110 protein-coding genes and 1 riboswitch (2 of these 111 cut by a window edge) are annotated in these 115,343 nt (G+C 41.0%); of the genes, 50 read left to right on the top strand and 60 right to left on the bottom strand.

Annotated elements, in window-relative coordinates; genetic code table 11:
• From D0S24_RS09370 to D0S24_RS09390, 5 genes are all read left to right on the top strand, one after another.
• Window positions 1–55, top strand: partial view of a hypothetical protein gene (locus D0S24_RS09370; RefSeq protein WP_117019874.1) — the 3' portion only. Its footprint begins 1,364 nt before the window's first position; 55 of the gene's 1,419 nt are visible here — the last part of the coding sequence; the start codon falls outside the window, past its left edge; its stop codon occupies window positions 53–55.
• A 235-nt stretch (window positions 56–290) separates the two neighbouring features.
• Window positions 291–3,119: a TonB-dependent receptor gene (locus tag D0S24_RS09375; RefSeq protein ID WP_117019614.1), complete on the top strand. Its 2,829-nt coding sequence runs from the start codon at window positions 291–293 to the stop codon at window positions 3,117–3,119.
• A 406-nt stretch (window positions 3,120–3,525) separates the two neighbouring features.
• Window positions 3,526–3,843, top strand: coding sequence for a T9SS type A sorting domain-containing protein (locus D0S24_RS09380; RefSeq protein WP_117019615.1), 318 nt, complete (start codon window positions 3,526–3,528; stop codon window positions 3,841–3,843).
• Window positions 3,844–4,026: 183 nt separating this feature from the next.
• Entirely contained in the window at window positions 4,027–4,350 is a 324-nt protein-coding gene (locus tag D0S24_RS09385) for a T9SS type A sorting domain-containing protein (protein ID WP_117019616.1), read from the top strand.
• An 827-nt stretch (window positions 4,351–5,177) separates the two neighbouring features.
• On the top strand, window positions 5,178–6,155 hold the full coding sequence (locus D0S24_RS09390; protein ID WP_117019617.1) for an acyl transferase: 978 nt from the start codon (window positions 5,178–5,180) through the stop codon (window positions 6,153–6,155).
• A 477-nt stretch (window positions 6,156–6,632) separates the two neighbouring features.
• On the opposite strand, the gene tyrS is transcribed toward D0S24_RS09390, so the two are convergent.
• The gene (tyrS, locus tag D0S24_RS09395) at window positions 6,633–7,928 is read right to left on the bottom strand and encodes a tyrosine--tRNA ligase (protein ID WP_117019618.1); all 1,296 of its coding nucleotides are present in this window, start codon (window positions 7,926–7,928) and stop codon (window positions 6,633–6,635) included.
• 105 nt (window positions 7,929–8,033) lie between these two features.
• Here tyrS and D0S24_RS09400 point away from each other — a divergent pair, with 105 nt between their 5' ends.
• Window positions 8,034–9,041, top strand: a complete 1,008-nt coding sequence (locus tag D0S24_RS09400; RefSeq protein WP_117019619.1) for an NAD-dependent epimerase/dehydratase family protein — start codon at window positions 8,034–8,036, stop codon at window positions 9,039–9,041.
• Here the strand turns inward: D0S24_RS09400 and D0S24_RS09405 are convergent.
• From D0S24_RS09405 to D0S24_RS09415, 3 genes are read right to left on the bottom strand one after another with little or no spacing between them, the layout of a single operon-like run.
• The gene (locus tag D0S24_RS09405; protein WP_117019620.1) at window positions 9,022–9,450 is read right to left on the bottom strand and encodes a DUF4296 domain-containing protein; all 429 of its coding nucleotides are present in this window, start codon (window positions 9,448–9,450) and stop codon (window positions 9,022–9,024) included. The two genes, D0S24_RS09400 and D0S24_RS09405, sit on opposite strands and share 20 nt — an antisense overlap.
• Window positions 9,450–10,790, bottom strand: a complete 1,341-nt coding sequence (locus D0S24_RS09410) for a dihydroorotase (RefSeq protein ID WP_117019621.1) — start codon at window positions 10,788–10,790, stop codon at window positions 9,450–9,452. The genes D0S24_RS09405 and D0S24_RS09410 overlap by 1 nt, the downstream gene beginning before the upstream one ends.
• Window position 10,791: 1 nt before the next feature.
• Window positions 10,792–11,520, bottom strand: a complete 729-nt coding sequence (locus D0S24_RS09415; RefSeq protein ID WP_117019622.1) for a polyprenol monophosphomannose synthase — start codon at window positions 11,518–11,520, stop codon at window positions 10,792–10,794.
• A gap of 326 nt (window positions 11,521–11,846) precedes the next feature.
• Here D0S24_RS09415 and D0S24_RS09420 point away from each other — a divergent pair, with 326 nt between their 5' ends.
• Window positions 11,847–12,512, top strand: a complete 666-nt coding sequence (locus D0S24_RS09420; RefSeq protein ID WP_117019623.1) for a DUF4271 domain-containing protein — start codon at window positions 11,847–11,849, stop codon at window positions 12,510–12,512.
• Window positions 12,509–13,255, top strand: a complete 747-nt coding sequence (locus D0S24_RS09425) for a uroporphyrinogen-III synthase (RefSeq protein WP_117019624.1) — start codon at window positions 12,509–12,511, stop codon at window positions 13,253–13,255. Before D0S24_RS09420 ends, D0S24_RS09425 begins: the two co-directional genes overlap by 4 nt.
• Window positions 13,256–13,324: 69 nt before the next feature.
• Here D0S24_RS09425 and pckA read toward each other — a convergent pair whose 3' ends face one another.
• Both pckA and D0S24_RS09435 read right to left on the bottom strand, forming a co-directional pair.
• Complete coding sequence (gene pckA, locus D0S24_RS09430) at window positions 13,325–14,941, bottom strand: phosphoenolpyruvate carboxykinase (ATP) (RefSeq protein WP_117019625.1); 1,617 nt, start codon at window positions 14,939–14,941, stop codon at window positions 13,325–13,327.
• Window positions 14,942–14,985: 44 nt separating this feature from the next.
• Entirely contained in the window at window positions 14,986–15,384 is a 399-nt protein-coding gene (locus tag D0S24_RS09435; RefSeq protein ID WP_117019626.1) for a DUF423 domain-containing protein, read from the bottom strand.
• Window positions 15,385–15,461: 77 nt separating this feature from the next.
• Between D0S24_RS09435 and D0S24_RS09440 the strand changes: the two genes are divergently transcribed.
• The 4 genes from D0S24_RS09440 to D0S24_RS09455 all read left to right on the top strand — a co-directional run bounded on the left by D0S24_RS09440 (window position 15,462) and on the right by D0S24_RS09455 (window position 18,368).
• Window positions 15,462–16,835, top strand: coding sequence for a saccharopine dehydrogenase family protein (locus D0S24_RS09440; RefSeq protein ID WP_117019627.1), 1,374 nt, complete (start codon window positions 15,462–15,464; stop codon window positions 16,833–16,835).
• Window positions 16,836–16,883: 48 nt separating this feature from the next.
• Window positions 16,884–17,354, top strand: a complete 471-nt coding sequence (locus tag D0S24_RS09445) for an Lrp/AsnC ligand binding domain-containing protein (RefSeq protein ID WP_117019628.1) — start codon at window positions 16,884–16,886, stop codon at window positions 17,352–17,354.
• A 39-nt stretch (window positions 17,355–17,393) separates the two neighbouring features.
• Complete coding sequence (locus tag D0S24_RS09450; RefSeq protein ID WP_117019629.1) at window positions 17,394–17,714, top strand: hypothetical protein; 321 nt, start codon at window positions 17,394–17,396, stop codon at window positions 17,712–17,714.
• A 141-nt stretch (window positions 17,715–17,855) separates the two neighbouring features.
• Window positions 17,856–18,368, top strand: coding sequence for a ferritin (locus tag D0S24_RS09455; protein ID WP_117019875.1), 513 nt, complete (start codon window positions 17,856–17,858; stop codon window positions 18,366–18,368).
• A 182-nt stretch (window positions 18,369–18,550) separates the two neighbouring features.
• Here the strand turns inward: D0S24_RS09455 and D0S24_RS09460 are convergent, their stop codons facing one another.
• The 3 genes from D0S24_RS09460 to D0S24_RS09470 all read right to left on the bottom strand — a co-directional run bounded on the left by D0S24_RS09460 (window position 18,551) and on the right by D0S24_RS09470 (window position 24,447).
• Entirely contained in the window at window positions 18,551–19,246 is a 696-nt protein-coding gene (locus tag D0S24_RS09460) for a zinc metallopeptidase (protein ID WP_117019630.1), read from the bottom strand.
• Between the two features lie 146 nt (window positions 19,247–19,392).
• Window positions 19,393–20,493, bottom strand: coding sequence for an alanine dehydrogenase (gene ald, locus D0S24_RS09465; RefSeq protein WP_117019631.1), 1,101 nt, complete (start codon window positions 20,491–20,493; stop codon window positions 19,393–19,395).
• 327 nt (window positions 20,494–20,820) lie between these two features.
• Window positions 20,821–24,447, bottom strand: coding sequence for a DUF559 domain-containing protein (locus D0S24_RS09470; RefSeq protein WP_117019632.1), 3,627 nt, complete (start codon window positions 24,445–24,447; stop codon window positions 20,821–20,823).
• 588 nt (window positions 24,448–25,035) lie between these two features.
• Between D0S24_RS09470 and D0S24_RS09475 the strand changes: the two genes are divergently transcribed.
• The 7 genes from D0S24_RS09475 (at window position 25,036) to D0S24_RS09505 (ending at window position 32,210) form a co-directional block, all read left to right on the top strand.
• Window positions 25,036–26,421 carry a T9SS type B sorting domain-containing protein gene (locus D0S24_RS09475; protein ID WP_181938064.1) on the top strand — a complete coding sequence of 462 codons (1,386 nt, stop codon included), beginning with the start codon at window positions 25,036–25,038 and terminating at the stop codon, window positions 26,419–26,421.
• Window positions 26,422–26,756: 335 nt separating this feature from the next.
• Complete coding sequence (locus D0S24_RS09480) at window positions 26,757–28,634, top strand: T9SS type B sorting domain-containing protein (RefSeq protein WP_117019634.1); 1,878 nt, start codon at window positions 26,757–26,759, stop codon at window positions 28,632–28,634.
• Window positions 28,635–28,761: 127 nt separating this feature from the next.
• Window positions 28,762–29,640, top strand: coding sequence for an ABC transporter permease (locus D0S24_RS09485; RefSeq protein WP_117019635.1), 879 nt, complete (start codon window positions 28,762–28,764; stop codon window positions 29,638–29,640).
• Window positions 29,641–29,649: 9 nt separating this feature from the next.
• On the top strand, window positions 29,650–29,916 hold the full coding sequence (locus D0S24_RS09490) for a DUF3098 domain-containing protein (RefSeq protein ID WP_117019636.1): 267 nt from the start codon (window positions 29,650–29,652) through the stop codon (window positions 29,914–29,916).
• A gap of 3 nt (window positions 29,917–29,919) precedes the next feature.
• Complete coding sequence (gene uppP, locus D0S24_RS09495) at window positions 29,920–30,705, top strand: undecaprenyl-diphosphatase UppP (RefSeq protein ID WP_117019637.1); 786 nt, start codon at window positions 29,920–29,922, stop codon at window positions 30,703–30,705.
• On the top strand, window positions 30,705–31,400 hold the full coding sequence (truB, locus tag D0S24_RS09500; RefSeq protein ID WP_117019638.1) for a tRNA pseudouridine(55) synthase TruB: 696 nt from the start codon (window positions 30,705–30,707) through the stop codon (window positions 31,398–31,400). Before uppP ends, truB begins: the two co-directional genes overlap by 1 nt.
• A 78-nt stretch (window positions 31,401–31,478) precedes the next feature.
• Window positions 31,479–32,210, top strand: a complete 732-nt coding sequence (locus D0S24_RS09505; RefSeq protein WP_117019639.1) for a hypothetical protein — start codon at window positions 31,479–31,481, stop codon at window positions 32,208–32,210.
• Here D0S24_RS09505 and D0S24_RS09510 read toward each other — a convergent pair.
• Window positions 32,193–32,816, bottom strand: a complete 624-nt coding sequence (locus D0S24_RS09510) for a thioredoxin family protein (protein ID WP_117019640.1) — start codon at window positions 32,814–32,816, stop codon at window positions 32,193–32,195. The genes D0S24_RS09505 and D0S24_RS09510 overlap by 18 nt on opposite strands.
• A gap of 119 nt (window positions 32,817–32,935) precedes the next feature.
• On the bottom strand, window positions 32,936–33,871 hold the full coding sequence (locus D0S24_RS09515) for a YitT family protein (RefSeq protein ID WP_117019641.1): 936 nt from the start codon (window positions 33,869–33,871) through the stop codon (window positions 32,936–32,938).
• A 333-nt stretch (window positions 33,872–34,204) separates the two neighbouring features.
• Here D0S24_RS09515 and D0S24_RS09520 point away from each other — a divergent pair, with 333 nt between their 5' ends.
• The 5 genes from D0S24_RS09520 to D0S24_RS09540 all read left to right on the top strand — a co-directional run bounded on the left by D0S24_RS09520 (window position 34,205) and on the right by D0S24_RS09540 (window position 38,211).
• Window positions 34,205–34,816: a TIGR04282 family arsenosugar biosynthesis glycosyltransferase gene (locus D0S24_RS09520; protein ID WP_117019642.1), complete on the top strand. Its 612-nt coding sequence runs from the start codon at window positions 34,205–34,207 to the stop codon at window positions 34,814–34,816.
• Between the two features lie 6 nt (window positions 34,817–34,822).
• On the top strand, window positions 34,823–35,638 hold the full coding sequence (locus D0S24_RS09525; RefSeq protein WP_117019643.1) for a purine-nucleoside phosphorylase: 816 nt from the start codon (window positions 34,823–34,825) through the stop codon (window positions 35,636–35,638).
• A gap of 99 nt (window positions 35,639–35,737) precedes the next feature.
• Window positions 35,738–36,703: an arsenosugar biosynthesis arsenite methyltransferase ArsM gene (gene arsM / locus D0S24_RS09530; RefSeq protein ID WP_117019644.1), complete on the top strand. Its 966-nt coding sequence runs from the start codon at window positions 35,738–35,740 to the stop codon at window positions 36,701–36,703.
• A 61-nt stretch (window positions 36,704–36,764) separates the two neighbouring features.
• Window positions 36,765–37,520 (top strand): DUF547 domain-containing protein, encoded by a 756-nt coding sequence (locus D0S24_RS09535; RefSeq protein ID WP_117019876.1) that lies wholly within the window; start codon window positions 36,765–36,767, stop codon window positions 37,518–37,520.
• Window positions 37,507–38,211, top strand: a complete 705-nt coding sequence (locus D0S24_RS09540; protein ID WP_117019645.1) for a TIGR04283 family arsenosugar biosynthesis glycosyltransferase — start codon at window positions 37,507–37,509, stop codon at window positions 38,209–38,211. The genes D0S24_RS09535 and D0S24_RS09540 overlap by 14 nt, the downstream gene beginning before the upstream one ends.
• Before the next feature lie 11 nt (window positions 38,212–38,222).
• Here the strand turns inward: D0S24_RS09540 and D0S24_RS09545 are convergent, their stop codons facing one another.
• Entirely contained in the window at window positions 38,223–39,269 is a 1,047-nt protein-coding gene (locus D0S24_RS09545) for an N-acetylmuramoyl-L-alanine amidase (RefSeq protein WP_309545095.1), read from the bottom strand.
• Between the two features lie 382 nt (window positions 39,270–39,651).
• The gene (locus tag D0S24_RS09555) at window positions 39,652–40,656 is read right to left on the bottom strand and encodes a glycoside hydrolase family 113 (RefSeq protein WP_117019648.1); all 1,005 of its coding nucleotides are present in this window, start codon (window positions 40,654–40,656) and stop codon (window positions 39,652–39,654) included.
• Window positions 40,657–40,850: 194 nt separating this feature from the next.
• Between D0S24_RS09555 and trmB the strand changes: the two genes are divergently transcribed.
• From trmB to D0S24_RS09590, 7 genes are all read left to right on the top strand, one after another.
• Window positions 40,851–41,522, top strand: a complete 672-nt coding sequence (gene trmB, locus D0S24_RS09560) for a tRNA (guanosine(46)-N7)-methyltransferase TrmB (protein ID WP_117019649.1) — start codon at window positions 40,851–40,853, stop codon at window positions 41,520–41,522.
• 3 nt (window positions 41,523–41,525) lie between these two features.
• On the top strand, window positions 41,526–42,155 hold the full coding sequence (locus D0S24_RS09565) for a LysE family transporter (protein ID WP_117019650.1): 630 nt from the start codon (window positions 41,526–41,528) through the stop codon (window positions 42,153–42,155).
• Window positions 42,155–42,499 carry an MGMT family protein gene (locus tag D0S24_RS09570; protein WP_117019651.1) on the top strand — a complete coding sequence of 115 codons (345 nt, stop codon included), beginning with the start codon at window positions 42,155–42,157 and terminating at the stop codon, window positions 42,497–42,499. Before D0S24_RS09565 ends, D0S24_RS09570 begins: the two co-directional genes overlap by 1 nt.
• A 157-nt stretch (window positions 42,500–42,656) precedes the next feature.
• Window positions 42,657–43,799, top strand: a complete 1,143-nt coding sequence (locus tag D0S24_RS09575; RefSeq protein ID WP_117019652.1) for an Mrp/NBP35 family ATP-binding protein — start codon at window positions 42,657–42,659, stop codon at window positions 43,797–43,799.
• A gap of 2 nt (window positions 43,800–43,801) precedes the next feature.
• Window positions 43,802–44,044: a NifU family protein gene (locus tag D0S24_RS09580; protein WP_117019653.1), complete on the top strand. Its 243-nt coding sequence runs from the start codon at window positions 43,802–43,804 to the stop codon at window positions 44,042–44,044.
• Between the two features lie 69 nt (window positions 44,045–44,113).
• A complete protein-coding gene (locus D0S24_RS09585) occupies window positions 44,114–45,172 on the top strand; it encodes an NAD(P)/FAD-dependent oxidoreductase (RefSeq protein ID WP_117019654.1) in 1,059 nt (352 codons plus the stop codon).
• Between the two features lie 70 nt (window positions 45,173–45,242).
• A complete protein-coding gene (locus tag D0S24_RS09590) occupies window positions 45,243–45,572 on the top strand; it encodes a 2Fe-2S iron-sulfur cluster-binding protein (protein ID WP_117019655.1) in 330 nt (109 codons plus the stop codon).
• 46 nt (window positions 45,573–45,618) lie between these two features.
• Here D0S24_RS09590 and D0S24_RS09595 read toward each other — a convergent pair whose 3' ends face one another.
• From D0S24_RS09595 to D0S24_RS09635, 9 genes are all read right to left on the bottom strand, one after another.
• Complete coding sequence (locus tag D0S24_RS09595; RefSeq protein WP_117019656.1) at window positions 45,619–47,409, bottom strand: glycoside hydrolase family 9 protein; 1,791 nt, start codon at window positions 47,407–47,409, stop codon at window positions 45,619–45,621.
• A 196-nt stretch (window positions 47,410–47,605) separates the two neighbouring features.
• The gene (locus tag D0S24_RS09600; RefSeq protein WP_117019657.1) at window positions 47,606–48,388 is read right to left on the bottom strand and encodes a polysaccharide deacetylase family protein; all 783 of its coding nucleotides are present in this window, start codon (window positions 48,386–48,388) and stop codon (window positions 47,606–47,608) included.
• An 18-nt stretch (window positions 48,389–48,406) separates the two neighbouring features.
• Window positions 48,407–50,143, bottom strand: a complete 1,737-nt coding sequence (locus tag D0S24_RS09605; RefSeq protein WP_117019658.1) for an ABC transporter ATP-binding protein — start codon at window positions 50,141–50,143, stop codon at window positions 48,407–48,409.
• 162 nt (window positions 50,144–50,305) lie between these two features.
• The gene (locus D0S24_RS09610) at window positions 50,306–51,070 is read right to left on the bottom strand and encodes an SGNH/GDSL hydrolase family protein (protein ID WP_117019659.1); all 765 of its coding nucleotides are present in this window, start codon (window positions 51,068–51,070) and stop codon (window positions 50,306–50,308) included.
• Between the two features lie 241 nt (window positions 51,071–51,311).
• Window positions 51,312–51,953, bottom strand: a complete 642-nt coding sequence (locus D0S24_RS09615) for a hypothetical protein (RefSeq protein ID WP_117019877.1) — start codon at window positions 51,951–51,953, stop codon at window positions 51,312–51,314.
• Between the two features lie 107 nt (window positions 51,954–52,060).
• Window positions 52,061–53,125: a dipeptidase gene (locus D0S24_RS09620; RefSeq protein ID WP_117019660.1), complete on the bottom strand. Its 1,065-nt coding sequence runs from the start codon at window positions 53,123–53,125 to the stop codon at window positions 52,061–52,063.
• A gap of 62 nt (window positions 53,126–53,187) precedes the next feature.
• On the bottom strand, window positions 53,188–54,297 hold the full coding sequence (locus D0S24_RS09625; protein ID WP_251795759.1) for a D-TA family PLP-dependent enzyme: 1,110 nt from the start codon (window positions 54,295–54,297) through the stop codon (window positions 53,188–53,190).
• A 19-nt stretch (window positions 54,298–54,316) separates the two neighbouring features.
• Window positions 54,317–54,781, bottom strand: coding sequence for a RidA family protein (locus tag D0S24_RS09630; protein ID WP_117019662.1), 465 nt, complete (start codon window positions 54,779–54,781; stop codon window positions 54,317–54,319).
• Window positions 54,782–54,804: 23 nt separating this feature from the next.
• On the bottom strand, window positions 54,805–56,121 hold the full coding sequence (locus tag D0S24_RS09635; protein WP_117019663.1) for a gluconate:H+ symporter: 1,317 nt from the start codon (window positions 56,119–56,121) through the stop codon (window positions 54,805–54,807).
• A gap of 280 nt (window positions 56,122–56,401) precedes the next feature.
• Between D0S24_RS09635 and D0S24_RS09640 the strand changes: the two genes are divergently transcribed.
• Together D0S24_RS09640 and D0S24_RS09645 are read left to right on the top strand one after the other, a co-directional pair.
• Window positions 56,402–56,965: a DNA-3-methyladenine glycosylase I gene (locus D0S24_RS09640; RefSeq protein WP_117019664.1), complete on the top strand. Its 564-nt coding sequence runs from the start codon at window positions 56,402–56,404 to the stop codon at window positions 56,963–56,965.
• Window positions 56,955–57,521: a hypothetical protein gene (locus D0S24_RS09645; RefSeq protein ID WP_117019665.1), complete on the top strand. Its 567-nt coding sequence runs from the start codon at window positions 56,955–56,957 to the stop codon at window positions 57,519–57,521. The genes D0S24_RS09640 and D0S24_RS09645 overlap by 11 nt, the downstream gene beginning before the upstream one ends.
• A 24-nt stretch (window positions 57,522–57,545) precedes the next feature.
• Here the strand turns inward: D0S24_RS09645 and aat are convergent, their stop codons facing one another.
• From aat to D0S24_RS09660, 3 genes are all read right to left on the bottom strand, one after another.
• Complete coding sequence (gene aat / locus D0S24_RS09650; RefSeq protein WP_117019666.1) at window positions 57,546–58,181, bottom strand: leucyl/phenylalanyl-tRNA--protein transferase; 636 nt, start codon at window positions 58,179–58,181, stop codon at window positions 57,546–57,548.
• A gap of 132 nt (window positions 58,182–58,313) precedes the next feature.
• The gene (locus tag D0S24_RS09655) at window positions 58,314–58,691 is read right to left on the bottom strand and encodes a DUF3127 domain-containing protein (protein WP_117019667.1); all 378 of its coding nucleotides are present in this window, start codon (window positions 58,689–58,691) and stop codon (window positions 58,314–58,316) included.
• 155 nt (window positions 58,692–58,846) lie between these two features.
• The gene (locus tag D0S24_RS09660) at window positions 58,847–59,716 is read right to left on the bottom strand and encodes a flavin reductase family protein (RefSeq protein ID WP_117019878.1); all 870 of its coding nucleotides are present in this window, start codon (window positions 59,714–59,716) and stop codon (window positions 58,847–58,849) included.
• 300 nt (window positions 59,717–60,016) lie between these two features.
• Here D0S24_RS09660 and D0S24_RS09665 point away from each other — a divergent pair, with 300 nt between their 5' ends.
• Window positions 60,017–61,165 (top strand): PAS domain-containing sensor histidine kinase, encoded by a 1,149-nt coding sequence (locus D0S24_RS09665; RefSeq protein WP_117019668.1) that lies wholly within the window; start codon window positions 60,017–60,019, stop codon window positions 61,163–61,165.
• Between the two features lie 4 nt (window positions 61,166–61,169).
• A complete protein-coding gene (locus D0S24_RS09670) occupies window positions 61,170–61,520 on the top strand; it encodes a hypothetical protein (RefSeq protein WP_117019669.1) in 351 nt (116 codons plus the stop codon).
• Here D0S24_RS09670 and D0S24_RS09675 read toward each other — a convergent pair.
• Complete coding sequence (locus tag D0S24_RS09675) at window positions 61,513–61,905, bottom strand: HIT family protein (protein WP_117019670.1); 393 nt, start codon at window positions 61,903–61,905, stop codon at window positions 61,513–61,515. The two genes, D0S24_RS09670 and D0S24_RS09675, sit on opposite strands and share 8 nt — an antisense overlap.
• Window positions 61,906–62,075: 170 nt before the next feature.
• A complete protein-coding gene (gene greA, locus D0S24_RS09680; RefSeq protein ID WP_117019671.1) occupies window positions 62,076–62,549 on the bottom strand; it encodes a transcription elongation factor GreA in 474 nt (157 codons plus the stop codon).
• A 112-nt stretch (window positions 62,550–62,661) separates the two neighbouring features.
• Between greA and D0S24_RS09685 the strand changes: the two genes are divergently transcribed.
• Window positions 62,662–63,099: a hypothetical protein gene (locus D0S24_RS09685; protein ID WP_117019672.1), complete on the top strand. Its 438-nt coding sequence runs from the start codon at window positions 62,662–62,664 to the stop codon at window positions 63,097–63,099.
• Between the two features lie 6 nt (window positions 63,100–63,105).
• On the opposite strand, the gene D0S24_RS09690 is transcribed toward D0S24_RS09685, so the two are convergent.
• A complete protein-coding gene (locus D0S24_RS09690; protein ID WP_117019879.1) occupies window positions 63,106–64,095 on the bottom strand; it encodes a Gfo/Idh/MocA family protein in 990 nt (329 codons plus the stop codon).
• 433 nt (window positions 64,096–64,528) lie between these two features.
• On the opposite strand from D0S24_RS09690, the gene D0S24_RS09695 reads away from it, so the two are divergent.
• From D0S24_RS09695 to D0S24_RS09705, 3 genes are all read left to right on the top strand, one after another.
• Window positions 64,529–65,125 (top strand): DUF1080 domain-containing protein, encoded by a 597-nt coding sequence (locus D0S24_RS09695; RefSeq protein WP_117019673.1) that lies wholly within the window; start codon window positions 64,529–64,531, stop codon window positions 65,123–65,125.
• A gap of 70 nt (window positions 65,126–65,195) precedes the next feature.
• On the top strand, window positions 65,196–66,284 hold the full coding sequence (locus D0S24_RS09700; RefSeq protein ID WP_220377741.1) for a PmoA family protein: 1,089 nt from the start codon (window positions 65,196–65,198) through the stop codon (window positions 66,282–66,284).
• A 57-nt stretch (window positions 66,285–66,341) separates the two neighbouring features.
• Complete coding sequence (locus D0S24_RS09705; protein ID WP_117019675.1) at window positions 66,342–67,718, top strand: Gfo/Idh/MocA family protein; 1,377 nt, start codon at window positions 66,342–66,344, stop codon at window positions 67,716–67,718.
• 336 nt (window positions 67,719–68,054) lie between these two features.
• Here D0S24_RS09705 and D0S24_RS09710 read toward each other — a convergent pair whose 3' ends face one another.
• Window positions 68,055–70,226 carry a TonB-dependent receptor gene (locus tag D0S24_RS09710; RefSeq protein WP_117019676.1) on the bottom strand — a complete coding sequence of 724 codons (2,172 nt, stop codon included), beginning with the start codon at window positions 70,224–70,226 and terminating at the stop codon, window positions 68,055–68,057.
• 108 nt (window positions 70,227–70,334) lie between these two features.
• Window positions 70,335–70,429, bottom strand: a riboswitch (TPP riboswitch).
• Window positions 70,430–70,554: 125 nt separating this feature from the next.
• Between D0S24_RS09710 and D0S24_RS09715 the strand changes: the two genes are divergently transcribed.
• Window positions 70,555–73,026, top strand: coding sequence for an ATP-binding protein (locus D0S24_RS09715; RefSeq protein WP_117019677.1), 2,472 nt, complete (start codon window positions 70,555–70,557; stop codon window positions 73,024–73,026).
• Here the strand turns inward: D0S24_RS09715 and D0S24_RS09720 are convergent.
• From D0S24_RS09720 to D0S24_RS09755, 8 genes are all read right to left on the bottom strand, one after another.
• Complete coding sequence (locus tag D0S24_RS09720; protein WP_117019678.1) at window positions 73,001–74,365, bottom strand: sigma-54 dependent transcriptional regulator; 1,365 nt, start codon at window positions 74,363–74,365, stop codon at window positions 73,001–73,003. The two genes, D0S24_RS09715 and D0S24_RS09720, sit on opposite strands and share 26 nt — an antisense overlap.
• 151 nt (window positions 74,366–74,516) lie before the next feature.
• On the bottom strand, window positions 74,517–74,819 hold the full coding sequence (locus tag D0S24_RS09725; RefSeq protein WP_117019880.1) for a hypothetical protein: 303 nt from the start codon (window positions 74,817–74,819) through the stop codon (window positions 74,517–74,519).
• Window positions 74,820–75,172: 353 nt separating this feature from the next.
• Window positions 75,173–75,475, bottom strand: a complete 303-nt coding sequence (locus D0S24_RS09730; RefSeq protein ID WP_147321446.1) for a hypothetical protein — start codon at window positions 75,473–75,475, stop codon at window positions 75,173–75,175.
• A gap of 272 nt (window positions 75,476–75,747) precedes the next feature.
• Entirely contained in the window at window positions 75,748–76,059 is a 312-nt protein-coding gene (locus D0S24_RS09735; protein ID WP_251795760.1) for a hypothetical protein, read from the bottom strand.
• A 268-nt stretch (window positions 76,060–76,327) separates the two neighbouring features.
• Window positions 76,328–77,866 (bottom strand): DUF4301 family protein, encoded by a 1,539-nt coding sequence (locus tag D0S24_RS09740; protein ID WP_117019680.1) that lies wholly within the window; start codon window positions 77,864–77,866, stop codon window positions 76,328–76,330.
• Window positions 77,866–78,429 carry an AAA family ATPase gene (locus D0S24_RS09745; protein ID WP_117019681.1) on the bottom strand — a complete coding sequence of 188 codons (564 nt, stop codon included), beginning with the start codon at window positions 78,427–78,429 and terminating at the stop codon, window positions 77,866–77,868. Before D0S24_RS09745 ends, D0S24_RS09740 begins: the two co-directional genes overlap by 1 nt.
• Window positions 78,393–79,022: a nicotinamide riboside transporter PnuC gene (gene pnuC / locus D0S24_RS09750; protein WP_117019682.1), complete on the bottom strand. Its 630-nt coding sequence runs from the start codon at window positions 79,020–79,022 to the stop codon at window positions 78,393–78,395. The genes D0S24_RS09745 and pnuC overlap by 37 nt, the downstream gene beginning before the upstream one ends.
• Before the next feature lie 316 nt (window positions 79,023–79,338).
• Window positions 79,339–79,971, bottom strand: a complete 633-nt coding sequence (locus tag D0S24_RS09755) for a 4'-phosphopantetheinyl transferase superfamily protein (protein WP_117019683.1) — start codon at window positions 79,969–79,971, stop codon at window positions 79,339–79,341.
• Window positions 79,972–80,161: 190 nt separating this feature from the next.
• Here D0S24_RS09755 and ahcY point away from each other — a divergent pair, with 190 nt between their 5' ends.
• Both ahcY and D0S24_RS09765 read left to right on the top strand, forming a co-directional pair.
• A complete protein-coding gene (gene ahcY / locus D0S24_RS09760) occupies window positions 80,162–81,478 on the top strand; it encodes an adenosylhomocysteinase (protein WP_117019684.1) in 1,317 nt (438 codons plus the stop codon).
• Between the two features lie 119 nt (window positions 81,479–81,597).
• Window positions 81,598–82,701 carry an SDR family oxidoreductase gene (locus tag D0S24_RS09765; protein ID WP_117019685.1) on the top strand — a complete coding sequence of 368 codons (1,104 nt, stop codon included), beginning with the start codon at window positions 81,598–81,600 and terminating at the stop codon, window positions 82,699–82,701.
• 89 nt (window positions 82,702–82,790) lie between these two features.
• Here D0S24_RS09765 and rpmA read toward each other — a convergent pair whose 3' ends face one another.
• The 3 genes from rpmA to D0S24_RS09780 all read right to left on the bottom strand — a co-directional run bounded on the left by rpmA (window position 82,791) and on the right by D0S24_RS09780 (window position 84,165).
• Window positions 82,791–83,051 carry a 50S ribosomal protein L27 gene (rpmA, locus tag D0S24_RS09770; RefSeq protein WP_031445623.1) on the bottom strand — a complete coding sequence of 87 codons (261 nt, stop codon included), beginning with the start codon at window positions 83,049–83,051 and terminating at the stop codon, window positions 82,791–82,793.
• A gap of 24 nt (window positions 83,052–83,075) precedes the next feature.
• A complete protein-coding gene (rplU, locus tag D0S24_RS09775) occupies window positions 83,076–83,609 on the bottom strand; it encodes a 50S ribosomal protein L21 (protein ID WP_117019686.1) in 534 nt (177 codons plus the stop codon).
• Window positions 83,610–83,709: 100 nt separating this feature from the next.
• Window positions 83,710–84,165, bottom strand: coding sequence for a DUF4199 domain-containing protein (locus tag D0S24_RS09780; RefSeq protein WP_117019687.1), 456 nt, complete (start codon window positions 84,163–84,165; stop codon window positions 83,710–83,712).
• Between the two features lie 314 nt (window positions 84,166–84,479).
• Here D0S24_RS09780 and D0S24_RS09785 point away from each other — a divergent pair, with 314 nt between their 5' ends.
• Window positions 84,480–84,899, top strand: coding sequence for a hypothetical protein (locus D0S24_RS09785; protein ID WP_117019688.1), 420 nt, complete (start codon window positions 84,480–84,482; stop codon window positions 84,897–84,899).
• Window positions 84,900–84,906: 7 nt separating this feature from the next.
• Here D0S24_RS09785 and gldD read toward each other — a convergent pair whose 3' ends face one another.
• From gldD to mutY, 4 genes are read right to left on the bottom strand one after another with little or no spacing between them, the layout of a single operon-like run.
• Window positions 84,907–85,461 (bottom strand): gliding motility lipoprotein GldD, encoded by a 555-nt coding sequence (gldD, locus tag D0S24_RS09790; protein WP_117019689.1) that lies wholly within the window; start codon window positions 85,459–85,461, stop codon window positions 84,907–84,909.
• Window positions 85,451–86,779 carry a gliding motility-associated protein GldE gene (locus D0S24_RS09795; protein WP_117019690.1) on the bottom strand — a complete coding sequence of 443 codons (1,329 nt, stop codon included), beginning with the start codon at window positions 86,777–86,779 and terminating at the stop codon, window positions 85,451–85,453. Before D0S24_RS09795 ends, gldD begins: the two co-directional genes overlap by 11 nt.
• A gap of 25 nt (window positions 86,780–86,804) precedes the next feature.
• Window positions 86,805–87,272: a single-stranded DNA-binding protein gene (locus tag D0S24_RS09800; RefSeq protein ID WP_117019691.1), complete on the bottom strand. Its 468-nt coding sequence runs from the start codon at window positions 87,270–87,272 to the stop codon at window positions 86,805–86,807.
• Between the two features lie 24 nt (window positions 87,273–87,296).
• Window positions 87,297–88,334: an A/G-specific adenine glycosylase gene (mutY, locus tag D0S24_RS09805; protein ID WP_117019692.1), complete on the bottom strand. Its 1,038-nt coding sequence runs from the start codon at window positions 88,332–88,334 to the stop codon at window positions 87,297–87,299.
• 131 nt (window positions 88,335–88,465) lie between these two features.
• Here mutY and D0S24_RS09810 point away from each other — a divergent pair, with 131 nt between their 5' ends.
• On the top strand, window positions 88,466–88,756 hold the full coding sequence (locus tag D0S24_RS09810; protein ID WP_031445631.1) for an HU family DNA-binding protein: 291 nt from the start codon (window positions 88,466–88,468) through the stop codon (window positions 88,754–88,756).
• A gap of 272 nt (window positions 88,757–89,028) precedes the next feature.
• Entirely contained in the window at window positions 89,029–90,576 is a 1,548-nt protein-coding gene (locus D0S24_RS09815; protein ID WP_117019693.1) for a ribonuclease E/G, read from the top strand.
• A gap of 74 nt (window positions 90,577–90,650) precedes the next feature.
• On the opposite strand, the gene D0S24_RS09820 is transcribed toward D0S24_RS09815, so the two are convergent.
• A complete protein-coding gene (locus tag D0S24_RS09820; RefSeq protein ID WP_117019694.1) occupies window positions 90,651–91,589 on the bottom strand; it encodes a DUF1080 domain-containing protein in 939 nt (312 codons plus the stop codon).
• A 217-nt stretch (window positions 91,590–91,806) separates the two neighbouring features.
• On the opposite strand from D0S24_RS09820, the gene D0S24_RS09825 reads away from it, so the two are divergent.
• Both D0S24_RS09825 and D0S24_RS21075 read left to right on the top strand, forming a co-directional pair.
• On the top strand, window positions 91,807–92,289 hold the full coding sequence (locus D0S24_RS09825; protein WP_117019695.1) for a regulatory protein RecX: 483 nt from the start codon (window positions 91,807–91,809) through the stop codon (window positions 92,287–92,289).
• A gap of 8 nt (window positions 92,290–92,297) precedes the next feature.
• A complete protein-coding gene (locus tag D0S24_RS21075) occupies window positions 92,298–92,456 on the top strand; it encodes a hypothetical protein (RefSeq protein WP_181938065.1) in 159 nt (52 codons plus the stop codon).
• A 70-nt stretch (window positions 92,457–92,526) separates the two neighbouring features.
• Here the strand turns inward: D0S24_RS21075 and D0S24_RS09830 are convergent, their stop codons facing one another.
• The 4 genes from D0S24_RS09830 to D0S24_RS09845 all read right to left on the bottom strand — a co-directional run bounded on the left by D0S24_RS09830 (window position 92,527) and on the right by D0S24_RS09845 (window position 97,500).
• Window positions 92,527–93,390 carry a cupin-like domain-containing protein gene (locus D0S24_RS09830; protein WP_117019696.1) on the bottom strand — a complete coding sequence of 288 codons (864 nt, stop codon included), beginning with the start codon at window positions 93,388–93,390 and terminating at the stop codon, window positions 92,527–92,529.
• A gap of 82 nt (window positions 93,391–93,472) precedes the next feature.
• On the bottom strand, window positions 93,473–94,567 hold the full coding sequence (bioB, locus tag D0S24_RS09835; RefSeq protein ID WP_117019697.1) for a biotin synthase BioB: 1,095 nt from the start codon (window positions 94,565–94,567) through the stop codon (window positions 93,473–93,475).
• Window positions 94,568–95,021: 454 nt separating this feature from the next.
• Window positions 95,022–96,566: a glycine--tRNA ligase gene (locus tag D0S24_RS09840; RefSeq protein WP_117019698.1), complete on the bottom strand. Its 1,545-nt coding sequence runs from the start codon at window positions 96,564–96,566 to the stop codon at window positions 95,022–95,024.
• Between the two features lie 37 nt (window positions 96,567–96,603).
• Window positions 96,604–97,500 carry a hypothetical protein gene (locus tag D0S24_RS09845; protein WP_117019699.1) on the bottom strand — a complete coding sequence of 299 codons (897 nt, stop codon included), beginning with the start codon at window positions 97,498–97,500 and terminating at the stop codon, window positions 96,604–96,606.
• Window positions 97,501–97,543: 43 nt separating this feature from the next.
• On the opposite strand from D0S24_RS09845, the gene D0S24_RS09850 reads away from it, so the two are divergent.
• Together D0S24_RS09850 and D0S24_RS09855 are read left to right on the top strand one after the other, a co-directional pair.
• A complete protein-coding gene (locus D0S24_RS09850; RefSeq protein ID WP_117019700.1) occupies window positions 97,544–98,245 on the top strand; it encodes a ComF family protein in 702 nt (233 codons plus the stop codon).
• Between the two features lie 53 nt (window positions 98,246–98,298).
• A complete protein-coding gene (locus D0S24_RS09855) occupies window positions 98,299–99,912 on the top strand; it encodes an Ig-like domain-containing protein (protein ID WP_117019701.1) in 1,614 nt (537 codons plus the stop codon).
• Here the strand turns inward: D0S24_RS09855 and D0S24_RS09860 are convergent.
• The 4 genes from D0S24_RS09860 to D0S24_RS09875 all read right to left on the bottom strand — a co-directional run bounded on the left by D0S24_RS09860 (window position 99,896) and on the right by D0S24_RS09875 (window position 105,726).
• Window positions 99,896–100,672 carry an amidohydrolase gene (locus D0S24_RS09860; protein ID WP_117019882.1) on the bottom strand — a complete coding sequence of 259 codons (777 nt, stop codon included), beginning with the start codon at window positions 100,670–100,672 and terminating at the stop codon, window positions 99,896–99,898. The genes D0S24_RS09855 and D0S24_RS09860 overlap by 17 nt on opposite strands.
• Window positions 100,673–100,873: 201 nt before the next feature.
• On the bottom strand, window positions 100,874–101,347 hold the full coding sequence (locus tag D0S24_RS09865; protein WP_117019702.1) for an ankyrin repeat domain-containing protein: 474 nt from the start codon (window positions 101,345–101,347) through the stop codon (window positions 100,874–100,876).
• 235 nt (window positions 101,348–101,582) lie between these two features.
• Window positions 101,583–102,953: a DUF5689 domain-containing protein gene (locus D0S24_RS09870; RefSeq protein WP_117019703.1), complete on the bottom strand. Its 1,371-nt coding sequence runs from the start codon at window positions 102,951–102,953 to the stop codon at window positions 101,583–101,585.
• A 31-nt stretch (window positions 102,954–102,984) separates the two neighbouring features.
• Complete coding sequence (locus tag D0S24_RS09875) at window positions 102,985–105,726, bottom strand: TonB-dependent receptor (protein WP_117019704.1); 2,742 nt, start codon at window positions 105,724–105,726, stop codon at window positions 102,985–102,987.
• 121 nt (window positions 105,727–105,847) lie between these two features.
• Between D0S24_RS09875 and D0S24_RS09880 the strand changes: the two genes are divergently transcribed.
• Window positions 105,848–106,891, top strand: a complete 1,044-nt coding sequence (locus tag D0S24_RS09880; RefSeq protein WP_117019705.1) for an endonuclease/exonuclease/phosphatase family protein — start codon at window positions 105,848–105,850, stop codon at window positions 106,889–106,891.
• 4 nt (window positions 106,892–106,895) lie between these two features.
• On the opposite strand, the gene D0S24_RS09885 is transcribed toward D0S24_RS09880, so the two are convergent.
• The 7 genes from D0S24_RS09885 to D0S24_RS09915 form a co-directional block, all read right to left on the bottom strand.
• Window positions 106,896–107,489, bottom strand: coding sequence for a DUF1080 domain-containing protein (locus tag D0S24_RS09885; protein ID WP_117019706.1), 594 nt, complete (start codon window positions 107,487–107,489; stop codon window positions 106,896–106,898).
• Window positions 107,490–107,589: 100 nt separating this feature from the next.
• Window positions 107,590–108,030: a hypothetical protein gene (locus D0S24_RS09890; protein ID WP_117019707.1), complete on the bottom strand. Its 441-nt coding sequence runs from the start codon at window positions 108,028–108,030 to the stop codon at window positions 107,590–107,592.
• Between the two features lie 94 nt (window positions 108,031–108,124).
• On the bottom strand, window positions 108,125–110,695 hold the full coding sequence (locus tag D0S24_RS09895) for a TonB-dependent receptor (RefSeq protein WP_117019708.1): 2,571 nt from the start codon (window positions 110,693–110,695) through the stop codon (window positions 108,125–108,127).
• A 171-nt stretch (window positions 110,696–110,866) separates the two neighbouring features.
• Window positions 110,867–112,507 carry a glucose-6-phosphate isomerase gene (gene pgi, locus D0S24_RS09900; protein ID WP_117019709.1) on the bottom strand — a complete coding sequence of 547 codons (1,641 nt, stop codon included), beginning with the start codon at window positions 112,505–112,507 and terminating at the stop codon, window positions 110,867–110,869.
• A 1-nt stretch (window position 112,508) separates the two neighbouring features.
• Complete coding sequence (locus tag D0S24_RS09905; protein ID WP_117019710.1) at window positions 112,509–113,777, bottom strand: peptidoglycan DD-metalloendopeptidase family protein; 1,269 nt, start codon at window positions 113,775–113,777, stop codon at window positions 112,509–112,511.
• 7 nt (window positions 113,778–113,784) lie between these two features.
• Window positions 113,785–114,744, bottom strand: coding sequence for a tryptophan 2,3-dioxygenase family protein (locus D0S24_RS09910; RefSeq protein WP_117019711.1), 960 nt, complete (start codon window positions 114,742–114,744; stop codon window positions 113,785–113,787).
• A gap of 1 nt (window position 114,745) precedes the next feature.
• Window positions 114,746–115,343 carry the 3' portion of a DUF3108 domain-containing protein gene (locus D0S24_RS09915; protein WP_117019712.1) on the bottom strand. The gene runs 230 nt beyond the window's last position, so only the last 598 of its 828 coding nucleotides appear in the window; its start codon lies beyond the right edge, outside the window — the gene reads right to left on this strand; the stop codon is at window positions 114,746–114,748.

Raw genomic sequence — 115,343 nt, forward strand, 5'->3', positions numbered from 1 at the left:
CATTAGCGTTTTTTCTTGGACCTATGCCTTTGCCAAAACAGGTTTAAGTTTTTAATAACAGGATTCATACACCCCATTAAAATAAAGACCATGCTCGCCCCATATCCAGTGGCGGGCATTTGGTTTATTACGGTTTAACTATTGTTTACTTATGAAATGAGCATATACAAAATTAATTTTTTGCATATTAACCGAAATAATTAAATTTTTTTATGCGAAAGCGCAGCGGTTGATCTATGCAGAAAATTTTTATTACCCTCATTTTCAGATTAATAAAAATTTTCAAATAGATGAAATATTCACTTAGACTCTCAATCATTACTTTTCTTTTTTTTCAATTCATATTTTCACAAAGTGGCGAGGTAACAGGAAATTTGATCGATGCCGATTTTCAGGATCCGGTACCTTTTGCCAACATTCTGGTCAAAGGCACCACTATAGGCACTACTTCCGATTTTGACGGTAACTATAAGCTGACCCTGGAGGAGGGCATCCACACCCTAAGCTTTTCATTCCTCGGTTATAAAACCGTAGAAATAACCGATGTGGTCGTTAAGGCCAACGAGATTACCACCATAAACGTAACTATGGAAACCCTGGCCGAAGGACTGGATGAAGTGGTGGTATCCGTAAGCGTTAAAAAAAATACCGAAACCGCGGTATTGGGCATCCAAAAAAAAGCGGTAAACCTTTTGGACGGTCTGTCGGCCGAAGCCTTCAAAAAATCGGGATCCAGTGACGTGGCCAGTGCCATCAAATCGGTGCCCGGGGTATCGGTTCAAGGAGGTAAATACGTGTACGTTAGAGGCTTGGGCGATCGTTATACCAAATCCATTTTGAACGGAGTGGACATTCCCGGATTGGATCCGGACAGAAACACGATTCAATTGGACATTTTTCCCACCAATATTATTGATAACATCTTGGTACTTAAATCGGCTTCTGCAGATTTGCCCGCAGACTTTACGGGTGGTATCGTTGATATCGTTACCAAGGACTATCCCACCAAAAAAGAGCACAGTATTTCCCTGGGAGGCAACTATAACCCAGATATGCACTTCAATGAAAACTATTTGGACTATAAAGGAAGTTCTACAGATTTCCTAGGTTTCGACAATGGAAACCGAAGTGTTCCCATTAACCGAAATCAGGACATTCCAAGTACCTTTGAATACAATCCACTATTGACGGCCATTACCAAAAAGTTCAATCCCGTACTATCTTCAATGAAATCAAATAGTGCAATGGACTATAGTTTTGGATTCACCACCGGCAATCAATACAATGTAGGCGAAGGCGAGAACAGATTGGGCTTTTTGGCCTCCCTTTCCTATAAAAATACCACCACTTTCTACGAAGATGCAGAAAACAATTTCTACAGAAGAAATGCGGATACTTCAGTGTTCGAATTGGAAACGGATAGGACACAAACTGGTGATATAGGCAGAAACAACGTACTGGTGAGCGGTCTTTTGGGTACTTCGTTCAAGACCGAAAAATCCAAGTACAAACTAAATCTACTTCATATTCAGAACGGAGAATCTACGGCAGGTTATTTTAGCCAGACTCTGAACTTCACGGATTTTATCAATTTCTCGAAAGATAACCTGGAATATACCCAGCGTTCCATCACCAACGCCTTGCTTAGTGGAATACACTCCAGCGAAGATGCTTCATGGACAACCGAATGGGCACTTTCCCCTACCCTTTCCAAAATTCAGGACAAGGACATTAGAACAACCTCTTTTAGGGTAGAGGATGGGGTATACTCCATCCCACAGAATAACCAGCCAAAAAGAATCTGGAGGGACCTGGAAGAGATTAATGCCGTTGCCAAAGTGGATCTTACCAAAAAATACAACTTTCTGAAAAAAGATGCCAAATTAAAATTTGGCGCCTATGGCTCGTACAAGAACAGGGATTTTAGCATATTGAACTTCGAGATTGAGAACAATGGATCTACCACCAGGTTCAATGGTGTTGCGGACAATATTCTTTTGGAAGAAAACCTTTGGACCGTTAACAACAACTCTGGTTCCTATATTGATCCCGACATCTCGGTCGCGGAACCTGCCAACACCTATGAGGCAGTACAACAAAATATAGCAGGCTATGTATCGAATGAGTTTAAACTTGGACAAAAATTACGAACCATCCTTGGCCTAAGGGCAGAAAAATTTGAATCCAAATACACAGGTGAGGACAATAAGGATATCAATGACCCTGAAAAGGTTATTTATGATAATGAAACCATAATAGATAAGTTTGACCTTTTTCCTACGGCCAATTTAATTTATGAACTTACCGAAGAGGTAAACCTTAGGGGGTCCTATTCCCGTACTACAGCCAGACCTTCCTTTAAGGAAGCATCGATTGCCAAGATATTCGATCCTTTGTCCAATAACACCTTTATCGGAAATATTGATTTGGATCCAACTTACATCAACAATTTCGATTTTAGGGTGGAATGGTTTGGTGAAAGTGCAGAGATGATCGCACTGAGCAGCTTTTATAAAAAATTCACCGACCCCATAGAGCTCACCTACTTTGAGTCCTCGTCGGATAACTTCACCCCACAAAACCTTGGGGATGCAGACGTAATCGGATTGGAATTTGAACTAAGGAAAAACCTAGGGTTCCTTGCTGCCGCACTTCAGAATTTCAGCTTAAATGTAAACACCTCCATCATTAAATCTACCCAGGTTTATAGTGAAAGTGAACGCAATCTTAGAACGTTGGGGCTTAGGGATGGCGAAACATTGGGAAAGGATAGGGAATTACAGGGGCAATCGCCTTACCTTGTCAATTCCGGGCTAAACTATGAAGGTGCCGAAAACGGTATCCAAATGGGCCTTAACTACAATGTACAGGGAAAAACATTGCAGGTAGTGGGCAACGGATTTGTACCTGACGTATATACCATGCCCTTTCACAATCTAAACTTTAACTTCTCAAAAAGTTTTGGCGAAAACCAAAATCAGAGTGTTAGTTTTAAAATAAGCAATCTTTTGGATGATGATGTAGAAAGTGAATATGAATCCTATAAGGCAGAAAATAAGGCCTTTTCTAAAAGAAGTCCCGGAAGATCGTTCTCATTGGGCTACAACATAAAGTTTTAAATTGAGCTACCTTGACGCAAAGCGTACGAGGTATCCGAGAGGCAAAACCGCTACGCCACAAGAATTAGGATACAGGACAAAATCAACTCCTCAAAATTTTCCTTAATTTTTCACCCCAGATCCTAAAATCCACCTGAACGCAGTAGTCGGGCAGGGGAAAAATCGAGGAAAATCAGGCCCCCTTTAGGGCTTGGGGTATAACGGATTTTCCGAGAAGTTAAGACAATTTTTGTCATGTACTTAGCATTATAATCAATATAAAAGAGGCTGGGTTCTTTGTTAAAAAACAAAGAACCCAGCCTCTTTTTTGCATTTCATCGAATTTTTAAGTATAATTTTAGCTACCGCCCAGCTGCTGCAGCTAAAATTATTACATTTACGGTATATTATTTGCTGTTAAGTTTCTATGAAGCAACTCTACTTAGTAGTAGCCTTACTTTTTTTCTCTTTTGGTTTTGGACAGGAACCCAAAACTAATGGGAGCGGAGCGGATATTCCTGGGTTTAAGATATATCCCAATCCTGTTACCAACGGAAGGGTGTATATCAGTACTTCCCTAAATGCTCCGAAACAAATTTTGGTTTTTGATATTTTTGGATCCCAAGTACTGGAAACCACCATTATTGGTTCCGAACTAAATGTCAGTGATCTGGATGCCGGGGTTTATGTGTTAAGGGTAAACGAGAAAAACAAAATTGCTACAAGAAAGCTGATCATTAAATAGTGTTTTCCCTCTTATAATAGCTGCGCGAATTCCCTAATCACCTGATTTACAAGCGTTATTAAAGCAATAACAACACATTAAACAAGGTTTCACATACAAAAAACGCCCGTATACAACATTTAATACCATTTTCCTAGCTGTTTTCCTATATTTACTGTATTGATCCCAAATCAATACTAACCTATGAAGATATTTTACACCCTACTGTTCATGGTATTTTCTATGGCCATTTCTGCACAGGAATTTGCTAAGGAGCCAGAAGACGGAAATATCCAAAACAACACTTTCAAATTATATCCCAATCCGGCCTATCAGGAGGTGGTCCATATTACCACAAAGCATAATGGGGTAAAGGATGTAGTAATCTATGATGTTTTCGGAACCATAGTGCTACAGGACCGGATAACCAATACGCTTTTAAACATATCCAAATTGGCCCCGGGGGTTTACGTGCTACAAATTACCGAAAACCGGGTAACGATGACCAGAAAGTTGGTCGTGAAATAACCGCTCTTGGCAGCTTATTTTATTTTCCGACCCCCCCATACACCATTACACATTCATTTCTTCTTAAAAGGCAATACTCGGAATACGGTTAAGTGGACTTCATACTTTTCCTCCATTGATTGGGAAGTTGAGGGATCAGTAACAATTGCTGTGTTTATGCCAATATTCTAATGGAAAAAATAGCTTCATAAAGACACTGCTTTTTAGCTTCATTTTCCGCAAGGGATCCCGGAGCGTATTTTGCCGTCCATGAAAGGTAAAAAGTGGCTTGAAAAGGAGCTATTTTAGCGCGTCAAAAAAGGGTTGGATCCAGCCTGTTTTTCCCTATTTTCATTTACGGCCTAACTATGGACTATCTATGGAGTATCTATGGAGTATCTATGGCTTATCCCCGGACAAGAAATTTGTTTTTATTGGTATTCATGAATGCGCTGCATTTGGGCGATGCAAAAAATGAACAGAACACGAATTTGGGATAGAAAATTCTATCTTATTCCTATTCATACACAACTTTTGAGATTGATCCAAGTTTAGCCCTATATCAATAAAACCATAAAATAGGAGCTCCACTCTGTTGTTATCATTGAACCCATCTTGGCTTTTCCAATTGGCTAAAAAATCGCTCTTTTGTCACCCTTGCGCCAGCCGGCCCGTTCACTAAAATAACCCACCGGGTTATTTTTATACGCTTCGTCCTGTCTTTTTCTCCTTCCGTAGCCCTGCTATGCAACTTAAAAAAGCCTTCAATCAGACTCAATATAGCTAATTTTCACTTCAATCAAAAAAGTCAAGATGAGTTCATTACTTTTGCAGTAGTGATCTACAATATGCCTCTCGATACTATTTTTACAATAACAACGGACGAAGGGTTCAATGCCATGGCATTGAAAACGTTTCAGGCCCAATTTCATGAAAACGTGGTGTATAGGGAATTTTGCGGCCACATAGGAAAAAATGTATCCTCGGTTAAAACCATTGAAGAAATTCCCTTTCTGCCCATAGAATTTTTTAAATCCAAAAAAGTAATTTGCGGTTCATTTACGCCCCAGATTACCTTTACCAGCAGTGGCACTACTGGAAGTGAGGTAAGCAGGCATTCCGTAAAAAGTGTTGCCCTGTATGAAAATAGTTACCTTACTGCATTCAGGCAATTTTATGGGGATATAGAGGACTATTGCGTCCTGGCATTACTGCCCTCCTATCTGGAAAGGGAAGGTTCTTCCTTAATCCATATGGCCAACGACCTTATCAAAAAAAGTAAGCACCCCGAAAGTGGATTTTATTTGGATGATATTGGCCATTTAAAAAAGACCTTGATAGCATTGGATGGCCACAATACCAAAATATTGTTACTGGGTGTTTCCTTTGCCCTATTGGACATGGCGGAAAAATACCGGTTGGAGCTAAAAAATACCATAGTTATGGAAACCGGTGGTATGAAGGGACGAAAAAAGGAATTGATCCGGGAGGAATTGCACCAACGGCTAAAAAAAGGATTTGGAGTACAGGCCATCCATTCAGAATATGGGATGACAGAGCTTTTGTCGCAAGCCTATTCCCAGGGCAACGGACGTTTCTTTGCCCCTAAATGGATGAAAGTCCTGACACGTGAAACCGAAGACCCTTTTACCTTGCAGAACATGGGTAAAACGGGAGGGGTAAATATCATTGACCTGGCCAACAGGTACTCCTGCAGCTTTATAGCCACCCAAGATTTGGGAAAGGTGCATCCTGACGGAAGTTTTGAGATACTGGGCAGGTTTGACCATTCCGATATCAGGGGCTGTAATTTAATGGTGTTATAGGCCCATTATCCGGGTAGCTACAGGAAGGGAAGGTTATATGACTTTTAATTCATTCATCAATACTTGATGATTAGTGTATTATTAGACTAGTGTTATGTTTAAGGATGTTATGTTATTAAATTCAGGTCTCGACTCCGCTCGACCAGACAAACTATCGTCACTTCGAGCGCCCGCCCGTACCGAACGGCCCGTTCGGGCGGGCAGTCGAGAAGTCATTTAACGGTTAACTTAACACTAGTCCAAAGGGTATCTCCTATTTTAATTGGGGACAACGGGGAAAATTATAGTGTTTAATTCTGAGTACATGACAAAATTCAATTCCGTAAGATTTTCCCCAATTTTTAACCCCGACCCTAAAGGGAGAAATTGAGGAAAATCAGGCTCCCCTGCCTACCGGACAGGCAGGCTTTAGGGCTTGGGGTAAAACGGATTTTCCAAGAAACTTTGTTAAGACAATTTTTGTCATGTACTAAGTGTTTATTTAATCACCAGCACAAAATAATTCTTCTTCCCGCGCTGCAACAAAACAAACTTATTGTTGATAAGGTCTTCGGTGGTAATGATATAATCTTCCTTGACCTTTTCCTTATTTACCGAAATGGAATTTTGCTTCAATTCCCGTCTAGCCTCCCCGTTGGAAGCTAAAAAACCGGTTTTTGCCGCCAGGGCCCCGATCATATCCAAGCCGTTATCAATGTCTTCCTTGGATACCTCTGCCTGGGGAACGCCTTCAAACATTTCCAAAAATGTCTTTTCATCGAGCTTTTTTAAGTCGCTCGAAGTGGATTTTCCAAAGAGGATATCACTTGCCCTCACCGCATTGTCCAAATCTTCCTGCGAATGTACCATTACCGTGACCTCATCGGCCAAACGCTTTTGAAGCACCCTTAAATGCGGGGATTCCTTATGTGCCTGTATCAAATTTTCTATTTCTTCCTTCGGTAAAAAGGTGAAGATTTTAATATATTTTTCGGCATCCCCATCCGAGGTGTTCAACCAATACTGATAAAACTTATAAGGAGATGTCCTTTCCGGATCCAACCAGATATTACCGCCTTCGGACTTCCCGAATTTGGTGCCATCCGCCTTGGTAATCAAAGGACAGGTAAGGGCAAACCCTTTGCCCCCGCCAATTCTGCGAATAAGTTCCGTACCAGTGGTAATATTTCCCCACTGATCGCTACCGCCCATTTGCAGGGTACAATGGTATTCCTTGTACAGGTGCAAAAAATCATATCCCTGCACCAGTTGATAGGTAAATTCCGTAAAGGACATACCTTCCTTGGCTTCGGCGGACAAACGCTTTTTTACAGAATCCTTGGCCATCATATAATTTACGGTAATATGCTTTCCTACATCCCGTATAAATGCCAAAAAGGAAAAATCCTTCATCCAATCATAGTTGTTCACCAGTACCGCACTATTGTCCTTTCCGCTATTAAAATCCAAAAAACGGGAAAGTTGTGCCTTTATGGCGGCCTGGTTATGGGCCAATGTGGCCTCATCCAGCAAATTTCGTTCGGTAGATTTACCCGAAGGGTCGCCGATCATCCCTGTGGCCCCACCGATCAACGCTAAAGGTTTATGGCCTGCCAACTGAAAATGGCGCAGCATCATCACCCCTACCAAATGTCCTATGTGCAGGGAGTCTGCCGTTGGGTCTATTCCCACATAGGCAGATTGCATTCCGCTCAACAAATGTTCTTCCGTACCGGGCATTGCATCGTGCAACATTCCTCTCCAAGTCAGTTCCTCTACAAAGTTCGTAGTCATGCCGTAATTCTTCTAATTCAATAATAGTCGCAAATATAAAATAATAGGTGGTTTAACTCCTTTCAAAAACGGAATAAATTGGAGACAATTGAGTAAATTTACCCCATGATTTTAGTCACAGGAGGAACTGGATTGCTGGGAGCGCACCTTCTCTTGCATTTATTGCAATCGGGTACCACGGTAAAAGCCATACATAGGGAAAAGAGCAACCTAAAAGAGGTGGAAAAGGTATTTGGGTACTATACCGACCAATCCCATACGCTTTTTCAAAAAATTATTTGGGTAAAGGCCGATCTCAACGACCTCCCGGCCTTGGAAATTGCTTTTGAAAATGTGACCCATGTGTACCACTGCGCGGCCTTAATTTCTTTTAACCCCAATGATTACGACCTATTGCGTGCGGTAAACTATGAAGGCACCAAAAATATTGTCAATCTTTGCATTGCCAACGGTGTTAAAAAATTGTGCTACTCCAGTTCCATTGGTACCATAGGGAGAACGATAGGCAACCAAATGGCTACCGAAGAAACGGATTGGAACGCTCAACCAAGCAACGTATACGCCATGTCCAAGATGGATGCCGAACTGGAAGTTTGGAGGGGCGCGCAAGAAAACGTTCCTGTGGTCATTGTAAATCCGGGGGTTATTCTTGGGCCTGGATTCTGGGAAACCGGAACCGGGATTCTATTTAAAACCGCATATAAGGCCAGTAAATATTATCCGCCGGGAGGAACAGGTTTCGTTACCGTCTCTGATGTAGTGAAAATAATGACCCAATTAATGCAGTCTTCCATAACCAATGAAAGATATATCCTTGTGGCCAAAAATATGACCTACAAAGAAATTCTAAACATGATTACGGAGGCCTTCGGCAAACCAGGTCCAAGCAAAGCCCTTAAATTTTGGCAATTGGAGGTGTTTAGGCGGTTGGATTGGCTTAGAAACATTTTTTGGAACAGCGGAAGAAAACTGACCAAAAACTCGATCCAATCCCTAAAAAAAAACCAATTGTTCACGGCTAACAAAGTCCAAAAAGAACTAGGCTATTCCTTTGAAGCCCTGGATGGCGCCATAGAACTGTCCTGCAAAAAGTTTATGGAAGGGAATCCTTAGTGTTCTCCGGTTTTTTATTAAGGTTCGGGTTCAACTTTTCTTTGGTCTTATTTATAGAATCCTGCTTCTGCTGCCTTTCTTCTTCAAAAAATTTTTCCCGCTTCTCCAATCTATCCTTGACCTTGGTATAGATGGACTCATATACCGTGGGAATAGAGGCATAATAGGTATCACTTTTTACAAATTGAAGGCTATCTATTCCATACTTGTCATAAATATACCCCATAGGTTTTATGTCATATTCGTTTAAAACGCCTTCATTAATAATTTTACCGGCATTTATTAATGAAATGTCGTATAAAATGCTGGCCATCTTGGCTTCCGGAATAAGATTTTCCGGTTTTTCCACCACCTTTTCATTACAAGAAAAAAACAGCCCTAGGAAAATGGCAACAATATATTTTTGCATTAGCTTCTATTAAAAGTTAACCTCATGGCTTTTCGTTCCTTGGAGAAATTACCGTCCCAATAGGCCAAATGGCCGTTTACAAAGGTATGGCTTATCCTGGATTTGAACGTGTTTCCTTCAAAGGGAGACCATCCACATTTATAAGCGATATTTTCCTTGGTCACTTTCCAGGGATTGTTAATATCCAGCACCACCAAATCGGCATAAAAACCTTCCCGAATATAACCACGTTTTTTTATTTGGAATAATTTGGCCGGATTATGGCACATTTTCTCCACAATTTTTTCCAGGCTTATCTGTCCGCTATTGTACCTTTCCAACATTGCCGGCAGGGCATGTTGCACCAAAGGGCCTCCAGAGGGAGCGGAAGTGTAAACATTGTTCTTCTCATCTAAGGTATGCGGGGCATGGTCCGTGGCAACAACATCTATTCGGTCGTCCAATAAGGCCTTCCAAAGTTGATCCCTATCCGATGCCGTTTTAACGGCAGGATTCCATTTAATCAAGCTACCTTTGGTATCGTAATCCGCTTCTGAAAACCAAAGGTGGTGAATACAGACCTCCGCTGTAATTTTTTTATCCTCCAAGGGAATATCGTTCCTAAAAAGTTCGGTTTCCTTTCCTGTAGACAGGTGAAAGACATGAAATCTTGCCCCGGTCTTTTTGGCTAGGGCTATGGCCCTGGAGGAAGAAAGGTAACAGGCTTCGGCACTCCGTATCAAAGGATGGTATTTTACAGGAATATCGTCTCCATACTGCGCCATATAAATGGCCAAATTTGCCTTGATGGTAGACTCGTCCTCGCAATGTGCGGAAATGACCATCTCCGTATTCCTAAATATTTTTTCTATCACCGCTTCATTGTCTACCAACATATTGCCCGTAGAGGACCCTAAAAAGAGTTTGATCCCAGAACAGGCATTCTTATCCAATTTTTTTATCTCTTCCAAATTATCATTGGTACCTCCGAACAAAAAGGAGTAATTGGCAAAGGCAGTGTTTTTGGCCATTTCAAACTTTTGTTCCAAGGCCTCGATAGTGGTTGTCTGTGGATTGGTATTGGGCTGTTCCATAAAGGAGGTTATTCCGCCGGCAACCGCCGCCCTACTTTCCGTAGCAATGGTCCCCTTATGGGTCAGACCAGGTTCCCTAAAATGCACTTGATCGTCTATGGCCCCCGGTATTACATACTTACCTTCCAAATCCATGACCTTGGTAGCGCTATCGGATGAAATTACAGTTTCAATCTTAAGAATAATATCGTCTTCCAGCAGTATATCGGCAGGGAATATTTTATTGTCATTGACAATTTTAGCGTTCTTTAAAAGTAATCTTCCCATCTTAAAATTTCTTTTTGTGAAACAAACTGCGCAACTTCATCTGCACTACCCCGAACACGGCCTCATTGATAATGGAAGCGCTCATTTTTGATTTTCCCCTTATTCTATCCGTAAAAATAATTGGAACCTCCTCAATTTTATAATTTTGAAGATGGGCCCTGAACTTCATCTCGATTTGAAAGGCATAACCTATAAATTTAATGGAATCCAAATTGATGGTTTCCAAGACCTCTCTCCTATAACAAACAAATCCGGCCGTAGGATCGTGCACCTTCATCCCGGTTATCAACTTTACATAAAATGAGGCCCCATAGGACAACAATATCCTATGTAAGGGCCAATTTACCACATTAATTCCCTTTTTGTAACGCGATCCCACGGCCACATCCGCCCCATCAATACAGGCTTGGCGCAATCTTATAAGGTCTGAAGGGGCGTGTGAGAAATCCGCATCCATCTCAAAAATATATTCATACTTTCTTTCAATGGCCCATTTAAATCCATGGATATAGGCTGTTCCCAATCCAGACTTACCGTGTCTTATCTCTAGGAACAAACGATCGGAATAGTGTTCCTGCAAAATTGTTACCGCCTCCGCTGTACCGTCCGGGGAATTGTCATCTACAACTAGGATATGAAAATTCCCCTCCAAAGCAAAGACGGAATGAATAATGGGCTCAATGTTTTCAATTTCATTGAAGGTAGGAATAATGACCAAGCTATCCGCCATCTAGGTATCGTAATTTTAACAAAAATAGTATTTTAAAAACTGTAGTGAAATATGGGGGAAGATTTATGATTTTTTTAATGATTCCATATTTTGGCGCATATTTGATTTCTTATCTTTTTACATGGATTTGGTCCCAAAAAAGCTTAGGTTTGGGATGATTTTTTCTCGACCTAAAAAATATTTGGTCCCCATACTTAAATTATAAGGGCCCAATGGCATTACTTTAACACTAAAGTGGATGAAATGTACGTTGTTAGCAATAACATCGCCCAAGTATAAGAAGGTAGGCATTGGGTAATTTTTATATTAAAAACTGTACCGTATAAATGGACGCCATATTAAGAAATGAGTATACTGCAGATTGGATAACCATTATCCTATTTTCCAGTATCTTTTTTATGGTACTGGCCAAAACTGCTTTTTATGGCCGTTTCCTGAACTATATCATCTTACCTTTCAATAACAAATATATCTTCCTTTACCAAAAGAAGGACAAACCATTCAATTGGTTCAATATTTTTTTCAGCATTTTCCAATTACTCAATTTTTCCCTTTTCCTGTATTTTGCACATACCATTTTTTTCAAAGTTCCGGACGGACAACAGCTTCTGACCTACGGTAGTATCTTAGTATCGCTTCTTTTATTTTTTACATTTAAAATACTCTTGCAATTGGGCAACGGTTTTATATTTAATAGCAAGAAGATCATTTCGGAAATAATTTTCAAAAAACTCTCCTACCTGAACTATAGTGGCCTTGTGATGCTCTTTGCCAATCTTCTATTGAATTATGTTGTCAAGGGATCCAAAACAGTAGTTATTATAGGTCTTTTAATGGTATTCCTCATAAATGCCATTGGTTGGACAACAACATTACGAAATCATCAAAATTTCATAGCCAACAATTTTGTGTATTTTATTTTGTACCTTTGCGCTCTTGAAATAGCACCAATTATTATAGTTGGGAACTATCTAATAGATCGAAACCTATGAAAGTAAAAACGATTTTGGTTTCACAGCCAGAACCCAAGATGGAAAACTCCCCTTATTCCAAGTTGATCGATAAGGAGAAAATAAAGGTTGATTTTAGACCTTTTATCCACGTGGAAGGTGTTGATGCGAAAATGGTCCGACAACAAAAAATTGACCTTAAAAATTTTACCGCCATTATCCTTACCAGTAGGAATGCCGTAGATCATTTCTTCAGGATCGCAGAGGAAATGAGGTTTAAGGTTCCCGATACGATGAAATATTTTTGCCAATCAGAGGCAGTGGCCTACTATTTGCAAAAGTATGTTGTATACCGAAAGCGTAAAATATATGTCGGGAAAATGAATTTCCCCGATCTAAGTACTTTGTTCAAAAAATACAAGGACGAAAAATTTTTATTGCCCTCCTCTGACGTACTTAAACCGATAGTTCCCGAAACGCTTAATAGTCTGGGAATAGATTGGACCAGGGGCATTTTTTACAAAACGGTCATTAGCGATCTTTCGGACCTAAGGGATGTGTACTATGATGTATTGGTGTTCTTTAGCCCTTCTGGGATAGAATCCTTGTTAAAGAATTTCCCCGATTTTAAACAGAACGAGACCAGAATAGCGGTTTTTGGAAATTCAACGGTAAAAGCGGCTACGGAGGCAGGGTTGCGAATAGACATTCAGGCCCCCACCCCGGAAACGCCTTCCATGACCATGGCACTGCAGCGATACATTACCAGTGTAAACAAAAAATAATTATTGCCTAAGTATTAATTAGGCGATTACCTCCTTATAAAAATCCCGGGCATGCCCGGGATTTTTATGTTAGAACGCATAGCGTTGCGGTCCTCCACGTCTTATTTCCTCATTGGCATAGACTTCAAATTTCTTAAAGTTCTCGCGAAAGGCATTGGTCAATTTAAAGGCCGTTTTGTAATAGGCATCATCATTGTTCCAGGTGGCCCGTGGACTTAGCACACTTGTAGGGACTCCAGGACATTCCCTGGGCTGTGCCACTCCAAAAACGGAGTGGATATGGTATTTATCATAACTGTAGAGTCCCAGTTCACCACTTAATGCTGCATGGATCATGGCCCTGGTATATTTCAATTTCATTCTGGTACCCACTCCGTAAGGGCCACCGGTCCAACCCGTATTTACCAACCATACGTTTACTCCCGCGTCCAACATTTTTTTACTGAGCATTTCTGCATACTTGGTTGGATGTAACGGCATAAACGGCGCCCCAAAACAGGCCGAAAAACTGGGTACCGGTTCCACCACCCCCGCCTCGGTGCCGGCCACCTTGGCAGTATATCCCGAAATAAAATGATAAGCGGCCTGACTAGGGGTAAGCTTGGATATTGGGGGCAATACCCCAAAGGCATCGGCAGTTAAAAAGAAAATATTTTTTGGATCCTTGCCTATAGAGGGCATCTGTATATTATCTATATTATAAATGGGATAACTTACCCTGGTATTTTGGGTAATAGAGGTATTTTCAAAGTCTACCACCCCATTGGCGTCCAGGACCACATTCTCCAAAAGCGCCCCTTTCCTGATAGCTCCATAAATTTCAGGTTCGTTTTCTTCCGAAAGATTAATGACCTTGGCATAACAGCCCCCTTCAAAATTAAACACCGTATTCTCTTTGGTCCAACCATGTTCATCATCCCCTATCAATTTTCTAAGGGGATCTGCCGATAAGGTAGTCTTTCCCGTTCCTGACAGTCCAAAAAAGATGGCAGTATCCCCATCCTTGCCCACATTTGCCGAACAATGCATGGGAAGGCAATTCTTAAATACCGGAAGAATAAAATTAAGCGCAGAGAATATCCCCTTTTTAATTTCTCCAGTATAACCGGTACCTCCTATCAAGGCAATTTTTCGGGTAAAATTTAAGATGGCAAAATTATGCTGCCTAGTCCCATCCTCCGCTGCCTTTACCATAAATCCAGGGGCATTGATCACCGTCCATTCCGGGTCAAAACCAGCCAACTGCTCTTCTGTAGGCCTTAAAAACATATTATAGGCAAACATATTGGACCAAGGATATTCATTAATGACCCTAATGTTCATCCTATAATCCTCGTCCGCACATGCATAACAATCCCTTACATAAAGCTCCTTTTCGTTGAGATATGTAATGACCTTGTTGTACAGGGCATCAAACCTTTCGCTGTCAAAAGGTATATTCACATTGCCCCACCAAATTTTATCGGCCGTAATATCATCCTTAACAATAAACCTGTCCAGGGGCGACCTCCCTGTAAATTCGCCTGTATTTATGGCCAAAGCTCCGGTGGAAGAGGTGAGTCCCATACCCTTTTCTACTGTAATTTCATGTAGTTTGGATGGTGACAATTGGTAATGGATTGTTTTAGCGGTTATACCATAATTTTCCAACGCAATCGATTTCGTTGACAGTGTTGATGAATTCATAATAGTTGAGTTTTATTAAAGAATATATGTGTTCCCTGGGTTTGTTAATTTGGATTCGATGGTTCCCTACGAAGCACCTTAATGCCCAAAAGTATCCAACCAATAACAAGGAGAATTCCTCCTAGGGGAGTTAAAAGTGCCAGTTTCTTAAAATCAAAGCCGGAAAGTTCATTGGTGGCCAAGAGGTAAATTGAAAAAGAGAAGCATACCACACCGGCTACGATAAAATAATACACTATCTTTTTGTTTGCGTTTCCCAAGAGGTTACAACCCCCTAAAATCATCAGGAACAAAGCGTGGTACATTTGATATTTCACTCCCGTTTCAAAGGTAACGATTGCCTTGGCATCAATCATTTTTTCCAAACCATGTGCCCCAAAGGCCCCCAAAAGAATTGCGGTTATACCGAAAAATATACCCGTGCCAAAAATTGTTTTGTTCATAACTTATTAATGCTTATTTTTTACAAATATAACAATTTGATACCTTAGTATCCGTGAAATAGAAAAGGAAAAAACCAATGCGCAGAAAAATACTTGTTGCGGGTACCGGAAAATCCACTACCTACTTATTTGATTATTTATTACAAAAAGCGGATGCGGAGAATTTACATATTACTATCTGCGACCTAAATCCTGAGATCCTTTCCGATAAAATAAAATTACATAATTCCTGTACTATTTTAAAATTGGACATTTTAAATGACCGGGAAAGAAGTAGGGCCATAAAAAATTCGGACATTGTCATTTCAATGCTCCCTGCCAAATTTCATATCCAGGTCGCAGAAGACTGTATCCGCTTTTCAAAACATTTGGTCACCGCCTCCTATATAAGCGATGAAATAAAGGCCTTGGACCAACAGGCCAAAGAAAAAGGCTTGGTCTTTATGAACGAAATTGGTTTGGACCCGGGTATAGACCACATGAGTGCCATGCAGGTTATAGACAACATAAGGGAAAAAGGCGGAAAAATTATTCTCTTCGAATCCTTCACCGGTGGGTTGGTGGCCCCTGAAAGCGACAACAACCTGTGGAACTATAAATTTACATGGAACCCCAGAAATGTGGTGGTGGCCGGGCAGGGCGGGGTCGCTAAATTTATTCAGGAAGGCACTTACAAATATATTCCCTACCACAAGCTATTTAGAAGAACCGAATTTCTGGATATAGAAGGTTACGGGAAATTTGAAGTATACGCCAACAGGGACTCCCTTAAATATAGGGAAGCCTATGGCCTGGAAAAAGTACTTACCTTATATAGGGGCACTATGCGTAGGGTAGGCTTCTCTAAGGCATGGAATATGTTCGTACAATTGGGAATGACCGATGACAGCTATACCATTGGGAATTCTGAAGGAATGTCTTATCGCGAATATGTTAACCTATTTCTCCCATATTCGCCCACCAACACGGTAGAACTGAAATTGCGACATTATCTTAAAATAGACCAGGATGATATTATGTGGGAAAAATTAATGGAATTGCACTTATTTGATTCCAATAGGAAAATAGCATTGAAAAACGCCACTCCAGCCCAAATTTTGCAAAGAATACTGGAGGACAGTTGGACCCTGGCCAGTACGGACAAGGATATGATAGTGATGTACCACAAATTTGGGTACGAACTTAACGGAAAAAGGGAACAGTTGGATGCCAATACAGTGGTCATTGGCAAGGACCGTACCTATACCGCCATGGCCAAAACCGTTGGGTTGCCGGTTGCCATGGCCACCTTATTGATATTAAACAAAAAAATTACCACTCCAGGAGTACAATTACCTATTAAACGTGAGGTCTACGAACCTATTTTGAAGCAACTTAAAAGCCATGGCATCCACTTTAAGGAATACCAGGTACCCTACCTTGGGTACAATCCCGACTCTGTTGCTAGCTAAGATATAAAACCATTTTGGTATCTTTATATGGAAATTGAAGTATAACCGATGAAATCCAATAGCGAAAACATAAAAATTGACGGTATCGATAAGAAGATACTACGATTTTTAATGGCCGATGCCAGAAAGCCAGTTCTGGAAATTGCCAGAAAAATCGGGATTTCCGGCGCTGCCATTCATCAGAGGCTGCGAAAATTGGAAGCTTCAGGTTTAATTGCAGGCTCAAAATTCATTATCAACCCTAAGGTTTTGGGGTACACTACCATGGCCTATATCGGGATATACCTGGACAAGGCCATGAGCAATCCGTTGGCCGTTAAAGAGCTGCAAAAAATTCCCGAGGTCCTGGAATGCCATTATACCACAGGAAACTGGTCCATTCTCATAAAAGTGCTCTGCCGGGACAACGAACATCTGATGCATGTACTCAACAGGGATATACAGCAGATAGAAGGGGTTTCCAGAACAGAGACCTTTATTTCCTTGGAGCAGCAAATAGACCGACAAATTACAATTTAATATTTGGATTGAATCTAAATAAGTGCTATTTTTGCCCTTATGACCACAGTTTTCAGTTCAAAATTCTATACCCTATATCAATCCGATGTTGATCGGTGTTTTTATATAGATTTCGGACAAAAGACGGTTAAATTATCTTTTTGCCAATTACTTGCCCTGCGTCAAAAAGTACATTCCATTTCTATTGAGGACCATTTTGATTCCGACATGAACAAACATGGCTTTGAAGTCTTAATGCTCTGCAACAAGGAGCATTTATTTCTCTTGAACACCTTTGAAATTTTGGACCTTATGGATCTTGTACAGCATAGCTTTGCCCTTTTGGGCATATCTTCCGAAATACCTATGATTACTTCATAATTCCATGTATAATTGAACTTAGACCAATTATAAATTAGTTGGCCAATTATTAATTGCCCCCCCTATTTAGTATCTTTATATCTATCTAAAGGATACGTCCATTTTAGGATGCGATCCAAGTTTAACCATAAAAATTATACCATGAAAGATATAGCCAGACAAAGAATGAGCATTAAGGTCAGTACAATGGATCTGCTGAACAGTCAAATAAAAATGGAAGCCCATGCATCGGCCTCTTATTTGGCCATGGCTTCCTGGTGCGAACAACATGCCTTTTTAAACAGTGCGGAATTCTTTTATCAACAAGCAGAGGAGGAAAGGGAGCATATGATGAAAATATTCAAATTTGTGGCGGATTGCGGGGGAATTTCCATTTCTCCACAGGTAGACCAGATCAACCACGATTTTTCCCATTTGGAAGAAGTTTTCGAAACCGCCCTGGATCAGGAAATTAAGGTTACCAAGTCTATCTATAACATATTATCCGTTGCCAGGAAAGATCAGGACTATCTGGTGGAGAATTTCCTTCAATGGTTTATTAACGAGCAATTGGAGGAAGAGAAAACCTTTAGGGATATATTGGACCTTTTTGATGTTATGGGAAGGGACGGAATAGCCCTTAAATTTATCGACGAGCGCATTAAGACCGAATAGACACTAGGCAAAAAAATAAAAATTTCTTGAAACAGACTATCCTTTAAACAGACTTCAGGGAATTATTTAGATTAAACTAGGCCATGACGCTTTAAAATATAGCGGCATGGAACATTCCAATCATAAAAAAAGGGAGATGTACGTACATCTCCCTTTTTATTTTCTTTATTCCCCGTGCTTGGTTAATCCCTATTTCCCAAAACTTGCATGGCCCAATAGACCAAGGTGGCCAAAGACCCTATGGCCGCAACCAAATAAGTACGGGCAGCCCATTTTAATGCATCCTCAGATCCTTTGTATTCTTCTTGGCTCACCATGTTTTTGTTCTTTAACCAAGCCAAGGCGCGGTTACTGGCATCGTATTCTACCGGTAGGGTAATAAAACTGAACAAGGTAGCAAGTCCCATCATGATCAGACCTGCCACGGCCACCCAATATCCCAGGCCAACTCCTGCTGCTGCCCCCAGCATAATACCGCCGAAGACCACCCACATGGACATTCCTGAGGTTACACTTACCACCGGTACCAATTTGGAACGCAGGGTCAACCATTCATAGGCCGTAGCATGTTGTACGGCATGTCCACATTCGTGGGCCGCAACGGCTGCTGCCGAAGCATTTCTTTGATTGTATACCCCTTCACTTAAATTTACCGTTTTATTTACCGGATTGTAGTGGTCCGTAAGCATTCCCGGTGTAGAAATAACCTTTACATCCCTTATTCCATGGTCTGCCAACATTTTTTCGGCAATCTCGGCACCGCTCATCCCGTTACGCAAATGCACCTTGGAATAGTGCTTAAATTTGCTCTTTAATTTATTACTGACCAACCAACTTACCAGAGCTATGGCACCTAGCAATATATAATACATCATCATAACAATTCTCTTTTTAAAATTAATCCAATATACTAAGAAACTGTTTAAGTTTTATCCTTCTAAATATCAGGTAATTCTTTCTTTTCTACCCAAGCAAAAACCCCGCCAAATTATATCTGGTTCGGATATATGACAAAATGTACTTTCTAAAGATCAATAGATTCCCATTTAAAAGCTTCCAAAATCGCCTTAGAGACCACTTTTCCCTTAACTATACTGAGCCCCTTGTGTAGGGATGCGTCCAATTGGCAGGCCTCTTCCCAACCTAAATTGGCCAATTTCAACACGTAGGGCAAAGTTACATTGGTCAAAGCCATGGTAGAAGTATACGGCACTGCCCCTGGCATATTGGTAACACAGTAATGCACCACATCCTCTACAATATATACGGGATTCTCGTGCGTAGTGGGCCTTGTGGTCTCCACACATCCTCCCTGGTCTACGGCAACATCTACGATTACACTCCCTGGACGCATATCCTTAAGCATATCGCGAGTAATGATCTTAGGGGTTTTGGCCCCCTTTACCAGGATACCCCCAACAATTAGATCATGGTCCCTGATGTGTTTCCTTATATTGTATTCATTTGAAAATTCGGTCACTACATGGCTAGGCATTACGTCGTTTACATGGCGAAGCCGTTTCATATTGATATCCAAAATAGTAACATGGGCCCCTAGTCCGGCTGCCATTTTAGCAGCTTGAATCCCTACGACACCTGCCCCAAGTACCAGCACCCTTCCAGGCGCCACCCCAGGTACCCCTCCCAATAGCACTCCCCGGCCCTTTGCGGGTTTTTCCAAGTATTTGGCCCCTTGTTGAATGGCCATTCTGCCCGCAACTTCGGACATGGGCGTTAGCAATGGCAATGTCCCGTCTTCATCCTCTACGGTTTCATAGGCAATACAAATAGCCTTACGATGCATCATGGCTTCGGTAAGGACTTCATTGGAGGCAAAATGAAAATAGGTAATTACTACCTGCCCCCTTTGAACAAGGCCATACTCCTCCTTTATAGGTTCCTTTACCTTAACGATCAGTTCGCTCATGGCATAGACCTGACCAATGGTATCCAGAACAATGGCACCTACCTGTTGATAATCGGCATTTGAAAACCCACTGCCATCCCCGGCACCGGTCTGCACGTATACCGTATGGTTATTTCTCACTAGTTCAAAAACCCCGGCAGGCGTCATGCCCACCCTACTCTCGTTATTTGCGATTTCTTTTGGAATCCCGACTTTCATTTTCAATGCTATTTTAGACCTAATACAAAAAAACACCTCTTCCGGGCTACATGATGATAAGAACTCCAAAAATGGAACAAATAAATATAAGAAAATCCCCCAAATGAAGGGCAGAAACATTCATTATTACGTTTTTCACTTCAGTGTACTACCATTTATTAGCTGTATGAAGTATGCCGTAGGTAAAAAAGAATTTTTGCAAGGCAGGAAAATGTCAAGGGACCAAATATATGACCCTTAGGTTTGGGCCTGACCGGACACCAAACACCATTTGGACTTAAATCCAAACTATTCCCCAAAAGCAACGGAAGTCTTGGGACAATCGTTTTAACCCACTATATTGACGATCTTTCCGGGAACCACAATCACCTTCTTAGGGGTACGGCCCTGTAACTGTTCCTGTGTTTTGTCATGGGCCATGACGGCGGCCTCTATTTCCTCTTTGGATAGATCTGCCGGCAATTCCACTTTAAAGCGCACCTTCCCATTGAAGGAAATAGGGTACTCCTTACTGCTCTCTACCAAATACTTCCCTTCAAACTTGGGGAAGGGAGCGTTTGCAATGGAGGTCGTATGTCCCAATTTACTCCAAAGTTCCTCGGCTATATGGGGCGCATAGGGAGAGACCAATACGGCCAAGGGTTCCAAAATGGCCCTGCTGGTACATTTTTGGGCAGACAATTCATTTACGGCAATCATAAAGGTAGATACAGAGGTATTAAAGGAGAAATTCTCTATATCTTCCTCTACTTTTTTAATAGTCCTGTGTAGGGTTTTCAGACTTTCTTTCAATGGTTCGGCAACACCCCCCTCGCCCCCCTCAAGGGGGGAATTATCCACTTTAAACTGGCCCTCCCGCCCGGAATGGTACAAACGCCATAATTTCTTTAAGAAACCATGTGTTCCGGTAATCCCAGCCGTATTCCAAGGTTTGGATTGCTCCAAAGGCCCTAGGAACATCTCATACAATCGCAGACTATCCGCCCCGTATTCCTCGCAGATAGCATCCGGACTTACCACATTGTATTTGGACTTGGACATTTTTTCTACTTCGCGAGAGACTTTGAAGGCCCCTCCTAAATCCTCCCCAAAAGGGAGGACTTCCCCCTTCTCTCCTATAAAAATGGCATCTTTGTATTCTTCTCCAAATTCACTATCTCTTTTTAATTCTTCAATATCCAATTCATCTGAAGCATTAACGTATTGAACTTTTACATGGATTGGTGAAAATTTAAGCCCGTGTACAATTGCTCCAACATTTTGAGTACGAATATCATTCTGGACATATTCAAACAACCTCATAAAGATTTTCAAAGTATCTTTTTTACCTCCATCAAGTAAATTATAAAAAACTGTGTCCTCAATTACACTTGCCAATCCTTTTGTGAACCCATTGCCGTTAGCAAAAATATTTTTATCCTGAGCTGATATTTCAGAAGATAAAATAAATTTATATAAATCATCTATTTCCTTAAAACAATCATAAGAAACATACATGGGTTTGGTTAGAGAAGGTTCTTTAATTTTCTTGTTTAATGACCAACTTGCTTCAAAATCGACTCTATAAACAAAAGCACTGGTCCCCGTAATCATTCCCTGGTTGATGAGTTTTTTGGCAAACTCGGGTTTGGGCACCACTCCCTTATCGAACAGGAACTTCTGCCAAAAACGGGAATACAGCAAATGTCCGGTGGCATGCTCGCTACCCCCAATGTAGAGATCCACATCCTGCCAATAGTCCATCGCCTCCTTAGAAAAAATTTCCTTTTCATTATGGGGATCCATATAACGGTTGAAGTAATACGAACTCCCCGCCCAACCGGGCATGGTGTTCAGTTCCAAGGGAAATACGGTTACATCATCAATTAACTGATTACTGACTACTGCCGACTTCCCAACGTCCCAGGCCCAGATCGTGGCATTGCCCAAGGGCGGTTCCCCGGTTTCCGTAGGCAGGTATTTCTCCACCTCGGGCAGTATAATGGGCAAATGTTCGGCACTAATCATTTGGGGCATCCCGTCCACATAATATACTGGAAAGGGTTCTCCCCAATAGCGTTGTCGACTAAATACGGCATCCCGCAACCTGTAATTGATCTTGCCTTTTCCCTGTCCCAATTGTTCCAATTCGGAAATGACACGCTTAACGGCTTCCTTATAGGGGAGTCCGTTCAAGAAGTCGGAATTGGCGATAACCGTCTTTTCCTTATCGGCAAAGGCCAATTCGGAAATATCCACTCCCTCAAATATATTGGGAATGGGAATATTAAAATGCTTTGCAAAGTCGTAATCGCGTTGATCCCCACAGGGAACGGACATTACCGCCCCGGTACCATATCCGGCCAACACATAATCCCCTATCCAAATTGGAATGGGCTCCTTGCTGAACGGGTGTTCTGCGTAAGCTCCCGTAAAGGCTCCCGTTATGGTCTTTACATCGGCCATACGATCGCGCTCACTGCGTTTGGCCGTAGCCGCAATATAAGCCTCTACTTCCTCCTTTTGGCCGGAAGTGGTTATTTTGGACACCAATTCGTGCTCCGGGGCCAGGGTCATAAAACTTACCCCAAAAATGGTATCGGGCCGGGTGGTGAATACCGAAATTTCCTGGGCTTGCGAATTGACCTCCCCCCTGCCCCCTCCCAAGGAGGGGGAGTTTAGTGCCGTCTCAATTTTATAAACTACCTCATCAATATCATTAAGAACTTCATCATTGGTAAATCTGATAACGGTATACCCCTTTTTCTGCTCCAACAACAATTGCCTTTCCGCATCCTCGTTCAACTGATATTGGTGAATTTCTCCATCCACCTCCACGATCAATTCTTTTTCCAAGCAAACAAAATCTACTATATACCTAGAAATTGGATGTTGTATTCTAAATTTTGAATCCAGATTTCTATTTCTTAGGGCCTCCCATAGCTTAGCTTCTGCCTTGGTGGGGTTCTTGCGCATATCTTTGGCCCTTTCCAATAGAACTCCATAAATATCCGAATCGGCAGTATGAAATTTCGGTGAAGACGAATCCCTATTAAGATCAGAAGTCGTTCCCCCTCCTTGGGGAGGGGCTAGGGGGAGGACCCTAAACGTCACTTCCGCCCCTTCGGACCTGCCTATCCAATTGGTTTGGGAATCCTTTAAGGGTTGGGGCCAATCTACCATGGCCAGATCGTCCAACAACCGCTGGGCATAGGCAGAGATCCGCATGCTCCACTGCGTCATTTTTTTGCGGATAACAGGATGCCCCCCTCGTTCCGAAACCCCGTTGACAATCTCGTCGTTGGCCAAAACGGTTCCAAGGGCCGGACACCAATTTACTTCGGTCTCCGCCAAATATGTTAACCTATATTGCAACAACACTTCCTGTTGTTGCTTTGCCGTAAAGGCCTGCCAATCGGCCGCTGAAAATAGCGCAACATCTTCATCACAAACCGCATTTACACTTTGGTTGCCCTCTTTTTCAAAAATAGCGATCAACCTGGAAATATCTTCCGCCCTATCGGCATCCTTATTGTACCAGGAATTAAAAAGTTGGATAAAGATCCACTGTGTCCATTTATAATAGTTGGGATCGGAGGTACGCACTTCCCTGCTCCAATCGAAAGAAAATCCAATTTTATCCAACTGTTCCCTATACCTGTTGATATTGGTTTCCGTGGTAATGGCTGGATGCTGCCCAGTCTGAATGGCATATTGCTCCGCAGGCAGGCCAAAGGAATCGTACCCCATAGGATGCAATACATTAAACCCCTTATGCCTTTTGTAGCGCGCATAAATATCACTGGCAATATAGCCCAAAGGATGCCCTACGTGCAAACCGGCACCGGAAGGATAGGGAAACATATCCAGTACATAAAACTTTTCTTTTTGGGAATCGTTATCCGCCTTAAAAGTTTGGTTTTCCGCCCAAAATTGCTGCCACTTTTCTTCAATCTTCCTGAAATCGTAAGTCATTCTAATCTCTCGTATTTTAATCCAGTGTACCTACTGCACACACGTGCATTTATTATTAATGTAGCGCAAAAATAAGTTTAATCTATGAAATGAACTATCACAATAGGGTCTAAGATCTAAATTATAATGGTGAAAATATGTAAATTGAAAATTGCTCCAAGGAGCTGCAACAACATCCTTTCCAGCTGTTGTTACAACCTAAAAAAAATCTATTCAATACCCTAGGTCCAAGGGTACAAGGTATGTTTCCGAAAAATATGTTACATTACAAGGGCCGCCTGAACGGGCAGGCAAGCCTAGGGGAATTAAGTGCTGTAAAATGACCTGCCAACTGTACATATTGCACATTTGGCACAAAATATTTATCTTTCATTTATGAACCATTTCTCAGGACGACTATTTACTATATGCCTTTTAGTTGTTTGCTTTTTCAGCAATTTTGTTCATGGAGAATTTAGGTTTGGCGCAATACATACCGGCCTACCCCTATATTCGGTATGGGATGGCACCGAAAACAGCCCTGGCAGTATTTATCCACACACACTCGCATATTCCCCACATAAGGAGCACATAATAACAATCCCAAAAATGGTGAATACTACTGCCCAGGATTGCTACATTGGGACTCAAGTGGCCGATGAACTCAACAATACTAGTTTTCCCCACTGTGAAACATCCACTCCTACCAGTATAAGGCTTCATGCACTTCCTTTGCCTCCTAAAAATGCTAAATACGTTTACAAATGGCAGCAAAGTATTGATGGTAAAGATTGGGAAGACAGTGCAGAAGTAATTCTTAGAGAAGACACTGGAGGGATAATTATGGGTTCAGCTGATGTTATGGGTGCAGAACCAGGAGCCTGGAGTCAATATATTATTCCATCGTCGACGACCAATTATCGTTTTTATAGGTGGATATTAATCGATGAGGGTTTCTTGGACCCTCTATGTACTGTGGATTACCAAGTGTACGAGATTTTTGACGTACCCCAGCCCGAGCCCCCTCTAAGCCTTGGAAATATAGAATCTTGTAGGGCAGAAAACAGGGTGCTATCTGTAAGCATTGATGAAGAAGTGGAATGGTATGACGATTTAACAGTGGATTGGTATGACGAACCCACAGGCGGTAATCTGTTGCTGGCCAACAGTTCCACTCTTTTGGCTCTAACATCGGGCACCTATTATGCTGAAGCTCGGGCTTTGCCCGCGCCTTTGGGGCCGCCTGTCCCTGGCTCCTCCGTTCACGATCCCGATTCCATATTGGGGTGTTCCTCCAGCCAAAGGACACCTGTATCCATTATTATACACGACCCCCCCCCTAAACCAATAGATGAAACCCTGAGTTTCTGTGAAAATACGACCATCACCTTGTCCTCAGATACAGACAATGTTGACTATGAGTGGAGTACCGGCGAAACTACCTCCAATATTATTGTTAGTACTCCTGGAATTTATACAGTTACACTGACCAATGGCAACGGTTGTTCTACTACGAAAACGATTACCCTAAATCAAATTGAAGCGCCTAAAATAAAAACAGCCATTTCGGAGGAATACACCCTTATTATACTCATGGATAATAATGGGGATTTTGAATATTCCCTAGATGGTTATAATTACCAAGACGATAATGAGTTTACCAATACTGAGGGCGGATTATATACCCTCTTTGCCCGTGAGAAAAACCACTGTGGCACAACAAATCTCCCTTATGTTCATTTGATAATCCCCAAATTTTTCACTCCCAATGGGGATGGTATACATGATACTTTCAAAATTAGCGGGGCCGAAAATTTAAAACCGGTACAATTAAGTATTTTCGACCGCTATGGCAACCTTTTAAAAACCACCATGAACAATCCTTTCGAATGGGATGGTAGTTATAAAGGGCAGGCGCTTCCCGCCTCTGATTATTGGTTTCAATTTAAAGTTAACAACAATATAAAAAAAGGTCATTTCGCTTTAAAAAGATAATTTCTAGTAAAAACAAGAGGCCGCCAAGGGGGCAAATGAAACCGCTGGACCAAAATACAGCTTCCAATTCGTTAGGAAAGGAGCCTCCGCCCCTTTTCTTCAATCTTCCTGAAATCGTAAGTCATTCTAAATTGTTTGTCTTTAAATCCGCCCTACTAAGGGTACCCGCTTCATTCATTTTACACTGGGCAAAAAATAAGTTTAATCCATGAAAGCAAAAAGATATTATACATTAACCTGCGGCGACTGCCAACACCAACGCATAGGTAATCGTCAATATTTACCAATGGTCTTTCCTTTGTTCTTTATTACCTCAAAATATATATCTTTAAAACGTGATCAAAATATTATGGCGGATTATTGCGCCAATACAACTTTTCTGTCTCCTTGGCACAACCGGCACAAAGGCCCAATTTGGATTTTGCTCCGGAAATACCGGTGAGCCCATCTTTACGGAAACCTTTGGCGAAGGGCTTTTATACGGCCCCCCTTTGGCCAGTGGAAGTACTTCCTACCAATATGTAGGTGGATCCCCATCAGACGGTAGTTATACGATCTCCAATGCCACCCCTTTTTACAATTGGCACAATATTACGGACCACACCCAAAACGACACCCAAGGAAAGTCTTTTATTGTCAATGCTGATTACACCTCCGGAGAATTTTTCAGACGCGAGGTATCAGGGCTTTGCGAAAACACTTCCTACGAATTTTCATCCTGGCTCATTAATTTATTGCCGGCCTCGGGATGTAGCGGAAATGGAATCCCCATAAATGTTAAATTTCAAATTTGGGATGATACGGAAACCAACTTATTGGCATCGGGCGACACCGGAAACATTCACGGAACGGCAACTCCCATTTGGCGTCAGTACGGCCTGGTATTCCAAACTTTGCCAGCTCAGACTTCGGTAATCCTGAAAATGTTGAACAACGGCGTTGGCGGCTGTGGCAATGATCTTGCCATAGATGACATCGTATTTAAAACTTGTGGCGATTATATTGAACTCACCGATGCCCAAAATAGATCCAATCTTACACAGTGTGAAACAGATCCCGCAAGCAGTGTACAACTTACGGCCACCCCGGACTTTTCCATTTACAAAACCCATGCCTTTCAATGGCAACAGAGTACCGATAGTATAAATTGGACGGATCTTTCAGGGCAGACCAACCCTACCTATACCTCTGGAGTTTTGACCAGTTCCACCTATTTTAGGGTTAAAATGGCCGAAGATGCCATTAATCTGGCCAATTCTCTATGCAGTACCATTTCCGACGTTTACGAGGTTTTGATAGTTCCCCAACCCGCTCCCCCACAAAGCAATGGCAATATTGCAAGCTGTAGGGACCAGAACAGGGCATTATCGGTCTCCGTACCGGAAAACATCCGGGTAAATTGGTACGATGCCCCCATTGGTGGCCAACTTTTGCTATCCAACAGCACCACCTACAGCTCCCTAACATCCGGTACCTATTACGCCGAGGCCATATCTACCTTGGCTGATTGCTATGCCGATCAACGAACGGCAATTAACATAACTATATACGATCTGCCGGATGTAAGTGATGAAACCCTAAGTTTCTGTGAAAATACGACCATTGCCCTATCCGCAGGCATAAGTAATGTTGATTATGAGTGGAATACTGGCGAAACCACGGCCAATATCAATGTAACCAACCCTGGGATCTATACGGTAAAAGTGACCAATGCCAACGGATGCACCGCCCTGAAAACAATTGGCCTGAATCAAATCGACTCCCCTAAAATCCGATCTGCCGTTTCCGAAGAACACACGCTCTCCATATTTACCGAAAACAACGGAAACTTTGAATACTCGTTGGATGGATATAGTTACCAAAGTGAAAACCTATTTAATAAGGTAGAAGGAGGCTCATATACGCTATATGTCCGGGAACGGAACAATTGTGGCATAGCTACTTTGGATTATATCCATCTCGTAATCCCCAAATTTTTTACTCCCAATGGAGATGGCGTGAACGATATATTTGAAATTAAGGTTCTGGAAAAATTTAATTTTTCAAAAATGAGTTTGTTCGACCGCTATGGCCAACTTATCAAGACCTCCCAAAACAGCCCGTTCAACTGGGACGGAACCTTTAATGGAACAGCCTTGCCGGCCTCCGACTACTGGTATCATATAACTATAAACGATACCTTTAAAAAAGGGCATTTTTCCCTTAAAAGATAGTTTTGACAGAAAATGGACCAATAAGTACCCCTTTCCATCGCCAAAACAAACCTAAATAACCATCAAACATGTCTCAGCTAGTTCTAATTCAATTTACTTTCCTATTTTTACATATTGATTTTCAACTATGAGTACATCTTTTGAACGTTTTCAAAAAAGAAAGCTTATCTCCTCCTATTTTTCAGTGGTCCTAAGTATTGGATTGGTACTTTTTTTATTGGGCATCTTGGGACTTTTGGTGCTGAACACCAAAAAACTGGCCGATCATTTTAAGGAACAGATCACCATATCCGTCTTCCTTAAGGACAATGCCAAAGAAGTGGAGGTGGACCAATTGCAAAAAAGTTTGGCCATGGCCGAATACACCAAAAAGGCCACCTACGTTTCCAAAGAACAGGCGGCAGAACAACACAGCGAGGAAATTGGGGAAAATTTCTTGGATTTCCTGGGGTATAACCCCCTTAAGAATTCCATAGACGTACAACTTAAGGCCGATTATGTTTCTACTGAGAAGATTGCCGAAATAGCAGAGGAAATTTCGAGCCGGGACTATATTGAGGAAGTGAGCTACGACAAACCGCTGATTACCCTTTTGAACGACAACGTAAAAAAAATAAGTTTCTGGATTTTGGTAGCCAGTGGTATTTTTACCTTTATCGCCGTACTGTTGATCAACAGTTCCATCCGACTATCCATTTACTCCAAGCGCTTTATCATAAAAACCATGCAGATGGTTGGGGCTACCAAAACTTTTATCCGCCGACCTTTTATCTGGACCAACATAAAACTAGGGATCCTTGGTGCGGTCCTGGCCTTAATTGCATTGGGCTTTGTAATATATTATGTAAATATAAATTTTCCGGAACTTAACCTATTTCAGGAACCTGCAATTCTCATAATTCTTTTTGCAAGTGTCTTTTTTTTAGGGGTCCTGATTTCATTGATAAGCACATTTTTTGCAACACAACGTTTCTTAAATCTTAGAACAGACGATTTATATTATTAACTTTGCGGTATGGGTAAAAAACAAAAAAACAATCAATCACAAAAGCCTGATCAGGAATTTATTTTTCAGAAAAAAAATTATCTTTTTATGTTTGTTGGTCTGGCTTTTATAAGCCTAGGGTTTATTCTTATGAGCGGTGGAGGCAGTGACGATCCCAATGTCTTTAATCCTGAAATCTATAATTTTAGAAGAATACGCCTTGCCCCAACTTTGGTATTGATCGGGCTGGGGATAGAAGTGTACGCCATTCTGTTGAATCCGCATAAGAAGAAATAAATTTTGGACATATTTGAGGCTATTGTTCTTGCCATTATTGAAGGTATTACCGAGTATTTGCCGGTTTCTTCAACTGGACACATGATTATAACATCTTCCTTCTTTGGTATTGCTCAGGAAGATTTTACCAAACTATTTACGATCGTTATCCAATTGGGCACCATTCTTTCAGTTGTGGTGCTGTACTTTAAACGATTTTTTCAAGGCATCGATTTTTATTATAAGCTTTTGATCGCTTTTATTCCGGCAGTGGTTTTCGGCCTCCTTTTAAGTGACCAAATCGACGCCTTACTGGAAAGTCCGCTCATAGTTGCCATTTCCCTGGTCATAGGAGGGTTTATCCTCTTAAAGGTGGATGACTGGTTCGGAAATTCAGAAAACACCGAGATTTCCTATGCCACGGCTTTTAAGATTGGCCTCTTCCAGTGCTTGGCAATGATTCCTGGAGTTTCCAGAAGTGGTGCCAGTATTGTTGGAGGCATGACCCAAAAATTATCCCGGACAGCCGCGGCGGAGTTTTCATTCTTTCTAGCCTTGCCCACTATGCTTGGGGCTACCCTTAAAAAGAGTTATGACTACTATTATGCCGGCTTCGCCCTTACCTCCGAACAAATAAATTTATTGATTATAGGAAACGTGGTAGGTTTTGTAGTGGCCCTCTTTGCCATTAAGACCTTTATTGGCTACTTAAGCAAGCACGGTTTTAAGATTTTTGGCTACTATAGAATAATAGTGGGTATCGCAATTATCGTCATACATTATTTCATACGCCCATTAACGGTAATATAATGACAAAGGAAGACTTTTTAGAGGGACAGGTTTTATTAATAGACAAACCGTTTGGTTGGTCGTCCTTCCAGGCCGTTAATTCCTTGAAATGGAAAATCAGAAAGAAATTTCAGCTTAAAAAGATCAAGATAGGCCATGCCGGGACCCTGGATCCCCTGGCAACAGGATTATTACTTATCTGTACAGGAAAATCTACCAAGACCATAAACGAAATACAGGGACAGAAAAAAGAATACACCGGTACCATAACCCTTGGCGGCACCACTCCTTCCTACGATCTGGAAACGGAAATAAACGAAAACTTTCCCATAGACCATATCACCAAGGAATTGATCCATAGTACCGCTGCCCAATTTATTGGGGATATTGAACAAATTCCCCCTGTTTTCTCGGCACTGAAAAAAGACGGCAAAAGACTTTATGAATACGCAAGGGAAGGCAAGGAAGTGGAGATTAAAAAAAGAAAGGTCACGATTACCGAATTTGAAATTACCGCTGTAGAACTCCCTTTAATACACTTTAGGGTGGTCTGCAGCAAAGGCACCTATATTAGGTCTTTGGCCCATGATCTTGGAAAAGCCATGGATTCCGGAGCGCACTTATCCTCCTTAAAAAGAACCAAAATAGGGGATTACAACGTAAATAAAGCTCTAACCCCCGAGGAATTTGGTAAATTACTGCAAATCGACAGCTAAATTTCGATATTAAAAGTGGTAACCTTGACCGTTCGTCGATAATTTGAAATATTTTTGATAAAACGTGGTTATATCACTATGAATTTAAACCGTAAACAACTTTCTTTCTTAATCACCTTCTTTTCCATGGCCTTGGTGGTGCTAGGGCTATACAACATCCACTTGGGACGTGAAGAAAGGGAGGATTATGATATTGAATTAAGTCTGTTGGAAGAGGAGGATATGGAGAAGCAAATCGAGGAAGAATTAAAGGAGATGGAGGAAATGGCCAAATCCGATCCCGTTAAAAGTCATATGGCCTATAACGAGGCCAACAAACCAAGTTATGGCAATCCCGAGCCCCTTAAAACATTAGAGGAAATATTGGAAGAACAAGAGCTATCCTCCAACAGTGACGACCCTACGGACTTTCTTAGCTCGGACTCCGAATATGCCGCAAGGGTAAAGGAATTAGCAAAAAGAAGAAGGGAAAAACAGGAAATCTTGGGGGAAAAGGAGGCCAGTAAAGAAACCCTGACCAACAATTTGGCCGAGAGACGGACTTCTGTTTCCTACTCCCTGGTAGATAGGAGGCATACCAACCTTCCCATACCCATTTACACCTGTATAGAAGGGGGTAAGGTTGTCATTAACATTAAGGTAGACCAGTTGGGAAAGGTCATAGAGGCCGAAGTAAACAAAAAAAGCTCCAGTACCCTCAATGGATGTCTAGTGGACAACGCCATTGAATATGCCTTAAAATCCAAATTCAATACCGGAGAAAAGGTGGAGCAAATGGGCAGCATTACCTATCTATTTCAAGAAAAGTAAAGATAAAAGATCGTTCACCGTATTTTGCCCCTTATCCTTATTGTACCAGAGCTGTAGGTCCTGTTTAAATTCTGCCGTCAACTTTCCATATTTATGTTTATAGTCCTGCACCATTTTGGCAGCGATAGAGGGTCGGGAACCCCATTCCCCCAGAACCTCGCCCGATGTACCATCAAGGGAAATCAGTTTTGGAATGGCCATGGTACCATTGGATAAAAATTGCTCCATTAGCTCCGGATGCCCATCGCGCAATACCACTCTTAACGAAATATTCGTATTCATTGCCGCTATCTTATTCATTATTGGTAGCGTTTGGGCCGCATCTCCACACCAACTTTCCGTAAGCACCAACCAGATAATTTTCTTAACAACCTTTTTTATTTTGGCTTCGGAATCGGCACTGATCTTAATGGTCTTATCCAAACGCTTCATTCGTTGATCGTTCAGACGCGTATAATAGCTCAGTTCCTGACTTTCTATAGATCCAGTAGACCTGCCCTCTAAAGCTAAATTGGAAACCAATAACCTGTATTCCATATAATCCATGGACGACTTTAAACCATCCCTGACCAACTCATGCTCAGTTTTCCCTACTACTTGCTCCATAAAATATTAATCCTAGATATTCCAAAATTAAACCTTCTCCAGGTCACCTTTGGTAACAACGGTTACATTGGTAGTTTTGCTTTGGAAATACTTACAGTACTATTAAGGATCGGAAAATATTAATGGTTCATGGCCCGCTTTTTGATCATCCCCCCTTTGGTATCATTGATACTATTCATTACCACAAAGGCATTAGGGTCTATCTTTTCCAGTTCCGTGTTTAATTTACTGATCTCCAGTCTGGTAATTACCGCATAAATAATGTCGTACTCATTATGGGTACCACTTTTTCCGTACCCCCCATGACCCTTATAAATGGTAAGGCCCCTTCCCAGTTTTTCCGTAATCATAAGTCTGATCTCCTCACTGCGTGCAGATATAATGGTGACCCCGGTGTACTCCTCGATCCCATCCACCACGAAATCCAAAGTTTTGGAAGCCGACAAATAGGTCAACATGGAATAAAGTGCCGTTTCCAAAGAAAGAAAATAGGCAGCTGCCAAGAATATTATAATATTTATTACAATAATATTATCCCCTATTTTGGTCCTTAATTTCCTACTCAGATAAATGGCGAGTACCTCGGTACCATCCAAGACACCCCCACCCCTAATGGAAAGACCAATTCCCGCCCCTAGGAAGAAACCTCCAAAAACCGCTACCAAGAGTTTGTCCTCGGTGACTTCCGGAAAGTGTACCGTGGCCAAAACTATGGCCAGGCCAATAATGGCCAAAGAGGCCTTGATGGCAAATTGTTTACCTATTACCTTATAACCAAGAAATATAAATGGAATATTAACAAGAATAATCAATATGTATAAGGGCATGGACGAGATTTCCGAAATCAATAGTGAAATTCCCGTAGCCCCACCATCAATAAAACTATTGGGCAATAAAAAACTTTCCAAACCGAAAGCAGCCGAAAAAATCCCCGCTATAATAAATAGGGCATCATGTATGTCGGCAAAAATTCCAACCCTAAACCTTCGGGATTTTTTCCAATAGGAATAGAGGTTGGATCTAAAGTCATGACTCTTTTTCTTTTTATCGGGCATATGTTAATAATAAAATAGGATTAATCAAAAGTAAGTACAGGCAGAAGTATAAGTGACTATCAAAAAAAATAATTTTATATTTATTAAAAGAAAATAAATTGCACCATTGCAAAACCGTGAAATTAAAAAATCAAAATTGAATATTAGGAATCCCTTGGTCCATAAATAAAATTAATTTCGAATCTATTGGTTATTCCCAAACATCGGTCTGCCCTAAGGGCTTGGTCCAAGAAAGGGAATCCCGACAATTCCCAATGTACTATCATTAAGTAATGAATACATACCTATAACGACCATTAGGATTCCATTAAACTAATCCATTTAGAAGCCCATATGACCCTCCCCAAAGATTTACTGATCATATTTACACGGAACCCCGAACTTGGGAAATGCAAAACCAGGTTGGCCGCAACTGTGGGCAATGAGATTGCCCTGAACATATATCAGTTTTTACTTGAACACACCAAAAATATTACCAAGGGCTTAGTTGTTGGGAAATGGGTATTCTATTCCGATGAAATTTGGGAAAATGATATTTGGGAGCAACCCATTTATGAAAAAAAAATACAATCCGGCAAGGATTTGGGAGAACGAATGGCCAATGCCTTTAAGGACGGATTTAATGCAGGCCATGAAAAAATTATTATTATTGGCAGTGATATGTACGATTTAAACGAAAGCGATTTGATGGAGGCTTTTAAGATCTTGGACCAGCATGATTATGTAATAGGCCCGGCCATTGATGGCGGGTATTATTTGCTAGGGATGAAAGTCTTAAACCCGGCTCTTTTTAAAAATAAATCCTGGGGCGCGGATACCGTATTGGAGGCAACATTGGAAGATTTGAAAGGAAAAAACTACGGCTTGTTGGCTCCTAAAAATGATATTGACTATTTTGAAGATATCAAGGATATTGAAATCTTCCGAACTTTTTTAAAAAATTAAAATTTTATGACGGCTAAATTACTTAAGGAATCTACCGATTATTTAATGGCAAAAGGCTTTGAAGCCCCTGAAATTGGTATTGTACTAGGAACAGGTTTGGGAAAATTGGCAGATGAAATTGAAAACCCCATAGAAGCGCACTACAACCATATACCCTATTTTCCCTTGGCTACCGTAGAATTCCATTCGGGCAAATTGATCTATGGAATCTTGGAAGGTAAAAAAGTGGTAGTGATGCAGGGCAGGTTCCACTTTTATGAAGGATATGATCTTTTGGACGTTACCTACCCTATTCGGGTAATGCAACAACTAGGAATAAAAAAACTGTTTATCTCCAATGCTGCCGGGGCCATCAACCCCCATTTTAAGAAAGGTGACCTCATGCTTATAGAAGACCATATCAACCTTCAGGGCGGGTCTCCATTGGCCTTTAAAAACGTAAGCCAATTTGGGGATCGTTTTACGGATATGAGCGAACCCTATGACCTTCCTATGCGCTCAATTTTGGAAAAAATAGCCAAAAAGGAAAATATAAGCCTTCAGAAAGGGGTCTACGCCTCCGTTGTAGGGCCCCAACTGGAAACAAAGGCCGAATATCGTATGCTTAAAATTATTGGCGCCGATGCCGTAGGAATGAGCACCGCGCCAGAGGTAATCGTTGCCAATCACTTAAAACTACCGGTAGTGGCGGTATCCGTGCTAACGGACGAATGTGACCCGGACAATCTAAAACCGGTCAACATTTCCGAAATAATTGCCATTGCAGGGACAACGGAACCAAAAATGATAAGATTATTTAGGGAATTGATCAAGGAAATATAATCTTAGTAGTGAGTAGTGAGTAGTGAGTAGTGAGTAGTGAGTAGTGAGTAGTGAAAAAAGTAAATTATAAAACGGATGACAAACTTTTAAACTTAAGACATGAGTTATTTGGAAGCAACGAATGAATTATATAAGAATGCCGCACTGACCCCGGATGTCGGCCTCTGCTGCAGCACCAACCCTATTTGGCAATTTCCAGGTTTGTCCATTCCAAAAATTATGCAGGAGATGAACTACGGTTGTGGAAGTACGGTTTCTGCCCAGGATTTGATAAACAACCCTAAGGTACTATATGTAGGGGTAGGAGGGGGAATGGAATTGTTACAGTTTTCCTATTTTTCCAGACAAAAGGGCGGAGTCACCGGGGTAGATGTTGTGGATGAGATGTTGACCGCCTCCAAAGAAAACTTCAAAGTAGCGGAACAGGAAAACCCTTGGTTTAAGAGGGAGTTTGTAAACCTGGTAAAAGGGGATGCGCTACACCTGCCCATTGAAGACGAAAGCATCGATGTTGCCGCTCAAAACTGCTTGTTCAATATCTTTAGGACAGAAGACTTAAGGAAAGCGGTTGCCGAAATGTATCGCGTATTAAAACCTCAGGGCAGATTGGTTATGAGCGACCCCATTTGTGAACAGCCCATGAACGAAACCCTGCGTAACGATGACCGACTAAGGGCCCTGTGTTTAAGTGGAAGTATCCCTTTAAAAGAGTACATAAAAGTATTGACCGATGCGGGTTTTGGAACTATAGAAATTAGGGCGAGAAAATCATATCGGGTGCTCTCTCCCAACCACTACCCAACGGACGAACTGATCTTTATCGAATCTATTGAAATAGCGGCAATAAAAGACCCCATGCCCCAAGATGGCCCCTGCGTTTTTACGGGAAAAACAGCCATTTATTATGGTAATGAAACATATTTTGATGACCATAACGGCCATGTCCTAATGCAAAACCAGCCTCTGGCGGTATGTGACAAAACCGCAGCCGCCCTGGAAAAAAGCAATGCCGAAATCCATATAAGCAACAGTACCTGGCATTATAATGGTGGAGGCTGCTGTTAATCAATGTCGCACGGTAAGGTTTAAGGGGCCGGGTACACTAATTGGAAGTAAACTAATTGACATGCACCTTAAAGTATCCTTATTACTAATCCTCCTTCTAACAAAAAGTACTGGTGGCCCCGTTCCTACTACAAAGGGTAATGAAAACCTTGCCGTCAATATGGTTTGGCAGGTAGATCATTCCGAATGGGATGTTTTGCTCAAAAAGCATGTAGACGATAAAGGAAATGTGGACTACAAAGGCTTTACCAAAGACATTTCCGCATTGGAGCAATACTTGGAATATTTGGCAGGGAACCGTCCAACCGATAAGGCAAGTAAGCCCGAAAAACTGGCCTATTATATTAACCTTTACAATGCCGCTACGGTGAAACTAATTTTGGACCATTATCCTACCAAAAGTATTAAGGACATTAAAAATCCATGGGGAAAAGAAATCGTGAAAATGGGCGGTGAAAAGATTTCCTTGGGAGATCTGGAACACAAAATACTGCGCAGAATGGAGGAGCCCCGAATTCATTTTGCCATTAATTGTGCCTCGTATTCCTGTCCAAAATTATGGAACACCGCCTTTACTGCCGCCAATCTTGACAAACTGTTGGAACAAACGGCAAAATACTTTATCAATGATCCAGACAAAAATGTGCTGACCAAGGAAAAAGCCAATCTATCCGAAATTTTTAACTGGTACAAAAAGGATTTCACCAAAAATGGTTCCCTGATAGATTACCTAAACAAGTATGCCGATGTAAAATTAACTTCCAATACCGAAATAAGTTATTTGAAATATAATTGGGAACTAAATGACATTGAGTAATTCCATTACCATTAGTATAATAATCCCGACCCTAAATGAAGCTGCACATATTGGAAATTTGTTGAAGCATTTAAAAGAGACCGGCAGTCCCAAGAATATCGAGGAAATAATTGTAGTGGATGGAGGCAGTACGGACGGCACTCCTGGAATGGCAAAAACTTTGGGAGCAAAGATCATAAGCTCAGAAAGGGGGCGTGCCAAACAAATGAACAGGGGAGCAGCATTGGCCAAAGGCCATATCCTTTACTTTTTACATGCCGACACCTATCCGCCAAAAGATTTTGACCTATATATTCTAAATGCCATACACCACCATAAAGCTTCAGGCTGTTTTAGAATGAAGTTCAATACCTCTAAACGGTTTTTACGATTCTTCGCATGGTTCAGCAGAATAAATAACCGTCTATGCAGGGGCGGTGATCAATCTTTATTTGTGTGCAGGGACCTATTCCTAAAGAGTGGCGGCTTTAACGAAAAATATATTATCTGTGAGGATGCGGAATTTATTGGCCGCCTTTACAAAATATCCAAATTCAAGGTATTGCCCCAATATGTAGTAACTTCGGCCAGAAAATATGACCAGATCGGAACCCTTAAATTACAATACCATTTTGGAATCATTCACCTAAAGAATGCACTGGGCGTTGGCCCGGAACAATTGTACCGTTATTACAAGAAAAATATCACTTAAATAATAAATCACTAATCTCTTGTCTCAAAATCCAATAAAACCCCTTCGGAAATCCATTTGGCAAGTGCTTGCCTATTGTCCGGGTCCAAGATACGTTTTTGGTCCTTTTTGTTCTTAATATTTCCCACCTCTATATAGGCCATGGCAGGCAAGGTATTCTTGACCAAATACAGTCCGCTACGATCGGCAAAAGTCCCTTCATAATTCCTGTTGGGTTGGTATTGTCTGTATTTATTTAAAAAAGTCTCGTGGATACTTTCTGCCAAACGCTTGCCATTTTTACTCTTCTCATGATGGTAGAAAAACACGTCAATATTCTGTCCCTTGCTACGGCTATCTACATGCGTCACTAGTAACCGCTGATATTTACCGGCATTTTCCAAATAGAGTTTGTTCACCACATCAACGCGCTGCTTTAATCGCATCAATTGGTTTAAAGGTATATCCTCATTGGGATAGGCTACCTCGTCCCTGTCTATCTCCAGTAAGCGCTGATCCCTTATGCCATCATTGGAATCCCTGATTATAATGTAGGTCTTGGCCCCATGGGATATAAGCTCTTTGGCCAATCTCAGGGTAATATCGTAGGCATACTCGTCCTCTGCTATAATTTTATCTTCATATTTTTCAATAGCTCCGGGATCCGGCCCTCCATGACCTGATATTAAATAATAAATGGCACCCTGTAACTTATTACTTTTTATTTCCGTGGATGCGTACTCCTTACCAAAAATATCATCGTTAAGGATATGGGATACCTCCTTAATTTCCGAAGCCTTTTTTATGGTGGATTCCTCTATAGCAACCGTATCTACGGGTACTTGAGGAATAATATACTCCCTTCCCTCATAAAGATGTATGCTATCCCGTAAATTATCCTGGTTAAGATCCACAAAATGTCCGTAATGCCTAACAGGGTTCATTCCTTGTTTTCTAAGAATGGAATAAATACCATCTCCCCTTTCCGCTATTACCGTTTTAACCGAAGTTTGGGAAGCTAAAGGGAGTCCTATTAAACCCACCATCCACGATAAAATAAAAGTTCTTTTGGTAGACACACTAACAATTTTGTACAAATATTATCAAAAATCCTGCCCAATTCCAAAAACAATCCATAGAACTCATCTTGACTTTTTGTTTTCAACCGAAAAGTTATGCTTTTGTGCCCTAATAAAGGCTTTTTGGAGCAGCATAGCAGCACTAGGTTGAGAGAAAAAGACAAAATTAGGGTGCAAAATGATGGTTTTGCAGGTAATGGAAAAAGTCAAGATGAGTTCATTGTGTTGAAATTCTTGTACGGTACAAAATAAGCATATAGGGCCTGCAATACCCATCAAAATTAATCCTAGACTGCATAAATAATCCATTACCCCAAGGTAAAAGATGGGCATTCGTAAGTAACGGCTAACATCAAAGCTAGCTTAGTGGGTACAATGGACGCTAATGCTCCTTGTAATAATTCTTGATTACCTCCTGTGCCGGTTTATTTTGAGGAGTAAACCGATTGTCATTTATTCCCCCTGCCCTTTCATGGTCCATAAACCATTTCCAAACAAATCCGCCAGCAAACCAATCTTCTTTCCAAAATTCTTCAAAAATGGCCTTGGTAGCGTTGCTTTGGGCCTCAAGATTTACTTCGTCTTGGCTATTATGGTCTACCAACCAAGGTTTTTTGGCAGTATAATTGTTGCTCCTATATCCGTATTCAGTGAAGATAATGGGCCTGTTTATTTCCAAGGACAAGGATCTTATTTTCTCTTTATGCGGTTGCCACCCCTTTCTTAACTGTTCCACGCTGGGGGTTTTCTCATCGCTCAGCGGAAAGTAGGCATCTATCCCAATAAAATCCAAATCCTCCCAAAAAGGGACCCTTCCGTATTCGTCCCAATTGGCCGCATAGGTAAGTTTTCCTTTGTAAACACTCCTGATTTCCTTAATAAGTTCTGTCCAGTACTCCGGTCTGTGACCAACAAACTGCTCCAACTCGGTCCCGATACAAAATACATCGGCATTTGTTTCCTCGGCCAGCGAAACATATGCCATTATGAATTTCCAATAAGACTCCTCCAATGCCCGCCATTTTTCTTCGGAATCCATTTTTAAATTCCCCGTAAATGCCCCTCTGGAAATCCAAATCTGGGGTTTCAACATCACTTTTAAACCATTCCGGTGCAGGATGTCTATGTATTGCCTGGCCCCGGTCCTTGTTTCCCCGAACCATTGTCTTGAGGTATTAAAAATTATTTCCGGCGAGTATGCATCCCTAATAAATCCAAAGGGCATAACCGCGGCACATTTGGCATTTACATTCCTAACGGCATCCACATGCTCTTGGACCACCTTGTCCCTAGAGGCTACGAAACTAACGCCATTAAGTTTCTCCATTGCACGTCCACTGCAACCTAGCTGCAATAGCACTAAAAAAAGCAGTCCCCATTTTTGCATTTGCAGAAGATTATAGCTCTAATTTACTTCTTTTCCCGTTCATTCTAAAAATTAGCAGATCATCATGTGCTAAATATTGGGTGTCAACTTTAAAGTTTATGCTTGCATCCCAATTAATGAACAACGGACCCCACTTTCTAAGAAACAAAATTAGATTTCATTAGCTTTGCCAAAAATTAAATTTTAGATCTAAAGTGGGAAGTAAGAATAAGCTGAAACGGTTCAAGGAGAATGAAACCTTTAAGAATGTAATTCAACCCACTAGGGAAGAAATTACAAAAGGTTCGTTTTCCCTAAAAGGGAAGTGGAACGAATTTTTCGGTAACGACAACCCCTTGGTTTTGGAACTGGGCTGTGGCAAAGGAGAATATACCATTGGAATGGCCCGTCAAAATAAAAATAAAAACTTCATTGGAATAGATATCAAGGGAGCCCGCTTTTGGAGAGGTGCCAAGACGGCCACCGAAGAAAATGTAACCAATGCCGCCTTTTTAAGGACCCAGATAGAATTGATTGACGGACTATTTGCTCCCGATGAAGTTTCTGAAATCTGGATCACCTTTCCGGACCCCCAAATAAAATATAAACGTACCAAGCATAGACTTACCAACGAGGCTTTTTTGGATAAATATAAATTGATCCTAAAGGAAAATGGCATCATTAATCTAAAGACCGACAGCGAATTTATGCATGGCTATACCTTGGGCCTTTTACATGGCAAAGGCTATGAGGTACTCTATTCCAATCACGACATCTACAAAAACGAGGGTAGCCCCAAAGAAGTATTGGAGATACAAACTTTCTATGAAAATCAGTATCTTGAAAAAGGAAAACCGATCACCTATATCAAATTCAGAATAAGGTAACCCATGGAGCATTTACTTACCCTTTTCTTTGCAACCTTTTCAGCTGCCTTCATGGCCACCGTACCACCAGGCCTACTTAATATGAACGCCGCCAAGATCAGTGTGGAAAAGGGCAAGACCAACGGTATTATTTTTAGTCTGGGGGTATCTACCATGATCATTGTTCAGGCCTATATTTCTGTACTGATTTCCAAATTTCTATTCAAAAACCCGGAGATCATAGACCTGCTGTTAAAAATAGCCCTTATCGTCTTTGCTTTTTTTGCCGTCTACTTCTTTGTGAAGGCCAAGAAAAAAAAACTCAACAGACCCAAAATAGTCAAGGTAAGCAAGAAAAATAGTTTCTTTAAAGGCATATTGTTGGCGGCGGTAAATTTATTGACCATCCCATACTATAGTGGATTGAATGCCATGTGGAACGCCTCGGGATGGATACAATTCCAATTCCGCGATATAGCCACATTTATTCTTGCCGCCGGATGTGGTACTTTCACGGTACTCTATCTGTACACCGTCTATTTTACCAAATTGGAAACCAAGAACAATGGGTTTTCAAAAAATTCCAATTATATTCTAAGCGCCTTAATGTTGCTATTATTGGTAATTACCCTAATTCGTATTTTTTATACCTGATGAAGCCCGAAAACGAGAACTTCTTTGAAAAAGTATATGCAGTGGCCAGGCAAATACCATATGGGCGGGTTACCTCCTATGGTGCCATTGCCAAATATTTAGGCACTGCCAGAAGTGCCAGAATGGTAGGGTGGGCCATGAACGGCGCCCATAAAATGGGAGATATCCCCGCGCATAGGGTAGTTAACAGAAAAGGGCTATTAACGGGGAAACATCATTTTGAAGGCACTAATCTAATGCAGCAGTTATTGGAAAATGAAGGCATAAAAGTGGTCGATAACCAGATTGTGGATTTTGAAAATCTCTTTTGGGACCCTTGGCGGGAATTAGGGCAATCTTCCTAAGTACAAGTGCCGATAATTATGGATGAATCGCAACATATAGAGGAACCCTATTGCCTTATTTTACTTTTCAATTACCTTCCTTCCTAATCTCGCTCCTAAGCCGTATCTTTGTAATTTAGAATCAGTTTTAATAATGACTGAATAAGAATGGTTTAGGATGAAATTAGACAAGAAAGACATACTTAAGGCCCTTGAAAACATCACTGTTCCCGGCGAGGGACAAAATATGGTGGAGAGTGGCGCGGTTAAAAATATTATGGTTTTTGGGGACGAGGTAGTTGTTGATATTACCATTTCCAACCCAAGTTTACAGGCGCGGAAGAAAACGGAGGTCGAAATTTTGAAGATAATACACGACAAGGTGTACCACAAGGCCAAGATTACCGTCAATGTAAAAGTGAACGCCCCGGCAACCAAGCCCAAAGTGAACGAGATAAAGGGAAAACCCATTCCTGGAATTAAAAATATCATTGCGGTCGCTTCCGGAAAGGGCGGGGTAGGAAAATCTACGGTCACGGCAAATTTGGCCGTCACCTTGGCCAAAATGGGGTTTAAAGTTGGCCTATTGGACGCTGACATTTATGGTCCTTCCATGCCCATCATGTTCGATGTTGCCCAAGAAAAACCGTTGGCGACGAATGTTGAAGGGAAATCCAAAATGAAGCCCATAGAAAGTTATGGCGTAAAACTCCTTTCCATAGGCTTTTTCACCCAACCCAATCAGGCGGTAATTTGGAGAGGTCCCATGGCAGCCAAAGCACTTAATCAGATGATTTTTGATGCCCATTGGGGAGAGCTGGATTTTATGCTCCTGGATCTTCCTCCCGGCACCGGGGATATACATTTGAGCATTATGCAATCCTTACCAATAACAGGTGCAGTGGTAGTAAGTACCCCCCAGGAGGTGGCCTTGGCAGATGCCCGTAAAGGGGTGGCCATGTTCCAACAGGATTCTATAAATGTCCCCGTATTGGGAATAGTAGAAAATATGGCGTATTTTACACCAGAGGAACTTCCTAACAATAAATATTATATTTTTGGCAAGGAAGGTGCCAAACATCTGTCGGAAGATTTAAATGTTCCATTTCTGGGGGAGATTCCTTTGGTACAGAGTATTAGGGAAGCCGGTGATGCAGGAAGGCCGGCGGCACTTCAAACCGCAACGGCCATTGAAGCCGCTTTTGAGGAGATTACAAAAAATGTGGTTCGGGAAGTAGTGGATAGAAACAAAAGCTTACCTCCAACAGAGGCTATTAAAATAACTACAATGGCAGGTTGTTCGGCTGTTAAAAAGAAGTAATTATGACATCTATTGAACTTAAAAATAACGTTGAAAAGGCCTTGGAGGAAATCCGACCTTTTTTGCAAAGTGATGGAGGGGATATTTCCCTGATCTCCATAGACAATGATAATTCGGTCAAAGTGAAATTGGAAGGGGCCTGTATAGGTTGTTCAGTAAACCAGATGACCCTAAAGAGCGGTGTGGAAATGACCATAAAAAAATATGCCCCACAGATACAGGAGGTCATAAACGTGGTCCACTAAGCCGACTTTTATCATAAACAATACTCGATTCCCTTTTTAGCTTTGTAGCTATTTTAAGTTCATTTTTCCATGATTAAAACAGATATTCTGATTATAGGTGCAGGCCCAACCGGACTTTTTGCGGTTTTTGAAGCCGGCCTATTACAGCTTAAATGCCATTTAATAGACGCCTTGCCCCAAGCAGGCGGACAGTGTTCCGAAATTTACCCAAAAAAACCCATTTACGATATACCGGGATTCCCGGAAGTTTTGGCCGGTGACCTGGTCAACAACCTTATGGAACAGATAAAAGCGTTCCAACCGGGGTTTACTTTGGGCGAGCGGGCCAATACCATTGAAAAGTTGGAAGATGGTACCTTTTTGGTAACTACCAACAAGGGTACCAGGCATAATGCCCCGATCGTGGCCATTGCCGGCGGTCTTGGCAGTTTTGAACCCAGAAAACCACTGATCGATAGAATAAAGGATTATGAAGACAAGGGTGTTGCCTATTTTATAAAGGATCCGGAAGTATATCGCAATAAAAAGGTACTGATTGCCGGAGGGGGCGATTCTGCCCTGGACTGGAGTATCTTTTTGGCCGATGTTGCTTCGGAAGTAACTTTGGTTCATAGAAGAAATGAGTTTAGAGGTGCCTTGGATTCTGTAGAGAAGGTACAGTCCCTAAAAAACTTGGGAAAAATAAACCTTATTACCCCCGCAGAAGTCGTGGGTCTAAAAGGGTCCGGAAAATTGGAGGCCGTGGTCATCAACAAAACCGGGGATGAGGATGAAGAAATTACCAAGGAAATAGATTATTTTATCCCTTTGTTCGGGCTCTCGCCCAAATTGGGACCTATTGCGGATTGGGGACTGGAAATTGAAAAGAATGCCATAAAAGTGGACACCTTCGATTATCAGACCAATATTCCAGGTATTTATGCCATTGGGGACGTAAATACATATCCCGGAAAACTGAAATTGATCCTTTGCGGTTTCCATGAGGCAACCCTAATGTGCCAAAGCGCCTATCAGCGCATTTTCCCAGATAAAAAATATGTTATGAAGTACACCACCGTAGGTGGCGTATCCGGTTTTGATGGCAGCAAGAAAGAAGCCCCAAAGGCAGTAGTAAAGTCCATTGATTAAAAAAAACAGCCAAATCCTAAAGTAAATCCCTTAAATTTGCTGGCTATTGGCAAAAAAGAATATTTCTGGCATGAGCGATGTTAAAATAAAAATTAAGGACAGGGATGGGGTTGTTCACGAGGTAGACGCACCCACGGATATGAATATGAACCTCATGGAGATAGTTCGGTCCTACGAACTTGCCCCTGAAGGCACCATAGGGATATGTGGAGGCATGGCCATGTGCGCTTCCTGCCAGTGCTATATAGAATCTGACCATCAATTACCAGGGATGTCGGATGATGAGGACGCCATGCTGGCAGAAGCCTTCCATGTAAAGGACAACAGCCGCCTAGGCTGCCAAATCCATATCACAGAGGATTTGGAAGGCCTGGAAGTGGAGTTGGCCCCTGAGAGCTAGAGTGTAATCCTAAGTATTTTTATGGCCTATTTCCCTAAATCGGGGACTAATTTTTATTTTGGGCCGCCCAATGGGCCATCATAATTATGGATCCGGCAGTACCATCCATAGTAGGTTCATTGGTGGAATAGTCCCCTACATCATCATGGTACACCACAAATTTATTCTGAAAGGCTTCAAATTCGTCCGGGTCGTCCATGCGTAAGCCCTTTAAGGAATTAAAAATTGAGGCATAGACCGGTCCGTCTACCAGGCCGCCTGCAACTTCCTTTTTGGTCAGTGCCCAAGTACTGGTATGCACGTCCACAGGATACTCCCCATTTTCCGGTATTTTGGTAAACATGGAGGTTCCCCAAGGATTTCTACCAAAAAGCCAATCCCGTTGTTCCACCAGAAATGAACGGTAACTTTTATCGCCTGTCATTTTTTCATAAAGAATCCCCTGGGTAATTAGACTGCTGAGCAAATTATTGGAACACCATATAAAAGGGACACCAATATTATAGGCGTTTTTGGATGCCCTTTTCAAATTATCCTCCAAACCACTTTTGTAATATGCTGCCAAGGTATTTTTGAAATCATCATCTACCTCATCAAATAGGGCAAAATGGCCCAAATTGACAAAAGGGTAATATTCATAATGCCCAACAGAATCCATAGGCGTCCAAGATACCGTATTTGCCTTTAGGGCATACTCCTTGGCCTCTCTCAAATAGCTACTGTTCCCCGTACTTTTATAAAGTTCCGCAGCACCCCACTCCATATCGTCCGCCCAGGTTTTCTCCGAATATCGGTAGGGGGCACCATATGAATTTCCCTGCTGAAAACCTTCCTTCTCCTTTCCCAATTTATATAGGGATTTGGCCGCAGCCAAACAGTTTTGTGCAAAGACGGAATCCTTTACGTCCCGTAACCAAATTCTTGCCGCCAAGGCCAGTGCTGCGGCAGAGCGCCCTGCCAAATTAGAAACCCCGCTGGCCTCACTTTTGTATTTGTTAAGCCCTTGAGGTGTTCCGGTAGTAAAATAGGCCACCCTGTAACTATTCTGGCCCCACCCGTAGTCCGACTTGTCCTCATCCGGCATTTTCCAACCTATATGATCGCGATCGTCCGCAATTTGATGGATCAATTGATCGGATCCGGGGTGTAATTTTAGTATCCAGTCCAACCCCCATTTGGCCTCATCCAAAACATCCGCAATACCATTGGGCCCTGGTTGGCCCAAGGCGTTTACCCGGTCCTCAAAAGCAGTGGGGTAAAGTTCATAGGCCATTAACATATGGGCAGTGGCATAACTTCCAGTGATCAGGTATTTCAGCTGATCTCCCGCATCATGCCAACCTCCGGAGGCATTTACAAATGTTCCATCGGGCATAGGGCCATAAGCAGAACGCCCATCCCTTTGATGGCACACCATATCAAAATAAGGATTGTACCCGCAACGTTGCTGGCGCATAAATTCCAATAAAACCTCGGGCTTTTGCCCATAAACATCATTTCCTATCTTAAAAAGACCGGAGCGCGATCTGGTCTTTTTGCCCTGTATGAAGTAAGTGCCATTGATGGTAACGTGTGAAAAATTGAGCTCATAATAATTTTTGAACCTGCCCCACCCTTCCTGTTTGGATGGTTTTGGCCTTAAAGTGGCCACTACCTTGCCTTTATCATTAATCAACTGGAAGGCTTCACTTACCCTGTCATGAGAAAAAACAATGGCTTTTTTATGTTCCTCCGATAAATACCCCAACTGATTGATTCTAATAAAAGGGCCTTGGGGAGTTTCGCTGCCCATAAGGATTTGTCCCAATGACAAAAACAAAAAAAATAATCGTTTCATCTGCTCAAATTTATTGTTATTTAAAGGTCAGACCTGCCCGACTTCATCGTTCCCGTCCGTACCGGAAGGGGCGGACAGGCGTGTGGAATTTGCCATTGAACATATCTTCCCGATAATTATCGGGAGTATCAAGATTTGTTATGGCTCATTTCATAGAAAAGGGGATTATAAAACTTAAATATAACAATATTGTCCCTTAATTGCCCTCAACTAAGCTTTCAATATGCTGTAATTGATAGCCCTTTTTTTTCAAATGCTTAATTAAGGGTCCCAAGTAATGATATAGCTTGTCCGTACGGGAAGTATCCGTACCTATATGCATTAGAAGCAAAAACCCGTTTAAGCCCGTTTTATTTTGTTCTTCAAATTTTATGATACTTTGGAAAATTTCGTCGCTCGACTTATAATTTTTCATATCAGGGGTAGTATAATCCGCATGGGACAAGGTTCCATGGGTCATATTTACCAATTTCAACCCCATATCTCCCGTCCATTTGGCAATGCTATCGTTATACCATTCATAGGGAGGGAGAAAATACCGGGCGTCTTCCTTCCCAATGTTAAATTCTTTCATCTTCCCATAATTCTCCAAGAGATCTTGCGTAAATTCCTGTTTTGAAACCAAAAGGCTGTCCCTTTGCACCCAATCACAGTACAAAAGGTGTTTGTTGGAATGTGCTCCCAAATAATGGCCATCCCCATGTAGCTTTTTTATAATTCTGGTAAATTTTGGATTACTGTAAAAGTTTCCCGTAAAAAAAAAGGAGGCCAACACCTGTTCCCTTTTAAGGATCTTGCGTATGTAATTGGCGCCATCTCCAAATTGATCGCCCGTAAATATTAGGGATAAGGCCGCACGTGTACTGTCCCCTCTGACCAATGCCCCTTTTAAATAAGAAAAATTTTCCGATGGCAGCTCTTGACCCTTGCCGGCCAAAATGCTGCCGATAAAAATTACATAAAATAGACTTTTTCTCATTTCCTGGAATATGAAGTGCTAAATCCTGGCCTGATAGGTAAATAGGTTATAGTAGCGTCCTTCTTTTGCAATTAGTTCTTCATGCGTACCTTTTTCAGCGATGCGACCATTTTCAATTACAAGAATTTGATCGGCCTTCCTTATAGTGCTCAGTCTGTGGGCAATTACAAAAGTAGTCCTTCCTGCGGTCAAGGTGGCCAAACTTTTTTGAATCAGGGCTTCACTTTCAGTATCCAGATTGGAAGTGGCCTCATCCAAAATCAATATTTTTGGATTGGCCAAAACGGCCCTGGCAATGGCAATACGTTGCCGCTGTCCACCCGAAAGCTTCACTCCGCGTTCCCCGATCAGAGTGTCCAATCCGTTTTCAAACCTATTGGTAAACTCATCCACATAAGCGGCCTTGACTGCCTCTATTACTTCGTCCTCCGTGGCATTTGGTCTTGGGAACATTATGTTTTCCCTAATAGTCCCTTCAAACAAAAACTCATCCTGCAATACAACCCCAAGATATTGACGATAGCTACTGAGGTCTACCTTGGAAATATCCTGACCATCCAAGGTAATGGTTCCCGATAAGGGGTTAAGAAAAGTTGCCGCCAAACCGGCTATGGTAGATTTCCCTGACCCGGAGCTACCCACTAAGGCCACCACATTGCCCGACTTCACTTCAAAACTAACGTTGTGCAATACATCCTTATCCTCTTCGTAGGCAAAGGATACATCCTTAAAAGCAATATCCCCCTTTATTTTATCCAAAACTATGGTTCTTTCCTCTTCATTGGCTTCAGGTGTCATATTCATTAGTTCTTCCGTACGGTCCAGACCTGCAAGCGCCTCTGTAAGTTGGCTCCCTATATTGCTCATTTGCACAATGGGTGCGATCATGATGCCCAAAACAAAGGTAAAGGACAAAAAATCTCCCAAGCTCAAGTCTTCGTACATTATTTTATAGCCCCCTATTCCCATAATTCCGGTAGTGGCAATTCCGATCAAAAAAGTGGCAGAGCTGGTCATAAAAGCGGTTGCCGTAAGGCTCTTTTTTACGTTTTGAAACAACAGCTCCACCCCGTTTTCAAAAACCTTGGTTTCCTGTGCCTCGGCATTAAAGCCCTTAATTACCCTTATTCCACCCAATGTTTCGGTAAGCCTACCGGTAACCTCGGCATTTATTTTTCCCCGATTTCTAAAAATAGGCCTAATGACCTTAAAGGCCTTTAAAGCTATAAAGGCGAAAATGGCCAAGGGGATAAAGGTAAAGAGGGTCATTGACGGACTAATCCACAACATGTAAGCCAGGGCTCCTATTGCCGTAATACTTCCCCCTACCAATTGGACCAATCCAGTTCCGATAAGGTTGCGGACCCCTTCCACATCCGACATTATACGGGAGACCAAAGCCCCTGATTTTGCATTATCAAAAAAACGGATCGGGAGTGAAAGTACTTTTTTCTGCACCTGTGCCCTAAGCTCCGAGATTAGATATTGTGCCTGCACACTCAAAATTTTTGTCAATAAAAACGAGGTTACGGCACGCACCAAAATGGATAGTATTACCAGCCCGACCAAAATTTTGAGCATGTCCATATCCTTGTTGGGAATAACGTCGTCCATAAAATATTTTAGGGAGATGGGACCTACAAAATTGGCGGCATTACTGATGACGATCAGGAACAGACCCACAAAAACCAAATTTCGCCTTGGCCAAATTATGGTTTTAAAGGCGGTAAGAATACTAACTTTTTTATCGGACATTTATATTATATTTTGACCAAGGGGCCTTTTAAGGTATAAATGTAATTAAAGTTATTGGTAGAGGAACCATGAAACTTTCTGACTTACGACATAATTACGGCCTACAGCGAATATTAAAAAAATATCCCAAGACCCAGATATTATTTCTAAATGAACTTACCATTAATCAAAAATAGGAAGTACTACGGGATACAATTTATCCACAAATAGCTTATAGGCTTCAGCCGATGGATGCAGGCCATCGCCCGCTACCAGATCGGGGCTGGACAGGCCATTACGCGTTATATCCGTAATATTAACAAAAGGTACCCCTTTCTGAATGGCCGTAGCTGCCGCAAAGGCATTGTATTCATCAATTTCCTTGGAAATTATTTCCGAATTACTACCCTCTCCAAAAGGGGTATAGGCATAATCGGGTATGGAAACAACAACCACATTTTTGGGGTTTCCAAATGCCAAGGCCAATGCCCGTTCCAACAATAGTGGAAACTCTTGGGCATATACCTCAAATGGCTTGCCCTGATATTGATTGTTGACCCCTATTAAAAGAGTTACCAAATCATAGGAACTTAGCTGGGTTCCCCTGTTTACTGCATCCAATAAATTATCTGTTCTCCATCCCGTTACAGCGATAATTTCCGTATTGACCGTTACGTCCAAACCTTGCTCCAGCCTATTCTCCAATTGGATTGGAAAGCTTTCCGACCTTTTAACACTTGCACCAATGGTGTAGCTATCCCCCAAGGCCAAATAATTATAGGTTCCGGAATCGTTCAAATGTGGCCCCTTTGTTTCATTGGGGCTTCCCATTGTTGGCCCAGGATCCAAAATTTGATCTGTGGGCGATTCATTAACGATTATGTCACTTTCTTGGGAGCAACTGGAAAATATGGCCCCAAAGAGGAAAAGTAAGGTGAAGCGCATCATAAGTGTTTTATATTATTTACGTAAAATGATATAGGGAGGTTTTTCCTCCAATATAAAAATTTATGGAAACGTAGTATCCCTACCTAACTTGGGCCAGCGTCCGGTCAATTCTTATTGCTTCTAAAATTCCTAAGCAGTCTTAAGGAATATGGGATTAGGATGAGCAATATATTAATGATCAATAAATAGTAATATCCTTTCATTATTGCCGGTGTTGGTGTTACTAGGGACTAATTGATTTTTATTCCTTTATGATAATAATGGTGGCTTTGGACCCGGTAGATAGATTCCACATATTGGAATGTATCATTTTACCTTGGTCATCATATACATTCACCTGGGCCGTATTGGGACCTGAAGTACCCTGGTTCAGGGCCTCGAAATCTATTCTATTAAAACCCTTTTGTAAATCCAGGTTAATTCCTTTAAAGGACCCCGTTAAAAAAATATTGGGTTCCACTACCTTATCATTGAGCAGTATTCTTACCCGATCACCATCTACATATTCATGATCCCGACAAACAATACCAACAAACTTACCATTGCTTTTAATGTCTCCCAAGTACATATTCCCAAAAAAAGTGGAAGAGCCTTCCTTTTCCTTTTTTCCTACTTTGGGATCTATTTTTAAACCATGGCCCGCTTGGACCAATTCCCTGTCAGGAAGCATCTTAATATTTCTGGCGGTAAGGGAATCCTTGAGGTTAGTGGTAGGTTTTAGGGTGATAATGGACGGCATTTTCAAGGCAGTCCCCTGATTTGGATTATCCCTAGCATCCCTCTCCCCTTCTATTTTAAGGGGATTGGTAGTGGGGAGATCTGTTTGGGACATACCCAACTGCGAAATTAAAAATAGAAAGAAAAAAATAAAAACTATTCTCATATAGCTATTTAAGGCACCTGTCATTACAAAAATATCAAATACCCTGCCACATGGCATTAAAATGCTGTTAAATTCATTGGCAAATAGGAAAAAGAACATTGGCGTTCCTACCCCCACGCCTTTCTTAGGAACCGAATAAAATTTTTACTCATTATATTTTCAATATCCGTTTCCGAATAACCTTTCTCCAACAGTAGCCCAGGCACCTTCTGAAGGTCTGCTATCGTATTTATGTCTGCAGGACATTGTTCCCTTCCAAAGCCCCCATCCAGATCGGTGCCTATACCAACGTGCAGTGAATTTCCGGCCAACTGGCAAATATGGTCTATGTTGTCTATCATTTGGGCCAAGGTAAGCTCCATTCCTTTTGGGGTGGAAATGCCCCTAACCCAATTGGGAACCATCATCCAAGCGTCCAGGGCCATCCCTATTACGCCATTCCGTGCAATAAGTTCCACTATTTGTTCATCTCTGAACTGCCTGTTGTGGTCCACCAATTTTCGGCAATTGTTGTGGCTGGCCCAAACCGGACCATTATATAGCTTCATGGTTTCCCAAAAACTAACATCGCATAAATGGGTAGCATCCAGAATTAGGTTTAACCGCTCTATCTCTTTTAATAGTGTCCTGCCCTTATGGCCAATTCCCCCTACCGAATCCGTACCATAGGCATAGGTGCCAGGCCCATAATGTGCTGGTCCAATGGCCCTTAGGCCTTGCTCATAGGAGCGTTCCAAATGCTCTGGAGTAATTATGGAATCTGCCCCTTCCAAACTAAGGATATATCCGATCGGCAATTTGGACCTGTCCTTTTCCCAAAGTTCCAAATGCGCATTCAATTGTTCCGTATTCCTAATTTGGACCATTTCCCCAATTTCTTCCATGGCCCTGTACCAGGCCAATTGCCCTTGGGTCTGGGCCCAGGCCTGGTAGGGGGAGTTCCATCCGGGCAATGGGTTTTCTTTTTTAACATATCTTGCTATTTGGGTGGCTACGCACAATCCTATATTCCCATGGCGCATGGCCTCCAAAGACACTGTATTATTGGCTCTATCAGGTTTGTCCGACATGCCTTTTTCACTTTCCCTAATATCGGCTACGCTTCTTGTTAAATCCCTGTTCCATTCCAAGGCGTTCATCGCCAAATCCAAATGGGCATCAAATACGAACATACATTTAATTTTATCCCATCACCGGTCCCAACCCTTACTTATTGGTCCTTTTACAGGGAGGTTTATATACTTATTTTAAGATTTCTTGCCGCTATCTGCCAGGCAGCTGTTACTTTCCCATCAACTACCGTTAGGACTTCCTTATATTTGGCAACTGTTGGGCAAATATGTATAGGAATGGCATAAGCAACATCACCTACTTTAAACATTTCATCATTGGGGCATTGTAAGATCAAATGTTCCTCACTCTGCCCAATTTGGGTACAACCTTCCCCTTCCAAGAACACGGCCCTAGGAAAATTCATCTCCGAGGCCAGATGTTTATGCCCCAAATCGAAACACACTAAATTGGCGTTTGGCTTGCTGATCACCCTGGTCAATAGTACGGCAGCTGGCATAAAATTCATGTCCTTATAGGAGGCAGCATACCCTGCATCCCATAAAAGCGTTGTTCCTGGACTTGTTTGTACCCCTTCGCGCTTTAAATGAATGGGGAAGGTTGGGGAACCACCGGCTACAATGGTGGCAATAGGAAAGCCCTGCTCCTCCAAAGATTTTTTCAAATCCAATACTGATTCAAAATCCCCATTGCATTTCTTCTCCCTTTCAAGTAGGTCCTTGTTGTGGATATGCCCATCGTACACATGTAATCCTGCGGCATGCAAATTGGGTTCATCATATATTTTTTTATACAGTTCCACGGCATCGACATTGGGCAGAATACCGGACCTATTCATCCCATTGTTAATATCCAACCAAAGTGGGACACGGATATCTTTCCCCTTGGCTATTTTGGCAATTTTATCAACAATCTTGGCGTTATCCACAATTGTAGAAAAGGTACTGTTGGGAAATTCCGAAATCAGGCTAAAAAATCGATCTATATTGGGCCCTACCGGCTGCAAGGCAAGTAAGATATCGGTTGCACCGCATAATCCCAAAAGTTCGGCTTCGGCAATGGTGGCACACTTAAATTTTTGAATCCCCTGTCTTAACTGTAGCTCTATGATCTCTGCCGTTTTATGTGTTTTTATATGCGGCCTAAGGTGGTGGGTACCCCCGGCCATGGCTATCATTGTCCTTATGTTTTTTTCAATCAGGTCCGGATAGACCAAAAGGGCAGGGGTATTAATATCCTTAGGGTCATTAATTTTATACCATTCCTTGTTCATTATTGCATTGGGTTTGGCATTAATGAAGCTCGAACATCGCCTCTACCTCTACGGGAATATTATCCGGTAGCATCATCCCAACGGCGCTGCGTACCCCAATACCATTTTCTTCACCAAAAACTTCTGCCATCAATTCACTAAAGCCATTTATTACAAAGGGTTGCTTTCCAAAGTTAGGGGTAGAATTTACCATCCCCAAGACCTTTACCACCCGTTTTATTTTATCCAAGCTTCCAAAATGTGTTATTATCGTGGAGAGCATAGTAAGGCCTACCTGTCTTGCGGCATTCTTGGCCTCATCGGCATCCATATCAAATCCGGCTATCCCTATCATTAAAGATCCGTCGTTTTGAATGGGCCCTTGGCCCGAAACATATAAAAATTTATTTACTACCAAAATAGGCCTATAGACTCCGGCCGGTTTTGGGGCAGGAGGAAAGACCAATCCCAATTCCTTAATTCTTTCTGTGGGCGTACAACTCATATCCAAGTATTTCTCTTATTATTTTAAACAAATATACTCAATATCAAGACGCCTATTAATCCTACGACCCCCACAGTGGTTTCCATAACGGTCCAGGTTCTGAGGGTATCCTTGATGGAAAGATTAAAATATTCCTTGAACAGCCAGAACCCCCCATCGTTAACATGGGATAGCATTAAACTCCCGGACCCTATGGCGAGAACCATTAATTCCGCACTCACCCCTGTGGCACTCACCAACGGCAGTACAATTCCGGCGGTAGTGAGTCCGGCAACGGTTGCCGACCCCACACATACCCTAATAACGGTAGCTACCAGCCATGCCAAGAGCAGGGGTGAGAAGCTGGAGTCCTTCAACATATTGGCAATATAATCACTTACCCCACTATCTACCAATACCTCTTTAAGGGCACCTGCACCTGCAATAATAAGGAGTACCATGGTTATTCCTGAAATGGAACTTGCAACGGATCCCATTATTTGGGTCATATCCTTCCCTCTGGCGAGACCCAAGGTGTATATGGCCACCAATACAGCGATCAACATGGCAATTACCGGATTACCTATGAATTTTACAAGGGGCAGAATAGCTGCATCCTTGGGCAACAAAAGATCGGCGGCCGTTGCCAACATGATCAGTATTACGGGTAAAAGCGCTGTTAAAATACTGATGTTTATATTGGGCATTTCCTCCTCCCTTAAAATGGTAGGATTAACAAATTCCTTAAGCGGGGTAGCGGTTATATTCTTAATGGTCCTTGAAAATAGGGGTCCTGCCAGAATAATCGCCGGTATTGCAATGATGGTGCCATAGAGAAGGGTTTTCCCTACATCTGCATTGAACATTGAAGCTATCGCCGTAGGGGCAGGGTGCGGAGGAAGAAAACCATGGGTCACGGAAAGAGACGCTATCATGGGCAGTCCCACGTATAACAATGGCAGCCCTGTTGAGGCCGCAATGGTAAAGATCAATGGGATCAGTATTACAAAACCTACAGAATAGAACATGGGGATCCCCACAATAAAGCCGGTCAGGACCAGGGCCCATTGAATGTTCCCAATTCCAAATTTGGATACCAGTTTGGTCGTTATCTGTTGTGCGGCCCCACTATCTGCTACCAGTTTGCCCAACATGGCCCCCAATCCCAAAATAATGACCAAAAAGCCCAAGGTATCGCCAATCCCGTTTTGAATGGACTGTATTACCCCCTGTAATTCCATTCCCTCTGCAATTCCAACGGCAAGGGATACTATTATAAAGGCTATAAAAGCGTTAAGTTTAAATTTTGCAATGAGTAAAAATAAGAGGAACAACCCAAGAACAACAATAAGTAATGGCATAGTATAGGTTTGGTTTTTAATTCTTAAATATACTATATCGGTTAAAAAATCAGTATCCTTTTTAAAATTAAATTGGAATTAAGATAAAAAACTTAAAGAATAAGGGGCCAGATAATTGGGGAAACCCTATTCAAAATAGCAATAGAAAAAATGTTACCAACCTCCAGGATTAAATATTGCCCAGAAACCTATAGGGGCGCAATTCAAAAACAAAAAACAGATAAATCCCCTTGTTAAAATCAAGGTTTCTTTATCTTTAATGAAAGTTTGATTTTAAAATATGGAAAAACACAGATGTGGCTGGTGCAAGGGCGATGCATTATACCAGAAGTACCACGACGAGGAATGGGGAGTCCCTGTGAAGGATGATGAACTGTTATTTGAATTTTTGATTCTGGAAACCTTCCAGGCCGGATTAAGTTGGATTACCATCTTGAGAAAAAGGGAAAATTTTAGACAGGCCTTTGATCATTTTGATTACAAAAAAATAGCGAATTATGGGGATCAGAAAATAGAATCCTTGTTAGGGGATGCGGGAATTATTAGGAACAAGCTTAAGATAAAGGCCACTGTTACCAATGCCCAAGCCTTTATAGCCGTCCAAAAGGAATTTGGCAGTTTCAGTAATTATATTTGGGGGTTTGTCAACGGCCAACCCGTAAAGAACAATCACATAAACTATAAGAATGCCCCAGCACATACCCCAATATCGGACGCTATCAGCAAAGATTTAAAAAAACGCGGTTTCAAGTTTGTGGGAAGCACCGTTATTTATGCCCACATGCAGGCAACGGGTATGGTCAACGACCACGAAGTAAATTGTTTTAGATATAATGAAGTATAGCTTTATAACCCTGATGCTATTATTGATGCTGGGCCTAAAATGTTTTTCCCAAACAAAATTGGAAAGGGAGCATCGTATTAAAAAATCGCAATTCCCTACTATCAACCTGGATGACCTACCCTTGGAGGAGAACAAAAAAATTAGGTACTACCGGGAAATTGACACCTCCAAAATTACCTATACCCTAAAATTTAGGGAAGGGAGAATGCACTACCACCTAGACTTCAACGAAAAGGGAACACTACAAAATACGGGATTCACAGTAAAGGAAGTTGACATCCCAATGGAAACCTATGCCAGGATTGGCGCGGTATTGAATGCGAATTTTGACAAAATAAAAATTAAATATATCCAACAACGCTATAATGGTTCCTCGGAGAATGTTTTAAAAAATACCTTTCAAAATCTGATATTGCCCGGTAATACCTACAAAATAATGCTACGAGGCAAAAAAACGGATAAACGGGAAGACTTTATAGCCATATTCGATGCCGAGGGAAATTTGATAAAAACTACAAGGGCCTTACCTGCGAACTATGACCGAGTACTATATTGAAAACGTGGGAAGTCATTTAACCAGCTAACCTCTCAGAATTTTGATAAATTGATTTCTGGGGATCTCTTCTGCACCCAGACTTGCCAAATGATCGGTGTGCACCTGACAGTCGATTAGTTTATACTTCTTTTGCTGCAACTCCAGGGCCAGGTGTATAAACCCAAATTTGGATGCATTGCTGGTTTTACTGAACATGCTTTCCCCGCAAAATATATGCCCAAGGTCTATTCCGTACAGCCCTCCCACCAACTGTTCATTTTCCCATACTTCGATGGACTTCGCCATTCCCATTTGATGCAATTTTAAGTAGGCCGCTTTCATTTTCGGAGTAATCCATGTGCCTTCCTGCCCTTTACGCTTTATGGCAGAACATGCCCCTACTACTTCTTCGAACCTGGTATTCCACGTAATCCTGAACCTATTGGATTTTATAAGTTGTTGCATACTTTTCGAAATCCTTATTTTATTTGGAAATAGCACCATACGTGGATCCGGGCTCCACCAAAGAATCATGGAATCCTCATTGAACCAAGGAAATATGCCGTTCCGATATGCCAAGAGCAAACGCTCCGGGGACAAATCGCCCCCTAGAGCCAATAAGCCATCATTATCGGCATTTTCTACATCCGGAAACAGTAAGCGATGATTAAGAAAAAACATTATATGGTTATAATTGACCCTAAAATTAAGAAAACCTATTCGGTTACAAACTGAATAGGTTTTCCTATATTTTGAAATTATACCACTTTAAACATAGGTATAATTCTGCCGTGCATAATTTATGGCCCCTAATTAGAAGGGCAAATCGTCATGATCGTCCTCATTTATATCATCTGCGGGCTCAAAAGCATCCATGGGCGGTACGGGAGGCATTCCAGCAGCAGTATTATCTTCCTGTAAACTTTCTATTCGCCAACCTTGTATGGAATTAAAATATTTAGTTTCCCCTTGTGGGTTTACCCATTCCCTGCCTCTTAGATTAATACTTATTTTCACGGCCTGTCCAGCTGCAAAATTATTTAAAAGGTCGCATTTATCCTGTACAAACTCTACCATAATATGCTGTGGATACTGTTCTTCCGTAGTCACCACTACTTCCCTCTTTCTAAATCCGTTATTCCCAAATGTTTGGGTATCACCTACCATTTTAATTTTCCCTTGTACTTCCATTTTGTTATGTATATAATTCTACTTTATATTCTTTTCTTGTCAATATTAAGCAATTTGTTCAGGAACACCTAAAACAAAATATCGCATCTTCGTTTTTAGGGAAGTCATCCCTTAAAAGAATGAATGCATCATGTTAATTCTTAAAATGGGAGCATCTACGCCAATAAAACCTTCCATGCAGCAAGTACATCCTGGCTTTTAAGCAGCTCCTGGGCCTTGGCATGGAGCAAAGCTTCGTCGCCCGCACTCAATAGGGACCTTAGATCCACATTACTATCTACATAGAGCTTCACTTCTTCTTTGGAAGGAAGTTTTTCGATATTGCCCAACATTCCCAAATCGTTACCGCTAAGGATCTTGCTCAACCTAATATGATCCGGAATCCGGTCAACTCCTATCCCTAAATTGGAAACCGGTTTGGGCACTTCAAACAATCCCAAATTGGCCCTGCTATACCAGTTGCCCCCCATCCGGGCCACCTGATCTATTTTAAATTGATCAATGGCCCCATTCCCATCCAAAATATCGGCATCAACATGTATTTTCAGCACTTCTGAAAAGATTAGGTTCCCTGCACCTCCCTCCTTCCCAAGGGGCTCCACCTTAATTACCTTGCACTCAAACTGCACTGGTGATTCCGCCACCCGAAAAGGTTTTACCAAATCTGAAGGCAACATGCTTAAACCGGCCTTGATAAATTCGTTCTCGCCCTCCCCATACTCCGCACTGGAAAGTGACATTTGTTGCACCATATTATAATTCACCACATTAATGACCACCTCCCTATTGTCCAGTACATTATCCAAGGTGTGTTTTGTACTATTGTCCCGAACCCTTCGGGAGGGAGAAAATATTAAAATGGGCGGATTGGAGCCAAAGACATTAAAAAAACTAAACGGTGATAAATTAGGTCTGTTCCTGCCATCAACAGTACTTGCAAAGGCAATGGGTCTTGGCCCTACCGCACCCAATAAATAACCATGCAATGTAGCGGTGGATACTTCGGAGGCAGTGATGGAAACCATTTTTTTCATCTGTCTGTTTATATTTATTGCCCGCCTGTTCGGCAGACAGGTTTTTTATCGGTCAGACCTGCCCGACTTCTTCATTCCCGTCCGTACCGGAACCGGGTGGACAGGCGGGTGTAATTTCCAAGTAATCATTTTCGTCCCGATAATTATCGGGAGGTTTAAAAATTTTGCCAATGGATATTTCATAGCCTATAAAGGTACATAAAATGTAGGCAAAATGAAATAAAGGGTAGCTATCAAAATAGAATATCTTTGTCCAAATTGCGTTATCTTTAAATATAATTTTGTTGATGGATGGATTTTAATCCTAAAAAGAAAATTTCGAACCTTCTGTTATTAATAGCATCCTTTGCTATTGTGAGCTTAATCCTCTGGAACACCAACAGTTTTTTCAAGACATTTAAAGAAGAAGAACGTCATAAAATGGAAATTTGGGCCACGGCACAATCTGAATTCCTGTCCCTTCCCGTTGATGCGGATCCTGGCAACCTGCATATCAAAATCTTTCAGAACAACACTTCGACCCCTATGATACTTGTCAACAAGGACAGTACCATAAAAATAAACAATATGCCCGGTATCCAGAAAACGGACACGGTTTTTATCCTCGGAAAAATCAATAAATTCAAGGAAGAAAATAAGCCTATCTCCATAGCGTACAAAGGAGAAAACTTGGCCACACTTTATTATGGTAATTCTGAGGTACTCACCAAGCTAAAATATTACCCAATTGCCCTTTTATTGATTATCTTCCTTTTTGGAACGGTAATTTATTTTTTGTTCAAGACCAACAAAACCTCCGAACAGAACAAACTTTGGGCCGGTATGGCCAAAGAAACCGCCCACCAGATAGGAACCCCCCTATCCTCGCTCTTGGGATGGAACGAACTATTGAGGTCCACGGACATTAATCCGGACATTACCAAGGAAATTGAAAAGGATATTGCCAGATTGGAAACCATTACGGAACGTTTTTCAAAAATTGGCTCCCTCCCCATCCTTAATGAACACGACATTGTTGAAGAGACCAAAAATGCATTTGACTATTTAAAATTAAGGAGTTCCAAACTCATTCAGTTTTCATTTAATTCACAAGCGGACCAAGTTCCAGTACTTTTAAACAAGGCGTTGTACAATTGGACCATAGAAAACTTGGTAAAGAACGGTATAGACGCCATGAGGGGCAAGGGCAATATTGCCATAGAAATAGTTCCCAACGGGAACTGGGTCAAGGTTTTAATTTCCGATACGGGCAGTGGAATCCCAAAAAAGAATTTTCAGACCATATTTAATCCGGGGGTCACCTCCAAAAAAAGGGGATGGGGCCTAGGGCTTTCTTTGGTAAAAAGAATTGTGGAAGAATACCATAAGGGCAAAATTAAAGTACTGACCTCTTCAAAGGACGGTACCATAATGCAAATTACGTTTAAAGTTAAAAATTAAGGCGATGGCAAAGGAGAAATTAGTTGTAATCAAGGAAGCGGACTTAACGAACAATTGTCCCGAATGCTTTAATCAGGAATTAAAGTTGACCTTTTATCAAAGACACACCTATGGTCTACTATACGACAGGACCACTAAGGACATCACCCATGAAATAAAATGTAAAAAATGCAATTCCCTGATCTATCCGATAACCTGGACCGAGGACATAGAAAGGGTATATGATTACTACCTAAAAATGATTGCCCCTGACCGTGCCTCCATACGTTTTACTACGCTATTTTATGTGTTGATACTACTGCTTATAATAGTAATTGCTGCTGGTGCCTATATTATCTTGAAAGGGTTTATTTAATATTGTCCCTAATTTTTTCGGCTATATCCTTAAAATCCTTGGGGGTCAGCACAGCCTTATGCTGAAAGGTGGCATCCCTCATTCCATTCAAAGGAATTAAATGTACGTGCACATGGGGTACTTCCAATCCTATTACGGTAAGACCAACCCTATTGCAAGGTATACTGGCTTCGATGGCCAAACCTATTTTCCGGGAAAAGGCCATAAGCCCCAAATAGGTTTCCCCGTCCAGGTCCAAAAGTTTGTCCACCTCTTTTTTGGGGACGCATAAAGTATGCCCGGGAGCATTGGGGTTTATATCCAAAAAGGCATAATAATTATCGTCCTCGGCAATTTTATAGGACGGGATTTCCCCGTTTATAATTCTTGTAAATATTGATGGCATATTTCTAAACTTAAATCAATTTAAAAGATAGTACAAATATTGCAAAAATACCTCCTTAATGTATTTTGAATAATTTATACAGGCGTACCTACCATTATAAAACCTGTCTTTAAAATGAAGGCCTCAATTGAACGGATCAATTGAGGCCTTATCTTATTTTTTAAAATGATCTATCTGGAAATTTCCAAAATTTCAAATTTCAAGGTTCCGTTGGGAACGGTAATTTCTGCGGTCTCCCCCACTTTTTTTCCCAACAGCCCCTTGCCGATAGGTGAACTCACAGAAATCTTGGAAGTCTTTAGATCCGCTTCGCTTTCTGCTACAAGGGTATATTTCATTTCCATTCCGTTGTTCAGGTTTTTCAATTTAACCGTAGATAACACCAATACCTTGGAGGTATCCAGTTGCGATTCATCTATTAACCTTGCATTGGCCAAAGTCTCCTCCATCTTGGAAATTTTCATCTCCAACAGACCTTGTGCCTCCTTTGCGGCATCATACTCGGCATTTTCCGACAAATCCCCTTTATCCCTGGCCTCTCCAATTGCCTGTGAAGCTTTTGGACGCTCAACATCCTTTAGGTAATTAAGTTCATCCCTCAATTTTTTTAGCCCCTCTGCTGTATAATAAGATACCTTACTCATAAGTTCTATATTAAATAAATAGGAAAATCCCCTTTTTTTAAAGAGGATTTAAGACAAATATACATAAATTTTGTTCAATTTTGTTTAAGTTATATAATATAGACATAGTGGTATGAAACACATATTGGGATTATTGCTTTTATTTTTATTGTTGTCCTGCGACAAGAACTCCACCAATAGAAATCCGTACCTGCAAGAAATTAGTTTTAGGTTCGATCTTAATTTGAACCTTCCCGCTTACAGCGCCTTGACCAATACGGGAAGTGCCATATATGTGGATAACGCTGCAGTAGGTACCCGAGGTGCATTTGTCATCAATACCGGTTTTAATTCCTATATGGCATGGGAAGCCAGCTGCCCCAACCATGCCCCTAACAACTGTTCCACAATGTCATTGAATGGACAGTTGGTTACCTGCTCCTGTGAAGGTTACAAATACCACCTGTTTACCGGGCAACTTATGAACAGGCCGGACGACGGCAAGAGTTACCATGACCTACTTTTTTACCGTGCTACCTATAGTGGCAATTCGGTAATCATTTCCAATTAATTCTCCTTAGATCCGGCCTAGGATTTTATCCATCATCCAACTGGTATGCAGCCCGGAAAGCCCGGTAGAAGGATGTTCCCTGTTTTCCAGCAAATGCTTCCGTATATTTTCTACATGGAACTGCTGCACGTGCTTAGGATGCTCAACAAAGAGGCTTGTTGTTCCTTTTTCATTGATCAAGGTAATATCCTCTTCATTAAATACGGAGAATATTATTTTACCCTTACTTCCTATAATCTCCACCTTATCTTCCCTATCGGACGCAGCAAAATTCCAACTCCCCTCCCCGGTAACTCCATTTTCGTATATCCAACATGCTGAAATCGCATCTTTTGCCGTATATAATTTTTGCTGATTGGTGCTTACCCCAAAGGCATTTTCAACATTCCCAAGATAAAACGAAAATAAATCCAGACCATGGCTGGCCAAATCATCAAAATAACCCCCCGGCGCAATTTTGCCATCTGTCCTCCAATTATATGTTTTTTGAAGATCTTCAGTACTGGGAGGCTTGGAGAGGTGCCAACGAATATGTCTTACTTTCCCGATCCCATCATTCTCCATCCACTCCTTTATCTTTAGGAACCTTGGCAACGAACGTCTATAATAGGCAACAAAAAGTGGTAATTGTTTTTCCTTAAATACATTGTATATCTCCAAACTCTCCGCATGGCTTGGTGCCATAGGTTTCTCCACACAACAGGGCTTGCCGACTTCAGCTACCATTAAGGCGTAATATTTATGGGTATCCGGGGGGGTGGCTATATAAACGGCATCTACTTCAGGATCCATAATCAAATCCTCGGCATTGGAGTAATATTTGGACACGCCATGCCTTTTGGCATAGTCCTCCGCCTTTTCTTTATCCCTGCGCATTACGGCTATCAACTGAAAATCCTTGGTCTGTTGGTAAGGCGGTCCGCTTTTAACCTCGGTAACCGCTCCACAACCAATTATACCCCAACGCAATGGTTTATTGTACTTATTTTTGTTCATACCCAACATATTTATAGGTTATGGCTATTTACATGAGCCACAAAAATAAGGGTTAAAAAATGAATGGGGTAGCCTAAAATCCAGGATTATCCTTAATGCCTTGAAAATTTACCATTGCTCTGGACGACAGGATCAAAATAATTAAATCTCCTATTGAATCTCAAAAATAACCAAAGCCCGCCACCGGAATTCTTTACTTTACAGACCATGACCAACTTCACAATTCTTAACTCTTCTTAATGGTATTTTACCAATAATTGAATTTCTGCCAAAATTTGGCATATAAAATTGGAAAATGACATAGTTTTTAAATAGTTTTATAAAAAACAGTGAAGTATTAACAATAAAATAATGTACTACTTATAATTTAAGAACTGTTTTTATAATCAATGCGACATTCCAAATGATAGTGTCATCATAAAGCCTTATTTAAATGAAAGCAAAAATTATTGGTACTTTTCTTATAGTAAATTTAATTACCTTAAGCCTATCTGCGCAGGACCCAGTACTTAAAAGTGCTTTTAACGGGAAAAATCTTAAAGGATGGGTCGTCCCTGAAAACAACATATGGTGGTCCGTGGAAAACGGAATATTACGGGCCAAAAGTGGTCCTGATAAAAAAGGATCCATATTGTGGACGGACAAGGAATATACCGATTTTGTAATTGAGACCGACTTCAGATATGATGAAGGAACTGTAGATACCGGAATTTTCCTCAGAAGTGATACGGAACAAATACAAATGGGGATTTCGGGCTCTTTAAAGCGCGATATGACCGGCTCTCCCTATATTGTTGGGAAAAAATATCCCGTAGAGGCCCAGAACGTGAAGGAAATTCTAAAGCCCAACGAATGGAATACCATTAAAGTGATCGCCATTGCCGGCTATTATGAAGTTTGGCTCAACAACAAACATGTTATGAGCTATACCTCCGACACTTATGTTAAAACGGGGCCAATAGGATTGCAACTACATCCCAACACAGAAATGACCGCAAGCTTCCGAAATATCAAAATTGGAAAAATGTAGCGGAATTACAATCACTCATTGAACTTTGAACAAATCTATCCAATGGAATATCGATCAAATAAGAATGAACATGCGAAAATTACTTCTTAAATCTGGTTTATACAGTGTTATAGCCCTATTATTTATGGTTTCCTGTAAACAGGCCAAGTCTGATAAAAAAAATGAGGCCGATATACGGCCCAAGGCAGAAAAAAGAATAAAACTGGTCCGTAACGATCAAGAAAAAAAGGTGGATGTCTTTATTGATGGCAATCTATTTACCTCCTACATCTATCCCACCAACATTAAAAAACCGGTACTGTATCCTTTAATTACCCCAAAGGGCACCAAGATTACCAGAAAATATCCCTTGGAACCATCTGTTGGGGAAAGGGTGGACCATCCGCATCACGTAGGGGTCTGGTTTAATTACGGCGATGTTAACGGATTGGATTTTTGGAACAATTCAGATTCCATAAAAGTTGAAAAGAGAGGAAGTTACGGCACCATTCTTCATAAGGAAATATTGGGAATGGAAGACGGCAATGAGGAAGCAAGCCTAAAGGTAGCCATGGATTGGGTGTCCCATGAAGGAAAGGTATTGCTAAAAGAAAACACCACTTTTATTTTTAGAGGCGATCACGATGAATATTCCATAGACCGCATCACCAACCTTTCCGCCCCCAACGAAAAAGTAATTTTTAAGGACAATAAGGAGGGAGTCTTGGGCATACGGGTTACACGCCAATTGGAGCACCCCTCGGACAAGCCGGATATTTTTACCGATTCCAATGGAATCCCGACCGGTGTCCCTGTGCTGAACAATGAAGGTGTAAATGGCAATTACATTAACAGCGAAAATATTGAAGGAGATGACTGTTGGGGAAAACGATCCAATTGGGTTAATTTAAGAGCTAATATTGGAGATGAAACAATCTCCCTGGCCATATTGGACCACACTTCCAATGCCGGTTATCCTACCTATTGGCATACCCGTGGTTATGGCCTTTTTGCGGCCAATCCACTTGGACAGGAGGTTTTTAGCAATGGAAAGGAAACCTTGAACCTAAGCTTGGACCAAGGGGAAGAGATAACCTTTAAACACCGAATTATAGTTGCCAGTAAGAATTTGGAAAAGCCGGCACTTGATGCGGAATTCAATAAATTTTCCACCCAATAGCCCTCCGGCCCGCTTATCACATATAATAAGCAATACATCTATTAATAAGACTTAATTATGGACAACAGAAGAGACTTTATTAAAAAAACCACCCTTGCCAGTACCGGTGTTGTTGTTGGTGCATCTGCCTTTTCCGCAAAATCTTATGGGAATATTCTTGGCGCCAATGACCGTGTGGTCCTAGGATCTATTGGTGTTAGGGGACGTGGAAGTGACCTACTGGACAACTTCTCCAAAATGTACGATGATGGCGTCCAAATAAAAACGGTTTGTGATGTTGATTCTGCCGTTTTGGGCGAAAAAGTACAAACCGCGACCAAAAATCAAAAAGGCAACAAACCGGGCACCGAAGAAGATATGCGCCGTGTTTTTGAGGACAAGGACATAGATGCCGTAATCATAGCAGTGCCCAATCATTGGCATGCCCTATCCACAATCTGGGCCTGCCAGGCCGGAAAACACGTGTATGTTGAAAAACCCAGTTCCCATAATGTATGGGAGGGAAGAAAAATGGTAGAGGCCGCCAGAAAATATAACCGTGTAGTACAGGTAGGGTTTCAAAACCGATCTATTGCCAACGTTATGCAGGCCATGGACTTTTTGCACGGTGGGGGCATTGGGGAAGTATTTTTGTCCCGAGGCACCTGCTTTAAACCAAGGGATTCCTTTGGAATTTCCCCGGACAGCGTATCACCGTCCAACTTGAACTACGATCTTTGGCTGGGTCCGGCCACTTATAGGCCATACAATGAAAAAAAGGGACACTACAATTGGCATTGGCACTGGGATACAGGCAACGGCGACACCGGCAACCAAGGGCCACATCAATTTGATATAGCACGATGGGGCCTCAACAAAAAAGTACATCCCGTAAAAGTGCAGTCCATGGGAGGAATTTTTGGGATATCGCCCAAAGAATGCTCCCAAGAGACCCCAAACACCCAAACCTCGGTATTTGAGTATGGGGATGGTAAAATCCTGGAATTTGAAACCAGGGGCAGGTATACCAACCATGAGGCCAATTTAGGTGTTAAAATTGGCAATATGTTTTACGGAACGGAAGGGTGGATGGAAGTAAACGGTTCTACATGGAAAGCGTACAAAGGCAAGGAAACCGAGCCTTTTGCCGGCTCTGGAATGGCAGCGAGCGCAGCGGTAGGTGGAGACACCTCCTTTCTGACCGCACCGGATAGTAAAGGGCATTTCGGGAATTTTATAGATGGGGTACGCTCCGGCAACCATAAAGATATCAATTGCGATATAGAGGTAGGCCATATGTCTACCGTATTGCCGTTAATTGCCAACATAGCTTACAGAGTTGGGGATACCTTAAGGTTCAATGGGGAATTCGAAAAGTTTTTGGATAACGAGGAAGCGGATCTGTTGCTAACCCGAAAATACAGATACCCATACATAGTACCGGAAAACGTATAATCACATGACAAAAATTGTTTTAACTAGGTTTCTCGGAAAATCCGTTTTACCCCAAACCCTAAAGCCTGCCTGTCCGGTAGGCAGGGGAGCCTGATTTTCCTCAATTCCACCCCTGCCCGACTACTTCGTTCAGGCGGGCTTTAGGGTCGGGGTCAAAAATTGAGGAAAATCTTGCCAAATTGAATTTTGTCATGTACTAAAAATCACAATATACTTGAACACCATCGAAATCGAATGGGGTACCATTCGATTCTCAAAAACAACAAACCCCGCTCTTGACTTGGATCGTCAGCAGCGGGGTTTTGGTTAAAATACTATTTTTATATCGAGACTTCCCTAAAAATTAAAGGTAGCTCCCACCAAGAAATTAATCCCCGCCTGTGGGTAGTAACCAGCTCCTTCATAAGTGGTAATGGTTCCAGGCACTGAATAATCGTCATCAAAAGTATAGAAGTATCCATTGGACTCGTATAGGGAATCGAATATATTGTTGACCAACCCCGATAGCACTATGCTTTTAATAAAACTATTGGTATTGATTTCATATTGCACATTAAAATCGGTTTGGGAATACGCATCCAACTTGGAACCTTCCGAATCAATATTGCCCATATACTGCTCTCCTACAAACTTGGTCAACAAGCTAAATAGAACATTTTCCTTGGGTTGATAGGTAAATACGTTTCCTATAATAATATCTGGGGAAAAGGAAATATGGGTATCCCCAAGTTCCTGCAGTTCACCATCGCGCTGAAAGACAAAATCCCTGTTCCTGTTTTTGCTCAATGCCACATTGGGGCGTATCTTAAATTCATTTCCCAGGGCAATGGTAGCATCCACTTCCAGACCTAAGCGATAACTATCCCCAACATTGGCACGTAAAGGTGCCCCAACATCATTCAACTCGCCGGTAAGCACCAATTGATCCTTGTATCCCATATAGTACACATTGGTATTCAATTGTACATTAGGGGAAATATAGCGCCATCCCAACTCATAATCGTTCAGCTTCTCGGGCTTGGGGCTACCACTTTCATAGTCGTTTCTATTGGGTTCGCGATTGGCCCTGGCATAGGAGAGATAAAAATTATTGTTCCTGTTCAAATCGAAAGTTATCCCAAGCTTGGGGTTGAAAAAATTAAAAGTATCATCAACAAGTCCGGTATCCTCGCCATTGGCCGTATAGCCTATGGTCCTATACTGCACATCCCCATAGGCACTCCATTGGTCGCTAAAACTGTAATTGGCCTTGGCAAAAAGGTTTAGGTCCGTTTTGGTGGAACTATCGTCATAATATCTGTCTTCATAATCCCTATTATTGGAAAAACGGGCCCATATAATTTCCCCAAAATGGCTTCCTTCGTACTTGTTCCAACCTCCTCCAAGAATTAAGTTCAACCGCTCTTTGTCATAATTTGCAGAAAAAGTGGTACCGTAAAAATCATTGACCAGCCAGCGTCTTCGTATTAGATCGGTCTTATCCACATCTTCCCCATCAATGGTAATAGGCTCAATTCCATAAGTGCTAAAGTCATCGTCTTCCCTATACTGTTCAAAAAAGCCTCTTCCCTTGGTAAAATGGATTGCCAGATTGGTATTCCAATTATCTGTAATTTGTTCGTTCCAATGCAATTGAAAATGGTTTTGCCTATAATTATCCACTTCGTTCTTATAAAATTGGGTGTTTCCATTTTCATCGGTATAAATTCCTGCGGAATTAAAGGTCCTGTCAGATTTCAATGTTGCGGCATCTATGCCGTTCCAGGCCTGATAGGTAATTTCATGTCCTCCGAACAACAGTGCCTTTACCAAGGTATTGTCGTCCACATAGGATCCCTGCAAAAAGTAGGAGTCCAATTCGGAGGAGGCCCTATCAATATAACCGTCCGAGCTTATTCGCGACAAACGCCCGGCAATTTCCACATGATCGTTCAACAAACCGGTGCTAAACTTCAAATTGTTCCTGAGCGTACCAAAGTTGCCTATGGAAGATGAAATCTGACCAAAGGCCTCGTCCGAAACGGCATCGGTCAACACATTTAAACTGGCTCCAAAGGCCCCTGATCCGTTTGTTGATGTTCCCACCCCACGTTGTAACTGTAAACTTTCCGTAGAAGAGGCAAAATCGGGCATGTTTACCCAAAACGAACCATGGGATTCCGCATCGTTATAAGGTATCCCATTAATAGTGACATTTACCCGAGTGCCATCGCTACCGCGAACCCGGATACCGGTGTAGCCTACACCTGCCCCGGCATCTGAAGTGGTAACCACAGCTGGCAGAAAATTCATGAGTACAGGAATATCCTGTCCCAAATTTCTGGGTTTGATCTGTTCTTTGGTCAAGTTGGTGAAGGTTACCGGAGATTGCTTGGTTACCCTTACTGCGGATACCAATACCTCATCCAAGGCAATTTCTTTTCCTTCCAAAGAATCTTTGGGTTTCTCTTGGCCAATGGCCAAAAGCGTGGTCGCAGTAATAGCGACCGTTGTGAACATAGTTTTCATTCGTAATACGTTTGTTACGAATAAAAGGGGCTATTATTCTTGTTAAAAATTGATTTTTGTTCTTTCCCGACTACAAAATTACATCGAAAATAAAACGTTGGAAATTCCAAAATGCGGTTTTCGCATCCCTTGGCAGCATTACCTGCCCAGGTTCTTTGGGTATAATCTCAGCCTGAACTAACAAGCACCCCTTTGAGACGGACGCAAATTTAGGTACGGCCAATCTAATTTCATAATAAAAGACCATAAATAATTAACTATAATTTATATCCCAATAGGCCATGAAATACGTAAATTGGGATAAAAGCTATAAAAACTGGGATTATTAATGAACAGGACGAAGAACAAATTCACCCTTAAAATAATGTTCAGCTACCTAACGCTTGGCGTTTTGACCCTTGTAGTGGCCTACTTTATATTTACGGAAATAAGGGTATTTATATCTACCGACACCGGAACGGAAAATGATGCCAAATTATTAAAAACAGGCTCCCTGCTTACTGAACTGTATGAGGCGGAAAGTCTTTCCAAGCTGGCCCTCCAAAAAAAGACCCAAAAAAGCTTTACTGTTTATGCCCAAAAGATAGATTCCATTTTTATCACCATAGACTCCCTTAAATTGCTTACCGTTAACGGGAACCACAAAAAAATGTTGGATAGTGTACAGGGGCTACTAAAAAAAAAGGTATTCAACAGCAATGAACTTCTCCGATTGAAAAGAGAAAGTGAAGCCAATAATTCTATAGACGATGCCCTAAAGGAATTTAGTAAAATAGAAGAATCTCTTGGCAAAATTACTCCGGAAAGCCTTAATCCCAATTATTTTGACTTACCCCCGGAAACACAGAATACCTTAAAAAAGTGGGCCGAATACCTTAGTGAAAACGTCCCCAGGGATACGAGCGACATTCCGGTTTCGCAACAGGTAGATTCGGTACTTATGGCTTCCAAATCCCTTTTGAACGAAGCCAAACAGAGCAATACCATAGCCCTTCGATCGGTAGCCCAGAAAGAATTGCAGTTAAATAGGGCCGATCTGGAAATTTCCCAACAGCTCCGAAGTATTATCTCAGCATTTGAACAGGAGGTCATCGCCAAATCCTATAATGATAACCTAAAAAAACAGACCGCCCTAAACAGGAGCCTTCGTGTGGCCGGTTTTGCCAGCTTGCTCGGAATAGCGATTGTGGGACTCTTTACTTTTTTGATTACCAAAGATTACTGGAAAGTACAATTGTACAGACAGCAACTGGAAAAGGAAAAGAAATTTTCCGAATCCCTTTTAAAAAGTCGGGAACAATTAATCTCTACCGTAAGCCATGACCTGCGCACTCCTTTGAATACAATAACCGGTTATTCCGAACTTATGGAAAACACCGGGCTCTCCGGTAAGCAGGTATCCTATATAAAGAATGTAAAATCGGCATCGAAATATGTGGATAGTCTGGTAAACGATCTGTTGGATTTTTCCAAATTGGAGGCAGGAAAAATTAATATAGAGCAAACCCCATTTATATTCTCCGACCTTATCCGGGAAACTGCCGAAAACCTCAAGGAAATCCATTTAAAGAAACCCTTGGAACTGATAGTGAAAATCGATACCCTATTGGATAATCCTGTTTTGGGAGATCCCTTTAGAATTAGACAAATCCTGACCAACCTAATCGGAAATGCCTATAAATTCACAAATGAAGGTTTCATAAAAGTTGAAGCCAAGGTAGTTCGTGAAGCAAATGGAAACTACCAAACCTTAATTCAGGTAACAGATTCTGGTATAGGTATTAAAAAAGAAAAGCAAGAGCACATTTTTAAAGAATTTACCCAGGCCGAGGACCATACGGATAAAAAATACGGCGGTTATGGGTTAGGCCTTACCATTTCCAAAAAGCTCACCGAACTCCTGGGTGGGAAAATTAGTCTTAGGAGCCAGGAAGATAAAGGAAGTACGTTTTCCATTGAAATTCCTTTGAAGATATCAAAAAAACCTTTTAATTCCGACAAGAAAATCGAAATCGGTCCACAAGTTGGGCTGTCCCTCCTTATCATAGACGATGACCCGGCTATGCTAAAACTCCTTAAGGAAGTCTGTCATCATTTGGGACTCTTTGTCCATACCTATAATAATTTTCATGAAATATTAAAAACAGCTGCGCTGCAGTACGATATGGTTTTGACAGATATACAAATGCCCAATATTACGGGTTTTGAAGTATTGGGCAAGCTACAGAACGATGCCTATTCCCATTATGCCGGGCAACCCATAGTAGCCATGACCGGACGTAAGGATTTAAAAAGAGAACAATATATTGAGGCAGGTTTTTCAGATATCCTACAAAAACCTTTTACCAAAGAGATGTTTCTGGAGGTATTGACCAATTTGTTCCCCCGGGCAATTCAGGAAAAACCCAAAAGCAGAACAAATACGAATATTGCCTCTGGCTCCAACCTATTCCACCTAGGGGTAATCTCCTCTTTTTTAGGGGAAGACGAGGAGGGCATAGCCGAAGTGTTGGAGACTTTTATTACCGACACCAAAAGCAACATGGAAAAATTGAAAGTGGCCGTAGATAATTTGGACATCAAGACAGTAAATGTTGTCTCGCACAGAATGCTTCCCATGTTCCGGCAATTAAACAATAATGAAACAATACCCATTTTGGAACAAATGGAGGTTTTGGAAATTGGCCAATGGGAACCCAAGGTCTTAAAACAAGCTTACAGGGACCTCCAAAATAAGTCCACCGTTTTAATTTTGGCCATTAAGGCGTATTTGGCTACAAGTCCAAATTATAGTGATTAATTTTGTTGTAAAGTGTTTTCCTGGTTATCTGCAGCAGTTTGGCTGCTTTGGATTTATTAAAATTTGATTGTTTTAAGGCCTTGACTATTTGTTCCTTCTCGTAATCTGCCTTGGAGAAATTTTCGTTTTTAACATTGCTTTCCTTGCTCCTATATACTTCTTTGGGCAAGGCCCCCTTCTCCACCATTTCCCCATTGGTCAACAAAACCGCTCTTTTTATAACGTTCTGCAATTCCCGTAAATTTCCGGGCCAATGGTATTGCTTAAATATATCCTGTACATCCTCCGAAAAACCTTCCACTTGTTTTCCCAAAGATCGGTTGGCCTTTCGCAAAAAGAAATCTGCAAAAAGCGGCAGATCTTCAAAGCGTTGCTCCAAGGACGGAATTTCTACAGAAAATTCATTGATCCTATGGAAAAGATCTTCCCTAAAACTGCCGTTTTCAACAGCTTCCGTTAGGTCTTCGTTTGTGGCGGTTACAATTCGGATATCAACCTCTATCTCCTTATTGCTGCCTACCCTTTTAATTTTTCTTTCCTGTAAGGCCCTTAATAACTGTATTTGATTTTCATAGGAAAGGTTCCCTATTTCATCCAAAAACAAAGTGCCTCCATTGGCAGCTTCAAAATGCCCTTTCTTATCCTCTACCGCCCCGGTAAAACTCCCTTTGATATGCCCGAAAAATTCGCTGGTCGCCAATTCTTTGGGAATAGCTCCACAATCTACCGCCACAAAATTGTGGTCCTTCCGTTTACTATTGTTATGAATGGCCCTTGCCGTAACTTCCTTACCTGTTCCACTTTCCCCGGTAATTAAAACGGACATATCCGTTGGGGCCACCAACTTAATATACTCGTGCAGTTTTTTGGAGGCCTCGCTTATTCCAACAACTACCCTATTGTCATTGTTCCCAATTTCATCTTGCGTACCATTCACCTTATGGTTTTCTTTTGGAGCACTATCCAGTGGCCTCTTGTGCTCTTGGCTCAAGGCACTTTTGATCTGCATTAAAATTTCCTCCGGAGTAAAGGGTTTGGAAATATAGTCGTAGGCCCCTTTTTTCATGGCCTCTACGGCAGAACCAACCTCGGCATAACCCGTCATCACAATAACCTGTGTCTTTGGATTTACCTCCTTGATATCGGAAAGCAGTTGTAGGCCGTTATAATTGGGAAGCCGCAAATCTGTCAAAACAAGATTATAGGTGGTTGCCTTAAATTTGGTCTTGGCATCCTGGGCCGTAAAACTAATGTCCACATCGTATCCGTTTCTAATCAAGAATTTTTGAAGCATTTGACAAAAAGAGGCGTCATCTTCAATGATAAGCAGTTTGGGCATACTTTTTATAATAATTTACTATATATAGATAGTAAAAATACCATAAGAAAGTTAGTTGCCTTTAAAAATTTTCATAAAAAAGAGGGGGATTGTAAAAACAATCCCCCTCTTACCAAACCAACTTGATACAAAACAAATAATTCAAGTGATATTATAGTTCAATCCACTTACCATCTTTATCGGCATACAAGGTACCTGTAGTACCATCCTCCAAGGTTATTTCCAACTTATACTGCTCCTTCTTATTTACATAAGCCTTACTGATGGTGGCCGAAGGATATTCAGTGGAGACCGCTGTTGAAACCGCTTCCGGCAAATCACTGGTTTTTACTTCAGAGAAGTCGTCCTGAGCTATTACGGTTTGTGTGCTATCCAAACTTACATTTTCACTGGATAGGGCAAATGCGGTTAGACTTCCGAATGATAATACTGCTGCAAAAAATAATTTTTTCATGATATTCATTTTAATAGTTAAACTTATTATACCTATTGAAAATATAGTGCCGAACCTCAATCTATGCCGAATATAAACGTAAACACTTGTAAATGTATATGTTATATAAAATACACAAAAAATTAAACTGTGTATTTTTGGGTATCGGACCCTTTTAATGGGTAAAAACTAAACACTTCTTTCCTATATTCTTTATAATATTCCAAAAACAGCTTCCTTATTCCTTAATTATTTTGCTAACAGAATTAAAATACGGTCAGGTGGGTAAATTACTCCTTCCTTACAATAGTTGAAACAAAAAATGGGATCGTTAAAACGATCCCATTATCATTGTACATATTTATGAAGCGGATCTATCTCTCTATCCAATCCCCGTCCTTATCTGCATATATAGTACCTCTATTGCCTTCCTTCAAAACTATATCCAACCTAAATTGTTGGGAGTTGTTTACAAATGCCTTATTGATTATCGCAGTAGGATAATAGGTATCTATTGCCTTGGTCACTGCATCGGGCAATTCTGCCGGCCTTATTTCAGAGAATTTATCTTGGGCGACGCTCATTTCCGTAACAGTACCCTTTGCTGCCTTATTCTCCTGTGCGCAGGCGGTTAAACTTGTTATTGATAATGCAATTCCAAAAAATAACTTTCTCATGATTCTAATTTTAATAATTATTAACATTACCAATGGAAAAACAATACCAAAATTAACAAATTAATATATTTGACTGATTATCTGATGTTTATGTGTGTATTTAGATTTTTTTCTAACTGTGTAATACTGGGTACTCAGCGCCTCGATTGTGTTAAAATTACACACCATGGCCACAGTAAGGGAAATAGTAACATCCTGAATACCCATACACGGGAAACGCAAAAGGGCCACCATACGGTAGCCCCACTAATTCAAATAAATTAACCAATGTATTACATATCTATCCAGTTTCCTTCGGCATCGACATATAGTTCGGAATTGGTTCCATCGGAAAAAGTAACCTCCAATTTATATACCGCTTCATCGTTTACATATGCCTTGTTTATTACAGCTCCAACATGATCTTTCTCCAAAGACTTTGAAATTGTGTCCGGTAATTGATCAAGGTTTATCTCAGTAAATTCTTGCGCAATAATCATTTCCATAATTCCATCGTGAAAAATGGGAGGCGATGCCAAAACCGGACTCAAACTTCCCATTGCCAAGGCGGTGGCGAAAACCAAACTTTTCATATCTTTTTTCATATCTTCAATATTTTGTGTGAATACTTTTTTCTCACAGAACATATAAGGAAAATTGTGCCAATAGGATCATTTAAATATTATTGTTTTCAATATGTTGATAATCAATAATTTAAATTTATTTTATAGCTATAAAGGAATGTATAAATATGTATAGCACCCCAAAAAGTGTATACTAATTATACACTTTTTGGGTACACTAACTAATTTGTTTAAATGAAAAATTAGCAGGAAACCAAAGTAGTCCCCAATCCAAAATATTGTCCAAAACCTATTTTACCTGATGCGCAGGTTTAAGTAGATCGTTCACCGTTTTTACAGGGTTGAAGGTTACCAAGGGAACTTCTACGAAAATGGTATTCCAAAAAGCCATGGTACCGTTCCATAGACCCGGTAGTTCCAATGCCTTTAGGTCCTTGCCCTCCTTGGTCTTTTGTGTAATAAATCCTTGTTTGGCATCTACAAAATTGAGTAAATTAAATTTCTCCCCCTTATAATTCCTAACCCCACAGACCAAGTCTACAGGATTAAAATGGGTAGCGCTCTTTAGGATATCGATCTGTACGGGATTGCCCATATCCACTTGCGCGGATTCAATAATTTGGAGTGAAATATGATCGTGGGCATCCCTTATCCAAAATGGACCTCCCCCAGGTTCCCCCTCATTCTTGACCATACCACAAATTCTAATAGGACGGTTTATCTTGTCCTTTAATACTTCTATTTGCTGCCCAATACTAAAACCTCCGAATCTATCCGAGAATCGGACATTTAACTCCCTTTCCAAAAATAATTTAATGGTTTCCAATATCTCGGAAGTTAAATTATCCCCATCCAATATTCTTGCATATTCAAAAGCCTTGCTTTGTAATTCCAAAAGCAATCCGGCCAATATTTTTTTGCTCCTGGCAACATCGTCGGAAAATCTTGGAGCCACTACATTATCGATATTCTTTATAAAAATAATATCGGCATCCTGTTCGTTCAGGTTCTCTACCAAAGACCCATGGCCAGCTGGTCTGAACAAGAGGGATCCATCCGAATTTCTGAAGGGCTTATTGTCCAAAGTTACCGCAATAGTGTCCGTGGAAGGTTTCTGAAAGGAATATTTTACCGTAAAGGAGGTTTTAGTCTCCTTTGCCACACGCTCCCCGGCCTTCTTAAATTCCTTGTTGAACATTTCGCCATGCTGCTCGGAAATTGTAAAATGTAGATTTGCCTCGTTGTTCACCTGCGCGTAGGCAACAGCCTCTTTTAAATGTTCTTCGAAAGGCGTGGCACTATACTCGCCATAGTCGTGAAAGGGCAAAAGACCTTTTGGGTAAAATCCGAAATCCAAGCCTTCCGGCAATAGCATCTCCTTAACAAAAAGGTATTTTTCCTCATCCCTGGAGCTTGTTTTACCGGCTATCCGTTTTTGAACGAGCTTATAAAAGGCAAAATTTTGGTATCCATCAAAGAAGGCCTTAACATCCTTGTCCTTGGTCCTGTCCAGATAGGCCTCGAATGTTTCCGTTTTGGGATCATAGGTGTCCAAAAAATTGAACATCGCCTTGAACATTCTGGATGCGGCACCGGAAGCCGGCACAAATTTTAAAAGTGAAACCTTCTTTTTTGCATCCTCAAATTTTTTGATAAATTTTTGCTCCTCCGCCTCGGAAAATTTGGAAATTCCATCGGATACTACTGCGGCCTTTTCCAATCTCACAAAAGGAATCCCCTCCTTAAACGTCTCAATTTGGCCAAGCACTTTTTCCTTGGATATTCCCTTCTTTTCCAATTGTATTTTGTCTGCTTCCGTTAATTCCATTATTTTCCAAGTAGTTCGTTAATATGATTGCTGGCCGTTGCCAGCCTTGTTTTTTTATCCCCTTTTAAGATAATAAAATTCCTGTTATATTTTTCCAAAGTATCCTTGAAATAAAGAAACATTCGTTCACGGTCGTCCGGTTTATCCCTTAAGTCGTCCTTTTCCCACGGAATGTCTATATAGGTAAGAAAATAGAGGTCATAACTATTTTGCAATGCGTAGGTCTCCAAGACCGGATCACAATATCCCAAATAGTAGGCTTCGGAATATACTTTGGTCTCCAAAAGATCGGTATCGCATATTAGCAGTTCATTGGCCTTTTTGGTCAGGGCATTTTCCAATTTGATCTGCCCCTCGGCTATGGGCAATAAATCTTTAGGCTCACAGGTTTTCCCTTCTTTATCCCATTTATCCTGAAGATATTCACGTGCATATTCCGGTACCCACACCGTTTTGTAATACTCGGCCAAGTCCTGGGACAAGGTTGTTTTGCCCGTAGATTCCGGACCAAATAAAACTACTTTTATTATACTTGAGGGTTCTTGTCTAAACTTTTCTTCCATGCAAGGTATCCAAAAATGGCAATAATAGTGAACAATAAATATTGAAGGGATGTAAATATAAGCCCTTTATAAAAATATAGTGGAACCGATATTACATCACCGATAATCCAATATACCCAATTTTCAAGTTTCTTCTTGGCCATGAGCCACATTCCCACAAAGAATACGGCCGTGGTAAAAGTGTCTATATAGGCAGTCCAATTATCCAACGTATCGAATATCACATATACCAAAACAACAAATAAAATAGTGGCCACAAATAAAACGACTGTCCATAATTTCTCTTTGGCAGTCGTTGTTGTTATCGGAATAAAATGGGACCCATCTACCTTTCTTGTCCACATAAACCATCCGTAGACGCTCATTAGAAAGTAATAGGCATTGATCAGCATATCTCCCAATAAGCCAAAAATAAAAAGAATATATACGAATAGGCCGGTACTAATGATTCCTGTAGGGAAAACCAGGATATTTTCCCGCATGGAGTACCAAACACTTAAAAATCCAAAAAACACCCCTACCATTTCCAAAATAATCAAATGGTAAGGAGTATCTTGGTATTGGGCAAAAATCCAATCAAAAATAGGGCTCATAATTACTCCTCGCTATTTTTATTATACCTACAAATATCAAATAAACCGTTTTCCATGAACATTAAATAGAAATATACCTCCATTGTTGGCAGCTACATAATGAGGTCATGTTTTAGGTGATTTTTTACGGAAAGGTTCCATCAAGACACCTCAAAAATAAGTTTTCCAGTTAAAGTTTTAGGGGTTATCAGTAAAAATATTTCCCAATATCAATGTCATGCCCTTAATTCCCAATTAAGCCGTTTAACCTAAACCAAGAGAAGGGAACTGTGATATTTGCTTATTGAATTTGCCAGCGGTGTTTCGGTGCAGCCCATTAATTTTTAATGGCATACACACAGGTATAGCCATCGAACTCCAAAAATTGAATATCATAATGGGAGGTTTTTCCCTTGTAGAGAATAGTACCTGTAGTCTCGGAGTCGGATAATGAAAAATCCGTAATGTCTATATGGTGTAAAAAACTAAGACCGTGCTGGGCATAAATTTTGTACAACGATTCCTTGGCTCCCCAGACCACCGTAAGTTTTCTTATCAAAGCATCTGCATTGGCAACCGTTTTATATTCCTCCAAGGGAGTGTACTTATTGGCTATCCTAAGAATCTTTTCACGTTGCATTTCAATATCCATCCCTACCTCCTTGGTGCCCGAAATAATAATTCCTGTAAATTCATGGGAATGTGTAATGGAGATGAACTTGCCATCGGTAAGATGCGGTTTGCCCGCATCATCGTAAAATAGATCGTGATCTACATAACCCTCTACCGCCATTAAATGCCTAATGCTCAAAAAACCCCTTCTATGCAATTCGGACCTCATTCCCTGCATCCGTTTCTGGCAATGCGGGGTAAGCACAACCCCTTCGGAAAGTTGGGATTCCGATTCTTCAACTTTCCAAATCAGGACCTTGGCATTGTCCCCAACTGTTATTGTTTTATAAAGAGGCATTGGATTATTTAAGTTATTACTACCTTTGCAAATGCAAAAAATAATAAAATTGTTCTATTACTAAAATAAAAATAAAAAAGGAGAAGAAATAGGTTAATGGAACATATTCTTCATTTATGTTATTTTTGATCTACTCCTCCAATTGATTTGTATAAGAAATAGGAACAACTAACTATAACAAGAAAAGTTTATGAGTACTAAAACCATTCCTTACGTACCCTATAAAGTGAAAGATATTGGCCTGGCCAAATGGGGAAGAAAAGAAATTGAACTTGCGGAAGCCGAAATGCCCGGTCTAATGTCCTTAAGGGAAGAGTATGGAAAAGAACAGCCCCTGAAAGGTGCCCGTATTGCCGGGTGCTTACATATGACCATACAAACGGCGGTACTCATTGAAACTTTGGTTGCACTTGGCGCAGAGGTAACCTGGAGCTCCTGTAATATTTTCTCTACCCAAGATCAGGCCGCTGCTGCCATTGCCGCTGCCGGCATACCTGTATATGCATGGAAGGGTATGAACGAAGAAGAGTTTAATTGGGCCATTGAGCAGACCTTGTTTTTCGGAGAGGATCGGCAACCCTTAAACATGATATTGGATGATGGGGGAGACCTTACCAATATGGTATTGGACCAATACCCTGAACTGGCTTCGGGCATCAAAGGTCTTTCCGAAGAGACTACCACTGGTGTACATAGACTATATGAAAGGGTAAAAAAAGGAACATTACCAATGCCTGCCATCAATGTTAACGATTCCGTTACCAAATCCAAATTCGACAACAAATACGGTTGTAGGGAAAGTGCGGTAGATGCCATTAGAAGGGCTACCGATACTATGCTTGCGGGCAAAAGAGTGGTAGTTGCCGGATATGGCGATGTTGGGAAAGGCACTGCGGCCTCTTTCAAAGGAGCAGGTTCTATAGTAACGGTTACGGAAATAGATCCTATTTGCGCCCTACAGGCCGCTATGGACGGATTTGAAGTAAAGAAAATGGATACCGTTGTTGGGAATGCCGATATCGTTATAACCACTACTGGAAATAAGGATATTATTCAGTCGCAACATTTTAAAGCGATGAAGGACAAAGTAATAGTGTGCAATATTGGCCATTTCGACAATGAAATAGACATGGCATGGCTGAACAAAAATTACGGCCATACCAAGGATGAAATAAAACCACAAGTGGACAAATATACCCTTGAAGGAAAGGATATAATTGTTCTGGCAGAGGGTAGATTGGTAAACTTGGGATGCGCTACCGGCCATCCAAGTTTTGTGATGAGCAACTCGTTCACCAACCAAACCTTGGCTCAAATGGAACTTTGGAACCATTGTGACAATTACAACAATGACGTATATATGCTACCAAAACATTTGGACGAAAAAGTGGCCGCTCTGCACCTATCCAGACTTGGAGTGGAATTGGAAACCTTAAGACCGGAACAAGCAGCATATATTGGGGTAAGCGTTGAAGGTCCCTTTAAACCCGATTATTATAGGTACTAGATTACCCTTGTTACTTTCTTGTTAGGAAAGATTCAAGAAACTTTTTCAATACAAAATCAAAATCCTTATCTTTTAGCCTGTGATAAGGATTTTGATTTTTAATTTCCTATATCAAATTAATGAACATACTCTTAACCGGAGCTACTGGAACCTTGGGTTCTAGAGTATTATTTTCGCTTTTGGAGCTTCACTTTCACAGCATTGAAGCCATTTATCTCCCTGTGCGCAAGAAAACTTCGGTTAGTTCGGAACAACGTATAAAAAATGTAGTGTCGAGCGAATTCGCAACAGATTTTGTAAAAAGGAACCTTTCCGAGGTATTAAAAAAAATAATAGCTGTAGATGCGGACGAATTACTGGATCCGGCCGCTTTTCTTGGAAACAATACCGTGGACTATTTTATACACTCGGCCGGGTTTGTGAATTTATCCACAGATCCTACCGCCAAGGATGAAATATTCCGTCAAAATTTACAGTTTACCAAAGATATATTCAACACCTACTGCAATCACATTGTAAAATTCGTTTATATAAGTACGGCATTTGCTGCCGGGAATACGGGCGGATTATTGTACAATGATTATACCAATATCAAGAACGTCAACTATCGCAACCATTACGAAGCCTCCAAACACGCATCGGAAACATTCCTGTTAAGGGCCGGAAAGGAAAACAAGGTTCCTATTCAAATTTTGCGGCCCAGCGTACTAGGGGGAAATATTAATGCGCGGCCAAATTATTTTATATCAAAATATATGGTCTTTTACCTTTTTGCGAAGTTCTTTCACAATAACAATTCCCAGGAATCTATACGAATTACTGCCAAAACGGGGACTGGATTGAATATAATTCCAACGGACTATGCTGCCCAGGTGATTGCCATGGTGATTTCTACGGATATAGAACAATTGAACATTGTTAATTCCAAAGAGACGAACATGAAAAAAGGCATTGCCAATATTTTGAAGGTCGTAGGGTTCTCCAATTTCAGTTTTACCGAAAATCAAATCAATACCTCCACCGGGTTTTCCTCAAAATTGGAAGAGTTTTACTACGAAACCATCGGACTGCATTTGTACCCCTATATGACCTCTAAACCCAATGAATGGGACACAGGCCTTTTGGAGAGCATCCTGCCCATCCCCAACTACAACCTCGTGGATTATCTATCCGAAACCGTTGCCTTTGCCAAGGCCAATAATTTTAGAAATCAGAAGTGGTAATCGCAATCCACTATTCCGTAGCGTGTACATAAACAAAAAACTCTTCCCAACTAAGGAAAGAGTTTTTTGTTTTTAAAAGCCAGAATATATTAAGCCTCAAAAGGCTCTATAGATACATAGGATTTACCCCCAGCTTTCTTTTGGAATTTTACAAGACCATCTACCCTTGCATGCAAGGTATGGTCTTTTCCGGCATAAACATTTTCACCCGGGTTATGCTTAGTACCACGTTGTCTTACAATGATGTTGCCGGCAATGGCAGCTTGTCCACCATAAATCTTAACGCCCAAACGTTTTGATTCCGATTCCCTACCGTTTTTAGAACTACCTACACCTTTCTTATGTGCCATGATATACTATTTTAATTCTTGTTATTAACTTAAAGCGGCAATTAATTCTGCTTTCTTCATTGAAGAATAACCTTCAACTCCCTTAGCTTTTGCCAGCTCCCTTAGCTCAGCAACCGTATTTTTACTCAAATCCTCGCTAGCTTCAGTTTCCACCTTCTTAGGTGCTTCTGCTTTTACCTCAGCCTTTTTGGCAGCAGGCTTAGCTTCTTTTTTCGGTTCCGCCTTTTTCTCTGCTTTTTTGGCTCCAGAGGCAATGATACCTTCTATTACCAGTTCGGTCAAATATTGACGGTGTCCGTTTTTCTTTTTGTAACCTTTACGTCTTTTCTTTTTAAAGACGATTACCTTGTCACCTTTTAGGTGCTTAATGACTTTAGCCTCAACAGCGGCTCCGTCTATAGCTGGGGCGCCAATTGTGATGTTACTACCATCTTCCAACAAAAGAACGTTATCAAATGTTACTTTGCTACCTTCTTCGTCCTGTAAACGGTGAACATACACTTTTTGGTCTTTCGCAACTTTAAATTGCTGCCCTGCTATCTCTACAATTGCGTACATAGCTTGTGTTATTTATAAATTTAAGAACAAGCCTAATATTTACTTAGGCGGGTGCAAATATACGCCTAAATCCTTAACCCACAAGTGATTTTTAAGATTTTTAAACCGATTTTCCCTTTATGTTGTTTGAGGTCTTGAACAACTGCATAAATGAAAGGGTGAGTACCAAGGAAGTGGCAAAGCCCATAATGGCCACGGTAAAGAACACAATACCCTCCGAAGTGTTATAGTCCCTGAACCATACTTTGGAAAGTTCATCCAAAAATCCCAGATTTATCTCCGTAGCATACAGGGCGAAAAAAATGGTAAAAATCAATGTTCCAACAAATCCCGTAAGGATCCCGGCAGTAAAACCTTTGCCATAATTAAAGGAAGGCCCCTCTTTGACCCTAAAGTATTTTATGGCCTCATATATTCCAAACCCTGTTATTACCCCATTAAAAAGACTATAAAAAATATTGGTGTGGAGGTTAAAAAGTGACAACAATAAAAAATAGGCAATTAACGACCCGCTAACCGCTATGCCAAACCTAATGGGAAGTGCAAACTGTTTCATTGTATAGAATTTTTAGGTTATGCCTTTAATTTACAGAATTTTAATGATTTATACACACAAATTAACAAGGAATCGATATTGAACCCATCTATGGGGCCATCGGCAGTTTTTGTTAGAACCACCAAATGTGCACTTTTACTTCCGATTGCTTTTCGCTAAAATTTAGGATCCATATCCAGTATATAAACGTTCATTATTCAGTATCTTTGGGCAATTAAAAGTCTTGGTGCAGACCCTGTAAAAACCGTCCGTCCCTACAAACTTTAACTCAAAAGGCCCATTGGGCCACAAGTAATGGCAATAAATTCTACCCGATGACGAAAAAAAAGTTAATCCTTATCCTATCCGTTATAATTGCGGTTGCCCACTCCTGTAAAGATCAAAACAAGGAGAACTCACAAATGAAAGACGTAATGGCCGTTCATGATGAGGTAATGCCCAAAATGGGGACTATAGGCCAATTAGTGTCGGAATTGGACCAAAAAATCACGAACGATGCCTACTCCAAGGACTATGTAGTTGCCAAAGAGGAATTAAAGGCGGCCCACAAGGCCATGATGGACTGGATGAAAGGCTTTGGCGATCGTTTTGATGGGGATGAGATACTCAAAGGAAAAGCGTTGACGGAAGAAAAACAAAAATGGCTGGATGAGGAAGAGGCCAAAGTAAAGAAACTTAAGGAGCAAATAAATTCCAGCATTAAGCAGGCCCAGGACGTATTACAGAACAATTAGGGCATTGCTACTCCTTCCAACGCAAGGATCCAATAATTTTTCTAATGTCCTCTTGCAGATATACCGCTGCAGGCAGGATAGAATCATAATTGGGTTTGGCATAAAAATACAATGACCCGGTCACAAAGTGTTTTGTACTGTCGGTTACATAAAACTGGGATTGGGAGGCGGCATTGCCCTTTACCTCATAATACATACCAAATACCTTATGGGACTCATTTACAATGGGTTCCTCGTAAATACCGTCGGCCTTCACAACATGCTCGTAGCTCAGCTTTTGAGCGTCTATGAGCAGTTTGTCCAAATTACCGTTTACTGCCTTATAATTAATAAAGATGGACCCCTTCATAAGGGGATAGTCCAACCTAAATGAGGAATTGGCTTCAGCATTTAATCTGGCCGTTTCATTGTACCTGATAGAAAAATGATCGGTTTCCAATTCTCCTTCCCTAGCAGATGGGTATTCCAACCTAAGCATTGCCTTGGGCTTGGGCAAAACATCGTCCCCGCAAGCCGACAAAAGGGATATCAATAGAATTAAAAGTGCGATATTAAGCTTCATGGGGCAATGTAATTTTTATTTGTTTCAAACGTTTTCTATCCAAGCTCTCCACAACAAATCGATACTCTTTGAACATGACCACCTCACCTCTTTTCGGAAAGCTTCCTGCAATTTCCAGTACAAAACCTGCCACCGTTTCGGATTCCCCCTTTCTCTCCTCAAAATCATCCTCATCCTCAATTTTGGCCACTCTATAAAAATCCTTTAAAGCTGTTTTTCCATCAAAGACGTAATTAAAATCGTCCAGCTTGGAAAAAATCAAATCCTCATCGTCAAACTCATCGCTGATATCCCCAACAATTTCCTCGATGATATCCTCAAGGGTAACTATTCCCGAAGTACCCCCGTACTCATCTACCACAATGGCCAAATGATTTTTCTTGGTCTGGAAATCCAGCAGCAAATTGTCCAGTTTTTTATTCTCCGGAACAAAATAGGGCTCTCGGATCAAGGACATCCAATTAAAGGTTTTTCGGTCTATGTACGGAAGGAGGTCCTTAACATAAAGCACTCCCAGCACATTGTCCATATTTTGGGAAAAAACCGGTATCCTGGAGTACCCGTGGGTTTTTATCTCCGTTAATACTTCCAAGAATTTCATCTCCTCATTAAGTGCAAAAATATCAATCCTGGGCCGCATCACCTGTTTCGTATCCGTATTTCCAAAGGAGACTATTCCCTCCAATATTTTTTGCTCTTCCATGGTAGTATCCCCTTCGGAAGTAAGCTCCAACGCCTGGGACAAATGGCCTACATTAAGATGGGACTTCTGCTTTCCCAATTTATTGTAAAGGAAAATGGTGGCCGACCTCATCGGTAAACTTAAGGGCGAAAACAGGAAATCCAATACCTTTAACGGAAAAGCCATAAAAAAAGCGAAGGTAATTTTGTTGCGATTGGCATATACTTTAGGCAAAATCTCCCCAAACATCAATATTAAAAAAGTGACCACTACTACCTCCAACAGAAAACGTACCGGAACCACTCCTAAAATAACATAGGTAATGTCTGCAAAAATGGTATCGCCAATATTATTGAACAACAACACCACCCCAATATTAATGGTATTGTTAGCAATTAAAATAGTAGCCAAAAGTTTTTTGGGACGATCCAGGAGCGTAACAATGATCTTTCCTTTGGTCGTCTTTTTATCCCCTATGTCATTGACCTCGGTTTGGGATAGGCCAAAAAAAGCGACCTCGGCCCCAGAAATAAGGGCTGAAAAAAACAATAAAATAAAAAGTAATGCGATTTTAAAAGCAAAACCGCTATCGATTACAATAAAATTCAATAATAAACTAAGGGGGTCTGGGTCCAATAGTCAGTCTTTAAATTTAATTAGTCTAGAATGGTAAATCATCTTCCTCTTCCGGTCCGTTGTCTTCCAACGGCCCATTATCCTTATTTGTGATTGTGTTTGTGCCCTGCTGTGGCTGATTCCGATTCCCTGATTGGGCGTTGTCCATACTTTCCTTTTTTGTGGTCAAAAAAGTAAAATCCTGAACATGCACCTCGGTAGTGTATCTGGTATTCCCGTCTTCCCCTTGCCATTGACGGTTTTTTAGCCGGCCCTCCACATAAATCTTATCTCCCTTACTTAGGTATTTTTCGCAAATTTCAGCAGCCTTGTTCCTCACTACTATATTATGCCAATCCGTATTGGTAACCCTTTCCCCTGTCTGCTTATTGGTATAGGTCTCATTGGTTGCCAACGGGAATCTCCCTATACAGTTTCCACCTTCAAAAAAGTGAATTTTGACCTCATCTCCCAAATGCCCGATCAGCATTACCTTATTTAGTGTTCCGCTCATAACTCAAAGTAAAGTTCAAAAGTACTAAATTTTAAACGTTTTTATAAAATCTGCAATTAAAACTGGAACCGGATATTTATGAAGTTCAGTTATTTGTATTCCATTTTCAAGATTGGATTCAAAGGTGATGATCCAAAACCGGGTATGCAAATGCTGGTGCGAAAGTTTATGGACAATTTTATTTTCATTGTATAGGTAAATTTCCGAAGGTTCCTCCAACGCTACCAATTCTTTTAAATTCCCTGCAACTTCTATTTGGTCTATATACTTTTCTGTTTCCAATAAAGGAAATTCATATAAATTCTGCCAAATTCCGTTTCCTTTTCGCTGTTGCAACAAGGTCCGCTTATTTTCGTCCACCAACACCAGATAATTAAAATAACGATTTCGGACCTTATTCTTCTTTATTTTTACCGGTAGGCCATCTATCCTGTTAGTAGTATGGGCCACACATGATTTCCGCAAGGGACAGCTACTGCAGTCCGGGTTCTTTGGAGTGCATTGCAGGGCACCGAATTCCATGATCCCCTGATTGTAGTCCCTTATATTTTTAGCATCCATAATCCCATTGGCCAATTCCTTAAAGTAAAGAACACCTTCGGAACTGTTTGTGGACAGGTCTATACCATAAAACCTGGCCAAAACCCTATAGACATTTCCATCCACTACGGCTTCCGGCCTGTCAAAACAAATTGAAGCAATTGCCGAGGCGGTATAATCCCCAACACCTTTCAATTGCATCAGTTCCTTATAGGTATTTGGAAAAATTCCATTATATTTTTCAGTAATTATTTTTGCAGTCGCATGTAAATTCCTCGCCCTGGAGTAATACCCCAAACCCTGCCATAACTTAAGTACCTGCCCTTCGGATGCCGCGGCCAAGTCCCGCACTTCCGGAAATGCCTCCACAAACCTTAAATAATAAGGTATCCCTTGGGCTACGCGGGTCTGCTGCAGCATAATTTCGGACAGCCAAATGCGGTAGGGATCCTTGGTGCCGCGCCAAGGAAGCCGTCTTTTATTTAGCGCGTACCACTCTAAAATAATTCTGGAAAAGTTCATTTATTGGGTCCTAATTTACAAAAGTAATGGTTTATCAACTTAAAATTAAGTTCCTTAGCAATGAAAGATTGAATTAAATTCATATATTTGCATCCCGAAAAAAAATTCTTTAGAAATTTATTTTAGTTAAAATGACGAAAGCGGAAATTGTAACGAAAATCTCAGAAAAACTGGGAATTGAAAAAGGAGATGTACAAGCAACTGTGGAATCTTTCATGGATGAGGTCAAAACATCTTTAGAAAGCGGAGACAATGTATACTTAAGAGGTTTCGGCAGTTTTATAATTAAAACAAGAGCCGAAAAAACAGGTAGGAACATTTCCAAAAATACTACCATTAAAATCCCCGCCCACAACATCCCGGCCTTTAAACCGGCCAAGGTATTTGTAGAAGGTGTAAAAAGTAATGTACAAGTCAAATAAAATATTATTAATCTTAAAAAAGTAGACCTCTATGCCTAGTGGTAAAAAAAGAAAAAGACATAAGGTAGCTACCCACAAGCGTAAAAAACGCAGGAGAGCTAACCGACACAAGAAAAAGTAGTTGTAACAACTACTTTTTCATTTTATACGTTCCTTGACATAGAGATTCGTAAAAGAATTTCGACGGGTTTATACAACCTGTACAAAGTATTGTTTAATCATTTGTCCCTACTTGATATCTAGAGTAGCGGGATAAATATAAATTAATTCAGGTGAATAGAGAATTAATCGTAAGATCTAGTTCCAATGCCATTGATTTTGCCTTGCTAAAGGATGGAAAACTCACTGAATTACACAAAGAAGAGGATAGTAACGACTTTGCCGTTGGCGATATTTTAATTGCCAAGGTAAGAAAGCCGGTCACTGGACTAAATGCAGCCTTCGTAAATGTAGGGTATGAGAAAGATGCCTTTCTACACTATCACGATTTGGGGCCGCAACTAGCTTCTATGTTGAAATTCATTAAAAAAGTTAGTACTGGAAAACTTAAGGATTACTCTTTAAGCAATTTTCAGTTTGAAGAAGATATTGACAAAAATGGTAGCATCAATGATGTTATTAAAGCCAATCAATCCTTACTCGTACAAATAGTAAAGGAACCCATTTCCACAAAAGGACCACGAATAAGCTCTGAACTTTCCATAGCTGGCCGATACTTGGTCATGGTCCCTTTTTCCGACCGCGTTTCCGTTTCGCAAAAAATTGAGAGCAAAGAAGAAAAAGATAGGTTAAAAAGACTCGTTAAGAGTATTAAACCAAAAGGGTTTGGCGTTATTATCCGAACAGTAGCAGAAGGTAAAAAAGTTGCAGAACTAGACAAGGACCTGCAGAATTTACTGAACAAATGGTCAGTAATGTGCGACAAAATTCAAAGAGCCCCGCATCCATCCAAAGTTTTGGTAGAGCTCACAAGAGCTTCCTCCATCCTGAGAGATGTCTTTAATGATTTCTTTACAGGAATTTATGTTGATGACGAAACGCTTTTTGAACAAGTAAAAGACTATGTGCATGAAATTGCACCGGAAAAAGAATCTATTGTAAAATTATATAATTCCAATGTTCCCATATTTGAAAAATTTGGGATAGAAAGACAAATAAAAACTTCATTCGGCCGTACGGCTTCCATGAGCAAAGGCGCCTATTTAATTATTGAACATACGGAAGCGCTGCACGTTATAGACGTTAACAGCGGTAACCGTTCCAATAAGGCAAAAAATCAGGAAGACACTGCCCTGGAAGTTAATTTGTTGGCCGCCTCCGAAATCGCAAGACAATTACGCCTTAGGGATATGGGAGGAATCATCGTGGTAGACTTTATCGACATGGGTAAGGGCGAGCACAGAAGACGCCTATTTGATCACCTGAGGGATGAGATGAAGGACGACAGGGCCAAGCACAAAATACTACCCCCAAGTAAGTTTGGACTTATACAAATTACAAGACAACGGGTCAGGCCCGAAATGAACATCAAAACAAGTGAGGAAAATCCCAATGGTTCCGGCCAAGAGGTAGAGGCCCCGATTGTTTTGATCGACAAGATAAATGCAGATCTGGAAAAACTCATAAAAGGTCCGGCAAAAGATAATGGAATTATCTTGAACATACATCCATTTATTGCCGCCTATATTACAAAAGGGTTTCCATCCATACGTTCCAAATGGTTTTTGGAGCACAAAAGATGGGTTAAGATTCAACCCAGGGATGCCTATACCTATCTTGAATATCGTTTTAAGAACAAAGACGGTAAAACCATATACTAATAAAAAAGCGACTTCCAAAAAGGAGTCGCTTTTTTTGTTTTTAGGCATTAATTGCCCTAATCTCTCTTCAGCGGTTAATCTACCCTGGGGGTAACCGTTATATTCCTAAATTCTATAGGACCGTGATCCCCTTGAAAGTACAACGGTCCCGGCTCACCTTCCATACTGTCCAAGGCACCACCGGTAATTCCAGGGATAATTTGATCACTGATTACCGTAATTCCGTTGGCCACCACAGTTATCCTTCTCCCTATCAGGGTAATATCGTATTCCTGCCATTCTCCGGCCGCCTTGGCCACTACCTCGCTAGGGGTAAGGAAGCCATATACCCCACTGTATTCCACATCCGAAGGCTCCGCACCTTTACTATCCGTAATCTGTACCTCATAACGTCCCCGTAAATAAACCCCGCTATTACTTCCCTTGGGATACTTGAATTCCAAGTGTAGTTTAAAATCGTCGAACTTTTGATCGGAAACCAAATTGGAACCGGATTTGGGACTTTTTAGCACCCCGGAATCTACAATCCACTGGTTTTCCCCCATAGCCTGCCATCCACTTAAATCCTTTCCGTTGAACAATTTAATTGGCTTGCCCCACTTTGGGTTTTTGGTGTATGCCAATTTAGGGGCACGTGTAGCCACCCAATTGTATGTTTTGCCATTGGTATACAACATGGTCCCTTTTAAGTCGTCTCCGGCCATGATACCCTCAAACTCCATATAGGAATTACCGTCTTCCCATTGTGGGGGAATTGCAAAACTAAATCTTCCGTCCTTAACTTTTACTTCGGAAATAGGCCTGGCACTCCCCATGGCATACACAAACCTTCCTACCAAAGTACGCGTTCCGGAATGACGTATTTCCAACCAGGAAGGAAGTTCTTTCCCGTCTTGGGAAATAACCATATCCCAACGCCCCTCCATTGGATTTATTTGTTGGGCATAAGCAACCGTAGCCATTGCCATTAACATGTTTATTACCAATAAACACCCTTTTAATCTATTGTTCATCTTCAAAGACTTTTTTTGTGAAACGTAAAATAAATACTTTATACCTAGCTTACCAATTAAAAACCTTTAAAATATCAGCCCTTACTTTGCTATTCTTAAAAGACCATTAATGAAATGCCGGCCATAAATTTCTCCATCCAGCAAACCAGCGTATATTTACAGATCAATTCCTTTAAAAGGTTAAGGGAAAACTGTAATCAACCACCAAATCAATCCAATGTCACCGTCCAAAAACTCCTATACCGTAGACGAAGCTACCAAGAAAATGGAAGGCTATTGCGCCTATCAGGACCGTTGTCATAAAGAGGTCATTGCCCAACTACGGGAAATGCAGATGATTCCCCAGGCCATAGACCTCATAGTAGGGCATTTGATAAACGAAAATTTTCTAAATGAGGAACGCTTTTCCAGAAGTTTCGCCAGGGGAAAGTTCAAAATTAAAAAATGGGGTAAAAACAGGATTGTAAAGGAGTTGAAGTACAGGGAAATATCCAAATACAATATAACCATGGCCTTGGAGGAAATAGAACCCCAAGAATACCTAAAGACCTTTAACTCCCTGGCTAAAAAACGCTTGGCGGAAATAAGGGAAAAGAACCTACAAAAACGACGAAAAAAACTTGCGGATTATCTTTTGTACCGTGGATGGGAAAGCGGAATGGTCTATGAAAAAGTGTACGAACTGGTTCCCAATTACTAAATTATACAATGAAATTACATACCTACTGGACCGGCAAAGCAGTAGTTATGGAACGGAATGGAATTCCTTGGCAAGGACTGGATTATACGTATGCCGTTGGCAAAAAAAGGATTTCATTGCCCATTGCCTTGTGCCAACTTTGGGCTGCCAAATTTTATAAAAACTAAGGTAACGCAATGAAATTGCAGGCCGGCAAAGGCAGGCCTGCCCAACTACGTTCAGGCGGGGTTTTAACTGTTAACTAGATAATAAATGGCGATTGGTCCTTTCAATAGCTTGTTCGTTCTTCCAATCTATCCACTTCTGACCTTTCAGTTTTCGCATAATATTATCATAATAACGCATGACCAATACATTGTAAAAGGCCCTCCCCAAATTTGCCGGATTTCTTGCAATTGCCCTTAAACTCATGGAAAAACCCGGGGTAATATATTTCATATAATGCCAATACCCTTCCGGCATATACAATACTTCGCCGTGTTTCAGATGGGTTTTAAAACCGGTCGCATTTTTTAAGGCCGGCCACTTTTCAAAATCGGGATTGGAAAAATCTATGCTCTCATGGGTAATCAGCGAATGCGGTACTTTGTAAAGGTATTTATTTTCGGACTGGGGGAATAGAATAACCTCCTTTGTTCCGGCAAAGTGAAAATGAAAAATGTTGGCCAGATCTATATCATAATGCATAAATGTATGGGAATTGGTCCCTCCAAAAAAAAGCATAGGAAGGCTCTTCATCAGGTTCAGGCCAAAATCCGGAAAGGTATAATCTTTTTGAAGTTCAGGAACTTCCTTAAGAATATTCCATAAAAAAATCCGGTATTTTGTGGGTTCCCTTTGCAAAAGGTCCAAATAATCGGACATTAGCATAGTGGCATGCGGCTCGTTAAAACTATCCCTGGAGTGTACCGGACGATCATCGTAGAGGGGCACCGTCTTATTACCTGCTACCTGCCTCACATAATCAAAATTCCATTTGGAATAGGCGGGCCATTGCTCAATACACCTTTCTATGACCACGGGTTGCTGTGGTTTAAAATGGTTATTGAGAAACTCTTTTTTGGTAATGGTCGCTACCCTTGGAATCTCTTTTAAGTTCAATGTACCTGTTTGTTTAAGCCCGTAAAGTTAAAAACCTAAAACAAATTACTTAAAATTTGTTTATGCTCATTTTATTTTAAGATTACTCCCTTAGGTTGGCCTTCTGCTTCGCTACTTCATTGCGTTCAATGGTGTGTCCCGGCCTTGTCCATTTTGGTTTTTCCCCCAAGGCGCTATATTCAGAATCCCCCGCTTCCACCGTTTTGGGTTGGGAAACCTTGGTAAAGGCCTTTTGGGGGTTAAGCCCCAAGAGTTTAAACATGGCCATATCTTCATTCACATCAGGATTGGGGGTAGTAAGTAACTTATCCCCTGCAAATATGGAATTGGCCCCTGCAAAGAAACACATGGCCTGCCCTTCCCTGCTCATTTGTGTGCGCCCTGCGGATAAACGAACCTGGGTTTCGGGCATTATAATCCGGGTAGTGGCCACCATTCGTACCATATCCCATATTGGAATAGGTGGCAAATCGGCCATCGGAGTGCCCTCAACTGCTACCAAGGCATTTATGGGTACGGATTCTGGTTGCGGGTCCAAGGTGGAAAGTGCTACCAACATACCTGCCCTATCCTCCAAAGCCTCGCCCATTCCTATAATCCCCCCGCTACAAACGGTAACATTGCTTTTACGCACATTTTCTATGGTATCCAAACGGTCCTTAAAGGCACGGGTAGAAATAACATCCTTATAGTAGTCCTCCGAGGTATCCAAATTATGATTGTAGGCATAAAGTCCGGCTTCCGCCAAACGATGGGCCTGATTTTCCGTAAGCATCCCCAGGGTACAGCATACTTCCATATCCAGCTTGTTGATGGTACGTACCATCTCCAATACCTGATCAAATTCAGGTCCGTCCTTAACATTTCTCCAAGCCGCTCCCATACATACCCTAGAACTTCCTGCCGTTTTAGCGCGTAAGGCCTGGGCCTTAACTTGGGAAACGGACATAAGGTCATTGCCCTCTACCTTTGTATGGTAACGTGCGGCCTGTGGACAATATCCACAATCCTCGGGGCAACCGCCCGTTTTAATGGACAATAAGGTAGATACCTGCACCGTATTGGGATCATGGTTTTCCCTGTGGACGGTTGCCGCTTGGTAAAGCAGCTCCATAAATGGTTTGTTGTAAATATCCAGTATTTCCTGTTTGGTCCAGTTATGTCTTACTTTGCTCATAATTTTTAATATTGTTGGGGCTTTCCCCGACTTCCTTCTCCTGCCAGATGTAGACCTACAAGGTCGCCAAGACCTTGCAGGTCCTCCTGGTAGGTGTCAAAGGAAGTCGGGGCCGGGCTTTCCGCTTTATCTTTTTCCCCAACCCGGCTCCGCCCGGTAAGTAAAAAAAGGATGCCGCTGCAATCCCTAAGCCAACATTTATTCTGGGTTCAAAAATAACCCTTATTCGTTAGAAAATCCAATTTCTAAAAATCAAATCATAAAAAGGTGCCAATTCACAGTGGAAAAAGAAGAAGGCATCATATACTTTCGTATAAAATTACCATACCATCGAAAACGCTACTTATGAAAAGTTGGGACTACATTCAAAAAAAATGGAAAAGGTCTAAAAATTATCTATTTACGCTAGCAAATAAATCTATTCTTTAGACCTTTAATATCCTGTATTATAAATTTATGCCATTCGCTGTAACCAGCTCTTCATATCTACCTCTTTATGGATAATTCCTTTGACATCCGCAATGGCAACACGCTGTTGATCCATGGTGTCCCTATGCCGTATGGTAACCGTCCTATCTTCTAAAGACTGGTGGTCCACGGTAATACAAAATGGGGTGCCATTGGCGTCCTGTCTTCTGTAACGACGGCCTACGGCATCCTTTTCATCATAAACCACATTAAAGTCCCATTTGAGGTCTTCCATGATTTCTTGGGCCAATTCAGGTAGGCCATCCTTCTTTACCAAAGGCAGTACCGCAGCCTTCATAGGTGCCAAAACAGCCGGTAATTTAAGTACCGTCCTGGTAGTATTATTGTCCAATTCCTCTTCTACCAAGGAGTTTGAAAAAACGGCCAGGAACATACGATCCAGCCCAATGGATGTTTCCACCACGTAGGGAACATAACTCTCATTGAGTTCAGGGTCAAAATATTGCAATTTTTTACCCGAATATTTTTCGTGGCTACCAAGGTCGAAATCGGTTCTGGAGTGGATACCTTCCAATTCCTTGAATCCAAAAGGAAATTTAAATTCTATATCGGCAGCGGCATCTGCATAATGCGCAAGTTTTTCATGATCGTGAAACCTATAGTTTTCGGGCCCCATCCCCAGGGACAGGTGCCAGGCCATCCTTTTTTCCTTCCAGGTCTCATACCATTCCTTTTGGGATCCCGGACGAATAAAAAATTGCATTTCCATTTGTTCAAATTCCCTTTGGCGAAAAATAAACTGTCTTGCAACGATCTCGTTCCTAAATGCCTTGCCTACCTGGGCAATCCCGAACGGAATTTTCATTCTTCCCGTTTTTTGTACGTTCAGGAAGTTTACAAAAATCCCTTGAGCGGTTTCCGGTCTAAGGTACAGATCCATGGCGCTATCAGCGGAAGCCCCTAATTTGGTGCCGAACATTAGATTAAATTGCTTCACGTCCGTCCAATTCCTTGAACCAGACAACGGACAGGCAATTTCCAGTTCCTCGATTAAATTTTTTACATCTGCCAGATCCTCGTTCTCCAGGGATTTCCCCAAACGCTTTAAGATGGTATTGATCTGTTCTTGGTAACCTACCACTCTAGGATTGGTTTCCAAAAACTGTTTTTTATCAAAGGTAGCCCCAAAACGCTTTTCTGCCTTGGCCACTTCCTTATCTATCTTGGCTTCGATCTTAGCGGTATAATCCTCCACCAAAACATCTGCCCGATATCTTTTTTTGGAATCTTTATTGTCTATCAACGGATCGTTAAAAGCATCTACGTGCCCGGAAGCCTTCCAAACGGTTGGGTGCATAAATATTGCGGAATCCAATCCCACAATATTATCGTTCAACTGAACCATGGCCTTCCACCAGTATTCACGGATATTCTTTTTTAACTCGGCCCCATTTTGGGCATAGTCGTACACGGCACTTAGTCCGTCGTAAATTTCGCTGGATTGGAAAACGTATCCATACTCCTTTGCGTGCGAGATTACTTTTTTAAAATCGTCTTCTTGTTTCACCATTCGGCAAAAATATAATATTAGTGTAAAATGAGAAGATTTATTTCAAATGAAATTCTGAAGTCGCCAATAATTTTTCATTCTCGAAAACATTTAGGGTATAGACCCCTTCCTCCAAAGATCCTTCCGGTACTGAAATAGCATCGCAAACGCTAAATTCCTGACCCATAAAAACGAGTTCTACCCGTTTGCTATAAATATTGCCATTTACAGAAATGGTATTGGCATTATCCTCTATAACTCCCATATTTGGGGTTAGGAATTGCAAATAGATAACGCGTTCCTCATTTTTGGAATTGGGATTTCCCAAAACGGTAACACAGCCCCTTAGTTTGGATATGATATTCGCCTTATTGGTCTTAATATGTTTGCCACTTCTATACCTAAAACCACTGCCTTCCGAATTTTCCAATTTTAGATAGCTTTTGGTCTTAAGCTCCTGACTAAGTTCTTTATTCTTCCTTCTAAGCAGAGCCTCGGCCTCGGCCAACGAACTACTCTTTCCCCTGAGCTCCTCTATCATCTTCTTGGTTTCCTCATATTTGTCCCCAAGGAGCATATTGTTGTACTTAAGGAAATTGTTCTTCAGTTTTAGACTATCGTTTTTGGCTTCCAGCTTTCTAAGTTCGGTTTTGTATTCCTTTAATTTTTCGACTGTAAAATTTAACCGCCCCACGGAATCCAACAACTGTTGCACCCTGTATTTTGAATCCTGTAATTCAATTTCATTTACTTCATTAAGTGCGGACAACCTATCCACATCAGATTTCATCAATGTAAGGTCCTTGACCAGCAATTCCTTCTCCTGCTCCAAAAAACTTATGCGACTTTTGGATTGGGCATAACTATAATAGAAGGCAATAAGAATGCCCAGTATAATAGCTGCCAGAGCGGCAAGTATTATCTTATAATTAAATTTATTATCTTCAGTGTCCATCTAAAAGCATGCATATTAAGTAGGTTAATAGTAATCTAGATTTGTGTATTCCAAGATTTCAAATATACTAAACGATATCAACACGGTCCTTGTACCCAGGCTATGTTTTGGATGTAATGCGCTATTATATAGAGGAGAAGAACATGTCTGTACCGTTTGTCGAAATCAATTACCACTCACCGAGTATACTTTTAACGCTGTAAATCCTGTTGACCGTATATTTTATGGAAGAATTAACATCATTAAAGCCAGTTCTTTTCTGTTTTTTACAGAAAAGGGAATTGTTAAAAGCATAATTCACTACCTAAAATACAAAAACCAAGAACAAATAGGTGCATTTTTAGGAAATTGGTATGGCCATATCCTGAAGACAAACAATTTTCTTAACAACATAGATTACGTAGTGCCCGTTCCCTTACACCGAAAAAAATTAAAAAAAAGGGGTTATAACCAAGTTTCCCTATTTGCCAAACATATAGCGGAACATATTGGCGCCCAATACTTGGAAGGTATCCTTATCAAAACCGCCAATACCAAGACCCAAACCAATAAATCCAGAATACTCAGGTGGCAGAACAAAAAGGCCCTTTATGTTTTAACGGACTACGGGCTCTTGAAAAATAAAAATGTCCTATTGTTGGATGATGTCATTACTACAGGGGCAACCATGGAGGCCTGTGCTACAGCCTTATCCGCCACAAAGGGAATCAATATATATGTGGCCTCCATGGCCATAGTACCATAATTTTACAATTCTACAAATTAGTTGTTTCTTTGTTGTATATTTTCATTACTGTTATGATTCAACGCATTTTGGGGTTTTTGTTTCTCATTTTATCCGTATCGGCCCTTGTACAGTGCGCACGGAGAGGTGCGCCAAGTGGAGGTGATAAGGATATTACACCCCCAAAATTGGTGAAGGCAGAGCCACAGAACATGTCCATTAACTTTAATACTAATAAAATCCGATTGTATTTTGACGAATACGTGAAGCTAAAGGATATTGAGAAGCAGCTTATTGTATCCCCGCCATTAAAATACACTCCCTTAATTTCACCACAGGGCTCTGCAAACAAATATGTAGAGATCATCCTTAAGGATACGCTAAAAGAGAATACCACCTATACCCTCAATTTTGGCCAAAGCATTATTGATAACAATGAGGGCAATCCCTTAAGTTATTTTACTTACGTATTTTCTACAGGGGAGTATATAGATTCCCTGACCGTCTCCGGAGTGGTCAAGGATGCATTTAACAAGAATGCGGACACTTTTATTAGTATTATGCTATATGAGATCGATAGTGCCTATACCGATTCCACCATCTATCGGCAACCACCAAATTATATTACCAATACGCTGGACAGTACCCCTATTTTTCACTTAAAAAATCTAAAGGAGGGAAAATATGCCATGTTCGGGCTAAAGGATGAGGCCAAAAACAACATTTTCAATCAAAAAGTGGATAAAATTGCTTTTATAAAAGACACCATAAGCCTCCCAACAGATTCGGTTTATTTATTGACCATGTTTAAGGAAATACCCGATTATAGTATTTCAGTACCCAATTATGCGGCCAAAAACAAGATTATTTTTGGTTATCAGGGCAACGGCAAGGATATTTCAATTAGAGCCCTAAGCAACATTCCGGATACAGTTAAAACTAAAATCACCAAAGAGCGGGAAAAAGATACCCTAAACTATTGGTTTACCCCCTTTAAAGCCGATTCCCTGATTTTTACAGTGACTAACAGCAAAGAACGCCTAATTGACACCTTTACCGTTAAAACAAAAAAGGTAGGTATGGATACCCTAATTGTACAACCAAACCAAAGGGGATCCCTAGAGTTTGGGAACCCTTTTTATATTGGGGCCAATACTCCCATTTCGCGAATGGACAGTTCAAAGATCAGGATGGCCCGCAAGGATTCCACCATGGTAGAGTTCATGACCGTTTTGGATACGGTTGGCAATAAAATTGATTTTGATTTCGAAGTGGAGCCCAATGAGAATTACTCTATAGAATTACTACCAGGAGCCATAACCGATTTTTTTGAAACCGAAAATGACACTATTTCCATTAAACTGGCTACCAAAAGTTATGCAGATTTTGGAAATTTAAGACTTACTTTGGACGGGGCGGTCAACTTCCCCTTAGTTGTACAATTAACAGATGAAAAAGGGGTTACTGTAAAAGAACTTTTCGCCACTGAAAATCAAACCTTAGAATTCACCAATATTAAGCCGGCCACATATCTGATTCGGGTCATATATGACAGTAACGGAAATCAAAAATGGGATACTGGAAATTACCTTCAAAGAATTCAACCAGAAAAAATTACCTACTATCCAAATGTTTTGGAGGTAAGGGCCAATTGGGAACTGGAACAGACCTTTACCCTTTCAGACTAAAATGGTCCCGATCTTCCAAAAACTTTAATTTTTCCCTCGCTTCGGAAATATGTTTTTTATCCAAAGTGGCATAAAGCACCTTTTCCTCCGTTGAAAACACTATGGGTTCGCCAAAGACATTGTTTACGGTAGAATGGCCGGGATAATTATGTCCTGTATGATCCGTACCTACCCTGTTTACCCCTACTACATATGCCATGTTTTCAATGGCACGTGCCTTTAATAGGGCATCCCAAGCATTAATTCTTGGCTGCGGCCAATTTGCAACATAAATTAGCACATCATAGTTCTCTGTATTCCTGGACCATACGGGAAAACGTAGGTCATAGCAAATAAGTGGACAGATCCTAAGACCTTTATAATCGATCACGATTCGTTTTTCCCCTTTAGTATAAATCTTATCCTCCCCGGCAAGTGTAAAGGTATGTCGCTTGTCATAAAAACTGGATCTTCCATCGGGCTCCACAAACCAAAGTCGGTTATAATAATGGCCATCTACAAAATAGACCATACTGCCGCTCATGGCCATATTTTTTCTGGCCGCTTCCCTTTGCATCCATTTTACGGTTTCTTTCCCTTCCTCCTTGGCAATATTCCAAGGAGTCATGGTAAAGGCAGTTGTAAACATCTCAGGAAGTATTACCAGGTCCACCCCCCCATCTACGGAATCGAGTTTCTTGGAAAAGTTTTCCCTGTTCTTTTTCGGATCTTCCCAAACGAGGGCGGATTGTATAAGTGCTAATTTAAGTTGGTTTTCCATGGCCATATTCATTGGTCAAAATAGATCTTGGTGTGCTTTTCGTTCCTTAGCCTATAAAGCTGTTGTTTTTTGAGTTTCCAAGATACTGTACACAGACAGTGCAAGCAGATTGTCCATATCAAAATAAGTGGCTCCCAGCATATCAGGCACTGACCTTAATTCTTTTTACAGAGGACAATTATTTCGGTAAATCCATAGCCCTTATTGGGCATTCTCCAATAGTGCAATTAGTGAAGCCGTTCCTTGTGCTTTTGCATGATCTAGGGCAGTAAGGCCCCGTACGTCTTTGATGGATGCATCCGCACCTTTGGTCAAAAGCATTTTAGCGATTTCTTCCCTATTGAACATGGCGGCATAAATGAGGCAGGTAGCCCCCATCGTATTCCGTTCATTAACACTTACCCCTTTATCTATCAGCTTCTTGGCGGTATCCGTAAAGCCTTTAAAACACACTCCCATTAAGGCCGTATTGCCGGAGGCATCCTTGGCATCAATTTTAGCGCCCCATTCCAATAAAAGATCGGTTATTTCCTCTTGATCGTAATAGGTAGAAAGAATTAGCGGGGTAGACCCCCGTTGGTCCTTACTGTCCAAAAGCAAGGGGTTCTTCTTCAACATGGCCCTTACCTCATCAAAGTTACCGTTTCTAATTTCGTTAAAGAAAAACTCGTTCATAATTAAAAGCCATTAGTTAAATGTATAAAAAAACCAGCACTTAACTAAACTACTTTGCAATGAAATTACATACCTGACGGCAAAGGTGGGTAAGGATTTTGGAACGGAATAAAATTCCTTGACAATAACTGGGGACAAGTGGGCGGTTGATAGTGGCTCACTACTTTATCTTTTCCTATCCAACTTAAGTCCAAATCCAATTTTCCAATGGATGGATTAGACAGTTCTGTTTAAATCAGCGAGTTCCCGGGTTAAAATCGTCCGGAGCATTTTGAGGTTCATTAATGGTACCCTCCCCCCCAGAATCATTAAATATTGTCCACTCACTCGGTGTATAATTTGGGTTGGCTTCTGAAATATCCTCATTCCGTATGGCTCTGCCATCCTCAAATTCATGGTCGGTGCCGGATCCATCTTCGCCAATAATCCCAAAACTATCTATTACAGTGCCAAAAGGATCCACCAGTTCCAAATTATCATCGCCATTGGAATCTGCCGGACTATTTGTGGAAACACCATGATCGGGAGGAAAGCCATATACCGTTTCGAACTCTGAGGCATTTGGTGAAATAACAAAGGTACTATTGGCATCAATTACAAATGCGGACAAGTCAATGGTAGAACCTACCTCAGTATTATCATTGGTGTACCTCCTAAAGGTCCATCCCTTTAAGTGGAGCGGTTGGGAATCCGAATTAAAAAGTTCCACGAACCTTGCCCCTGTATTGTTATCCGGATCCGCCAATTCCGAAATGAAAATTTTTGATGAGGTAAATTCATCCACCAGATCTTCACAACGTACATCCGTAAAAGCTATATCGGAGGTATCCCTTATTACCAATTGAAAATCCTTATTGTCCTTGATCAAAACCCCGGTTATGGTTCCATTGCCTTCTGGCAAAAGATTAGCTTGAAAATCGGAATACCCGCTATTCAGTAGTTGAAGTTCCATATCTTCACAATTGATCAATGTCCTTATAGTTTCCTCCTCTTTAACGGCAAAGGTTTGTCCCAATTGGGCCAATACAATTTCCATATTGCCCAACCGGACCAAAGTGCTTATCATGGAGCTGTCCAACTCGCTGATATCAATAGCTTTTGGTTGGATCGTCCCCAATGGATCACAGGAATTAAATAAATGCTGGCCTACTATCGCTGCGGGCAAACGTCCTACGGAAGCATTGCCAAAAGCGTTAAAAACGCCGCCCAGTTTAATTACTCCTTTGCCCATTCCCAAATAAAGTCCCTTGCATTTTATAAGGATTTTGGATCCCACTTCATAAAACAGATGCGAGTCCCTAAGATCAATTTCCAATTGTAGGCCCTGGGTGGGGTTTACAAGATTGTCCTGGATGTGCAAGGTTCCAAAAAAGTTGCCCGCCACATCAGAGGATACTACATATCCTTCTATAATCCAATCTTCATTGATCCTTATCAATTCATCCGTATAAAGTGCCTTTAGCTCCCATATGGTAAAATTCGCCGAAAGATCGGATGCACAGCTGGATTTGGGAGTCTCAAAATTTATATCCTTAACACAGGCCATTACAAGATATATGCCCAAAAGGCAGGCAAAGTATGCAATATGGCGAATTTTAAAGTTCATTGTTCCAATATTTCTTCCTGGTATGTAAATATTAAAAACTAATGGCAAAATTTATAAAATAGGTACGCCCATAACCATACCAGTATTTAGGGGCAAATGAGGGGTTGCCGCTTAAATTGTCCTGTTGCAACTGTCCAAAATTGCCGTTCCTGCTTTGTTCGTATCCCCCCGTTCTAAAAACGGCATCAAAAATGTTGTTAATACTCGCAAAAACACTGATGTACCTCCCCTTTTTCAACCAGGATTTGCCTCCTACCATATTCAACAAATAAAAATTGTCCAAGGTATCCTGGCGCAATAAGCGTTCTACATTTTCATCCGTGGCATCGGGAAATGCCGAACCCGTATCCGGATTTAAATAAAAACTCCGTGTCCTTGTCAGCGTTGAAATACCGGCATAATTATTTCCCAAATAATTGGCAGTGGCACCTATCCACCAATATTTGGGATCTCGGTATTCCATCCCTAGGGCAAATGCGTTTTGAGGCCCTTGGGACAATTTGATATCCTTTACCTTGGCAGCCCCTAAATCTATATTGCCTTCGGGACTAAGGATATCTTCCTCCGCCCCGGCAGTATCAAAATTTATGGTTACAAAAGGATCACTGGCATAGAGATATTTGCCTAGGGCGGCAACGAAGGATAGTTTCACGGTAGATGAAAGCTGATACTCCAATCCCAGTTCCGTTCCCAAATGTAATTTATCCAAGTCCGTAAGGACTTCCTGTACAAAATCACTGCCCACCCCGGCATCCACAAAGAAAAAATTAATGTCGGTACTATTCTGAAATCGGGTATAATAGCCGGTCAAGCGTCCCGTTAAATTGGGTAGTCTAATATAATAGTTGAAATCGGCAGTTGTAATGGTTTCGCTTTGAATACCATTAACCACCTGATTGTTCTCCCTAGGATTTATAAAGACATTTTGATAGACCGGAGGCTTGGTCAAATACGCCCCGTTCAAGGTTACCCAATGCCTTCCATTAAATTTATAGGTAAGCCCCCCTTTGGCCCCGAAATTGGAAAATTCCACTTTTTCACCCTTTCCGAAAGAGTTGTTCAAAAAGCGTTCGTTCCTAAATTTGCCGTCGCGTTGATAATGGGTTGAAGTATAATTAGCGCCCAAGAACACTTCCCATTTCGGATATTTTAATCCCATTTGGGCAAAGGCATCATAGACTTCGGCGTTAATATTATAATAATAGTTGAATATATTGGATACCGTTTTATTGGTATTGCCGTCCATATCGTTCCTGGTGTTTGAAAATGGGTCTATATCCTCATGAAATTCAGCCCCCAACAAATCGTTTATTTCGGCGTAGTTCTCCGAATCCATATGGGTATAATGTCCTCCCAAATCAATTTTGAGCTGGTCATTTACGACGTAATTACCTATGGTGGATACATTAAACTGTTGGTCTTCATTGGTGTCCTCGTAGAAAATATAAGCGGCTTTGCCTTGGGCGGATAAACTTGAATTTGCCTGGTACAGATCGTTCCAATTTAACTGTGGATTTTTCAAAAACCCGTCTTTGGCCATATTGGCCGCTATAAAATTGGCTCCGATAGGGCTATTTATATAATAACTTGGCAAATATCTGTAATACGTTTTATCAGGATTTGGGGCATTATAGTATCCCAACCTTCCCTTGGAGTTTGTTCCAAATTGATAGGATACTCCGGTGTTTAGGTTAAATCTTTTGGTGTTATAATAGTGGTTGAACATCATTATGGGCTCTACAATTCTTCTTTCCCTAGAGTTTCTTATTTTACCATTTTGGGTGCCCCAAAAGGGATTATATCTTTTCCCTGCCAACTCAAAAACTTCTTGGGTAATGGCGGAAGATCTTCCCCTGCGGTTGGAAGCCCAAATGCCGGTTAGGTTGATACTATGTTCGTTGGTCAATTTATATTCAATGGCCCCAAAAAGAGAATAGGCATCGTATAATGTCCCTTCAATATAACCTTCTTTGGCCCACCTTCTAGAGGCAGAGATGCTATAATGGATCCTATTTTGCATGTCGTTCGAAGAATAGGTAGCCATTAGTCGGCCCGCATAGGTTCTATTGGATGCCGAGGAAGATAAACGCATCCCTTTCCTAAAAGTGGATGGCCTGGTACTAATATTCGTGGTTCCCAAAATACCTCCGAAGGAGTAATCCGATGCCTGTAATCCATGGGTGAATTCCTGGTTTCGTGTTACATCATTAAGACCTCCCCAATTATTCCATTGGGGACGTCCGTCCATCAATTTGTTCATGGGGATCCCGTTTAAAAGGATAACGCCATTTTCCGATCCATAGCCACGTACACGAAAAAATGCCTGACCAAAATCGAATGCCGCCCTATTTAGAAAAACATCCCTGGTGGCCTGCAGCATGCCGGAGGTCATTGAAATACTTTCATCTTCCAACAAATCGGAATCCGTTAATGTAATTAAATTGTCCGTTTTCTCCTGGACGATATCGCGATCCAAATAAATAATTCCCAAGTCCAAATCTTCATTAATTATGGTAATGGGCATCCTTTTGATCAGATAATCCTGTGCACTTACGTGAAGTATATAATCTCCGGGCTGTTTTAGCAGAAGCTCAAATTTTCCATCGGGTCGATCGGATTCTACTGAGGTAGCACCTGAAATTTCAATTTTGGCATATTCAATGGTTTCACGGGTTGCCATATCCTTCACAAAACCTTTAACATAGTATATTTCCTGTGAACTGCCCCAGACGCCCTGAAGTAATAAAAAAAATATTGCCAAACTTTTTTTCATTGATGAAGATGAAATATTTTAACAATTTGGGTATAAGATATTAATATTTGGAAGATTATTCTTAATTTTTTGTAAGAAAAATTTTATTATAGTATTGATTTTTAATTAAATAAGACTATCCATGAATATTTTCTTTACATTATTTGTGGTCTATTTTACTGTTGGCTGTGCTCTGGCTCAGGAAGCTAAGACCTATAGGATAAGAACAGTGGCCTTTTACAATTTGGAGAACTTATTTGATACTGCCAACGACCCATTGATCCTGGACGACGATCGTACCCCGGACGGAAAGGACAATTGGACCATGGCAAGGTATAGGCAAAAAATACACAATATGACCAAGGTATTGTCAGAAATAGGTAGTTCCGATACCCAAACCTCCCCAGATATAATTGGACTATGCGAATTGGAAAATAGACAGGTACTCGAGGACCTTATTACCCATCCCCATCTTAGGGAGATGGACTATGGTATTGTTCATTTTGACTCCCCGGATAAACGAGGTATTGACGTGGCCCTTTTATATAAAAAAGCAGTTTTTCTGCCCAGTTCCTTTGCCAGTTTGAGATTGGTACTGACCAATGAAAACGATTATAGGGTTTATACAAGGGATCAATTGGCTGTGGGAGGCATTTTGGATGGGGAGCAAATACATTTAATTGTAAACCACTGGCCTTCAAGAAGTGGAGGGGAAGCCAAAAGCAGGCCTTACCGCATAGCCGCTGCCAAATTAAACAAGAGGATCTTGGATTCCATTTCCAAGATACATCCGGATACCAAAATTATAGGGATGGGAGATTTTAATGACGATCCTATGGACGACAGCTTTAAAAAAATATTAAAGGCCAAAGGAAAGGTTGCCAAATTGGAAAAAGGCGACCTATTTAATCCTATGGAAATGCTCTTTAAAAAAGGAATTGGCTCCTTGGCCTATAGGGACCGGTGGAATCTATTCGATCAAATATATATCACCGCCAACATTACCCAGGAATCACAGTATAGATATCGATTCTGGAAAGCCGGGATATATAATCCCACTTACCTGATCGATAAAAAAGGGCAATACAAAGGATATCCATTGCGCACTTATGCGGGAGGAAACTATATTGGTGGTTATAGCGATCACTTTCCAGTCTATATCCACCTAATTAAGGCCGTCAACTGAATTATTACTGTGGGAATGTAATTTTAATATTTCTCCATTTCACTTTTATACCGCCCCCATCGTGTATCTGGAGGGCTATGGAACCTTTACCTGCACCTATTTTCTCATCAGTAATAGTAACCATTTCCGTACCATTTAACCATGAAGTCAACATATTGCCATCCAGCCGAATTTTCATAGTATTCCATTCCCCATCCTTAAGTACCTTATCTTTTTCCGGATCTGGCTTAATAAGCCAACCCCTACCATAGGATTCATAGACACCGCCCGTATCGTGGCCAGGAGGAGCAACTTCTACTTGCCATCCATTGACTTTGGTGCCATCAACGGTAGACCTAACAAACACCCCACTGTTCCCATTGGCTTCCTGCTTAAACTCCAAGGTAAGTTCAAAATCGTCATAATACTTATCCGTGGCCAAATAACCATACTGTTTGTCCGGTCCACTTTCCGAAACCAGCAATCCGTCTTCCACGTACCATTTTTCGGTACCATAGACTGTCCAGCCCGATAGGTCCTTCCCGTTAAACAGGGACAATTCTTGCGACACTACCGGTAAGGCTATAAAAGCCAGTATTACAACTATTAGATTCTTCATTTTTTAAATTGATAAAATTTATACTCGATTATAGTTCTTATTTGTTAAATGGTTTCTCTCAAAATAATTTAGAATGACCCAATTGACTAAATAAAATTATTTAATTAAGCCATTGTGCCCATGGTATTCTACTAAGGATAAGGATCAAGCCCAAACCATAAAAAATGGTAATGGTCTTAAACTTTCTTTTGCCTTCCAATATTTTCTTGTGTTTAGACCAGCCAACCGTAATAAGGATCACTGCAATTATATTGATAAACGGATGTTCTACGGCCAATAGACGGGACGCGGAGTTTAATCCGCCCATCCCCAAAGTTTTAATGGCGTTCAGCCCATTGGAAGACACAAAATAGAGTACCAGACCTACCAAAAGTTGTAAATGTATCAAAATCAGGGCAAACAGGCTAATTCTAAAATCCTTGTTCAAGGTAAAGTCCTTTTTTCCCGTCCACCCTAAAATAGCATTGGCGACCGCCAAAAAAAGAACGGCCAAAGCAACATAGGCCAGATAAGAATGTGTATTCAATAAAACTTCGTACATGGTTATAAAATTTAAGTTATAAATGTACTGACTTTTTAATTATAAAAAAACCCCGCGTAACAGCGGGGTCTTAAATTATTGAACGGTAGTTCTATTAGAAATTATAGCGCATACTAACATTCCAAGTCCTGCCATATCCAAATCGTACCCGGTTATCCGTATTAACTCCGTTCCAAACGTCATCCCCTACCGCTGCATGGATATTATCTTGGGAACTCTCCAAATACTCCTCATCCAAAAGATTATTAATGTTCAAACGGAACTGTATGGATTTATTCTCTTCTTTACCGACCCATAATCTATAGGAAATCCCCGTATCAATCGTATTATACGATGGCAATTTAATAGCGCCCCTATTGTTTGCGGTTGCAAATTCAGAATCCCCAAAATTGGTTGTTCCATATAAGTTGTCGTACAAATTCCAGTTGGCGTCTACCTTGAATCTTGGAAAAATTTCATAATCCCCACTAATACCGCCAGTAAACTGTGCAGCCTGACCTACTTTTACACCATCTATATAACTAGGGTCTCCCGTAGAAAGTATATTTCCATTTTCATCAGAGGTGGTAGTGGTAACATTACCATCATATTCCCAATTACCAATGGATACAAATCCCTGAAAGTTCAACCCGTCCGCAGGGCGTGCAAACAATTCCAGTTCCACACCGGAATGTACCTGTTTTAAAGGGCTGGTCTGGGTAAATTCGTCCACGATATTGTCATTATTGGTATCATCAGAGCTATACTGTATCCTATTGTCCCAAATAGTGTAATACACGTTAAGGTTTGCAGATAAAATATCTCCCATAAATTTATATCCACCTTCCAAACCGGTAATCTTCTGATTTTCTGTTGCCAAAGGATTCAATTCATTTGAATTTCTATCGTCTATATACAAATCACTGTGATATGGCTGGCGTGAGTAATAACCGGCATTGACAAATACCACATTTTGCTCGGAAAGATGATATGCCGTTCCTGCCTTCAGGTTAAATCCAGGGTTGTTCACTTTTTCCGATTCTTCCGATTGCCCTTCATTGGCAGCATTTAAAAATTCTGTCCTAACATGGGATTGGGTAGAAGCCGACCCTTGAAAGAAAGCGGAAAAAGCATTGTTTGAATACTCCAGTTGCCCAAATACCCCTGCGTAATTGATTACTTCTTCATAATCGTAACCAAATCTTTGGGCGTGATCATCATTGGGGTTAAAAGTAACGTTCCAAGGATTGATGCCTCCATAAGAATCAGTCATTTCATAGGCACCACCATTATAGTTGCTGGAAGCCGAAACCGAATTGACCCCTATAAACTCCCTTACATCCCTAAAATGGATTCCGTTATACAAACGCACATCCGCTCCTATGTTAAAATTAAGATTTTCGTTAATCTGTTTATTAAAGTTGGATACCAAACCTCCCCAATTATGATTGTTGTTAGAACCCCTTGCATAAAGTGCCTCTCCTGTGTTTCTATCCGTAATCAATTGTGCAAAACTACCCCTTCCCAAAGAACCGTACAATACGGTGGACAAAGAAGCGGTGTCATTAAAAGTTAGGTCCCAACTTAAGTTGGCTACCGGTTTGTGATAAATATTTCTACCGCCAGGGTAGGCACCTCCATTAAGGGTGTTGGGACTACTTACATTATCAAAACTCCAGGAATTGTATTTTCTACCATTATCCAGAAAAGTGCGCAGATTGTCCGTGCCTGCGGCAGCATGCCACTGCGGTGCACCCGTTAGCACAAAGTTGAATATATTGTTCTCATTGGGCACATATCCAAAAGAAAGGAAATAGGTCTGTCCCTGTCCACCTGTATTGTCAACATAACCATCTCCCTGCCAATGTCCCAACATGGCGGAAACCGCCAATCCATTTTCCATTAGGCCGGTAGAATAATATCCTGTTGTTTTAATATAATTGTCATTGGCGATCATGGTCTGGAAAAAACCCCCTTCCCGCTTGTCCACTGTTTTCGTAACAATGTTTACGGTACCCCCTACCGAGGATATGGCCAATTTGGAAGATCCCAAACCTCTTTGTACCTGAACGGCATTTGCAATATCCAATACCCCGGACCAGTTGGACCAGTACATTCTACCATCTTCAATACCGTTAATGGGCTGTCCGTTCAATAAAAAAGCCGTATTGGTTTGATCGAAACCTCTCAAAAACATTTGACCTTCGCCAAATCCACCTCCCTTAACATTTTGAACAGAAGGAGTTGACTTTAGAACCTCCGGTAAATCCCAGTTGCCCGTTTTTTCCCTTATTTCATTTGCCTTAATGGTCGACACGGCAATAGGCGTCTGTCTGTCCTCGGCCAAATCTATTATCCCAGAACCTACAACAACGACTCCCTCCAGTTCCTGGGCGTTCGGCATTAAGGTTATATTCCCAATACTACCGGTTTGCGTAAAATTTACCTTTTTGGTTATAAACCCTATATAGGATATAACCAAAGTTCCCGAATTCTGGGGAACCTCCATAGTAAAATTTCCATCAAAATCGGCCGCTACACCAATAGTAGTCCCTTGTAGGCTCACATTAGCCCCCGGTAATGGCCCACCAATATCACCATCAACCACGGTACCCGTAATCGTTCCCTGTGAAAATCCAATGGCCATAAATAAAAATACGGCAAAAGCGAAGTACATTTTTTTCATTCTTTCAAAAGTTCGTTAGTTTTAAATAATCGTCGCAAAAATGAGTATATTTTTACAACAATACATTACCATAATGTTAAATCAATAATGCGAATTTAACATTAAAAATCTTAATAACCCTTGTAAGACAATTAGTTAATACCGTTTATTAGGAATTGGCAAAATTGCCAATTAATTCTTAAATAAATTTAAAAGATTTAACGTGGAAGCGTCATGATCCGCAATGGCAGCCCCTTCAATATCGTCCAGTATGGCAGTAGCCAATTGTTTGCCCAATTCCACCCCCCACTGATCGTAACTAAATATGTTCCACACTATGCCCTGAACGAATATTTTGTGTTCGTACATGGCAATAAGGGATCCGAGACTTTTGGGGGTCAACTTATCTATTAATAGGGTATTGGTAGGTTTGTTTCCTTCAAACACCTTAAATGGTAAAATTTCCTCTATTTCCTTCGCCGATATTTTTTTGTCCGATAATTCCTTTTCAACCTCATCGGCGGTTTTTCCATTCATTAGCGCCTCGGTTTGGGCAAAGAAGTTGGCCATTAATTTATTGTGGTGGTCCGTGTCCCCGTGTAGGGGTGCCTTAAACCCAATAAAATCGGTAGGGATTAGTTTAGTGCCTTGATGGATCAATTGAAAAAAGGCGTGTTGGGAATTCGTTCCGGGCTCTCCCCATATAATGGTCCCTGTTTCATAAGTCACCCTATTCCCGTTCCTGTCCACACTTTTCCCATTACTCTCCATGATCCCTTGCTGTAAATAGGCCGAAAACCTACTTAAATATTGGGTATAGGGAATAATGGCCTCGGTCTCGGCCCCATAAAAGTTATTGTACCAAACACTTATAAGCGCAAGGATTACGGGGATGTTCTCACCAAATTCAGCAGTATCAAAATGCCTATCCATTTCATGTGCCCCCGTCAACATAGCATCAAAATTTTCATATCCTACCGCTAGGCCAATGGAGAGCCCCACGGCACTCCACAATGAAAACCTTCCACCAACCCAATCCCACATTGGGAATACGTTATCCGCATCAATTCCAAATTCAGCAATTTTCTCCGCATTGGTAGAGACCGCGGCAAAATGTTTGGATACATCTGCCTGTGTAGCCTGTTTTAGAAACCATTTCCTTATGGTAGTGGCATTACTTAGGGTTTCCTGGGTGGTAAAAGTCTTGGAAACCACAACAAACAAGGTTGTTTCAGGGTTTAAACCTTTTAAGGTTTCGTATACATGGTCCCCATCCACATTGCTTACAAAATGCATTTTTAAATGGTTCCCGTAAAATTTTAAGGCTTCCACTACCATGGCGGGACCAAGATCCGATCCTCCAATCCCAATATTGACCACATCTGTAAAGGCTTTTCCGGTATATCCCTTTTTAGTTCCGGAAATTATGGCATCCGTAAAAGTTTTTATCTTCTGTTTCACCTCGTAAACTTCCGGAACAATGTTAAGCCCGTCTACTTTAATGATATCGGATTTTTTTGCTCTCAAGGCCGTGTGGAGTACCGCCCTTCCTTCCGTTTTATTTATAATACCACCTTCAAACTGTTTCCGGATCGCATCCTTCAATCCAACTTCATTGGCCAATTGCAAAAGAAGTTGAAGGGTTTCCTGGGTTATCCTATTCTTTGAAAAGTCTACAAAAAAATCATTCCAGCGAATGCTGTAATTCTTGGCCCTTTCGGATCCCTTTGCGAACAAGTCCTTAAGGGTAAGGATATCGGCATTCTCTTTATAATATTGTGAAAGTTTTTCCCAAGCTTCTGTTTTGGTAGGGTCAGTATTCTGTAAAGCCATTTTATTCGTTGAGTGTTAGCAAATCTTCCTCCGGTAATTCTATGTATTCAATGCAATCCAATTGACTTTTCTTGGGCCCTACAAATTCCAAATAATCTGTTTTTAGGCTATCCGCTATAGGTTCGGCGGCCGGTAATTTTTCCTTTAACGGATCTACCTGTCGCCCATTTTTCCAGAACCGATAACACACATGGGGTCCTCCGGTATTACCGGTCATTCCGATCCAACCTATGACATCGCCCTGCTTTACAAAATCCCCTTTCTTCACCTTCTGATTCTTCATATGGAGGTACTGGGTGCTATAGGTGCCATTGTGTTGGATTTTCACATATTTGCCATTGCCCCCCCTTCTGGTGGATTCTGTAACGGTACCATTGGCGGTGGCCAAGATTGGGGTTCCGATAGGAGCTGCATAATCCGTTCCCTTATGGGGCCTTACCTTATATCCATAATAGGCAATTCTTCTGTTTAAATTATACCTAGAGGATATTCTACTAAACTGCACTGGGGACTGTAAAAATGTACGCCTAAGATTTTTGGCCTGATCATCATAATAATCGTTGATATTCTTTGTTGAATCCGCCACAAAATTAAACGCATAGAACGGCTCTCCATTGTGCTCAAAATAGGCAGCCTCTATACCACTGGCACCGGCATAAATAGTATCGTTGATATACTTTTCCTTGTAGATCACCTTAAACCGATCCCCTTTTTGAAGTCTAAAAAAATCTATGGTCCAAGCGTAAATTTCAGATAAACTATTGGTAACGTTATAATCAATCCCCTGTTTCAATATGGCCTCGGACAAAGAGGTTTCAATAATTCCGGAAGCCTCGCGCTCCACATATTTTACCTTCTGTTTTTTCTTATAGGCTAGGACGCTGTCCCTGAAATCGACCACCGTATAGTTTATGGGATCATTTTGATATATAAATACCTCTGTGTTATTGGTGGTGTCCTTGGATTTCAAAATTAGGTAAGGTTTGCCAACAACTATTTTCCTAACATCGAAAGTATCCCTGAAGTGTTCCGAAACCCTTGCAATCTTGGGGTATTCCACCCTATTTTTCAACATTAGCTCCCCAAAGCTGTCCCCATTTTTGACCGTGTCCCTCAAGACTTCAAAATCTTCCAGGTTAAACCCAAACTCTTTTACAACAACAGGTTTTTTTATAGTTACCACCTCTGCTATTTCCTCAGTAACAGGTTTGTCGTCCTTACATGAAATAATAAAAACTAAACTTAAAATTAGGCCCCAATATTTTTGCATTGTTATTCTATACTTTTTCTGGGTTAAAGATATGGTCTACCCATTGTTTTCCCCAATTATTTAACTCTTGTTTTGTGTACAATTCCGGAAAAAATACAACTTTCTGAAAACTTGGGGGCAAATATTCCTTCCAATTTGTTCCGCCGGTAGCTTCAATCTGTGCATTATCTTTGGTCAAATAACGATATGCCGATCCCATATGCATCAGTGGCCAGTTTATGTTTGCATTAACGTCCAAAGCTTTTAACGCTTCTACCAAGGTTTTATTATCCTTACTTTTCCGGGGCAATTGTTGGTATTTATGATAAATGGTGCTGTTGCTCACTTGATTGGCAATTCGAATCAATCTCGGTGTATAACGGTATTCAAACTGCTTTAAGGTAAGCGTTTTTTCTCCGGTAACCAGATCGGTAGCCCCTTTTTTCCAATAGATGTGTTCGTACAACTCCTCAATACTGTTATTGGATGAGAAATTATCCCTTTCAGAAAATTGAACCAAGTTTTCCATGGGGGTGGCGTAAAGCTCAATCATTCTGTATTGGGCCGACTGAAACCCGCTGGCTGGAAGTAAAGCCATTCTATATTGCATAAACTGCTCCCTTTGCATGCCTTTTATCATAACGCTGAAAGAAGAGATAAGGACCTGGTAATAACTATTGATGCGATTTGCCTTCTCTATAAAGAAATCCACATCTTGGGTCTTATCGTCCACAATTTGCTTTTGCTCGTGAAGAATAAGTTTAAAATACAATTCTGTGATCTGGTGATACATTATAAATATCTCCTCGTCCGGAAAATGGGTCCTAGGTACTTGGATACTGAGTAATGTATCCAGATGTATATAATCCCAATAAGTTAGATATCGCTGATATAAAAGTCCATCCAAATAAGAGCTTAAGTCTTGTCCAGAATCCTTGTATTTTTCTTCTAGTTTGGAAATCTGGGAATCAATATGCTCTTTATTCATTTTAATCCATTATTATTTTAAATTGGTGCTTGAGTCCGTTGTATCCGTCCAAATCGGCCTTTATGGACCCAACACTCAATTCTGCCTGTATCCTTATGGGAATTCTATTATTGTCGTTGGATACCCATAGGGACAAACTTTCCTGTTCCTTGAAGACCCGTCCGGATTGCACATAAGGTCTAAACTTTAGGCATTCCACCTTTCCATATTTTGTTTTTAAAACTTCCTTGCCCAAGTATTTAAGCTTAAATTTAAAAACCCCATCATCGTCATATAAGAGGTCTAATTCTAAGGACTCCCCTTCAACCAAATCTTCTACTTTGTAATTGTTTCGCAGAAAATAAAATGCCGAAACCAAATCCTGAATGCCCTCTTGAATGGTAAAATTAAACTTTTTATCCTTTTTTTTATCGTTTAATACCGCAATATCCTTCTGGTAATTAAAATTTACCTCGATATCCTTGGTATATCCACCTTCATCAATTTTTCTTATAAATTTATAGGGCCTACCATCTTTTTTATCAAAAAAGCTCTCATAGGTATCATCTACCTTAAAAAAAATACTGGCAAAGCCGGTCGTTTTACCATTTCCTACCACA

This window comes from Arenibacter sp. P308M17 (assembly GCF_003426735.1).
Lineage (GTDB): Bacteria > Bacteroidota > Bacteroidia > Flavobacteriales > Flavobacteriaceae > Arenibacter.

Bases quoted from the DNA above. Each gene is read 5' to 3' on its own strand.
- D0S24_RS09735 (WP_251795760.1), bottom strand. From the start codon at position 76,059: ATGAAAAAAGATATGAAAAGTTTGGTTTTCGCCACCGCCTTGGCAATG.
- D0S24_RS09400 (WP_117019619.1), top strand. From the start codon at position 8,034: ATGATTTTAGTCACAGGAGGAACTGGATTGCTGGGAGCGCACCTTCTC.
- D0S24_RS09620 (WP_117019660.1), bottom strand. From the start codon at position 53,125: ATGTTCGTATTTGATGCCCATTTGGATTTGGCGATGAACGCCTTGGAA.
- D0S24_RS09455 (WP_117019875.1), top strand. From the start codon at position 17,856: ATGAAAGATATAGCCAGACAAAGAATGAGCATTAAGGTCAGTACAATG.
- rplU (WP_117019686.1), bottom strand. From the start codon at position 83,609: ATGTACGCAATTGTAGAGATAGCAGGGCAGCAATTTAAAGTTGCGAAA.
- D0S24_RS09715 (WP_117019677.1), top strand. From the start codon at position 70,555: ATGAACAGGACGAAGAACAAATTCACCCTTAAAATAATGTTCAGCTAC.
- D0S24_RS09505 (WP_117019639.1), top strand. From the start codon at position 31,479: ATGAATTTAAACCGTAAACAACTTTCTTTCTTAATCACCTTCTTTTCC.
- D0S24_RS09880 (WP_117019705.1), top strand. From the start codon at position 105,848: ATGAATATTTTCTTTACATTATTTGTGGTCTATTTTACTGTTGGCTGT.
- D0S24_RS21075 (WP_181938065.1), top strand. From the start codon at position 92,298: ATGAAATTACATACCTACTGGACCGGCAAAGCAGTAGTTATGGAACGG.
- D0S24_RS09410 (WP_117019621.1), bottom strand. From the start codon at position 10,790: ATGGGAAGATTACTTTTAAAGAACGCTAAAATTGTCAATGACAATAAA.
- D0S24_RS09425 (WP_117019624.1), top strand. From the start codon at position 12,509: ATGAAAGTAAAAACGATTTTGGTTTCACAGCCAGAACCCAAGATGGAA.
- D0S24_RS09600 (WP_117019657.1), bottom strand. From the start codon at position 48,388: ATGAGAAAAAGTCTATTTTATGTAATTTTTATCGGCAGCATTTTGGCC.
- pckA (WP_117019625.1), bottom strand. From the start codon at position 14,941: ATGAATTCATCAACACTGTCAACGAAATCGATTGCGTTGGAAAATTAT.
- D0S24_RS09520 (WP_117019642.1), top strand. From the start codon at position 34,205: ATGACCCTCCCCAAAGATTTACTGATCATATTTACACGGAACCCCGAA.
- gldD (WP_117019689.1), bottom strand. From the start codon at position 85,461: ATGAAGCTTAATATCGCACTTTTAATTCTATTGATATCCCTTTTGTCG.
- ald (WP_117019631.1), bottom strand. From the start codon at position 20,493: ATGAAAGTCGGGATTCCAAAAGAAATCGCAAATAACGAGAGTAGGGTG.
- D0S24_RS09555 (WP_117019648.1), bottom strand. From the start codon at position 40,656: ATGCAAAAATGGGGACTGCTTTTTTTAGTGCTATTGCAGCTAGGTTGC.
- D0S24_RS09490 (WP_117019636.1), top strand. From the start codon at position 29,650: ATGGGTAAAAAACAAAAAAACAATCAATCACAAAAGCCTGATCAGGAA.
- D0S24_RS09695 (WP_117019673.1), top strand. From the start codon at position 64,529: ATGAAAGCAAAAATTATTGGTACTTTTCTTATAGTAAATTTAATTACC.
- D0S24_RS09865 (WP_117019702.1), bottom strand. From the start codon at position 101,347: ATGAACGAGTTTTTCTTTAACGAAATTAGAAACGGTAACTTTGATGAG.
- D0S24_RS09665 (WP_117019668.1), top strand. From the start codon at position 60,017: ATGGATTTTAATCCTAAAAAGAAAATTTCGAACCTTCTGTTATTAATA.
- D0S24_RS09420 (WP_117019623.1), top strand. From the start codon at position 11,847: ATGGACGCCATATTAAGAAATGAGTATACTGCAGATTGGATAACCATT.
- D0S24_RS09475 (WP_181938064.1), top strand. From the start codon at position 25,036: ATGGTGAATACTACTGCCCAGGATTGCTACATTGGGACTCAAGTGGCC.
- D0S24_RS09585 (WP_117019654.1), top strand. From the start codon at position 44,114: ATGATTAAAACAGATATTCTGATTATAGGTGCAGGCCCAACCGGACTT.
- greA (WP_117019671.1), bottom strand. From the start codon at position 62,549: ATGAGTAAGGTATCTTATTATACAGCAGAGGGGCTAAAAAAATTGAGG.
- D0S24_RS09405 (WP_117019620.1), bottom strand. From the start codon at position 9,450: ATGCAAAAATATATTGTTGCCATTTTCCTAGGGCTGTTTTTTTCTTGT.
- D0S24_RS09785 (WP_117019688.1), top strand. From the start codon at position 84,480: ATGACGAAAAAAAAGTTAATCCTTATCCTATCCGTTATAATTGCGGTT.
- D0S24_RS09385 (WP_117019616.1), top strand. From the start codon at position 4,027: ATGAAGATATTTTACACCCTACTGTTCATGGTATTTTCTATGGCCATT.
- D0S24_RS09440 (WP_117019627.1), top strand. From the start codon at position 15,462: ATGCGCAGAAAAATACTTGTTGCGGGTACCGGAAAATCCACTACCTAC.
- D0S24_RS09845 (WP_117019699.1), bottom strand. From the start codon at position 97,500: ATGGACACTGAAGATAATAAATTTAATTATAAGATAATACTTGCCGCT.
- D0S24_RS09590 (WP_117019655.1), top strand. From the start codon at position 45,243: ATGAGCGATGTTAAAATAAAAATTAAGGACAGGGATGGGGTTGTTCAC.
- bioB (WP_117019697.1), bottom strand. From the start codon at position 94,567: ATGAGCAAAGTAAGACATAACTGGACCAAACAGGAAATACTGGATATT.
- D0S24_RS09375 (WP_117019614.1), top strand. From the start codon at position 291: ATGAAATATTCACTTAGACTCTCAATCATTACTTTTCTTTTTTTTCAA.
- D0S24_RS09445 (WP_117019628.1), top strand. From the start codon at position 16,884: ATGAAATCCAATAGCGAAAACATAAAAATTGACGGTATCGATAAGAAG.
- D0S24_RS09460 (WP_117019630.1), bottom strand. From the start codon at position 19,246: ATGATGATGTATTATATATTGCTAGGTGCCATAGCTCTGGTAAGTTGG.
- rpmA (WP_031445623.1), bottom strand. From the start codon at position 83,051: ATGGCACATAAGAAAGGTGTAGGTAGTTCTAAAAACGGTAGGGAATCG.
- D0S24_RS09870 (WP_117019703.1), bottom strand. From the start codon at position 102,953: ATGAACTTTAAAATTCGCCATATTGCATACTTTGCCTGCCTTTTGGGC.
- D0S24_RS09630 (WP_117019662.1), bottom strand. From the start codon at position 54,781: ATGAGTTGTACGCCCACAGAAAGAATTAAGGAATTGGGATTGGTCTTT.
- D0S24_RS09860 (WP_117019882.1), bottom strand. From the start codon at position 100,672: ATGGAAAACCAACTTAAATTAGCACTTATACAATCCGCCCTCGTTTGG.
- D0S24_RS09485 (WP_117019635.1), top strand. From the start codon at position 28,762: ATGAGTACATCTTTTGAACGTTTTCAAAAAAGAAAGCTTATCTCCTCC.
- D0S24_RS09905 (WP_117019710.1), bottom strand. From the start codon at position 113,777: ATGCAAAAATATTGGGGCCTAATTTTAAGTTTAGTTTTTATTATTTCA.
- arsM (WP_117019644.1), top strand. From the start codon at position 35,738: ATGAGTTATTTGGAAGCAACGAATGAATTATATAAGAATGCCGCACTG.
- D0S24_RS09725 (WP_117019880.1), bottom strand. From the start codon at position 74,819: ATGAAAAAATTATTTTTTGCAGCAGTATTATCATTCGGAAGTCTAACC.
- D0S24_RS09615 (WP_117019877.1), bottom strand. From the start codon at position 51,953: ATGAGAATAGTTTTTATTTTTTTCTTTCTATTTTTAATTTCGCAGTTG.
- D0S24_RS09720 (WP_117019678.1), bottom strand. From the start codon at position 74,365: ATGCCCAAACTGCTTATCATTGAAGATGACGCCTCTTTTTGTCAAATG.
- D0S24_RS09535 (WP_117019876.1), top strand. From the start codon at position 36,765: ATGCACCTTAAAGTATCCTTATTACTAATCCTCCTTCTAACAAAAAGT.
- pgi (WP_117019709.1), bottom strand. From the start codon at position 112,507: ATGGCTTTACAGAATACTGACCCTACCAAAACAGAAGCTTGGGAAAAA.
- D0S24_RS09675 (WP_117019670.1), bottom strand. From the start codon at position 61,905: ATGCCATCAATATTTACAAGAATTATAAACGGGGAAATCCCGTCCTAT.
- D0S24_RS09820 (WP_117019694.1), bottom strand. From the start codon at position 91,589: ATGAACAATAGATTAAAAGGGTGTTTATTGGTAATAAACATGTTAATG.
- D0S24_RS09730 (WP_147321446.1), bottom strand. From the start codon at position 75,475: ATGAGAAAGTTATTTTTTGGAATTGCATTATCAATAACAAGTTTAACC.
- D0S24_RS09670 (WP_117019669.1), top strand. From the start codon at position 61,170: ATGGCAAAGGAGAAATTAGTTGTAATCAAGGAAGCGGACTTAACGAAC.
- D0S24_RS09875 (WP_117019704.1), bottom strand. From the start codon at position 105,726: ATGAAAAAAAGTTTGGCAATATTTTTTTTATTACTTCAGGGCGTCTGG.
- D0S24_RS09570 (WP_117019651.1), top strand. From the start codon at position 42,155: ATGAAGCCCGAAAACGAGAACTTCTTTGAAAAAGTATATGCAGTGGCC.
- D0S24_RS09635 (WP_117019663.1), bottom strand. From the start codon at position 56,121: ATGCCATTACTTATTGTTGTTCTTGGGTTGTTCCTCTTATTTTTACTC.
- D0S24_RS09525 (WP_117019643.1), top strand. From the start codon at position 34,823: ATGACGGCTAAATTACTTAAGGAATCTACCGATTATTTAATGGCAAAA.
- D0S24_RS09540 (WP_117019645.1), top strand. From the start codon at position 37,507: ATGACATTGAGTAATTCCATTACCATTAGTATAATAATCCCGACCCTA.
- ahcY (WP_117019684.1), top strand. From the start codon at position 80,162: ATGAGTACTAAAACCATTCCTTACGTACCCTATAAAGTGAAAGATATT.
- D0S24_RS09470 (WP_117019632.1), bottom strand. From the start codon at position 24,447: ATGACTTACGATTTCAGGAAGATTGAAGAAAAGTGGCAGCAATTTTGG.
- D0S24_RS09810 (WP_031445631.1), top strand. From the start codon at position 88,466: ATGACGAAAGCGGAAATTGTAACGAAAATCTCAGAAAAACTGGGAATT.
- D0S24_RS09450 (WP_117019629.1), top strand. From the start codon at position 17,394: ATGACCACAGTTTTCAGTTCAAAATTCTATACCCTATATCAATCCGAT.
- D0S24_RS09895 (WP_117019708.1), bottom strand. From the start codon at position 110,695: ATGAAAAAAATGTACTTCGCTTTTGCCGTATTTTTATTTATGGCCATT.
- D0S24_RS09840 (WP_117019698.1), bottom strand. From the start codon at position 96,566: ATGGTGAAACAAGAAGACGATTTTAAAAAAGTAATCTCGCACGCAAAG.
- D0S24_RS09660 (WP_117019878.1), bottom strand. From the start codon at position 59,716: ATGGTTTCCATCACTGCCTCCGAAGTATCCACCGCTACATTGCATGGT.
- D0S24_RS09605 (WP_117019658.1), bottom strand. From the start codon at position 50,143: ATGTCCGATAAAAAAGTTAGTATTCTTACCGCCTTTAAAACCATAATT.
- D0S24_RS09655 (WP_117019667.1), bottom strand. From the start codon at position 58,691: ATGGAAGTACAAGGGAAAATTAAAATGGTAGGTGATACCCAAACATTT.
- truB (WP_117019638.1), top strand. From the start codon at position 30,705: ATGACAAAGGAAGACTTTTTAGAGGGACAGGTTTTATTAATAGACAAA.
- D0S24_RS09800 (WP_117019691.1), bottom strand. From the start codon at position 87,272: ATGAGCGGAACACTAAATAAGGTAATGCTGATCGGGCATTTGGGAGAT.
- D0S24_RS09885 (WP_117019706.1), bottom strand. From the start codon at position 107,489: ATGAAGAATCTAATAGTTGTAATACTGGCTTTTATAGCCTTACCGGTA.
- D0S24_RS09625 (WP_251795759.1), bottom strand. From the start codon at position 54,297: ATGAACAAGGAATGGTATAAAATTAATGACCCTAAGGATATTAATACC.
- pnuC (WP_117019682.1), bottom strand. From the start codon at position 79,022: ATGAGCCCTATTTTTGATTGGATTTTTGCCCAATACCAAGATACTCCT.
- D0S24_RS09690 (WP_117019879.1), bottom strand. From the start codon at position 64,095: ATGAACAAAAATAAGTACAATAAACCATTGCGTTGGGGTATAATTGGT.
- D0S24_RS09415 (WP_117019622.1), bottom strand. From the start codon at position 11,520: ATGGCGGATAGCTTGGTCATTATTCCTACCTTCAATGAAATTGAAAAC.
- D0S24_RS09910 (WP_117019711.1), bottom strand. From the start codon at position 114,744: ATGAATAAAGAGCATATTGATTCCCAGATTTCCAAACTAGAAGAAAAA.
- D0S24_RS09755 (WP_117019683.1), bottom strand. From the start codon at position 79,971: ATGCCTCTTTATAAAACAATAACAGTTGGGGACAATGCCAAGGTCCTG.
- D0S24_RS09380 (WP_117019615.1), top strand. From the start codon at position 3,526: ATGAAGCAACTCTACTTAGTAGTAGCCTTACTTTTTTTCTCTTTTGGT.
- D0S24_RS09685 (WP_117019672.1), top strand. From the start codon at position 62,662: ATGAAACACATATTGGGATTATTGCTTTTATTTTTATTGTTGTCCTGC.
- D0S24_RS09640 (WP_117019664.1), top strand. From the start codon at position 56,402: ATGGAAAAACACAGATGTGGCTGGTGCAAGGGCGATGCATTATACCAG.
- D0S24_RS09710 (WP_117019676.1), bottom strand. From the start codon at position 70,226: ATGAAAACTATGTTCACAACGGTCGCTATTACTGCGACCACGCTTTTG.
- D0S24_RS09740 (WP_117019680.1), bottom strand. From the start codon at position 77,866: ATGGAATTAACGGAAGCAGACAAAATACAATTGGAAAAGAAGGGAATA.
- D0S24_RS09510 (WP_117019640.1), bottom strand. From the start codon at position 32,816: ATGGAGCAAGTAGTAGGGAAAACTGAGCATGAGTTGGTCAGGGATGGT.
- D0S24_RS09645 (WP_117019665.1), top strand. From the start codon at position 56,955: ATGAAGTATAGCTTTATAACCCTGATGCTATTATTGATGCTGGGCCTA.
- D0S24_RS09515 (WP_117019641.1), bottom strand. From the start codon at position 33,871: ATGCCCGATAAAAAGAAAAAGAGTCATGACTTTAGATCCAACCTCTAT.
- D0S24_RS09765 (WP_117019685.1), top strand. From the start codon at position 81,598: ATGAACATACTCTTAACCGGAGCTACTGGAACCTTGGGTTCTAGAGTA.
- D0S24_RS09855 (WP_117019701.1), top strand. From the start codon at position 98,299: ATGATTCAACGCATTTTGGGGTTTTTGTTTCTCATTTTATCCGTATCG.
- aat (WP_117019666.1), bottom strand. From the start codon at position 58,181: ATGTTTTTTCTTAATCATCGCTTACTGTTTCCGGATGTAGAAAATGCC.
- D0S24_RS09890 (WP_117019707.1), bottom strand. From the start codon at position 108,030: ATGTACGAAGTTTTATTGAATACACATTCTTATCTGGCCTATGTTGCT.
- tyrS (WP_117019618.1), bottom strand. From the start codon at position 7,928: ATGACTACGAACTTTGTAGAGGAACTGACTTGGAGAGGAATGTTGCAC.
- D0S24_RS09390 (WP_117019617.1), top strand. From the start codon at position 5,178: ATGCCTCTCGATACTATTTTTACAATAACAACGGACGAAGGGTTCAAT.
- D0S24_RS09565 (WP_117019650.1), top strand. From the start codon at position 41,526: ATGGAGCATTTACTTACCCTTTTCTTTGCAACCTTTTCAGCTGCCTTC.
- D0S24_RS09705 (WP_117019675.1), top strand. From the start codon at position 66,342: ATGGACAACAGAAGAGACTTTATTAAAAAAACCACCCTTGCCAGTACC.
- D0S24_RS09580 (WP_117019653.1), top strand. From the start codon at position 43,802: ATGACATCTATTGAACTTAAAAATAACGTTGAAAAGGCCTTGGAGGAA.
- D0S24_RS09595 (WP_117019656.1), bottom strand. From the start codon at position 47,409: ATGAAACGATTATTTTTTTTGTTTTTGTCATTGGGACAAATCCTTATG.
- D0S24_RS09745 (WP_117019681.1), bottom strand. From the start codon at position 78,429: ATGGAAGAAAAGTTTAGACAAGAACCCTCAAGTATAATAAAAGTAGTT.
- D0S24_RS09825 (WP_117019695.1), top strand. From the start codon at position 91,807: ATGTCACCGTCCAAAAACTCCTATACCGTAGACGAAGCTACCAAGAAA.
- D0S24_RS09435 (WP_117019626.1), bottom strand. From the start codon at position 15,384: ATGAACAAAACAATTTTTGGCACGGGTATATTTTTCGGTATAACCGCA.
- D0S24_RS09780 (WP_117019687.1), bottom strand. From the start codon at position 84,165: ATGAAACAGTTTGCACTTCCCATTAGGTTTGGCATAGCGGTTAGCGGG.
- D0S24_RS09700 (WP_220377741.1), top strand. From the start codon at position 65,196: ATGCGAAAATTACTTCTTAAATCTGGTTTATACAGTGTTATAGCCCTA.
- mutY (WP_117019692.1), bottom strand. From the start codon at position 88,334: ATGAACTTTTCCAGAATTATTTTAGAGTGGTACGCGCTAAATAAAAGA.
- D0S24_RS09575 (WP_117019652.1), top strand. From the start codon at position 42,657: ATGAAATTAGACAAGAAAGACATACTTAAGGCCCTTGAAAACATCACT.
- D0S24_RS09610 (WP_117019659.1), bottom strand. From the start codon at position 51,070: ATGATGCGCTTCACCTTACTTTTCCTCTTTGGGGCCATATTTTCCAGT.